The 115343-nt window shown below is 33.7% G+C and carries 100 protein-coding genes and 2 tRNA genes (1 of these 102 running past the window's edge); 27 read left to right on the forward strand and 75 right to left on the reverse strand.

The features are described from left to right. The 5 genes from yidC to epmB form a co-directional block, all read right to left on the reverse strand. Positions 1-1171, reverse strand: partial view of a membrane protein insertase YidC gene (yidC, locus tag J3T98_RS04580; RefSeq protein ID WP_267362235.1) — the 5' portion only. 458 nt of this gene lie to the left of the window's left edge; 1171 of the gene's 1629 nt are visible here — the first part of the coding sequence; the start codon lies at positions 1169-1171; the stop codon falls past the left edge of the window. Next, positions 1171-1491 (reverse strand): membrane protein insertion efficiency factor YidD, encoded by a 321-nt coding sequence (gene yidD, locus J3T98_RS04585; protein WP_081299466.1) that lies wholly within the window; start codon positions 1489-1491, stop codon positions 1171-1173. The genes yidC and yidD overlap by 1 nt, the downstream gene beginning before the upstream one ends. Beyond that, complete coding sequence (gene rnpA, locus J3T98_RS04590) at positions 1464-1814, reverse strand: ribonuclease P protein component (RefSeq protein ID WP_065562353.1); 351 nt, start codon at positions 1812-1814, stop codon at positions 1464-1466. Before rnpA ends, yidD begins: the two co-directional genes overlap by 28 nt. Before the next feature lie 11 nt (positions 1815-1825). Beyond that, positions 1826-1966 carry a 50S ribosomal protein L34 gene (gene rpmH, locus J3T98_RS04595; protein WP_025314679.1) on the reverse strand — a complete coding sequence of 47 codons (141 nt, stop codon included), beginning with the start codon at positions 1964-1966 and terminating at the stop codon, positions 1826-1828. Between the two features lie 148 nt (positions 1967-2114). After that, positions 2115-3140 carry an EF-P beta-lysylation protein EpmB gene (gene epmB / locus J3T98_RS04600; RefSeq protein ID WP_267362236.1) on the reverse strand — a complete coding sequence of 342 codons (1026 nt, stop codon included), beginning with the start codon at positions 3138-3140 and terminating at the stop codon, positions 2115-2117. A gap of 32 nt (positions 3141-3172) precedes the next feature. Here epmB and efp point away from each other — a divergent pair, with 32 nt between their 5' ends. Then, positions 3173-3739 carry an elongation factor P gene (efp, locus tag J3T98_RS04605; protein WP_034882790.1) on the forward strand — a complete coding sequence of 189 codons (567 nt, stop codon included), beginning with the start codon at positions 3173-3175 and terminating at the stop codon, positions 3737-3739. 161 nt (positions 3740-3900) lie between these two features. On the opposite strand, the gene trmL is transcribed toward efp, so the two are convergent. From trmL to thiI, 4 genes are all read right to left on the reverse strand, one after another. Next, positions 3901-4386, reverse strand: a complete 486-nt coding sequence (trmL, locus tag J3T98_RS04610; RefSeq protein ID WP_267362237.1) for a tRNA (uridine(34)/cytosine(34)/5-carboxymethylaminomethyluridine(34)-2'-O)-methyltransferase TrmL — start codon at positions 4384-4386, stop codon at positions 3901-3903. A gap of 18 nt (positions 4387-4404) precedes the next feature. Then, complete coding sequence (cpxA, locus tag J3T98_RS04615; RefSeq protein ID WP_267330038.1) at positions 4405-5784, reverse strand: envelope stress sensor histidine kinase CpxA; 1380 nt, start codon at positions 5782-5784, stop codon at positions 4405-4407. 25 nt (positions 5785-5809) lie between these two features. Further along, positions 5810-6529, reverse strand: coding sequence for a response regulator (locus J3T98_RS04620; protein WP_065562357.1), 720 nt, complete (start codon positions 6527-6529; stop codon positions 5810-5812). A 126-nt stretch (positions 6530-6655) separates the two neighbouring features. Then, positions 6656-8104 carry a tRNA uracil 4-sulfurtransferase ThiI gene (gene thiI / locus J3T98_RS04625; RefSeq protein ID WP_267362238.1) on the reverse strand — a complete coding sequence of 483 codons (1449 nt, stop codon included), beginning with the start codon at positions 8102-8104 and terminating at the stop codon, positions 6656-6658. A 175-nt stretch (positions 8105-8279) separates the two neighbouring features. Here thiI and secG point away from each other — a divergent pair, with 175 nt between their 5' ends. The 5 genes from secG (at position 8280) to J3T98_RS04650 (ending at position 10616) form a co-directional block, all read left to right on the forward strand. Beyond that, positions 8280-8666, forward strand: a complete 387-nt coding sequence (gene secG / locus J3T98_RS11175; protein WP_065562359.1) for a preprotein translocase subunit SecG — start codon at positions 8280-8282, stop codon at positions 8664-8666. A 7-nt stretch (positions 8667-8673) separates the two neighbouring features. Beyond that, positions 8674-8759 (forward strand) — tRNA-Leu (locus tag J3T98_RS04635). A 274-nt stretch (positions 8760-9033) separates the two neighbouring features. Next, positions 9034-9282: a primase-like DNA-binding domain-containing protein gene (locus J3T98_RS04640; RefSeq protein ID WP_267362239.1), complete on the forward strand. Its 249-nt coding sequence runs from the start codon at positions 9034-9036 to the stop codon at positions 9280-9282. A gap of 89 nt (positions 9283-9371) precedes the next feature. Further along, positions 9372-9767 carry a hypothetical protein gene (locus J3T98_RS04645; protein ID WP_267362240.1) on the forward strand — a complete coding sequence of 132 codons (396 nt, stop codon included), beginning with the start codon at positions 9372-9374 and terminating at the stop codon, positions 9765-9767. Between the two features lie 405 nt (positions 9768-10172). Continuing rightward, positions 10173-10616: a hypothetical protein gene (locus J3T98_RS04650; RefSeq protein WP_065734785.1), complete on the forward strand. Its 444-nt coding sequence runs from the start codon at positions 10173-10175 to the stop codon at positions 10614-10616. A 365-nt stretch (positions 10617-10981) separates the two neighbouring features. Here J3T98_RS04650 and mukB read toward each other — a convergent pair whose 3' ends face one another. Genes mukB through mukF form a run of 3 tightly spaced genes read right to left on the reverse strand, consistent with a single transcriptional unit; the run spans position 10982 to position 17494 of the window. Then, positions 10982-15400 carry a chromosome partition protein MukB gene (gene mukB, locus J3T98_RS04655; RefSeq protein ID WP_416380617.1) on the reverse strand — a complete coding sequence of 1473 codons (4419 nt, stop codon included), beginning with the start codon at positions 15398-15400 and terminating at the stop codon, positions 10982-10984. A 2-nt stretch (positions 15401-15402) separates the two neighbouring features. Continuing rightward, complete coding sequence (gene mukE, locus J3T98_RS04660) at positions 15403-16128, reverse strand: chromosome partition protein MukE (RefSeq protein WP_065562474.1); 726 nt, start codon at positions 16126-16128, stop codon at positions 15403-15405. A 43-nt stretch (positions 16129-16171) separates the two neighbouring features. After that, positions 16172-17494, reverse strand: coding sequence for a chromosome partition protein MukF (mukF, locus tag J3T98_RS04665; protein ID WP_065562362.1), 1323 nt, complete (start codon positions 17492-17494; stop codon positions 16172-16174). Positions 17495-17792: 298 nt separating this feature from the next. On the opposite strand from mukF, the gene J3T98_RS04670 reads away from it, so the two are divergent. After that, entirely contained in the window at positions 17793-18518 is a 726-nt protein-coding gene (locus J3T98_RS04670; RefSeq protein ID WP_267362242.1) for a DUF4198 domain-containing protein, read from the forward strand. A 49-nt stretch (positions 18519-18567) separates the two neighbouring features. Here the strand turns inward: J3T98_RS04670 and J3T98_RS04675 are convergent, their stop codons facing one another. Beyond that, positions 18568-19956, reverse strand: coding sequence for an MFS transporter (locus tag J3T98_RS04675; protein ID WP_267362243.1), 1389 nt, complete (start codon positions 19954-19956; stop codon positions 18568-18570). 567 nt (positions 19957-20523) lie between these two features. Here J3T98_RS04675 and pntA point away from each other — a divergent pair. Together pntA and pntB are read left to right on the forward strand one after the other, a co-directional pair. After that, the gene (pntA, locus tag J3T98_RS04680) at positions 20524-22056 is read left to right on the forward strand and encodes a Re/Si-specific NAD(P)(+) transhydrogenase subunit alpha (RefSeq protein WP_065562365.1); all 1533 of its coding nucleotides are present in this window, start codon (positions 20524-20526) and stop codon (positions 22054-22056) included. Positions 22057-22071: 15 nt separating this feature from the next. Next, positions 22072-23457, forward strand: a complete 1386-nt coding sequence (pntB, locus tag J3T98_RS04685) for a Re/Si-specific NAD(P)(+) transhydrogenase subunit beta (RefSeq protein ID WP_267362244.1) — start codon at positions 22072-22074, stop codon at positions 23455-23457. A 66-nt stretch (positions 23458-23523) separates the two neighbouring features. Here the strand turns inward: pntB and J3T98_RS04690 are convergent, their stop codons facing one another. The 3 genes from J3T98_RS04690 to oxyR form a co-directional block, all read right to left on the reverse strand. Further along, on the reverse strand, positions 23524-24552 hold the full coding sequence (locus tag J3T98_RS04690; protein ID WP_267362245.1) for an alpha/beta hydrolase family protein: 1029 nt from the start codon (positions 24550-24552) through the stop codon (positions 23524-23526). A gap of 99 nt (positions 24553-24651) precedes the next feature. After that, positions 24652-25296: an HTH-type transcriptional repressor FabR gene (fabR, locus tag J3T98_RS04695; protein ID WP_065562367.1), complete on the reverse strand. Its 645-nt coding sequence runs from the start codon at positions 25294-25296 to the stop codon at positions 24652-24654. A 31-nt stretch (positions 25297-25327) separates the two neighbouring features. Then, on the reverse strand, positions 25328-26251 hold the full coding sequence (gene oxyR, locus J3T98_RS04700; RefSeq protein ID WP_065562368.1) for a DNA-binding transcriptional regulator OxyR: 924 nt from the start codon (positions 26249-26251) through the stop codon (positions 25328-25330). A gap of 410 nt (positions 26252-26661) precedes the next feature. Here oxyR and pcnB point away from each other — a divergent pair, with 410 nt between their 5' ends. From pcnB to sppA, 6 genes are all read left to right on the forward strand, one after another. Continuing rightward, complete coding sequence (pcnB, locus tag J3T98_RS04705) at positions 26662-27963, forward strand: polynucleotide adenylyltransferase PcnB (RefSeq protein WP_267357478.1); 1302 nt, start codon at positions 26662-26664, stop codon at positions 27961-27963. A 74-nt stretch (positions 27964-28037) separates the two neighbouring features. Further along, the gene (gene lptD / locus J3T98_RS04710) at positions 28038-30425 is read left to right on the forward strand and encodes an LPS assembly protein LptD (protein ID WP_267362246.1); all 2388 of its coding nucleotides are present in this window, start codon (positions 28038-28040) and stop codon (positions 30423-30425) included. A 62-nt stretch (positions 30426-30487) separates the two neighbouring features. After that, positions 30488-31801 carry a peptidylprolyl isomerase SurA gene (surA, locus tag J3T98_RS04715; protein WP_267362247.1) on the forward strand — a complete coding sequence of 438 codons (1314 nt, stop codon included), beginning with the start codon at positions 30488-30490 and terminating at the stop codon, positions 31799-31801. After that, positions 31794-32591, forward strand: a complete 798-nt coding sequence (gene rsmA, locus J3T98_RS04720; RefSeq protein WP_267362248.1) for a 16S rRNA (adenine(1518)-N(6)/adenine(1519)-N(6))-dimethyltransferase RsmA — start codon at positions 31794-31796, stop codon at positions 32589-32591. Before surA ends, rsmA begins: the two co-directional genes overlap by 8 nt. A gap of 4 nt (positions 32592-32595) precedes the next feature. Further along, on the forward strand, positions 32596-33408 hold the full coding sequence (gene apaH, locus J3T98_RS04725; protein WP_065562373.1) for a bis(5'-nucleosyl)-tetraphosphatase (symmetrical) ApaH: 813 nt from the start codon (positions 32596-32598) through the stop codon (positions 33406-33408). Between the two features lie 32 nt (positions 33409-33440). Then, positions 33441-35258, forward strand: coding sequence for a signal peptide peptidase SppA (gene sppA / locus J3T98_RS04730; protein ID WP_267362249.1), 1818 nt, complete (start codon positions 33441-33443; stop codon positions 35256-35258). Positions 35259-35285: 27 nt separating this feature from the next. Here sppA and J3T98_RS04735 read toward each other — a convergent pair whose 3' ends face one another. The 4 genes from J3T98_RS04735 to moaC form a co-directional block, all read right to left on the reverse strand. Beyond that, positions 35286-37100, reverse strand: a complete 1815-nt coding sequence (locus tag J3T98_RS04735; protein ID WP_267362250.1) for a sulfatase-like hydrolase/transferase — start codon at positions 37098-37100, stop codon at positions 35286-35288. A gap of 192 nt (positions 37101-37292) precedes the next feature. Then, positions 37293-37736 (reverse strand): molybdopterin synthase catalytic subunit MoaE, encoded by a 444-nt coding sequence (moaE, locus tag J3T98_RS04740; RefSeq protein WP_255305717.1) that lies wholly within the window; start codon positions 37734-37736, stop codon positions 37293-37295. Between the two features lie 4 nt (positions 37737-37740). Then, positions 37741-37986 carry a molybdopterin synthase sulfur carrier subunit gene (gene moaD / locus J3T98_RS04745; protein ID WP_267338187.1) on the reverse strand — a complete coding sequence of 82 codons (246 nt, stop codon included), beginning with the start codon at positions 37984-37986 and terminating at the stop codon, positions 37741-37743. Positions 37987-37990: 4 nt separating this feature from the next. Continuing rightward, positions 37991-38476 (reverse strand): cyclic pyranopterin monophosphate synthase MoaC, encoded by a 486-nt coding sequence (gene moaC, locus J3T98_RS04750; RefSeq protein ID WP_065562378.1) that lies wholly within the window; start codon positions 38474-38476, stop codon positions 37991-37993. A gap of 188 nt (positions 38477-38664) precedes the next feature. Here moaC and priA point away from each other — a divergent pair, with 188 nt between their 5' ends. Continuing rightward, entirely contained in the window at positions 38665-40821 is a 2157-nt protein-coding gene (gene priA, locus J3T98_RS04755) for a primosomal protein N' (protein WP_267362251.1), read from the forward strand. Positions 40822-40865: 44 nt separating this feature from the next. Here priA and J3T98_RS04760 read toward each other — a convergent pair whose 3' ends face one another. The 21 genes from J3T98_RS04760 to accD form a co-directional block, all read right to left on the reverse strand. Further along, positions 40866-41165: a ComEA family DNA-binding protein gene (locus J3T98_RS04760; protein WP_267362252.1), complete on the reverse strand. Its 300-nt coding sequence runs from the start codon at positions 41163-41165 to the stop codon at positions 40866-40868. A gap of 152 nt (positions 41166-41317) precedes the next feature. Beyond that, positions 41318-43192, reverse strand: a complete 1875-nt coding sequence (locus J3T98_RS04765) for a SurA N-terminal domain-containing protein (RefSeq protein ID WP_267362254.1) — start codon at positions 43190-43192, stop codon at positions 41318-41320. A 127-nt stretch (positions 43193-43319) separates the two neighbouring features. Beyond that, complete coding sequence (lon, locus tag J3T98_RS04770) at positions 43320-45755, reverse strand: endopeptidase La (protein WP_267362256.1); 2436 nt, start codon at positions 45753-45755, stop codon at positions 43320-43322. A 162-nt stretch (positions 45756-45917) separates the two neighbouring features. Then, complete coding sequence (gene clpX, locus J3T98_RS04775) at positions 45918-47183, reverse strand: ATP-dependent protease ATP-binding subunit ClpX (RefSeq protein ID WP_267362258.1); 1266 nt, start codon at positions 47181-47183, stop codon at positions 45918-45920. 19 nt (positions 47184-47202) lie between these two features. Further along, positions 47203-47805 carry an ATP-dependent Clp endopeptidase proteolytic subunit ClpP gene (gene clpP / locus J3T98_RS04780; protein ID WP_305054763.1) on the reverse strand — a complete coding sequence of 201 codons (603 nt, stop codon included), beginning with the start codon at positions 47803-47805 and terminating at the stop codon, positions 47203-47205. 89 nt (positions 47806-47894) lie between these two features. Then, positions 47895-49196: a trigger factor gene (gene tig, locus J3T98_RS04785; protein ID WP_065734764.1), complete on the reverse strand. Its 1302-nt coding sequence runs from the start codon at positions 49194-49196 to the stop codon at positions 47895-47897. Positions 49197-49301: 105 nt separating this feature from the next. Continuing rightward, entirely contained in the window at positions 49302-50330 is a 1029-nt protein-coding gene (lpxD, locus tag J3T98_RS04790; protein WP_267362259.1) for a UDP-3-O-(3-hydroxymyristoyl)glucosamine N-acyltransferase, read from the reverse strand. Further along, positions 50330-50818 carry an OmpH family outer membrane protein gene (locus tag J3T98_RS04795; protein ID WP_267362260.1) on the reverse strand — a complete coding sequence of 163 codons (489 nt, stop codon included), beginning with the start codon at positions 50816-50818 and terminating at the stop codon, positions 50330-50332. Before J3T98_RS04795 ends, lpxD begins: the two co-directional genes overlap by 1 nt. A gap of 41 nt (positions 50819-50859) precedes the next feature. Next, positions 50860-53289 carry an outer membrane protein assembly factor BamA gene (gene bamA / locus J3T98_RS04800; RefSeq protein WP_220225173.1) on the reverse strand — a complete coding sequence of 810 codons (2430 nt, stop codon included), beginning with the start codon at positions 53287-53289 and terminating at the stop codon, positions 50860-50862. 25 nt (positions 53290-53314) lie between these two features. Further along, positions 53315-54625 carry an RIP metalloprotease RseP gene (rseP, locus tag J3T98_RS04805; RefSeq protein WP_267362261.1) on the reverse strand — a complete coding sequence of 437 codons (1311 nt, stop codon included), beginning with the start codon at positions 54623-54625 and terminating at the stop codon, positions 53315-53317. A 13-nt stretch (positions 54626-54638) separates the two neighbouring features. Next, positions 54639-55475: a phosphatidate cytidylyltransferase gene (locus tag J3T98_RS04810; protein WP_267357456.1), complete on the reverse strand. Its 837-nt coding sequence runs from the start codon at positions 55473-55475 to the stop codon at positions 54639-54641. Further along, entirely contained in the window at positions 55469-56194 is a 726-nt protein-coding gene (locus tag J3T98_RS04815; RefSeq protein WP_267362262.1) for an isoprenyl transferase, read from the reverse strand. Before J3T98_RS04815 ends, J3T98_RS04810 begins: the two co-directional genes overlap by 7 nt. Before the next feature lie 47 nt (positions 56195-56241). Then, complete coding sequence (crp, locus tag J3T98_RS04820; protein ID WP_034903327.1) at positions 56242-56874, reverse strand: cAMP-activated global transcriptional regulator CRP; 633 nt, start codon at positions 56872-56874, stop codon at positions 56242-56244. An 85-nt stretch (positions 56875-56959) separates the two neighbouring features. Next, on the reverse strand, positions 56960-57166 hold the full coding sequence (locus J3T98_RS04825) for a YheU family protein (protein ID WP_065734758.1): 207 nt from the start codon (positions 57164-57166) through the stop codon (positions 56960-56962). A gap of 126 nt (positions 57167-57292) precedes the next feature. Beyond that, positions 57293-58369: a hypothetical protein gene (locus tag J3T98_RS04830; RefSeq protein ID WP_267362264.1), complete on the reverse strand. Its 1077-nt coding sequence runs from the start codon at positions 58367-58369 to the stop codon at positions 57293-57295. A 116-nt stretch (positions 58370-58485) separates the two neighbouring features. Continuing rightward, entirely contained in the window at positions 58486-61161 is a 2676-nt protein-coding gene (locus tag J3T98_RS04835; protein ID WP_267362266.1) for an inverse autotransporter beta domain-containing protein, read from the reverse strand. Positions 61162-61631: 470 nt separating this feature from the next. Continuing rightward, positions 61632-63152, reverse strand: a complete 1521-nt coding sequence (gene purF, locus J3T98_RS04840) for an amidophosphoribosyltransferase (RefSeq protein WP_267362267.1) — start codon at positions 63150-63152, stop codon at positions 61632-61634. A gap of 18 nt (positions 63153-63170) precedes the next feature. Further along, a complete protein-coding gene (locus J3T98_RS04845; RefSeq protein WP_065562475.1) occupies positions 63171-63656 on the reverse strand; it encodes a CvpA family protein in 486 nt (161 codons plus the stop codon). A gap of 70 nt (positions 63657-63726) precedes the next feature. Then, entirely contained in the window at positions 63727-64281 is a 555-nt protein-coding gene (locus J3T98_RS04850; RefSeq protein ID WP_267362269.1) for an SPOR domain-containing protein, read from the reverse strand. Beyond that, on the reverse strand, positions 64271-65560 hold the full coding sequence (folC, locus tag J3T98_RS04855) for a bifunctional tetrahydrofolate synthase/dihydrofolate synthase (RefSeq protein WP_416380618.1): 1290 nt from the start codon (positions 65558-65560) through the stop codon (positions 64271-64273). Before folC ends, J3T98_RS04850 begins: the two co-directional genes overlap by 11 nt. A gap of 3 nt (positions 65561-65563) precedes the next feature. After that, positions 65564-66454 (reverse strand): acetyl-CoA carboxylase, carboxyltransferase subunit beta, encoded by an 891-nt coding sequence (accD, locus tag J3T98_RS04860; RefSeq protein ID WP_267357443.1) that lies wholly within the window; start codon positions 66452-66454, stop codon positions 65564-65566. Positions 66455-66761: 307 nt separating this feature from the next. Here accD and tmaR point away from each other — a divergent pair, with 307 nt between their 5' ends. Next, positions 66762-67082 carry a PTS system regulator TmaR gene (gene tmaR, locus J3T98_RS04865; protein WP_065562399.1) on the forward strand — a complete coding sequence of 107 codons (321 nt, stop codon included), beginning with the start codon at positions 66762-66764 and terminating at the stop codon, positions 67080-67082. 62 nt (positions 67083-67144) lie between these two features. Here the strand turns inward: tmaR and yciH are convergent, their stop codons facing one another. From yciH to tmk, 7 genes are read right to left on the reverse strand one after another with little or no spacing between them, the layout of a single operon-like run. Then, entirely contained in the window at positions 67145-67465 is a 321-nt protein-coding gene (yciH, locus tag J3T98_RS04870) for a stress response translation initiation inhibitor YciH (protein ID WP_065562400.1), read from the reverse strand. Between the two features lie 5 nt (positions 67466-67470). Next, complete coding sequence (pyrF, locus tag J3T98_RS04875; protein WP_065734751.1) at positions 67471-68175, reverse strand: orotidine-5'-phosphate decarboxylase; 705 nt, start codon at positions 68173-68175, stop codon at positions 67471-67473. Between the two features lie 30 nt (positions 68176-68205). Continuing rightward, complete coding sequence (locus J3T98_RS04880; RefSeq protein WP_267362271.1) at positions 68206-69381, reverse strand: hypothetical protein; 1176 nt, start codon at positions 69379-69381, stop codon at positions 68206-68208. Continuing rightward, positions 69374-70660, reverse strand: coding sequence for a DUF459 domain-containing protein (locus J3T98_RS04885; protein WP_267357439.1), 1287 nt, complete (start codon positions 70658-70660; stop codon positions 69374-69376). Before J3T98_RS04885 ends, J3T98_RS04880 begins: the two co-directional genes overlap by 8 nt. Positions 70661-70678: 18 nt before the next feature. Continuing rightward, the gene (locus J3T98_RS04890) at positions 70679-72079 is read right to left on the reverse strand and encodes an MBOAT family O-acyltransferase (RefSeq protein WP_267357437.1); all 1401 of its coding nucleotides are present in this window, start codon (positions 72077-72079) and stop codon (positions 70679-70681) included. Positions 72080-72137: 58 nt separating this feature from the next. Continuing rightward, positions 72138-73154: a DNA polymerase III subunit delta' gene (gene holB / locus J3T98_RS04895; protein ID WP_081299474.1), complete on the reverse strand. Its 1017-nt coding sequence runs from the start codon at positions 73152-73154 to the stop codon at positions 72138-72140. Continuing rightward, complete coding sequence (gene tmk / locus J3T98_RS04900) at positions 73139-73765, reverse strand: dTMP kinase (RefSeq protein ID WP_065562405.1); 627 nt, start codon at positions 73763-73765, stop codon at positions 73139-73141. Before tmk ends, holB begins: the two co-directional genes overlap by 16 nt. A gap of 461 nt (positions 73766-74226) precedes the next feature. Between tmk and J3T98_RS04905 the strand changes: the two genes are divergently transcribed. From J3T98_RS04905 to frdD, 3 genes are all read left to right on the forward strand, one after another. Then, positions 74227-74751 carry a hypothetical protein gene (locus J3T98_RS04905; RefSeq protein ID WP_267362273.1) on the forward strand — a complete coding sequence of 175 codons (525 nt, stop codon included), beginning with the start codon at positions 74227-74229 and terminating at the stop codon, positions 74749-74751. Between the two features lie 385 nt (positions 74752-75136). After that, complete coding sequence (locus J3T98_RS04910) at positions 75137-75568, forward strand: hypothetical protein (protein ID WP_065562410.1); 432 nt, start codon at positions 75137-75139, stop codon at positions 75566-75568. A gap of 14 nt (positions 75569-75582) precedes the next feature. After that, complete coding sequence (gene frdD, locus J3T98_RS04915) at positions 75583-75939, forward strand: fumarate reductase subunit FrdD (RefSeq protein WP_220225200.1); 357 nt, start codon at positions 75583-75585, stop codon at positions 75937-75939. Positions 75940-76002: 63 nt separating this feature from the next. Here the strand turns inward: frdD and J3T98_RS04920 are convergent, their stop codons facing one another. The 17 genes from J3T98_RS04920 to J3T98_RS05000 form a co-directional block, all read right to left on the reverse strand. Then, positions 76003-76863: a hypothetical protein gene (locus tag J3T98_RS04920; RefSeq protein WP_267362274.1), complete on the reverse strand. Its 861-nt coding sequence runs from the start codon at positions 76861-76863 to the stop codon at positions 76003-76005. A gap of 69 nt (positions 76864-76932) precedes the next feature. After that, complete coding sequence (yejF, locus tag J3T98_RS04925) at positions 76933-78678, reverse strand: microcin C ABC transporter ATP-binding protein YejF (RefSeq protein WP_267362275.1); 1746 nt, start codon at positions 78676-78678, stop codon at positions 76933-76935. Further along, on the reverse strand, positions 78675-79706 hold the full coding sequence (locus J3T98_RS04930) for a microcin C ABC transporter permease (RefSeq protein WP_267357416.1): 1032 nt from the start codon (positions 79704-79706) through the stop codon (positions 78675-78677). The genes yejF and J3T98_RS04930 overlap by 4 nt, the downstream gene beginning before the upstream one ends. Continuing rightward, positions 79706-80794, reverse strand: coding sequence for a microcin C ABC transporter permease YejB (locus tag J3T98_RS04935; protein WP_065562415.1), 1089 nt, complete (start codon positions 80792-80794; stop codon positions 79706-79708). The genes J3T98_RS04930 and J3T98_RS04935 overlap by 1 nt, the downstream gene beginning before the upstream one ends. Before the next feature lies 1 nt (position 80795). Then, the gene (locus J3T98_RS04940) at positions 80796-82742 is read right to left on the reverse strand and encodes an extracellular solute-binding protein (protein WP_267362277.1); all 1947 of its coding nucleotides are present in this window, start codon (positions 82740-82742) and stop codon (positions 80796-80798) included. Between the two features lie 591 nt (positions 82743-83333). Next, a complete protein-coding gene (locus J3T98_RS04945) occupies positions 83334-83567 on the reverse strand; it encodes a hypothetical protein (RefSeq protein ID WP_267362278.1) in 234 nt (77 codons plus the stop codon). 37 nt (positions 83568-83604) lie between these two features. Then, positions 83605-84120, reverse strand: coding sequence for a ClbS/DfsB family four-helix bundle protein (locus J3T98_RS04950; RefSeq protein WP_220225208.1), 516 nt, complete (start codon positions 84118-84120; stop codon positions 83605-83607). Between the two features lies 1 nt (position 84121). Then, positions 84122-84439 (reverse strand): chorismate mutase, encoded by a 318-nt coding sequence (locus J3T98_RS04955; protein ID WP_065562418.1) that lies wholly within the window; start codon positions 84437-84439, stop codon positions 84122-84124. An 84-nt stretch (positions 84440-84523) separates the two neighbouring features. Further along, a tRNA-Ala gene (locus J3T98_RS04960) sits at positions 84524-84599 on the reverse strand. Positions 84600-84719: 120 nt separating this feature from the next. After that, positions 84720-85718, reverse strand: a complete 999-nt coding sequence (gene secF / locus J3T98_RS04965) for a protein translocase subunit SecF (protein WP_416380083.1) — start codon at positions 85716-85718, stop codon at positions 84720-84722. A 12-nt stretch (positions 85719-85730) separates the two neighbouring features. Then, the gene (gene secD, locus J3T98_RS04970; protein ID WP_267362279.1) at positions 85731-87587 is read right to left on the reverse strand and encodes a protein translocase subunit SecD; all 1857 of its coding nucleotides are present in this window, start codon (positions 87585-87587) and stop codon (positions 85731-85733) included. Between the two features lie 45 nt (positions 87588-87632). After that, positions 87633-87962, reverse strand: coding sequence for a preprotein translocase subunit YajC (gene yajC / locus J3T98_RS04975; protein ID WP_065562420.1), 330 nt, complete (start codon positions 87960-87962; stop codon positions 87633-87635). 123 nt (positions 87963-88085) lie between these two features. Beyond that, positions 88086-89588 carry an NADH-quinone oxidoreductase subunit N gene (locus J3T98_RS04980; RefSeq protein ID WP_267362280.1) on the reverse strand — a complete coding sequence of 501 codons (1503 nt, stop codon included), beginning with the start codon at positions 89586-89588 and terminating at the stop codon, positions 88086-88088. A 207-nt stretch (positions 89589-89795) separates the two neighbouring features. Then, positions 89796-91334: a complex I subunit 4 family protein gene (locus J3T98_RS04985; RefSeq protein WP_267362281.1), complete on the reverse strand. Its 1539-nt coding sequence runs from the start codon at positions 91332-91334 to the stop codon at positions 89796-89798. Positions 91335-91351: 17 nt separating this feature from the next. Further along, on the reverse strand, positions 91352-93199 hold the full coding sequence (locus J3T98_RS04990) for an NADH-quinone oxidoreductase subunit L (RefSeq protein ID WP_267362282.1): 1848 nt from the start codon (positions 93197-93199) through the stop codon (positions 91352-91354). After that, a complete protein-coding gene (gene nuoK / locus J3T98_RS04995; RefSeq protein ID WP_267362283.1) occupies positions 93196-93498 on the reverse strand; it encodes an NADH-quinone oxidoreductase subunit NuoK in 303 nt (100 codons plus the stop codon). Before nuoK ends, J3T98_RS04990 begins: the two co-directional genes overlap by 4 nt. A 1-nt stretch (position 93499) precedes the next feature. Further along, positions 93500-93991 (reverse strand): NADH-quinone oxidoreductase subunit J, encoded by a 492-nt coding sequence (locus J3T98_RS05000; protein ID WP_065562425.1) that lies wholly within the window; start codon positions 93989-93991, stop codon positions 93500-93502. A gap of 323 nt (positions 93992-94314) precedes the next feature. On the opposite strand from J3T98_RS05000, the gene ppc reads away from it, so the two are divergent. Next, on the forward strand, positions 94315-96957 hold the full coding sequence (ppc, locus tag J3T98_RS05005; RefSeq protein WP_267362284.1) for a phosphoenolpyruvate carboxylase: 2643 nt from the start codon (positions 94315-94317) through the stop codon (positions 96955-96957). Between the two features lie 11 nt (positions 96958-96968). Here ppc and J3T98_RS05010 read toward each other — a convergent pair whose 3' ends face one another. The 5 genes from J3T98_RS05010 to aspS all read right to left on the reverse strand — a co-directional run bounded on the left by J3T98_RS05010 (position 96969) and on the right by aspS (position 102397). Beyond that, complete coding sequence (locus J3T98_RS05010) at positions 96969-98042, reverse strand: tetratricopeptide repeat protein (RefSeq protein ID WP_267362285.1); 1074 nt, start codon at positions 98040-98042, stop codon at positions 96969-96971. Between the two features lie 191 nt (positions 98043-98233). Further along, positions 98234-99697, reverse strand: coding sequence for a 4-hydroxy-3-polyprenylbenzoate decarboxylase (gene ubiD, locus J3T98_RS05015; protein ID WP_267362286.1), 1464 nt, complete (start codon positions 99695-99697; stop codon positions 98234-98236). Positions 99698-99747: 50 nt separating this feature from the next. Beyond that, the gene (locus tag J3T98_RS05020; RefSeq protein ID WP_267362287.1) at positions 99748-100164 is read right to left on the reverse strand and encodes a hypothetical protein; all 417 of its coding nucleotides are present in this window, start codon (positions 100162-100164) and stop codon (positions 99748-99750) included. 15 nt (positions 100165-100179) lie between these two features. Then, positions 100180-100629, reverse strand: coding sequence for a dihydroneopterin triphosphate diphosphatase (nudB, locus tag J3T98_RS05025; RefSeq protein ID WP_065562430.1), 450 nt, complete (start codon positions 100627-100629; stop codon positions 100180-100182). 10 nt (positions 100630-100639) lie between these two features. Next, positions 100640-102397 carry an aspartate--tRNA ligase gene (gene aspS, locus J3T98_RS05030; RefSeq protein ID WP_267329997.1) on the reverse strand — a complete coding sequence of 586 codons (1758 nt, stop codon included), beginning with the start codon at positions 102395-102397 and terminating at the stop codon, positions 100640-100642. 285 nt (positions 102398-102682) lie between these two features. Between aspS and J3T98_RS05035 the strand changes: the two genes are divergently transcribed. The 6 genes from J3T98_RS05035 (at position 102683) to dusC (ending at position 107629) form a co-directional block, all read left to right on the forward strand. Continuing rightward, entirely contained in the window at positions 102683-103228 is a 546-nt protein-coding gene (locus J3T98_RS05035) for a cysteine hydrolase family protein (RefSeq protein ID WP_267362288.1), read from the forward strand. A gap of 32 nt (positions 103229-103260) precedes the next feature. Next, positions 103261-104037 carry a DUF3100 domain-containing protein gene (locus J3T98_RS05040; RefSeq protein WP_267362289.1) on the forward strand — a complete coding sequence of 259 codons (777 nt, stop codon included), beginning with the start codon at positions 103261-103263 and terminating at the stop codon, positions 104035-104037. Between the two features lie 10 nt (positions 104038-104047). After that, entirely contained in the window at positions 104048-104497 is a 450-nt protein-coding gene (locus tag J3T98_RS05045; protein WP_065562434.1) for a hypothetical protein, read from the forward strand. Positions 104498-104517: 20 nt separating this feature from the next. Next, on the forward strand, positions 104518-105837 hold the full coding sequence (locus J3T98_RS05050; RefSeq protein WP_267362291.1) for an amidohydrolase: 1320 nt from the start codon (positions 104518-104520) through the stop codon (positions 105835-105837). Positions 105838-105908: 71 nt separating this feature from the next. Next, positions 105909-106688 (forward strand): molybdopterin-synthase adenylyltransferase MoeB, encoded by a 780-nt coding sequence (locus J3T98_RS05055; protein ID WP_267362292.1) that lies wholly within the window; start codon positions 105909-105911, stop codon positions 106686-106688. Further along, positions 106679-107629 carry a tRNA dihydrouridine(16) synthase DusC gene (gene dusC, locus J3T98_RS05060; RefSeq protein WP_267362293.1) on the forward strand — a complete coding sequence of 317 codons (951 nt, stop codon included), beginning with the start codon at positions 106679-106681 and terminating at the stop codon, positions 107627-107629. Before J3T98_RS05055 ends, dusC begins: the two co-directional genes overlap by 10 nt. Here dusC and J3T98_RS05065 read toward each other — a convergent pair. The 5 genes from J3T98_RS05065 to J3T98_RS05085 form a co-directional block, all read right to left on the reverse strand. Beyond that, positions 107626-108561, reverse strand: a complete 936-nt coding sequence (locus tag J3T98_RS05065) for a hypothetical protein (RefSeq protein WP_267362294.1) — start codon at positions 108559-108561, stop codon at positions 107626-107628. The two genes, dusC and J3T98_RS05065, sit on opposite strands and share 4 nt — an antisense overlap. 28 nt (positions 108562-108589) lie before the next feature. Next, positions 108590-110128 (reverse strand): murein biosynthesis integral membrane protein MurJ, encoded by a 1539-nt coding sequence (murJ, locus tag J3T98_RS05070; protein WP_267357389.1) that lies wholly within the window; start codon positions 110126-110128, stop codon positions 108590-108592. 138 nt (positions 110129-110266) lie between these two features. Then, on the reverse strand, positions 110267-111622 hold the full coding sequence (locus J3T98_RS05075) for a citrate/2-methylcitrate synthase (RefSeq protein ID WP_267362295.1): 1356 nt from the start codon (positions 111620-111622) through the stop codon (positions 110267-110269). Between the two features lie 17 nt (positions 111623-111639). After that, complete coding sequence (icd, locus tag J3T98_RS05080; RefSeq protein WP_267342973.1) at positions 111640-112902, reverse strand: NADP-dependent isocitrate dehydrogenase; 1263 nt, start codon at positions 112900-112902, stop codon at positions 111640-111642. A 19-nt stretch (positions 112903-112921) separates the two neighbouring features. Then, positions 112922-115186: an aconitate hydratase gene (locus J3T98_RS05085; RefSeq protein ID WP_267362296.1), complete on the reverse strand. Its 2265-nt coding sequence runs from the start codon at positions 115184-115186 to the stop codon at positions 112922-112924. Positions 115187-115343 lie beyond the last annotated feature (157 nt).

Below are 115343 nucleotides of genomic sequence, written 5' to 3' on the forward strand. Positions count from 1 at the left end.
CTTTTAATGCTTGTAAACGAGGTTGCAATAACTTCATTTTAGCCATTGAACGATATTGTGCTCGTGTTAATGGGAATAAAATACCACGCACAATAAAAGTGATCACAATGATCGAAAAGCCCCAGTTTCCAATAAAACTATGGATAAATTTCAATAAGTAAAAGAGTGGTTGAGATAAGAACCATAACCAACCATAGTCAACGATTAAATCAAGATGATTAGCTGTTTCTTTTAATTCACTTTGAATTTCAGGACCTAACCATAATTTGGCATTAATTAATTTCGTTTCACCTGGTTGAATAACTATTGTTTCACCTTTAAAACCAATTGTTGCTTGTGAATTGTTAGCTGTTGCACGTGAATAGAATAAATTATTTTGTTCCTGCGTAGGAATCCAAGCTGAAGCAAAATAGTGTTGCAACATAGCAATCCAGCCAGTTTCAGTTTTGACTTCTAAAGCATCATCTTTGATATCACTGAAACTATATTTACTATAATTAGTGTTGGCACTGGAATAAGCTGTACCGCGAAATGCGCTTAGTCCTAATCCGCCACCGCCTTCAGTAACGGCATCTTTAGGGAGTTCAATAGTCTGCTTCAACTGACCATACATTGATACTTCTAACGGACTTTGGGTTTGATTGTTCACGTCATACTGTACATCAACAGCATAATTACCACGATGTAAGATGTAATATTTAGTATAAGTTACACCATTAACTTGATAGGTAAATGGAACCTTCAACTCATCTTGACCATCAGCTAAAACATATTCAGATTGATCAGTTTGATATAATGGTCTTTTTGAGCCTTGAGTTGCATTGTCTGGACCATCTTTACCTGTTAACCCACTTTCAGCAATGTAAATAAAATCAGGTTTAGAAGTAAGTAGTTGGAAAGGTGTACCTGAATGAAGAGACTGCTCATATTTCAACAATTGAGCAGATTGCACATCGCCACCATAGGTATTAACCGTTAATGACAATACATCAGATTTTATTATGATAGTTTTACCTTGCACTGAATCCGCTGTTGAACTATCTTCACCTATTTGTTGTGTTAATTGGTTAGCAACTGGGGGTTTTGGTGCATGATCATCTACCCACGCTTTCCAAATCAGGAAAGAAACGAAAAGTAAAGCAATGACTAATATATTACGTTGAGATCCCATTAGTGTTTTTCTCTATTGGTTTTAGTTTTCTTAGGAGGAACAAAATCTTCACCTCCTTCATGTAAAGGGTGACATTTTAATACACGTTTGACCGTTAGCCAACCACCTTTTATCAATCCGAATCGCCTTAATGCGATTATGGCATACTGTGAACAGCTGGGAGTAAAGCGACATTTAGGACCAAATAACGGACTAATGATACGTTGATATAAACTAATAACAAAAACAAAAACATTAATAATCAAAGCCTTAACCGCATAAACATGCTGTTTGACAATTAATATTAATTTACTTAGTTTTTTTTGATGATTTGCTGACATAGTTTATCTAATGTCTCAACTAATTGTTGATTATTCAATTGTATAACAGGCTGTTTAGCCATCAAAATAAAATCGATATTAGGAAACTGATGTTGGTTGTGACGAAAATATTCTTTGACTAACCGTTTAATACGATTACGCTCATGGGCTCTTTTAACCTGTTTTTTAGCTATAGCAAAGCCTAATCTGGGATGACTTAGATTATTTTTACGTGTAACTAGAGTCAGGAAAGGCGAACCTGCACGAATAGATTCTTGAAATACATGATTAAAATCAAAGGGAGTTAACAAGCGTAACTCCCGAGGAAAAGTGAGTTTAGTCACTCAACTTTAAATTAGCTAGCAACAGTTAAACGAACACGGCCTTTAGCGCGACGGCGAGCAAGAACTTGACGACCGTTTTTAGTAGCCATACGAGCACGGAAACCGTGAGTTCTATTGCGTTTTAATACTGATGGTTGAAATGTGCGTTTCATGACGATTTATATCCAAATCTAATTTATCAACAAGTTGTAGAGTATAAACTCCACAGCATTAATTAAAGAGGTCCGAATTATAGAGTCTATTTTATTTTTCGTCAACGGGATTTTGAAACATAAATTGTAAGGACCTTTTCAAATTTCATTAATCACTAATAGCTAAAACTCGCTTACTTGCTTCACCACCAACTTCACGCGCTAATTTTGGAACTAAATAACCCGATAGTTTTTTTGTCAATTGCCGCATGATTTTTTTGGCCTCATCATCATCGACTAAAAAATGAGCCGCACCTTGTACTTTATCTAATAAATGGATGTAATAAGGTAAAATACCAATTGAAAATAACTTATTACTTAACTTCGCTAGCACATCAGCATCATCATTAATATTTTTTAATAAAACACTCTGATTTAGTACTGTTACCTCACTTTTCTTTAAATCTTTGATGGCATGAGCTACATTATTATCAATTTCATTCGGATGATTAATATGGGTAACTAACACAACTTGTAAACGTGTTTTTGCAAATAATCGACACAACTCAGAAGTAATACGATTAGGTATCACCACCGCTAAACGACTATGAATACGTAAACGCTTAATATGACGAAATTTCTCTAATTCAGCTATTAAAAAAGCTATTTCATGATCTTTTGCCATTAAAGGATCGCCCCCCGAAAGAATAATTTCATCAAGTTCGGTATGCTGTGCAATATACTCTAATGCGATACTAATATTCTTTTTGTTACTTTGATTATCATGATAAGGAAAATGTCGCCTAAAACAATAACGGCAATTAATCGCACAAGCAGTTTTAGTCATTAATAATGCGCGATTATGATATTTATGTAGTAATCCTGGAATATTGTTATGTTGCTCATCAAGAGGATCTTTAGTAAAACCCTGTACGTTTATTAATTCCTGTTCATCACAAAGTACTTGAAGCAGTAAAGGATCTTGAGGATCACCTTTTTTCATTCGATTTATAAAAGCCATAGGCACACGAAGTGGAAATTGTTTTCTTGCCTGTAAAATGGGTAAAGAAATTTCCTCAGAATCTAAATCCAGACAATGATAAAGCTTTTTGATATCTGTCACTACATTAGCGAGATCAAAAATCCACTCATCTTTATTTGGTTGTTCAACATTTTGCTGTATAATATGGCTCATTTTTGTAATTCAGAATGATAGTTGGAGCTTTTATGGCATCTTATAGTACTAATGAGTTTAAAGCTGGTCTTAAAATAATGCAAGATGGCGAGCCGTGTGTAATTGTTGAAAATGAATTTTACAAGCCAGGTAAAGGACAAGCAATTAACCGTGTAAAAATTAAAAAATTACTTTCTGGTAAAACTGTTGATAAAACATTTAAATCAGGAGAATCTGTTGAAGCGGCTGATGTCGTTGATATGAACTTAACTTATCTTTATACCGATGGTGAGTTTTGGCATTTTATGAATAATGATACATTTGAACAACTTTCTGCTGATGCAAAAGCTGTAGGTGACAATGCTAAATGGTTAGTCGATCAAGCGGAATGTATTTTAACCTTGTGGAATGGTCAACCAATTGCTGTTACTCCACCAAACTTTGTTGAATTAGAAGTTATTGAAACTGATCCAGGATTAAAAGGTGATACAGCGGGAACTGGTGGTAAACCAGCCACATTATCAACTGGTGCAGTTGTACGTGTTCCTTTATTTGTGCAAATTGGTGAAGTACTTAAAGTTGATACACGTTCAGGTGAATACGTTTCTCGCGTTAAATAGTAATTCATCAAAATAATTATTTAAATAATGAGGTCGATATGACCTCTTTTTTTTAAGTAAAAAAATTTAAGTTAAATTTTTGAGTTGAGGAACGGGGTCTTTGAGTTAAAAATCTGCAAAAATTTTTCATTTATTTGGTAATTAAAAATCAAAATTTAAATTTATTTAGCCCCGATATAATTAAGCTGTCGCCATGACTCATAAACAACTACTGCAACTGAATTAGACAGATTCATACTTCGGCTATTAGCAACCAATGGAATCCGAATTTTTCTATCTTGCGGCAATGCATCAAGAATTTTTGCTGGTAAACCTCTCGTTTCTGGGCCAAACATCAAAAAGTCAGCTGATTTATAATTTACTTCACTGTGTGGTTTTTGACCTTTTGTCGTTAAGGCATAAACTTGAGAAGCTAAATCAAGTTGGTTCTCATCTAAAAAGCACTCAATATTTTTATAACGTTTTACATCAACAAATTCTTGATAATCTAATCCTGCTCGTCTCAATTTTTTATCATCCCAATAAAATCCCATTGGCTCAATAATATGTAAATTAAAACCAGTGTTAGCACACAAACGAATGATATTACCAGTATTAGCAGGAATTTCAGGTTCAAATAAAACAATATTTAAAGATGCATCTGACACAATTATTTCTCTTAGCTGTTAATATTTTTGAAGAGGTAATACTATCACAATTCTAAGTCCACCTAAGTGGCTTTTCTCTGCTTTAACAGTGCCATTATCTCGAGTAATAGCGTTAGAAACAATGGCTAAACCTAAACCTGTGCCACCTGACTCACGATCACGAGCTTCATTAGTACGATAAAACGGTCTGAATATTTGCTCTAACTCACTATCAGCAACACCTGGCCCATCATCATCAATAGTGATAATTGCAGTTTGTTGTTGAATAACAAAATTAACATCAATTCGCTGATTTGAATAACGAAATGCATTCCTTACTACATTTTCAAGCGCGCTACATAACGCCGTTGGATAACACAAAATTGTATTATTAGTTGGGGGAGTAAGAATTGAAAATTGTTTTGAAATTTGATTAGCTTCAAAAGTCGCATTATCTAAAACATTTTTAAATAATTCATCTAACTGTTTATATTCACGAACTTCGTTATTATCATGCTGATTCCTTGCTAATGACAATAAATCACCAATCATTGAATCAAGTTTTATCGCTTCATCACTTATTCGTAAAACTTCGTTACTTTCACCTTGTTTACGACGTAGCAGTGAAGTTGCTAATTGCAATCGAGTTAATGGTGTCCGCAATTCGTGAGAAATATCAGAAAACAATTGTTGCTGTAACTCTTGCATCCTTTTCAACTCTCTAAGCATGCGGTTAAAACTTGCCCCCACTGCTTTATATTCATACGATCCAACTTTTTCGAGTTCTGGCCACTGTTGTAGATTACCTTTGGCTACTTGCTCAGCAGCCAACCTCAATCCACGTGCTGGCCTGGCAATACTCCAAGATAGCCACAACAAGAATGGCGTACTTGCCAACATGGTTAATGTCAAAAGCAAGAAAGGATGATCAAAAATTAAATTAACAAATTGAGACTGAATATCCGACGCAGGTTGTAATAAAAATAATTGATAGTCTTCATTAGCATAATGAAGCAAGAAAGGACCAATAATTTCTTGGTTATCATAGATTTTTTTAGCTGGATCATCAACATCGTGAGATTTTTCACTAAAACTTTTTACTAAATCGATATTATTAGTATCAGCTGTGATAATTTGTTGATTGGGTGTAACAATAAATAATAGTTGCCCAGCTTTTTGATGATTATCCATTACAACAATGAATCTCATCCACCAACGGAAACTATCTTTAGGTATCTTGGTTAAATCTTTTTCAATTTCTTTAGCCAGTAGATTGCCACTTTCTTTATCTTTATTGGCTAAATAGGTTAAATTTCGGGAGTCTAGCTTTGGCAAGGCCATTACCAGAATAAGAAAGAAAGCAATAGTAAGTAAGAATATTGTGAAAATTCTAATTGTTAGGCGATCAAAGAACCACATATATTCTTACCATATAAAGAAATAGCTAGTTTTGTAATACATCATCATTTTGATCTACAACAAACAGATATCCTTTTGAACGTAATGTTTTAATCCATGGTAAACCATCGCTACGAGGAGGAAGTTTCTTACGCAAATTAGAAACATGAACATCAATTGAACGAGCTAAAGGTAAAAATTCTTTACCTAATACGTTTTCGCTTAAATCATCTCTTGAAATTATTTTTCCAGCATTTTCGAGAAGTTGTAATAATATTTGAAATTCAGTACCAGTTAATTCAATATATTTATCATCAAATGAAACAGATTGCTGTTTTCGATTAACGGTAAGTTTATCAATGGTATATTGAACTGACTTTTCACCAGAAGTTACAGCCATATTATCCCAACGTTTCCTACGTAATAATGCATTGATTCGAGCAATAAGCTCCCGATCATTAAACGGCTTTAAGATATAATCATCAGCACCAAGTTCAAGCCCAATAATTTTATCAAATTCGTTATCTTTAGCTGTTAAGAAAATTACTGGAACAGTATATTTATTTCTTAGTTGAGATAATACACTTAACCCATTCATTTCTGGCATCATAATATCAAGTAAAATAAGATCAATGCTATCATCAAATTTATCTAAAGCCTGAACACCATTATTTGCTATTACGACTTCAAAGCCTTCTAATTCTAATAATTCACATAACATTGAGGCAATTTCTGGATCATCATCAACTACGAGCAATTTGTTCATTACTACCCTCATTAATTAAGAAATTTATAATTTTTCTATTGGTTTTTTATTATTGTAAATTTATTTTATATTTTTAGAAATATTATATAGATAAAATGCATTAATGTCGTAAATAATTGTTAAGATTTATAGTTTAAACACTTTTATATTACTAAATCCTTGTTCAATCAGATAAAGTGCTTGTAATTTACTCATAATACCTTTCGCACAATACAATAAATATTGTTTTGATTGATCTAGATCGCCAAATTGTGTCGCCAATTTATAAAAAGGGATGAGCTTAACATCGACATTTTCAATTTCTAATGGGTTATCCTCTTGTTCCTCAGGTGAACGGATATCAATTATAATTTGATTATCTTCTAATGTTGTCACCATATCGACTTGTGTAATTGTGTTGTCAGTTTGTTTAGTAATTTCACGAATATCAATATTTTCGGCTTCTTCAACTGCTTTATCTAATATGGAGAAATCAAAATGTTGTTCTTCCTCTTCTATTCTCTCTTTCACCGCTTTTACAGTAGGATTTTTTGATATCACACCACAAAATTCTGGCATTGTCTTAGCGATGTCTTCAGTACCGATTTGACGAGCAAGATTAATTATAGTTTCTTTATCATACGTTATTAGTGGGCGTAAAACTAAAGTATCACTCACATTATCGATTAAACGTAAATTAGTTAAAGTTTGGCTTGATACTTGCCCCAATGCCTCGCCAGTAATCAACGCTTCAACATTATAACGTCGAGCAACCATAGAAGCAGCACGAATCATCATCCGTTTTAAAATAACGCCCATTTGTCCATCGTCAATTTTCTCAAGAATCTCACCTACTACATTCGAAAAATCAATGGCGATAAAACGAACTTTATGAGAAGAACCAAATCTCTTCCATAAATAATGAGCCATTTGTTTAACGCCAATTTCATGAGTTCTTCCACCTAAATTAAAGAAGCAATAGTGGACTCGGCAGCCTCGTCGAATAAACATATAGCTCGACACGCCAGAATCAAATCCGCCAGAAATAAGAGAAATAACATCTTCTTGAGTTCCTGTCGGAAAACCACCAATTCCTGCATGGCGTTCTTTAACTAATAATAGCTTGTCTTTATCTATTTCAAGATTAACTGTTACATCCGGACGAGTTAATTTTACTTTAGCTGTCGAAACATGCTGATTCAGCCCTCCACCAACATAACGCTCTACATCAATTGAAGTAAACTCATGCTTACCTCGACGTTTTACTCTGACACAAAATGTTTTATTCTCAATTAAAGGGGCAAAATGATTAAACGCTTTTTCATATATATCATGCAGATCGACAAAACTAAGCTCCTCAACTACTAATATATGGTGAATACCAGGAATTCGAGTTAATAGTTCTAAGATTTGACTTTCACTATTAATAACTTTAGGGCGAACTTCAATAAAATCCCAATGACGAATAACGGCAACATCATCAATTGAATGTTTTAAAATATTACGAATGTTACTCGTTAATATTTTAATAAAACGTAAACGAACAGATTCACTTTTGATCGTGATTTCAGGAAAAAGTTTAACTATAAATTTCATACAACAGAATTTGCGAGACTAAAAATTGCGACATTATACTTATTTTTCCCTAAAAACGTACAATTGATTATGATAAATACAGAAAATAACAAAATATACTTGCTTGTTGCTCACTCTTTCGCTAATATTTCGCATCAATAAATTCTGTTCTATAACATAAAATTGACAGGTTGAAATGTACGAACTATTAATTATAGGTTATTTAATTATCGCACTTGCGATAATCGTTTTAGTGTTAATACAGCGCGGAAAAGGCGCTGACATGGGCTCATCTTTTGGTGCAGGTGCATCTGCGACTCTATTTGGCTCATCAGGTAGTGGAAACTTCCTTACACGTACAACGACAATATTAGGTGTATTATTTTTTGCATTAAGTATTATTTTGTCCAATATTGGTAGTTCAAAAACAACTAATATCAGCGATGATTTCAAAAATATTGGCGATAATACAACTACACAGCAAAGTACAGATGACTTGAACAGTAATAGACAAGTAATTCCAACTACTGATCCAGTTATACAGCCACAGAGTATTAATCCGACTTCAGATATTCCAGAATAAAAACGGCGCCGTGGTGGTGAAATTGGTAGACACGCTATCTTGAGGGGGTAGTGCTCTAAGGGCATGCGGGTTCAAGTCCCGCCCACGGCACCAATTTAATAAACAGGAACATTCTTTAAAATCCTTTAAACCACACCAAAACCAGTATAAACAAGGCTTATAGCCTATTTTACTATTCTATAAGCATCAGTAAGATACATTTACATTCATATTTTTGGGGACTATATTAAGGACTACGTGAACATAGTCCTATAATTTCATAGTCCCAAAAGGTGAAAGTATGCCTAAAAGAATAGCTCCAATGACTGATACACAAATTTTGTAGTTATCTTGATGCGCTTGATTATCCTAATGGGATGTTTATGGGATGTTTGGGGATGATCACCCCTTTAACCCAAGAAGATATTTGCATCATGCTTATATTGAATATATACGCAATACAGGCTTAAACAACCCTTTATCGCTCACACAATTTGGTACATCACATAATTATGCAATGAAAGAAAACGGTAAAAATTATATCCGTAAAAGATCAAATAAAGGAATGAGTACAAACGTAGAGATTAATACCTATACTAGTCAGGATTGGCTACCAAGAGCAGAAGAACCTAGTTAGTTGTTATTATTTGTTATCATATAAATCGCTTAATTTTGGCGTTTTTTTGTTATAATTAACGAAATAAATAATAATGGCTTTTCTCTATAATGAAAAAAATAACTAGTTGTATTTTTATAATTTGTTTAATTATTCCTAATATTCTTTTTGCAGACGATAGAAATAAAAGCGTTGAACTTAGAATAAAAGTATTCAATGAACATAAAAATATTGCGACTTGTATTTGGGGATATGCATCTGAACAGATTAAAAAAACTCAACATTCATCAGAACAAATCGCTTTTGAAGCTATTGTTTCTTGTGATGATGTTATAGAAAAAATGAGGCTATATAATCGAGAATACATTAAATTAGCTTATAAGGATAATCTGAGAAGTAAAGGATTGTTGTTATACAGTGCGGAGAAGCAACTTTGGGAGCAAAAACAAGCATGGATAAATAACATCCAAAATTATATTGATCTTAAAAGAAAAAATGGTGATTAATTACTAATATTGGGCTAAGTCATAAGTTCTATTTCCAACTAAAATAAAAAAGTGAATACCTAAAGTGAACACTAGTTAATAACAAATCCTAAAGTGTTAACCGCCTAAAGCCTGTTTCACTATTTTGCAAGTATCAGTAAGTTACATTTATAACCACGTTTTTAATTATATGCTTATTTATGTGAATCTTGTATAACTAAAAATTTTATAACGATAGAAAGAACCGTCAAATAAAGATAGAAATAAATCAAATCACTAGAAATACCCTTTGACTGAAATTGAAAGTCTACATAGTTATATTGATAAGGTTTGATAGAAAATGAAAATTTCATTAATGCAAAGTTTAACATCTAGTTGATATTGAAGAATAATTCTCATATTATTATTCAAAAACAAAGAAATGTTATGAAAAATTTTATTCTTATAAGCATGGTTAGTCTAATTCTATTCGGTTGTGGTGAGAGTGATAATAAAGTTCTCAAAGAATATCTTGTGGGCGATTGGCAATGCACTGCGATATATGGTATAGGGCTAAATGTATCCCCAGAAGAAGAGCTTAAACATACCACTGAGCCTGAAGATTTTACAATGAAATTTAGAATATTAGATGATAAGTTTTACGAAATTAAAAATGATGGAACAAAACAAACTATCGATGTCAACGGCTTTAACAGTACAGTAAATGAAATATGTTATGAATCAAATTGCACTCTGAAACAATCTTTAGAAATCAAGGATAACGACTCATTTAACATCATAATAACGAAACGCATAAAAAAACTCAATAATCACACAGATACTATTGATTTTAGATCTAAAATCGAATCAGTTTGTAATAGAATAAAATAAGTATCAGAAATAACACTTTAATTTGCTTATAGATACTTTAATATTTATTAGTAACAAATTTTGAGCAACTATTATTAATAGATAGGATACATACATTAGTGAAAAATTTGGCCATTGGCTAATTATGCTGCATATGTTATTGTTCTGAAGTATTCATGAGATTTAAAAGAGCCGCCACCCATTCACCAATTCAATATTCAGCTGCATTCTTTAAAATCCTGTAAAGCACATCAAAAAGAGTATAAATAGTTTGTAGCCTATTTTGTTATTTTAAACGAGGCAAATACCAATCATACTTTTTGATTAGATTGAACGCTACCATATATCGCCGACATAAAGTCGGCGAATTAGTTTGTTAAATTAAATTATGCAAAACCTTTTAAACCAACCACATGAACATGTTCTTGGTTATTAATGACTTTACGTACTAATTTATACGTTGTGCCTTTTTCCGGACTGATATTTTCTGGCGCTGCAATAATAAGTTGCATTTCCAATCTTTCGCAAAGTTCAAAGAGCGTTGCAATTGATTTAGCATCAAGTCGGGCTGCTTCATCTAGGAATAATAAACGACAAGGTGATATGTCTTTATTACGCAAGCGTTTAGATTCTTCTTCCCAACTTTGAATCACCATCAATAGGATCGACATACCTGTACCGATTGCTTCACCTGTTGATAATGCACCACTTTCAGCACGTAACCAGCCATCAGCGCCACGATTAACTTCAACATCCATTTCCAGATAGTTTCGATAATCAAGCAATTCTTCACCTATATTTTGCGCAGTTCGCTGCCCCATATCAATATGAGGATTCAAGCGTTGATAAAGTTTAGCTAATGCTTCTGAGAAAGTAATACGATTATTACTAAACAGATCTTGATGCTCGTTTTGATCATCAGCTAATGCTGCTAATAACGAAGAGTGCGCTTCCCGGATACTAACATTAAGACGTACACCATTTACCTGACCAAATGCCACCGCTTGCAGACCTTGATTAAGCATACGAATACGGTTTTGCTCTCGTTGAATAGTTTTACGAATAATATTAGCCACACTTTTTGAGCTAATTGCCAATTGCTGTTCACGTGAGGTAAGTTCTTCAGTTAATCGTGATAACTCAATTTCCATTTGCTCAATAGCTTCAATTGGGTCATCCGTTTTAACAATATCTTGACGAATTCGTTCACGAAGATGTTTATAAACCGCAATATAAAATTGTATTTTACGCTCTGGTCGTTTTGGATCTTCGGATAATCTTAATACATCACGTAAATGTTCATTATCATTTACTGCTAGACGCAATGAACCGAGTGCCTTATCTGACATAGAGCGCAATTCATCAGCACTTAGATAAGCTAATTCTCGACGATGTAACCTTCGTTCAACGCTATTTTCTTTAACTAATCGTAAAACTAAACACCACCCTGCTTTCGCTTCCACAACTTGTTCACGTAATTGTTTATAATCACGTAGTGTTTGTGCTAAACGTTTTTGCATTTGTGTCATTTCGCTTTCGCACATAATAAGTTGTTTTTCAAGCGATGAGCATTGTTGGCGATTACTGTTAAGTTTTTGATGAATTTCATCACGACGAATACGTGCTCGTTCTTCGGTTGCTGTATCTGCTTTAACACCTATTTGTTCAACCTCTTTATGCAACTCATTGAGCATGTCACGTTTAGTTTCAAATGCACTTTTCAAAGAAGCAAGAGTTTGATTATATTGATTGTATTTATCTTGATACTGTTGCATCTGGCTACGTGCTTCAGTACGCTGTGCTTCAACCACCTCAAGTCGAGAACGTAGTTTTTCATTCAAATCACTATTTTCATTTAGCATTCCAGCCGAATCTTCATAGCTAAAATGCGCACGGCGTTGCATGACTTCGGTTAAGGCAAAAACTTGTTGACGAATAGTTTGTTGCTGAGCTTTGATAGTATTATATTGCTCACGTAGTGATTCATTCTGTTCAGGATCACTTTGTAACACAGCAATAATTGGTTCTAATTCCGAAACAGTATGACGATGACGACTCACATATTGCGCAGCTTCTTGCGCTTCAGCCACTTGTTCTCGTAAATCATCAACTCGATCGGCTAAATCATCATCAGCCAATAAATGCATCTGAGCAACTAATCGATTAACTGTAGCTAGCTGCTCTTTACAAATTGCCACTTGCTGTTGGTTTTGTTTATCAATGCTTTCTTGTGCTAATAATTGGCGTTCAATTTCATTGCGTCGTGTTGTTAGTTTTTGTACTTCGGCTTCTGGATCGATATCAAAAGCTACAGATAAATATTCACCAATAAACTGCCCAACATTTTGCTCAATACGTTGCAATTTTTGAAGGTCAAACGAAATTGTTGCATAAAGTTCATGTAGCTCATCACGTTCAGCTGATAATTTCTCAAGATGTATTTCACGTGCAGCTCGACCAAACAAAGGAACTTTAGGAAAACTTGAGAAACGCCATTGACGATCACCTGTTTTAACAAGAACCGATTTATTCATCTCTTCACAATCAAATACGCTATCATCAAATGATGATGGATCACCTTCGATAAAATAGATATCTTCAGGATAATCTTCTTCACTGCTAGTAAGGCTTTCGAGTTGTGCTTTGACTAATGATAAATCCGGTACCACAATGGCTTGCCTTGACGGACCATACAATGCTGAAAAATAAGGTGCATCATCAATTGTTACATCTTCATAAATTTCAGAAAGTAAAACACCATTGAATCGTTCAGCTAAAACAGATAAACGTCCGTCATCAACACCACTTGGTTGATTAAGTTGTTCTATTTGCGTATCAAGTTGATTTCGTTTGAAGTTTATTTGATCACGCTGAGTAACTAAAGCACGTTCCTGTTCAAGCAGTTGTTGCATATGCTGAGTAACTGATTGACTATTAGTAAAAGTTTGTTGTGTTTGTTCTTGCAATGCTATAAGTGCATCTTGAGCTTTTAACCATAATGGGGCTTTTTGACGATAGTCACTTATTTTTGTTTGTATTTGCTCAAATTCTTGCCTAAATTCAATTCGTTTTTCACTTGATTCGTTAGCAAGCTCGGCATTTTGATCCAATTGAACTTCAAGTTCTTGTTTTAATTCATCAAGTTCATCATAATTGATTTGACGACCAAAACGCTTACAGAATTGAGTTAGTAATGATTCAGCTTCTTTTTGTTCAAAAAAGCGTTGTTCTAATTCATCTAATTGTAGCTGTAAATGTTCTGCTTGCTCAGCTTGATAACATTGTGAAGGCCATTGTTTTAATGCTTCTCTAGCAGCACTCCATGCTTCACTTCGTACTACATCGCCAACCAACTTAACAACTAGTTGATACGCTCTATCAAATTGACTTATTGCAGCATCAGAAACACTAACTCTCTGCTCCAATTCTAATAATTTTTCAGTAACTTCTTTTTGTTTTTCTTGAAAAACTTCATAGTGATTTTCAACATTGCTTATACCTAATTTAGGCAATTGGCATAGTTGTTGGGCATTTTTCAGAGCTTGAATTGCTTGCTGATATTGAATAGCTCGAGTTTGTTGTACATCCAAAGCTTGTTGATAATCTGCTAATTGAGTTTTAATCTCATCAACTTCTTGTTCTGTCTGTTCAACTTGATCTCGGTAAGTTTGATACTGTTCATTTGCTTCAAATACAACTTCATTTTGCTCTTCAAGTTTTATATTAAGATCATCTAAATCTGCTTGATAGCGGTCAATTTTTTCTTGTTGACGCAAAGCAGTTTGTGCAAGATTAAGATGATCATTTGCTGCCTGAAGGTCGGTCTCTAAATCGCCTTGAGCATCTTGATATTCTTTAATCTCTTTTGCCATCTCAACTTGTCGATACTGATTACTGATAAGCAGATCTTGCGTTTTGAACATATCTCGACGTAGTCCTAAAACGGACTCGATATGAACTCTACGCTCATTAGCATGACGCATATAATCAGCAGCCACATAGTTTGTAGATTCAGTAATGAGATGTTTGAATAAATCACGATCTGATTGTGTAACTCGAATAGCTTCAAGTGTCATCCGATTTTCACGAAGTGCTGCTTCCATATCTTGGAATGCTTTTCTAACACCACTATTTTCTGGTAATAAATAATCACGTAATGATCGCGTGATAGCACTTGAAATTCCACCATAAAGAGAAGCTTCAATTAAACGATAATATTTACTTCGATCAGATGAAGAACGTAATCTTTTAGGTAAAATACCAAAATCAAACATGACTGAATGATAATCAGTAATGGAATTAAATTGCTTAAAGATAACCCCTTCCATTGATTCAATCTTATCTTTTAATTCCGGTAAAGATAAAATTCTAGCCTGTTTTTCATTTAAGCGCTCTGTTACTAATTCTGTTGGAGTAATATTGACAGGCAAACCTTGTATTAAAAAAGGTTTAATATCAACTTTTTTATCACGACCAGCAACCTGCTGTAAACGCACACCACAGATAATCCGTTGATTACGAGAATTAATTACATCCAGCATCGAGTAACACACGCCTGGCTTTAATTTACCATGTAAACCTTTATCCCTAGAACCCGAAGTTGCTCCTGCTTCAGTTGTATTTCTAAAATGTAATAAGGTTAAATCTGGGATTAATGCAGTGACAAATGCTGCCATAGTGGTTGATTTACCAGCACCATTACCACCAGAAAGTGTGGTAACAAGCTGATCAAGCTCAAACGTTCGAGCAAAAAAACCGTTCCAATTAATTAAGGTTAATGAGTGAAATTTACCGTGTCCCATTATCATTATTCAATCTCCTCATTAACATCTTCATCATCACTATTATCATCATCTAATATAAGTGATGATTCAATTTTAATCGCTTCACCATCGCGAATCAGGCGTAATTGTGCTTCTTGAGCATCATCACTGCTACGCACATCAGCTCCAAATCGGAATATAGATTCATTAATACGAAAACGGCTACTATCATTACCTACAATAAAGAAGATCATACCAAGTCGACGTAATCGATTTAATGCAGTTTTTACTTTATCAAATAATTTTTGGCGATCTAAATCCGAGCCTGTAGAACGCTGATTGACTAGTTTCAATAATTTACTTTCATCCGCTAATGAAACAAGCTCATCAAAAAGTTCTTGTAAGGTAAAAATGCCTTCATGTGCTAATCGCTCTGGACTTAAATAGAGATAACAAAGCACTTTACCGACTAACATATCAAGTTCAGATAATACTGAACGTGGAATCAGAGTAGTTGAACGAGGACGAAGATAGAAAAATCCTTCCGGTGCGCGAATAAGCTCAACATTATAACGTTGATAAAACTGTTCAAGCTCAAGTTGGAAATCCATTAAAAAAGCATGATTATCAAGCTCATCGATACCAATATGACGACCTGACCTTAATAGACTGTCAAGTTCCGGAAATATTGGATTGGCAATAGCTTGAGCTAATTTTACCGGCATAAACTTATCTATCGACGCTTGAGAGCTTGCTGCAATACGCCCCATAACCTCATCAAGATGATGGGAAGTTTGTTCTATTTCTAAATCATTAATATCTGTTGATGACATGTGCTTGTACCTTAGCTCCATAATCGTTAATAGGTTTCCATTCGGCTGGGATACCGAGTAAATCGCCTTCGGCAACACCTAATCGAATAGCCTGATCAATAAACAATCTTGCAATATCAAAATGTTGTTCACGCGGGAACTGTGCTAAATAACTATGAATTGCATTACTCATATCAAGTGGTTTATTTTCTTGTTTAAAGATCAATAAATTTTGTTCTATATGCGAAATAATATGTTCTTGAATTTCTTCAATCATTTCAAACTCAAGCTCGGATGGTAATTCACCCGTCACTTCTGCTTCATGCAGTGCTAACTCTTCATCACGCATATCAAGTAAACGCTCAGCATTAGCAAAAGTGAGTGACCATGGTAAATCAAAATAGCTTTGAATCGATTTACGTAATCGCTGAGAAAAAACTCGATTCTTATCTAAATCGATTGCTGTACGAATAAATTTATGAACGTGTCTATCATAACCAATCCATAGGTCTATTGCTTTTTGTCCCCAGCCAATAATTCGGTCTAGTTTTCCTTGCAGATCCATAACAACATTGTTAATTTTATCAAGATCTGGATTATCTAATGTGGCATCTTGTATCAGAAGCAAACTGGCTTGTAGCTTATCACCTGCAGCTGCCAACGTATCTTGCAGCTCACGCAATGTTTGTGATGTTTCGGTAAGTAAACCTTCACAACTACTGATGGCTGCTTGCCAATCTTGACTTAACAATGCTGAAATATTTTGTTTAACTTCAGCTTGTTGTTCATCCATTACTCTCTGTGTGATATCAATACTGTCAAAAATTTCTGCAACAGAATATTTCAATGGAGCAAAAACATTTCGATGCCAATGTAAATCATCGCCACCTTCAAGGGCCGCATCTGCTGCACGCTTTAATTCTTGTGCAACAATAGAAAGCTGAATAGATAAGCGTAAAGTCGAAAATTCTCGTTGGCGTATATAGTAATCAGAAATGCCGATTCCTAGTGGAGTCAAACGGTAAATAGAATAACCATCGGTCATTTCGCTAGCAAAGCGAGTAATTAAACGTTGGCGCACTAGATCATTAATGGCATTGTTAGCTCGAACAGTAATTGTATCTTCACTTTGCTCAAAGATCTGAGAGACATGTCTAAATCCGTCAATTAATTCAGATTCAGTCATTTCGCCATCAAAGCGCTCACTGTTTAATACAGCAATTGCTAATAAAAAGGCTAATCGCTCAACAGGTAAAGCAATCGAAAAATCATTCTTTTTTGCCCAAGAGACCAGTTCTGGCACTGATTGGGAAAAATCCATCATAGTGATTCCTTAATTAAAGATGCACAATATCGCGACATCTTAAAATAATATGAGAAACACAATATATTGTGTTATGGACAAAATTTTATCGATTATATAACAAATTGTAGTAGTTAAAAATAGCTAAGTTTAGGATTTATTATTAGATGTGATAACCAATATTTAATTTTCTTAAATAAACTTGTTACCAAGACAAAAAAGACCATTTTATTAGCCAATTAACTTTATATTTAAATTGACTTATATAAATATAGAAATGATAATAATTATCGTTTTCATTTAAAATATTGAGGTATCTATGCATAAAGTATTATTATCAGTTTTATTGGGGACTTTAATGGGTTTAATTTCACAATCCGTGACAGCTCATGGTATATGGATTACTGATCGAGTCGATCAAAAGCAGATTATTTTAGGTGAAGGACCTTTAGATAATGGCTATCAACCTGAAATGGTGAAAAAAGTTAAAGCTTATAATAGTGATTGGTCGGTACTACCCGTTTCAAAAACAGCACATAATAACTTTGTGACCATCGAACCTGCAAAAGATACAGCTGTAGTAACAGTTGATTTTGATTATGGTTATTGGACCAAAAATGCGGATGGTAAATACGTTAATTTGCCGATGTATCAAGTTAAAGGTGCAAATAAGGGCACTCATGCTATAAAATATAGTGTCAACTATTTATCATCCGTTAACAAACCCAAAATAATAGAAGATATTCCACTACAAATTGTTCCTTCTATTGACCCAACAAAATTAAAACGAGGCGACAATTTACCGATAACCGTTTTCAAAGATGGTAAACCACTAACCAATACACCTGTCATCATCGATGTTGTAAATAATTTAGACAAAACAGTGAAAACTGATGATAAAGGCCAGGCTACTATTATTGTGCCAAATCAAGGTTTAAACGTTATAGGTGTTGAAATTGGTTTCCCGCTTAAAGATAGTCAATTAGCTACCCAAGACAAATTTTTTACTACATTAGTTTTTACATTAATTCCTGAAGAAGATTAATTTATATATAAAAAACGGGATCATTATCCCGTTTTTTATAATTATCTTTTTAAACTTCAGCACTAATCGGACGAGGTATAAGAAAACTACAAAATAGCGCTAACACCGTAATGATTAAACCTAACAACATACCATCAAAGTAACCATCAATTGTGTTTCCATTTATCATCTGAATTGCTGGTAATAAAGCAAAACTCAAACCAGCACCTAAATTAAATGCCCCTGCATTCATACCAGGTAAAAATCCTGGATTATCAGTAGGAGATAAGACGATACCTAATCCATTTAAAATGATATTAGCCATTCCAGCATAAAAAATACCTAAAACAATCACGCCAACCGATAAAATAGGTAAAGAATGAATGCCATAAGACATAATAACTAAAATACCAATAATACAACCTACTAAACCTAATTTGAGCACTTTATTATAGCCCATTATTGGTGCCAATCTTCCTGAAAATGGCCCAACAAACCAACCAATTAAAGCATAAGGTGTGAGAAAAATTAATGATGCCCAATCTGCGTCTAACCCAAAACCTATTTCATGATTTTGGGCAATTGACATCACTAAACCATTAACGATGGCAAAGATCCCAGTCATGGTTAATGTGGTTGTTAATAACAACGCCCAGGTGGCACGCTTTTTCAAATGATTAATTGTGACTAAAGGTTGCTTAGTTCTTTTTTCTACATTCCAAAATAAAATAAAACATAAAAAAGCGAATAAACTTAAACCACTAACAATCAGCCAATTAGCATTGTCAAGTTTACCGGCTTCATTAAGTGCAAGTAATAACGCAGCTATTGTTAAAACAATTAACAAAACGCCTAACCAATCCATCTTGGTACCTTTAGAGGGCTGAGATTCTGACGCAAAACGATGAACAAAAAAAGTCGAAATTGCTGCAACAATAGCTATAATCCAAAATACAGACCGGAAGCCAAAATGCGTAGCAAGTAAACCTCCCGCAATAGCATCAACACCAGCAATACCACCATTTACTGCTGTTATGATACCCATTAACATACCATATTGCTTAACGTCTTTTACTTCAAAACTTAACATTAACAAACATAATGGAACCACTGGCCCTGATACACCTTGAATAATGCGAGCAACATACAAAACTTCAATATTCGGCGCAATAGCAGCAATGACTGTACCTAAAGTCATTATAATCAACATGGCTGTTAATACTTTTTTTCGCCCTTTTATATCACTTAATCGGGGCAAGAATAGTGAAAATAGTGCAGCTGCTGTAAAAAAAGAAGTTTGAGATAGTCCGACAGCTGCATCATTAGTTCCTAATTCTTTCGCTATAGTAACTAACACTGGGCTTAACATGCTTGCATTAAGTTGGAAAGCAACACATGCAGCAAGCAAAGCAACCATTAAAGCCAAGATATTATTTTTTTTCTGGCTTAGATCTGCCATATATTTACCTCATTAAATGTTTTAATTGATCGGTATTTGAATATCATTAGTAACTATACTCAAATGAGATGATTCTTTATTTGTATTTATTTGTATCTATTTGATATATAATTAAATATCAATAATTTTATTTTCTCACGTATAAAACCAATAAAAGGTTATTATCAGAGATAGTGCTGTCGTTGATGTTTTCAGCTGACTATGAAATATTAATTAAAGTTCAAATTAACCTTGTTGAATTATCAGATAATTGCAAAACTTAGTCTGATAACTCACTCACCAATTGAAATATCTAATTAATATTTAACCATAGGTAGAAAAAACAATTTTTTGGCAAACAGAGGTGTTCTTAATGGCGATTAAGATAGTTCACTTTTAAAACAAACTATTCACACTGATTACAAGAGAAATATTCTAATTTCAATTCTCAAATTTAAAATCCACTTATTATTAAATTTAATATTAAGATTTCGATAATAAAAAATAAATTACCTACTCGCACTGTCGCTAATTTGTGCTAAAATCGGGAGACATAAATAATCTTTTTTAACATAAGGATGTAACGTAATGCATATCGGTATACCAAAAGAACGGTTAGCCAATGAAGCTAGGGTTGCAGCAACACCTCAAACTGTTGGACAACTATTAAAACTTGGATTTACAGTTTCAGTAGAACAAGGTGCTGGACACGCTGCTCATTTTGAAGACCAAGCTTTTATTGATGCTGGGGCCACTATTCAAAACACAAAGGATATTTGGCAAAATGATCTTATTTTAAAATTTCACGCGCCAACTGATGATGAAATCGCTCTGATGAAAGAGGGATTAACACTCATTAGTTATATTTATCCAGCTCAACATAAAGATCTTTTAGAAAAACTTGCCACTAAGAATATTACTGTAATGGCAATGGATTGTGTGCCTCGTATTTCACGAGCTCAATCACTAGATGCATTAAGTTCTATGTCTAACATTGCAGGTTATCGCTCTGTTATTGAAGCTGCGAACCAATTTGGTCGATTTTTTACCGGTCAAGTCACTGCTGCAGGTAAAGTACCACCAGCAAAAGTATTGGTAATCGGTGCTGGCGTTGCTGGTCTTGCAGCAATTGGTGCAGCAGTTAGTTTAGGTGCTATTGTTCGTGCATTTGATACACGTCCAGAAGTTGCTGAACAAATCAATAGTATGGGTGCTGACTTTTTAGAATTAGATTTCGAAGAGGAAGCTGGTTCTGGAGATGGCTACGCAAAACAGATGTCTGCAGCCTTTATTGAAGCTGAAATGGCTTTATTTGCTGAACAAGCAAAAGATGTTGATATTATTATCACTACAGCATTAATTCCAGGTAAACCTGCGCCAAAACTTATCTCTAAAGAGATGGTTGAGTCAATGAAACCAGGTAGTGTTATTGTTGATTTAGCAGCCTTAACTGGTGGTAACTGCGAATTAACCAAACCGGGTGAAGTATTCGAAACAGATAATAATGTTAAAATAGTTGGTTATACAGATTTAGCTAACCGAATGCCAGCACAAGCATCACAACTATATGGAACTAACATTGTTAACTTATTAAAATTACTCGCCAAAGAAAAAGATGGTAACATCGACATTAATTTTGACGATGTTGTGATTCGTGGCGTAACTGTCGTTAAAGATAAAGAAATAACATGGCCAGCTCCACCAATTCAAGTTTCTGCACAACCACAGAAAAAAGCGGTTGAACCTATCGCCAAACCAGAACCCACACCAATGCAACCTGCAAAAAAATTTGGCATTTTAGCTTTATTGATTATTGCTTATTTCTGGTTAGCTAATGTGGTTCCTGAAACCTTTTTAGGACACTTCACTGTATTTGCTTTGTCTTGTGTAGTAGGGTATTACGTAGTATGGAATGTAACTCATTCATTACATACACCATTAATGTCAGTTACTAATGCTATCTCTGGTATCATATTAGTAGGTGCAATACTGCAAGTCGGTGATGATAATGGCTTAACTACGGCAATTGCCTTTGTTGCTATTTTAATTGCTAGTATCAATATTTTTGGTGGATTTTTTGTTACACAAAGAATGCTAAAAATGTTTCAACGTGGCAAGTAAAGGAGATTATTGATAATGGGAATAATTCAAGCAGCCTATGTTCTTGCTGCATTACTTTTTATATTTAGTTTACGAGGACTATCAAATCAAGAATCAGCCAAATCTGGAAACATTTATGGCATGGTTGGTATGGTAATTGCACTTATTGCTGCTATTGCAAGTATTAAAGGCGGACTACACTGGATCATTATTGCTATGGTCATTGGTGCAGCTATTGGTCTTTATCTTGCTAAAAAAGTAGAAATGACACAAATGCCAGAGCTTGTTGCACTACTCCACAGTTTCGTTGGTATGGCTGCAGTTCTCGTTGGTTTCAATAGCTTCTTAGATTCTAATATTATGGTTTTCACTGGCAGTGAACTTACTGTACATTTAGTAGAAATTTTTATTGGTATCTTTATTGGTGCAGTTACTTTTTCTGGCTCAGTCGTTGCATTTGGAAAACTAAATGGCCGCATTAGCTCTAAACCACTTTCTATTCCTTATAAACACTACTGGAACTTAGCGGCAATCGTTGTTTCAGTAATTTTGATGTTTACTTTTATTGGTGTGAAAAGTGGCGCAGGCGCACTTGTTAGTCTACTTGTTATGACTATCATCGCATTAGTATTTGGCTTCCATCTTGTGGCATCAATTGGTGGTGCAGACATGCCAGTAGTTATTTCAATGCTTAACTCATATTCTGGATGGGCAGCAGCTGCAGCAGGATTTATGTTAGGTAATGATTTACTTATTGTAACCGGTGCTTTAGTTGGTTCTTCAGGGGCAATTCTTTCTTACATCATGTGTAAAGCAATGAATCGCTCATTCATCAGCGTCATTGCCGGTGGTTTTGGTAGCGATGGTAGCGCATCAAGCTCTTCAGAAGAAGAACAAGGTGAATACCGTGAAATGCAGCCAGCAGAAGTTGCTCAAACATTAAAAGAAGCACGTTCAGTTATTATCGTACCAGGTTATGGTATGGCTGTTGCTCAAGCACAAGGTGCTGTAAGCAATATTACTGAAAAGCTTCGTGGTATGGGTATAGAAGTCCGTTTTGGTATTCACCCAGTTGCAGGGCGTTTACCTGGCCATATGAATGTATTATTAGCCGAAGCAAAAGTACCTTACGATATTGTATTAGAAATGGATGAAATCAATGATGACTTCCCTGATACAGATGTTGTTTGGGTAATTGGTGCAAATGATACAGTTAACCCGGCAGCGGAAGAAGATCCAAACAGCCCTATCGCAGGTATGCCTGTTCTTGAAGTTTGGAAAGCAAAAACGGTTATTATATCCAAACGCTCAATGAATACCGGATATGCAGGCGTTCAAAATCCACTATTCTTTAAAGAAAATAGTTATATGCTATTTGGTGATGCCAAAGATAGTGTTGAAAAAGTTTTACAAAATCTTTAATGACGATTAGTCTTTAGTAGATACAAAATATTACTGCGGCTTTAGCCGCAGTATTTTTATAAGATGTTAAGGGTTTAAATTTTTTTGATCTAAAAAAGTAGTAATTTGATTAATTATTTCATCATGAATTTCGGTTCTGGTTCGTTCCCCGCCATCTTTACAAATGATACTTTCGCCTTTAGCTTCTTGCTCTAATATTTCTATCGCCTGAGGTTTACAAACTTGTATAAAACTAAAATGCATCGCATCTGGTATAACAGTATAAGTAGATAATGATTTTAAAAGAAACCGTCTTAAATAGCCTGATTCAAGTTCTACATTCATATCACCAACATCAACACCAGCTCCAATAATCAAAGAGGGAATATTAATATTTTTCAGACTTTCGGGAGTAAAACCTCTGACTAACCCTGCATCTAAAGAGATAAATGATTTTATTCTTGAATCTAACATACTTTGAGTTAATTTTGGGTTATCAAGACCTAGTTCATTTACTAATTGGCAAGCTTTCAATTGTGAATTTTCAGTACAATCTTCTTTAAATAGATCAATATCAAATCTTGCACCAGCAAGCGCTATTACGGTCCAACCGCCAAGAGAATGCCCAATGGCTGATATTTTATTCATATCAATATGGTTAGCTAATAGCTTATCTTCTTTTAAAATATCAATAGTTTTACTTAGGTCTTCAGGACGTAGCCATAATTTTCTTGATTGATTAATATCTTTATTAAAAAAAGTTGTTCCTGGATGATTTGGCGCAGCAATAATATATCCCTTACCTGCAAGTTCATAGGCAAGCCAACTTAAATTTTGCCAGCTACCACCGTAACCATGAGAAACAACGATTAACGGAAGTTTCCTGGAATCATTGATAGGTATTGCGTTAGGGACAACTTCAGAACCATAAAAAACTACATTATCGCCTATAAATACTGTTTTCTGTTGATTAGTAGTTGGATACCATATTGCAATGTTAAGAGGTCTACCATCTTCTTTTCCATAATGGATTTCCCTAAATCCAACATTTGAATCTGCATAACCAAAAAATGAAATTGAATATATGAAAAAAAACAGATAGTACACTTTAGCCATTAACTTATTCCCTATATAACTGCATTATATAAATAATATTAATCAATAAGATAGGTTTTGATAATAGTGAGTTAAAATAACGATTTCAACTTACAATAATTATTCATTATTATTTTTGATTTTTTCTTTATGATAAAGGTAATAAGCGCCACGAGAAACCATACGAAGTTGAAAAATAAGATCTTCAATTAGTTCTTGGCGTTGTACTATGTCGAAATCAATTGCTTCCGCGCCAGCATTAAATGCGATAGTCACCATTGCTTCGGCTTGAGCTTCATTATAATGATGTGGCATTTGATTGGCATTGTCTAAATAATCAACAAGCTCCACAATAAAGTGCTGAATTTCGCGTGCAATTGCCGATCTGAATGCTGAAGAAGTCCCAGCTTTTTCTCTGAGCAACAATAAAAATACTTTAGGGTTTTTATCAATAAATTCAATAAAGGTGGTTACCGAAGTTCGAAGAACACTCCCCCCCTTTTCAATACGTTTTCGAGCTTGGCGCAATAATTGACGAAGAGTTAAACCGCTCTCATCAACCATCGCTAAACCTAACTCATCCATATCACGAAAATGGCGATAAAATGATGTAGCTGCTATACCTGCCTCACGGGAAACTTCGCGCAGACTTAAACTTGCAAAACCTTGTTCCGCGTTGAGTTGATGAAACGCAGCATCAATTAAACTTCGACGAGTTCTCTCCTTTTGCTGCGCTCTAACACCACAGGTTTTAACATTTTTCATTTTTTAAATTCTGCACAATAAGAAATATAAATTATTTCTGGCCTAACAGTCGTTCTTTTTCAGCAAAGACTTTTGGCATATGGTCACGAATAGTTTTAGCGATAGTTTCATAACGTGAACGTAATGGAGAACCAGGTCGATAAATTAAAGCGATGCTTCTTGTTGGGACAGGATCAGTACATGGAATATAGCAAATATTATCACGAGTACGTTCATTTGGAGCAGCTAACTCTGGAAATAAAGTAATTCCACGTCCTGCTGATATCATACTACGCAATGTTTCTAAACTCGTCGCTTTAAATTGTTTATCTTCATCAATTCCTACCTGAAAACAATACCCCATAGCATGTTCGCGTAAACAATGACCATCCTCCAACATTAAAAATTTCTTCCCTTTCAGACTAGAAAGCTTAACTGTCTGTTTACTAGCTAATTCATCATTTGCAGGAACGGCTAAAAACATAGGTTCATTGAATAAAGGTAGTTCAATAAATTGTGCGGTTTCTTTTACTTGAGCGATAATAGCACAATCCAATTTTCCACTTTCAAGTTGCGCAACAATATTGGCAGTTTGCGCTTCATGTAAATAAAGTTCTAGTTGAGGAAAGGATTCATGTAATACGGTAATCACATGTGGTAATAAATATGGAGCGATAGTCGGAATTAATCCAATATGCATAGGACCCGCCATCTCTTCCCCTTGACGACTAGCCATCTCTTTTAAAATCTGTATATTACGTAAAATTTCTTTAGCTTGCTCAACAAGCATCATGCCAGTTTGAGTAAATAACACTTTACGACTAGTACGTTCAAGTAACATTACGCCTAATTCGTCTTCAAGTTTTCTGATTTGACCACTTAGTGTTGGTTGACTAACATTACAAGCATCAGCTGCTTTACGAAAGTGTCGGAATTCAGCTAATGATACAAAATATTCCAAATCTCGAATATTCATAGAGTCCCCAATAAGTTATCAGTTAATATTTTTATACTCTTAATTGTAAACCAAATTAATAATTATTTTTATCAAAATTCTTTTTTTAAAAGAGTATAAGTTTAATTAAATCAATTAGTCATTAATAAAATAAATAAGATAATCTATTTTGAATTAATTTTTATAAAGTTAAAAAATAATCTAACTAATTGTACTATATAAATTACTATTGTTGATAATTATGTTCAAAAAATCAAATAAAATATTTAATTAATATAAAGAAATTTCCTTTATTTTACTTGGTATAACTATTTCAAGAAAAATGGAAAGTTAGATTTAATTGCGATATAATCGCGCGCTATATTTCAGTATAGACCATTATTAATTCGAGGTGCGCTATTTTTAAACAAGTTTCTCGCTTTTATCGTAAAATGTTCCATCACAAAGAGCGACAAGAGTCGCATTATATTTCCATCTCACGTAATGAGCATAATATTTCTCGTAAAAATATAAGCGAAAATGCGTTGAAAGTACTTTATCGATTGAATAAACAAGGATATGAAGCCTATCTCGTAGGTGGTTGTATTCGCGACCTTCTATTAGGTAAAAAACCAAAAGATTTCGATATTGCGACAAATGCTACACCAGAACAAATTCAAAAGATTTTTCGAAATTGCCGCTTGATAGGTAAACGCTTTCGTTTAGCTCATATTATGTTTGGAAAAGAGATAATTGAAGTTGCAACGTTCCGAGGTGATCATGATGATCAGAGTGAACAAAAGAACATATCAAAACGATCACAAGCAGGTATGTTATTACGAGATAATGTCTATGGAACGATAGAGCAAGACGCCGTTCGTCGTGATTTCACAATGAATGCGCTTTATTATAGTGCCAAAGATTATACAATTCGTGATTATTGTGGTGGACTAAAAGATTTACAAAATGGCATTATTCGATTAATTGGTGAGCCACAAACAAGATATCGTGAAGATCCAGTCAGAATGTTAAGGACAATCCGTTTTGCAGCAAAACTTAACATGAAAATTGACCCTGCTACTGCTGAACCAATAAAAAAACTGGCTCCATTATTAAATAATATTCCTTCTGCCCGCCTTTTTGATGAATCTTTGAAATTATTACAATCAGGATATGGTTACGATACTTATATATTATTAAAGCAGTATCATTTATTTAAACAATTGTTTCCAGTGGTTGAACGTTTATTTACACATGACCATGAAGGAAATATGGAAAAAATGATTGCTCAAGTGTTAAAAAATACTGATTACCGTATAGCAAATGAGCAACGCATAAACCCTGCTTTTTTATATGCAGCATTTTTTTGGTATCCAATTATAGAACAAACTCAATTAAACTGCATTGAGAGCGGTTTGCAATATTATGATTCTTTTTCTATGGCAATTAATGATGTACTAAATGAGCAATGCCGTATTATCGCTATACCAAGACGTTTTACAGCGGTTATGGGTGATATGTGGCGATTACAATTAAGAATGAAAAAACGAGAAGGAAAACGCGCATTTGTCATCTTAGAGCATCAAAAGTTCCGAGCAGCTTATGATTTATTAGAAATGCGAGCCTCTATCGAAAAAGGTGAGCTTTTAGATTTAGCTAAGTGGTGGGATGAATTTCAACAAGTATCGACTGAAAAGAAAATAGCCATGGTAAGACAACTTGGTAAAACGAATAAACGACGAACTAAACGTTAATTTTCATTCGCACTTTTATAAATAACCGCTATAATGTTTCAATTAAAATAATCATAATCATATTCTAATCATTAATGAAAAAATTATCGCTTTCTCGTATTGCTATAGCTATAACATTTTCTTTGTACAATTATAGCAGCCCAAGTTATGCAATAGATTTACCAAAAAATGGCACTACTAATCCGCAGTGTCTTGTTGGCGTACCTAAGTTTGAGCGACCAATTGTTAATGGAGATATAAATACATTACCTATTAATGCAGATGCAGATGAGTTTGAAGGACTTTATCCTAATTTAGCTATTTACAAAGGTCATGTTTATGTAGAGCAAGGCAATCGTACAGTTTTAGCTGATAAAGTGACAATTGACTCAAAAGATGCAAATAATCGGATGGTTATACTCGATGGTGATATCACTTATCAAGATAATATGATACGAACCAAAGGTAACCACGCATCAATGAATCTAAACAACAATGATGCCAATATGAATCCAAGTGAGTATCAATTAGTTAATAGACTTGGGCGTGGTGAGGCCGATGAGATCAAACTTGAAAAGAATCGCTATGTCATTCTTAAAAATGGTAGTTTTACCTCCTGTCCTGTAGGTGATAGTGCTTGGAATATTAAAGGTTCAACAATTATTCACGATAATGAAGAACAGTTGTTAGAAGTTTGGAATGCGGTATTTAGAATAGAGAAAGTACCTGTTCTTTACTCACCTTATTTACAATTGCCTACGGGCAATAAAAGACGATCGGGGTTGTTAATTCCTAATTTTGGTTACGATAGTGTTGATGGTATCGATTTTTCATTACCGTATTATTGGAACATTGCTCCAAATTATGATGCGACCATAACACCGCGAATACTACAACACCGTGGTGTACAGTTACAAACTGAGTTTCGCTATTTAAATCAATTAGGATTAGGGACTTTCGCTTTTGACTGGTTACAGCATGATAATCAATACAGTGACGATAGAAAAAAATCAACAAATGGCAACAGATACGATAACAATCGTAATCGATGGTTATTCTATTGGAAAAACGACGAATTAATTAACTACAATTGGCGTTTTATAGCTGATACTACACGAGTCAGTGACAATCAATATTTAACAGATCTCAGTTCTAAATATGCGTCTCAAACAGCTGGATATCTGACTCAGTTTTATAAATTAGCATACAATGATGAAAATTGGGATGTTGCTTTAGGTTACAAACACTTCCAACCATTCCACTATGATATTCTTTACCAAACTCAGCCTCAATTAGATATCAACTATTATAACTACGAGCTGGGACCATTAAAATTGAAGACTTTTTCACAACTTTCTCATTTTATAAATTCAACAGATAATGAACCCGAAGCTTGGCGAGTCCATATAGAACCAACTATTAATTATACAGTTACAAATTCTTGGGCAAATTTATCTGCAGAAACTGGTTTTATGGCAACTCATTACAACCAGAAAAACATATTTAAATATAATAATAATCTTGAACACATAAAAGAAGGGATAAAGTTAGATCGCACTGTAAATCGTTTTATACCGAAATTTAGTATTGATGGTAAAGTAATTTTTGAAAGAGACTTTGATCTAATCGATGGGTATAGCCAAACACTCGAACCTAGAGTGAAATATACTTATAACCCTTATCGTAACCAATCAAATATTGGAAATTACGATTCCACACTATTACAAGCCGATTATATTGGTTTATTTAGAGATCAAACATATAGTGGTTTAGACCGTATTGCATCAACAAATAAACTTTCAACGGGTGTAACTACACGTTTTTATGATAGTAACAAAGTTGAAAAATTTAATATGTCCTTAGGGCAAATTACCTATTTTACAAAATCTAAAACCGGTGATCACAATAATGAATTAGATAAAAATTCTGATACGGGTAGTGTCACTTGGGCAACAGATAATTTCTGGCAAATTAGTGACGATATTATTTTCCGAAGCGGGATTCAATACGACACCCGTATCGATACTATTTCGCTAGCCAATACAACGTTTGAATATCGACCATCGGGTGACAGATTAATTCAATTATCTTATCGTTATGCCAATCGTAACTATATTGACACTGTAGATGACAGGTATAAGTATTCCGCATATAAAGGTTACAAACAAGATCTTTCTCAAGCCGGCATTATGGTTAGTTGGCCACTATCTGAAAAAGTGAGTGCTGTGGGATCTTATTATTATGATATTAAGCAAAAACAGATTTCAGACAGTTTTATTGGGGTAAATTATAGCGACTGCTGTTGGGGAGTAACCGTACAATATGGACGCAAATTAACCGACTGGGATAACACAGAACATATAAGTAAATACAAAAACAAACTGTCAATTAACTTTGAACTTAAAGGTTTAGGAAGTAATCGTGACACGCAAGCCAAAATGTTAAACTTTGGTAAATTACCTTATACAACAACATTTGAATAAACATACTAATAAATTTATTGTGGTAAATTTAATACCGCAACAACATAATGAGTTGAGTAAATATGAAATTATTAAAACTTTTTATTGCATTAAACTTGAGTGTTAATTTAGTGCTCTTTACACCTTTTTCAGCAAATGCTGCTCCAAAAGTGGTTGAACAGGTTGCAGCTGTTGTGAATAACAACGTCATTTTAGAAAGTGATGTTAGTGACATGCTCAAAACGATTAAAGCGAGCGCCGATCCTAAATCTTTACCTAATGATAAAATACTTAGAAAACAAATTATTGATCGCCTTGTTGTTGAAAAATTAATTTTACAAAGAGCGGCTAAAGCAAAAATTACTATTAGTGATGATGAAGTTACCGCCGCAATCGATAGAATTGCGGCTGAAAATGGTATGACAATAGATCAACTAAGAAGCAGATTATCAACTATGGGCATGAGCTATAGCACTTATCGTGATCGTATTCATACTGATATGCTAATAGAACAAGCGCGCCTGCATGAAGTTCGACCTAGAATCAAAGTTTCTAATAGAGAAGTAGAACATTTAACCAAAACAATGGCTAACCAACCAACTAACAATATTGATGTTAAAATTAGTCATATTCTAATTACTATTCCAGAAAAAGCGTCTAAACAACAAGTTGACAGTGCTACCAATAAAGCGATGGACATCATCAATCGTGCAAAAAAAGGGGAAAATTTTGCTAAATTAGCCGCATCATACTCAAATGATGACCTTGCTTTAAAAGGTGGATCAATGGGCTGGAAAAAGTTAAATGAGTTACCTACTATTTTTGAGGAACGACTAATTCGAGCGCCAAAAGGAAGTATTATAGGACCAATTCGCTCTGGAGTTGGGATTCACATATTAAAAGTTGACGATAACCGTTCTGAAACACCACAAAAAATTACACTTCAAGAAGTTAATGCTCGTCATATTTTAATTAAAACCAACGTATTAGTTACCGATCAGGTGGCTAAACAAAAATTAATTAACATTCGCAAAGCCATTACCAGCGGAGCAACAACTTTTGCTGCAGCAGCAAAAGCTAACTCAGAAGACACAGGTTCAAAAGATAGTGGTGGTAATTTAGGATGGAATAGGCCAGAAGTTTATGATGAAGGTTTCAGGACTGCATTATCACAATTGAAAAAGGGTGAAATCAGTCAACCAATAAAATCATCTTATGGTTGGCATATAATCCAACTAATTGATACCAGACAAACTGACGGTACAAACTTAGTTAAAAAAGATCAAGCTTATCGTATGATTTTCAATAGAAAATTTGCTGAAGAAGCACAAGTTTGGATTCAAGAGTTAAAAGGTGATGCATATATCAAAATTACAGGTGAAGGTAAGAATGAATAATCGTGTTCATCAAGGTCATTTTGCCCGTAAACGATTTGGTCAAAACTTTCTACATGATAATTATATTATTGAAAGTATTGTGGCAGCCATACAACCTAAGAAAGGAGAAGCACTAGTTGAAATAGGACCTGGGCTTGCCGCATTGACAGTACCTGTAAGTAAATTGGTAGATCATTTAACTGTTATTGAGATTGATAGAGATTTAGCTAGCCGATTAGTTGAAAATCCTTTTTTACAAAATAAAATCAGTGTGATTGAACAAGACGCACTAAATTTTGCTTTCAACAAATTGTCCGATACATTAGGTCAACCTCTGAGAGTTTTTGGTAATTTACCTTATAATATTTCAACACCATTGATGTTTCACTTATTCGAATATGCACCAATCATTACTGATATGCATTTTATGCTGCAAAAAGAGGTTGTTACTCGTTTAGTTGCTGCACCTAACAGCAAAAGTTATGGTCGATTGAGTGTTATGGCACAATACTACTGCCAAATCATCCCTGTTTTAGAAGTACCCCCTACAGCTTTTAAACCAGCACCTAAAGTTGATTCAGCTGTAGTTAAACTAATACCTTACAAAGAAAAGCCCTATTTAGTTAATGATATTAAAGTACTATCACGTATTACTACCGAAGCTTTTAACCAAAGACGTAAAACAATTCGTAATAGCTTAAGTAATTTATTTAACAGTGGGCAAATAGCTGAATTAGGTATTGACCCGAATTTACGTGCGGAAAATTTGACAGTACAACAATATTGTCTATTAGCAAACGCTTGGAAATAACCTTATGGCAAATCTAATAATTGGTGATATTCACGGCTGTTATGATGAGTTTATGCGACTATTAGAGAAAGCTGATTTTTCATCATCAGATACCTTATGGCTTACTGGAGATTTAGTTGCTAGAGGACCAAAATCACTTGAAGTTCTTAGATTTGTAAAACAAAACAGCGAACAAATAAGATTAGTTTTAGGTAACCACGACTTACATTTACTATCAATTTACGCCAATGTTACACCATCAAAAAAGAAGGATAATCTTGACGAACTCATCCACGCTGATGATTTCGATGAACTAATGAATTGGTTGCGTAAACAACCATTAATTCAAATAGATGAAAAATTAAAACTTATTATGACTCATGCCGGAATATCTCCACAATGGGATCTTGAAACATTGAAAAAATGTGCTAATGATCTTCATCAGGTTTTAAGTAGTGACTCATATCCCCTCTTTCTTGACAAAATGTATGGTAACTTTCCTGATGAATGGTCATATGAATTACAAGGGTTAGATCGATTACGCTTTATTGCTAATGCTTTAACAAGAATGCGTTATTGTTACGAAGATGGACGGCTTGATTTTTATTGTAAAGATCAACCAGATGAGGCCCCATCGAAACTTAAACCATGGTTTTCATTACCAAGTAAAATTCCGTCAGAATATAGTATTGCTTTTGGTCATTGGGCAGCATTGAATGGAAAAGGAACACCTGAAAATATTTACGCACTCGATACAGGGTGCTGTTGGGGTGGCAAATTAACATGTTTACGATTTGAAGATAAAAAATATTTCAAAAAGAAAAACATGAAAAATTAAAAATAAAAGAATAATTAAAGGGTTATTTTATTATGTCTGTAATAACTGTTATAAAATCAATTTGGAAAGGTATCAATTTAATTAGAGAAATATTTCTTAACCTAATTTTCTTAATCATAATCCTATTGATCTTGAGTGGTATTGCATTATTTAAAGAATCACAAAAGCAAGACATTATTCCTCAATATGGCACATTAGTTATAAATCTTGAAGGCGTTATTGTCGACAATTCGCTTTATAGTGATGAATTGTATGAAATACAAAATAAATTATATGGTAAAAGAGTAAATCTATCACGTGAAAATAATTTATTCGATTTAGTGCAAAAAATATCACAAGCTACATCAGATCCTAATATAAATAGCATAGTCCTAAAATTGGACAACTTTGTCGGAGCAGACTTGAGTTCTTTGAAATATATTGGTAAATATTTAGACAGATTCAAAGAGGCAAATAAGCCTATTTATGCTATTGGTTCAAGCTTCAATCAAAGCCAATATTATTTGGCGAGTTATGCTAATAAAATCTATTTAACCCCATTAGGTGCAGTTAATGTTTTTGGATTATCCGCCAATAATTTGTACTACAAAACATTATTAGACAACTTAAAGATTAATACTCATGTTTTCCGTGTAGGAACTTATAAATCAGCGATTGAGCCATTTATCAGAGATAATATGTCAGAAGAAGCAAGAAGTAACACTTCTCGATGGTTAAATTTAATGTGGAATAACTACCTTAATGACATTTCTGCAGAACGCAAAAAAGCACCAACACAACTAGTTCCTTCAACCGATAAAATGTTATCAGAACTAAAATCTGTTAATGGTAATATGGCCCAATACGCTTTAGCAAACGGCTTAATTGATGCGATAAGTGATGAATTTAATTTTGAACTTGAACATAAAATAAAACAAAAAGTCAGTATTTATGATTATAGACTTAAGGAAAATGCTGAAGAATCAAACAAAGAACCAAAAATAGCTGTCATTTTTGTGAATGGAACTATTACTAACGGCACAAATAGCAGTAATGTAGCTGGTAGCCAAGATATTGTTAAACAATTAAGAGATATTCGTAATAAATTACAAAGTAATAACATACAGGCTGTCGTACTCAGAGTAAATAGTCCAGGAGGAAGTGTCGAAGCTTCAGAAGCAATTCGCAGTGAACTAGAAACTTTACGTCGTTACCAAATCCCGGTTGTTGTTTCTATGGGCGGAATGGCTGCTTCCGGAGGATACTGGATATCAACTGCTTCTGATTATATTGTCGCTAGTCCGAATACGATTACAGGTTCTATAGGTATTTTTGGCATTGTACCAACCTTTGAAAATTCACTTTCTCATATTGGTGTTTATAACGATGGGGTTTCAACCTCACCATTGGCCAATAACAGCTTAACTCAAAATTTATCCGATGAAATGAATCAATTTATTCAAATGAATATTGATAATGGTTACTTTAATTTCATCTCTTTAGTAGCAAAAGCTCGTAATATGACCTCAGAACAAGTAGATCATATAGCTCAAGGGCAAGTTTGGCTCGGCTCCGAAGGAAGTAAAAATGGCTTAGTGGATAAGTTAGGGGATTTTGACGATGCGGTTGATATGGCTGCAACATTAGCCAATATTTCTAATTATAAAATAGATTGGCAAAAGCCTGAAGGCAGTTGGTTCAATGCACTTTACTCAGATATGTTTGCTATGATGCCAAAATCAACAGCAGAGGTATTTTTTGAGCATATCCCAGAAGTAAAACAAATTAAGCAACAAGTTTCACTATGGGATAAGTTCCAAGATTCACAAAACCGTTATATTTACTGTCTAAACTGTGCTGATGTTCGATAATAAAAATCCACCTTACGGTGGATTTTTTTATTTTTGTGTCTGGAAAAAATAACGCATATCATTCATTGCCGCTTGGATTGTTTTATAATCAGGTGTCTTATCGACCTGATTATTATGACAATCAAAATAGTGGCTTATACCAAGACGATTAACAAAATAGATGTTGTCTCTAGTCCGAACTGCATAAGAACTATAATTTGACATTAATAGCCAATCTCGATCGATTATTGGGCTAAATAAATCATAACCTGTCGAATAATCTGAAATATCATTTTCCACATGCAAATAATGTCGCATTATTGTTGGAACGACATCTTCATGATTGGTAAATTTATTTATATTATTTGTGATATATTTAAGATCTTTTGCTCCAACTATGATAAAAGGTACTTTAGTTTGAGCATCAGTATAGTTACCATTATGACCCCAAAAACCCAGTTTATTGTCATTCATTTCTTGTGAATGATCACCTGTTATAAAGATTAACGTATTATCTAGCGAGCCTGATCGTTCAAGTTCATCATAGACCTTTTGAAGCAAATAATCATCATAGTAGACACTTTGTTTATAACGATTAAAAATGGGAACAGGATCTGTATCATTGCTTAATGTCATATAATTCAGCTCGCCAATTGGATTGAATTTAACTTCAAAATAATTGGGAAAATCATAAGCATGTGGTGCATCAAAAAATAAAAATGAAAAACTTGGTTTAGATGTATCTCTACTCTTATACCAGTTTAGCCAATCATCAGTTAACTGTTTATCTCGACTCGATGCAGATCCATCTTTACTACTAATTCTTAAGTTTTTAATGGTTAAAAATGCCGTACGATCGAATTCTGGCGCAGTAACTTTGGCTGAAGTAAATATACCTATATTATAATTTTCTTTTTGCAATGTTGTTATGAATAACGAGGGAATTCTATTTCTTAAAAATGCATCCCAATACGTGCCGGGGATACCATAAAAAAGTCCAAAAATACCAGTTCGAGTTGCATTCCCTGTTGAGTAATGATTATTAAAAATTATTCCATTATTCTGTTTCACAAAATGGTAAGTATTGGGTGAAATTTCTTGACTAAAAGTATCATAACGCCAAGAATCTAAGACAATAAACATAATATTGGGTGTTGTAGTATTATGAGGGTTAATCATCAGCTCATTTTTAGGATAATAGATAGTTGCGTGTTGGTTCTCCTTTTCTATAAGTGTCTTACGTTGCCCTGATTTATCAAACAATCCCATTATCTTTTTCGAGGTAAATGGACGATATAATGGAATATATTCTTTAACAATCATGATGGGGGAATAGGCGTAATAAAACGCAACCATATGAATTAAATGACTAATAAAAAAACAACCTAAAAGAAATACTGTCGATACGATTAATATTCTTGAACGTTTTTGGCTAAATTTTTTATCTAACAAATAAAGAATTAAATATTCTGCTCCAAAAGATACTAATATTAACAAAAACATCAAAACATAAGTGATCGTTGAAAAATCGACAACTTGCCCCGAGAAAACCATTGACAGCACAGATTCATTGATATGAAATCGATACTGCTGAAAAACAATAGTATCAACATACAGCACAATCTGTAACAAACTAAATAAAGCAGCTAAACAAATATTACTTAACGTTCTCTTCACCCAAATAAACGGAAAACATAAAATAAAAAGTAATAAATAAACAGAGAAAAAATGGCCTAACACGGCTAATAGAGAAAAAAAGCTTCCATCCCAACTAAACGATGAACCAGGCACCCAAAAATATCGGATAGTAATGATAGACGAAATAAAAATATTTATTAATACGAACGAATAGAGTTTTTTCATATAGCTCCACGAGCAATAGGATTAAAAATTTTTAATAATAGCGATTTTTCTACTTAAAATTAGTACTTTCCTCAAAATTTTTAACAAAAAAAGATAAATATGAAGAGATTAATATAAGCTTAACAAAAAAGGCTCTTTTTTGAGCCTCTGAAGACATTTTGATGATGAAATCTATTATAGACTAAATAAATATTAATACCATTTCTTCAATGCATTTATATCCGATTGCTTGGCTTCTACCCAATTTTCGCCACTAGAAGTCTGTTCCTTCTTCCAAAATGGAGCCTCATTTTTTAGTACATCCATAATAAACTCCGCTGAAGCAAAAGCATCACTGCGGTGTGCTGCACTAACACCAACAAAAACAATACTTTCATTTGCATAAATTTGACCCACACGATGGACTATTGCAACACGATTAATCGACCATCTATCTCTGGCTTGATTAATAATATTGCACAGCACCTTTTCAGTCATTTCTGCATAATGCTCTAACGTTAAACTTATAACTTGGTTTTCAAAACTACGCACCTTACCCATAAAAGTCACTACAGCACCATCTATAGGCGATTGATAAAGCCAAGTTATTAATGAATTCACATCAATGGGAGATTGGTTAACTTGAATAATGTTCACACTGTTAACCACCTGTAACTGGAGGGAAAAAAGCAATTTCATCACCCTTTTGAATGACATAGTCATAGTCAACTAAAGTCTGATTAACTGCACATAATACTGTTTTTTCTTTTAAAGCTAATACCCACTTATCACCACGCAAACTAAGGTGATCTAAAAGTTGATTTATTGACATTTGCTCTACCGATAATTCAAGTTTTTCAACCCCAATTAATTCTCTAATTTGTGCAAAAAAAATAATTTTGTTCATAGTATCACTGCTCTGCCGCATTAAATTCGCCCGATTTACCACCAATTTTATTCAGTAACCGAACTTGATTAATAACCATATCTTTTTGGTTAGCTTTACACATATCATATATCGTTAATGCAGCAACTGAAGCAGCAACTAAGGCCTCCATTTCGACACCTGTTTGGCCCCTTAGCCGACAAATTGTTTCAATCCTAATGCTGTGATTTTCAAATACAGGTTCAATATTGACTTCAATTTTACTTAGAAGTAGTGGATGGCAAAGTGGAATCAAATCCCATGTTCGTTTAGCCGCTTGAATACCGGCAATTCTTGCAGTTGCAAAAACATCACCTTTATGATGTTTCCCTTCAATAATTAGGTTAAATGTTTCAGCATTCATTAATACTATTGACTCGGCTCGAGCTTCTCGTAAAGTTAACTTTTTTTCAGAAACATCAACCATATGTGCATCACCATGTTGATTAATGTGTGAAAATGATGCTGACATTTTTAACTACCTTTAAATATTATGCTTTAACTTGCTGTTCAAGATAACAAATTTTGTTTATGGATACTACTATCATATAAATAAAGTTTTTAGATAGTTAACTCAAAAATAATTAATTTCTCTATGTAACTTTTGCGAGTTAAATAAAATCTGCGTACAATATCAATTTTTAATAATAGTGATTGTTAATGCTGATTGCCCATGTAGCCTTACCGGTACCCCTTTATCGACTGTTTGATTACAAACTAACAGTACCTGCTGAAATTGGTGCGCGGGTTAGAGTGCCTTTTGGTAAAAGGGAAATGATTGGAATAATCATTAAAATTGATCAACAATCGACCTTTGATAGCGAAAATTTAAAATCAATTACCGCAATTATTGATACCAAAAACCCCTTTCCTCAACCAATTTGGCAGTTATTGAATTGGGCAACAAGTTATTATCACTTTCCAATTGGCGAAGTCATATTTCATGCCATGCCAGTTCTATTAAGGCAAGGTCGTCAAGCTATCAAGGATGATATAAAACAGTGGCAATTAACACCTCTAGGGCAACAAATTGATTTAAGCTTATTATCACGTGCACCAAAACAAAAGTTATTATTATCTTCACTTAGAAACAACTGTTTAAATGAAGACGAATTTAGTTCAAATTTATATCAAGAATTACAAAAAAAACAGCTTATAGAATTAGTTTATCAACAACCTGACAATATTTGCTGGCAATACTCGACCAACCCAACATCGATCCAATTAAATGATGAACAATCTAATGCCATAGAGACTATTAATAAACAGAATAAACAATTTGGTGTATTTTTGCTTGATGGTATAACTGGTTCAGGAAAGACTGAAGTTTATTTAAATATAATTGCAGATGTGTTATCACAAGGTAAGCAAGCTTTAGTTTTAGTTCCTGAAATTGGTTTAACACCTCAAACAATAAAGCGTTTTAAACAGCGCTTTAATGCCCCGATTGATATTTTACATTCAGGCTTAACAGACAAGGAACGTTTAGATGTTTGGTTAAGAAGTAAAGACGGTGAAAATGCCATTGTCGTAGGTACTCGTTCTTCGCTTTTTACTCCCTTTAAAGATTTAGGTATCATTATTATCGACGAAGAGCATGATAGTTCTTACAAACAACAGGAAGGATGGCGTTATAATGCTAGAGATCTAGCAATTATCCGAGCTAGAATTGAAAATATACCTATAGTTTTAGGTTCCGCAACGCCTTCTCTTGAATCGATTAATAATGCACAAACTCATAAGTACCAGCACCTCAAGCTTACTCAAAGAGCGGGTAACGCCCAATTAGCCAAACAATCTATTTTAGATATTCGCGGCATGGCTTTAGCTTCAGGTTTATCTCAACCACTTATAGAAAAAATAAAAACGCATTTAAATAACAATAACCAAGTGATGTTATTTCTTAACCGTAGAGGGTTCGCACCATTAATAATTTGCCATGATTGTGGTTGGATAGCGGAATGCCCACGTTGTGATCGCCCTTATACTTATCATAAAAAGCAGAATAAACTGATTTGTCATTATTGTGATACGCCAAGAGAAGTGCCAAAACAGTGCCCTAAGTGTGGTTCGACCCAGTTACTACCAATTGGATTTGGAACGGAGCAACTTGAAAAACAACTTAATATTTTGTTCCCAAATATAAAAGTTACTCGTATTGATCGCGACACGATAACTAAAAAAGAAGCACTGAATACCTATTTAAATGATATTCATAAAGGCGGAGCTCATATTTTAGTCGGCACACAAATTTTGGCTAAAGGTCATCACTTTCCTGATGTGACGTTAGTTGGCATAATTGATGTTGATGGCGCCTTATTTTCAAGTGATTTTAGAGCAACTGAAAGATTTGCTCAAATTTATACTCAAGTATCAGGCCGAGCTGGTCGTGAAACAAAAGCTGGCGAAGTGATTCTACAAACCTATCATCCAGAGCACCCTTTATTAAATACTTTATTAAATGAAGGTTATCAGGCATTTGCAAAACAAACATTAATTGAACGTCAACAAACTTTACTGCCACCATTTAGCTATCAGGTGTTAATTCGTGCTGCTGACCGTAATAATTTACAGGCACCAAAATTTTTACAGCGTATCCATGATTGGTTAAAGTCCAATTATGACCATAATTTATGGCAACTTGGTCCAATGCCTGCTAATCAACCTAAAAAAGCGGGTTATAATCGTTGGGAATTATTGTTACAACATACGAACAGACAATTATTACAACAAATATTAGATAATCTTATAACTGAACAGTGGAGTGAAGCATCAAACGTAAGATGGAGTATTGACGTTGATCCAATTGATAATTAAAAATATCTCCCAACAGATAGATTATCTATTGGAAGATAGGATATTTATAATGTGATTTTTCCTATATTTTTATCCAGCGTTGCTTGACCAATACCAGAAACTTCCTTTAATTGTTCTATAGATACAAAAGGACCAAATTTTTCTCTATACTCAATAATTTTCTTAGCTTTACTCATCCCAATACCTGTTAATACTTTACTTAGCTCTTCAGCTGTTGCAGTATTAATATTGACTTGTACAATTTGCTCTTCTTTTATAGTGACATCTGTTTTCGAATCAGCAAAACTAACTGTTGAAAAAAGTAAAGATGAAAATAAAAGGCATAATAGTATAAAAATTTTCATGTAAATTAACTCCAAAATAATTATGCAACTAAATTTGCTTCATAACTATCTCATGGAATTAATTTGCTAAATTTAAATATTCATAAAAATGCGAAAAGCCACCAAAGTGGCTTCTCTTTTTTTGATTTATCACCAAAATTTTTCGATCTTTATCACAAATTTGCATCTGGCATGATTTCAATCTTGGCTTTAGAACGGATATCATTTGCAAGATAATGATAAGTGTCAGACAGAGATAATGGTAATAATTCTGATGAAATATCTTGATATTCTTTAGGCGTATCAACATCAGTTATGACGACAATATAAGCGGTATTATCCTCTAAAAATTCCGCATTAAAACGATTAGATTTTCGCCCTGAAATTGATGGTTCTAAATTAAAAACCATATCTACGACTTTTTTGTCTAAATCTGTCGAATCTCTATGTAAAACATATTTATTACTAAAGCTAATTTTATCTGATTTTCCAGTAGTATTTAATTCATTTAAGAGATTTTCAACATTAGCTTTAAAATGACTCTCGGAAATATTTTTAGATAGTTTTCTATTAATTTCTTCTTTAACCTCGTCAAAAGGAGCTACCCCCTCGGGGCGATAGTCAGTAACTTGAATAATAAAATCATAACTACCATTAGCTCTTTCAACTGGAATTAAGTCTGATATATTAAGAGTCGATTGTCCATTAGCGATCATTTCTTCGCTAAAGACTAAATCACTAATTTCAGGATGAATCATAATTGTAGATATCTCTTTATAACTTGTCCAATCAGTTGTTTGAACTGGAAGACCTGTTTTTTCAGATAACTCTTCAATAGATTTAGGCGATTGAGATAAGGCATTTTTCATTTTATCTTCAATAGCATTAAATTCATTTTGTAATTTTTGTTTGCTTAAATTCTCGTAAATTAAAATTGAAGCATAATCAAAATCCATAGTCTTTGATGGTACCTCACCATCAAGTTTAATTATAATAAAGCCATCATCAGTAGGAATGGGTTTTGAAATTTGGTTAACTTTTTTCAATTTTGCTTTTTTAAAGAACTCAGGCAGAGAATCATCATCAACAAACCAACCTAAAGAACCATTCTTACCATAGGCTGAAATATTATTATTATTTTGATTTAGACTTTCAGCTGTATTTTGAAAATTTGCGCCTGAAGATAACTCTTTAACGATCTTGTCTGCTTGCTCTTTGTCTGTAACAAAAATAGCACTAAACTCTTTTTTTGCTGGGTAAGAATATTTTTTTAAATTTTGTTCATATTCTTTTTTGATATCATTATCAGTTACCTTAATGGTTTTAACGATGTCATCTTTTGAATTATAGATATATTTTAATTTTACTCGATCTTTCTTTAAAAATTCATTTTGATGTTCATCATAATACTTTCTTTCATCTTCTTCAGTGATATTAACATCTTTCATATCATCTATTGAGGAGTCAACTTTAGCAGCATAAATTTTTCTTGTTTGATTTTGTAACAAATTGATTTCAGAATCAGATGGTAAAACAAAACTAGTTTTAACTAATGCATCAATAACTTGTTCTTGTTGTAATGATGTTTTTAATATTTCTGCATAACTATCTGGAGTAAAACCGTTTTCAGCAAGTAGATTTAAATAATTTTGATTATCAAATTTACCATTTACAAAAAATACTTTTTGCTGTTTAATGAAATTTTTTACCCGTTCATTACTAATTGCTGCATGAATTTTTTGTGAAAATTGATAAGCTAAATAGTTATCTATTTGCTGAGCTAAAACACTTCGTCGGACCATTTTAATAAACGAAGCATCACCACCCTTGATATTATTTAATTGTTGTTTTACTTGAGTCTCAAATTGAGCTCGACCAATACCTTCTCCGTCAACTTTAGCAATATATAATTGCTCATCATTTACATTTCTACTACTGCCACCAAAGCCTAAGAATCCAACACCAGTAAAAATAAAACATAAAATAATAATAGCAAAGATTATTTTAACAACAAGACTGTTTGCAGCTGTTCGAATTTTTTCCATCATAGCTTGTCATTCTCCATATACCTGAATTTTAATTTCGCAAGTATATCATATTTGCCAAAATTGGCTATTATCTAATTAAAAGTCGAAAAAAAAGCCAACATAAAGTTGGCTTTTTGATTTGTTTATTTTAGTTTAATCGAGTTGAAATGTTAGCTGTGTTTTTAATTTTTTTAACAGATTTTTTAACAGGCGACTTTATTTTAACTTTTTCCTTAACTTGCTCGATACCAAACGGATTATTTTGCAATGCAATCGTCAATACGTCATCTATCCATTTAACAGGTTTTATATCAATTTCAGCTTTAACATTTGCTGGAATTTCTTCGAGATCTTTAGCATTATCAATAGGAATTATAGCTGTTTTTATACCACCTCGATGAGCAGCCAATAATTTCTCTTTTAATCCACCAATTGGTAATACTTCACCTCGTAGAGTAATTTCACCTGTCATGGCAACATCTGCACGAACAGGGTTACCCGTTAAAGTAGATACTAATGAGGTACACATTGCAATGCCTGCACTTGGACCATCTTTAGGTGTAGCACCATCAGGAACATGCACATGTATATCACGCTTTTCATAAAAATCGCTATTAATACCCAATTTTTCAGCGCGCGAACGAACAACAGTAAGTGCCGTTTGAATGGATTCTTGCATAACGTCACCAAGTGAGCCGGTATAAGTTAATTTTCCTTTACCAACAACACTCATTGATTCAATGGTTAGCAAATCACCACCGACTTCTGTCCATGCCAGACCATTCACTTGACCGATCCGGTTTTCACTTTCGGATTTACCATAATCAAAACGCTGTACACCCAAGTAATCTTTTAAGTTAGTTTGAGTTACACTTACTTTACGTAGACGCTTGTTTAAAGCCAATTGTTTAACGACTTTACGGCAAATTTTAGCAATTTCTCTTTCTAAGCTTCGAACCCCTGCTTCACGAGTGTAATAGCGAATAATGCCAATTACAGCTGAATCATCAATATCAATTTCATTTGCTTTTAAGCCATTATTAGCAATCTGTTTAGCAATTAAATGTTGTTTAGCAATGTTCAATTTTTCGTCTTCGGTATAACCAGATAGTCGAATAACTTCCATTCTATCAAGTAGTGGTGCTGGAATATTCATTGAATTAGCTGTCGCAACAAACATTACATCAGATAGATCATAATCCACTTCTAAATAATGATCATTAAATGCATTATTTTGTTCAGGGTCCAGAACTTCCAGCAATGCCGATGCAGGATCACCACGCATATCAGAAGCCATCTTGTCAATTTCATCTAATAAAAATAGCGGGTTTTTTACACCAACCTTTACCATACGCTGAATTAATTTACCTGGCATTGAACCAATGTAGGTTCTTCGGTGTCCTCGTATTTCGGCTTCATCGCGCACACCACCTAAAGCCATACGAACATATTGTCGTCCCGTAGCTTTAGCAATGGATTGACCTAATGATGTTTTACCAACGCCTGGAGGCCCGACTAAGCATAAAATTGGACCTTTAACTTTATTAACTCGACTTTGTACAGCCAAATACTCTAAAATTCGGTCTTTTACACGATCCAGCCCATAATGATCTTTATCTAAAACTTTTTGTGCAGCATTAATATCTTTCTTTACTTTACTGCGCTTATTCCAAGGAACTTGTAACATCCAATCAATATATCCGCGAACAACAGTTGCTTCAGCAGACATAGCAGGCATCATCTTCAGCTTATTAAGCTCAGATAGTGTTTTCTCCTTTGCCTCTTTTGGCATTTTTGCTTTAGTAATTTTTGAGTTTAGCTCTTCAAATTCATCAGGTTTATTATCTATATCACCTAGCTCTTTATGAATAGCTTTAATCTGTTCATTAAGATAATATTCCTTTTGCGCTTTTTCCATTTGTTGTTTGACGCGTTGACGAATATTTTTTTCAACTTGCAACAAGTCAATTTCTGACTCCATTAATGAAATAAGCAACTCGAAACGTTTTTCTAAATCAGCAGTAACTAAAATCTCTTGTTTTTGTTCAACTTTTATATATAAGGTAGCAGCTATGGAATCTGCTAATTGAGATGTCTCTTTAATTAAATGTATTGAATCAACAACCTCTTGAGTGACTTTTTTATTAAGTTTCGCATAATCATCAAAATTTGATAATAAGACTCTTATCATAGCTTGGCTAATATTATCAGCTTTCTTAGATTCTTTTAGAGGTTTAATATTTGCAATTAAAAAATCATCATCTTTTCGTTCAATAATATCAACAATTTTAGCTCGCGCTACACCCTCAACCAGAACTTTAACTGTACCGTCAGGTAATTGAAGTAATTGTAAAACATTGGCTATAGTACCTACTTCGTACAAATCCTCTACATCAGGTTCATCTTGTGAAGGATATTTTTGTGTTACAAGAAAAACTTGTTTATCCATCTCCATTGCACTTTCCAAACAACGGATTGATTTATTACGACCAACGAAGAGAGGAATTACCATATGTGGAAATACAACAACATCACGCAATGGTAAAATAGGCATAATCATTTGTTTAGTTTGTTTTGTCTTCATTTTATTCTCTCGGTAGTACAAACTTATCTGTTTTATATTGGGGTGATTTTAAGATATTCAAGCTTATCCTGTTTTAAATACGTAGTACAAGAAATGTACATACGTATTTCATTTTTTACATAAATGCTACTTACCAGCTTGAATAGGATAATTGCTTATCTATTATGCAGATAGTTCTGTATCTTCACGAAAAATCAATTTAGGTGATTGCAAATGATTTACCGTATCTTCCTCAACAAGTACTTTTTTGACGTGTTGCATTGATGGTAAGTCATACATTGTATCTAACAGTATATTTTCGACAATTGAACGTAATCCTCGAGCACCTGTTTTACGTTTCATCGCATTAATTGCAATGGCATCTAAAGCTTCTTTAGTAAATTCCAGTTCTACACCATCCAACTCTAATAAAGCATTAAATTGCTTGGTTAAAGCATTTTTAGGTTCGGTTAATATATTAACTAAAGCATCTTTATCAAGTTCTGATAATGTTCCAATAACTGGTAATCGACCAATGAATTCAGGTATAAGACCAAACTTAACCAAATCCTCTGCCTCTATTTGAGCTAATAACTCAGACTCAGTCGCTTTATTTTTAGTACTTTTCACATCAGCACCAAAACCAATACCCGTATTAGTAGAGACTCGATTTTCAATAACTTTATCTAATCCACTAAATGCCCCTCCACAAATAAAGAGGATTTTAGAAGTATCAACTTGTAAGAATTCTTGTTGAGGATGTTTACGTCCGCCTTTAGGAGGAACGGATGCAACAGTGCCTTCAATAATTTTTAATAAAGCTTGCTGAACACCTTCTCCAGAAACATCTCGAGTAATAGATGGATTATCTGATTTTCTAGAAATTTTATCAATTTCATCAACATAAATAATGCCACGTTGCGCTTTTTCTACATCATAATCACAACTTTGTAATAATTTCTGGATAATATTTTCTACATCTTCACCCACATATCCTGCCTCAGTCAATGTGGTTGCATCAGCCATGGCAAAAGGGACATCGAGAAAACGCGCTAATGTTTCAGCTAATAATGTTTTACCGCTACCCGTAGGGCCAATTAATAAAATATTGCTTTTACCTAATTCAACATCACTACGGTTAGAATAGCTACGTAAACGTTTATAATGATTATAAACAGCAACTGATAATACTTTTTTAGCACGCTCCTGACCAATAACATATTCATCAAGATGAGCTCGTATTTCGTGCGGTGTCGGTAATGGTTTACTAATAAATTCTTCATGAGAAAGAAAACTTTTCGTTTCTTCTTTTAGAATATCATTACATAGTCCAATACATTCATTACAAATATAAATAGATGATGGCCCAGCAATTAGCTTACGGACTTCATGCTCACTTTTGCCACAAAAAGTACAATAGAGTAATTTTTCTGAGTTTTCTTTATCCACTTTCTTTACCTATTTATTATTAAGATCGTTTACTGTATATGGCGTCAACTAATCCATATTCAACTGCTTTCTCGGCTGACATAAAGTTATCACGATCTGTATCTTTTTCAATTACACTAATATCCTGACCAGTATGCATTGATAAAATATTATTTAATCGGCTTTTAACCTGTAATATTTCTTGAGCATGAATTTGAATATCTGACGCTTGTCCTTGAAAACCACCTAATGGTTGATGGATCATGACGCGTGCATTAGGCAGGCAAAAACGTTTACCTTTAGTACCAGCAGTTAAAAGTAATGAGCCCATTGAACATGCTTGTCCAAGACAAATAGTACTAACATCTGGTTTAATAAATTGCATCGTATCATAAATAGCCATACCAGCAGTCACTACTCCACCAGGAGAATTGATATATAAATGGATATCTTTTTCAGGATTCTCAGCTTCAAGAAAAAGCATCTGAGCAATAATCAAATTTGCCATATTGTCTTCAACTTGCCCAGTTAAAAATATAATTCTTTCTTTTAATAATCGTGAGTAAATATCATAAGCTCTCTCGCCACGAGAACTTTGCTCAACAACCATTGGAATCACACTCATGTATGGTTCTAAAGGCATTTTCATCTCCTAATTAAACAAAATAGCCCAAACAATTGATCCTTATTTGGGCTTATAATGAATTTTAATTAAATAAAGTGACAAGCTGCTTAAGCAACTTGTTGATTCATTAATTCTGAGAATGAATAAGTCTTATCTGTCACTTTTGCACTAGCTAATAATAAATCAACTACTTGATCTTCAAGTGCAACAGAACGGATATTATCCATTGCTTTCTTATCTTTACGATAATAATCAACCACTTCTTTAGGATCTTCATAAGCAGTTGCAATTTCATCAATTAAAGATTGTACTTTTGCTTCGTCAGCCTTTAACTTGTTACTTTCAATGATTTCGCTAAATAATAGTCCAACTAATACACGGCGTTTAGCTTCTGCTTCGAATAACTCTTTAGGTAGATCCATTGATTGTTTAACATTACCACCAAAACGAGTTAAGGCTTGTTGACGTAAGACATCAATTTCTCGATCAATTAAAGCAGATGGAACTTCAATATCATTATTTTTTACTAAACCATCAATGACTTGTGTTTTGATTTTATTGCGAATTGTTGCATTAAGTTCACGTTGCATATTTTTGCGTACTTCTGCTCGTAAACTTTCAACTGTGCCATCAGCAATACCAAATCTTTTCACTACTTCTTCAGTTAGTTCTGGTAACTCAAGTTCTTCAACTTTTTTAAGTGAAGCAGAAAATACTGCCGGTTTACCTTTTAAATTCTCAGCATGATAATCTTCTGGGAATGTAACATTAATATCAAATTCATCTCCAGCTTTGTGACCGATGATTGCATCTTCAAAACCAGGGATCATTCGACCTTGTCCTAATACAAGCGCAAAATCATCAGCTTTGCCGCCTTCAAATTCAGCACCATCAACTTTACCTAAAAAGTCAAGCGTGACACGATTTTGTTCTTTCGCTGTCTTTTTAACAACTTTCCAAGTACCTTGTTGTTTACGTAAGGTTTCAATCATTGTTTCTACATCAGCATCAACAACTTCAGCTACTGGTTTTTCAACTTCGATTTTATCTAAATCTTTGATTTTAATTTCCGGATAAACTTCAAATTCAACAGTGAAAGTATAATCTTCACCATTTTTATATTCTGTTGGAATATATGTTGGCGCACCAGCTGGATTTAATTTTTCTTGGATAATAGCATCGATAAAATTACGTTGCATCAAATCACTTAAAGCGTCTTGTAAAATAGAAGCACCATAGCGTTGTTCAACAATTTTTAAAGGTACTTTTCCTTTACGGAAACCATCAATACGGACTTTTTTTGCTGTATTGATAAGTTCTTTATCAACTGCTTTGGTAATATCTTCTGATTTAATTGTAATTGATAAACGACGGCCTAAACCTTCTGTTGTTTCTACCGAAACTTGCATCTTTATACCTCGGAATTATTGAATGTATTTGCTCATAATTATAAATTGATTAATTGAGCTAATTAAATTTATAAAATAGGGAAGCATTATACCGACCGTAATCGTCTACGTCGAGACATTTAATAGCTTCTTCTCAAGTGCTTTCAAACGTTTATTCATTTCATCAATATGTAAAACTAATGAAGCTGTTTTACGCCATACTTTATTTTGTTGTAATGGAATACCCGATGAATATACACCCGGCTCAGTAATTGGTCTCATAACCATACCCATTCCAGTCACAGTTACTTGATCACAAATTTCCATATGGCCGTTAATAACACTCGCACCACCAATTAGGCAATGACGTCCAATCTTTAAACTACCAGCCATAATAACACCACCAGCGACAGCAGTATGATCACCAATAATATCGTTGTGCGCAATTTGACATTGATTATCAATAATGACGCCATTACCGATGACAGTATCATCTAAAGCACCACGATCGATTGTTGTTGATGAGCCAATTTCAACGTTATTACCAATTACTACCCGACCAAGCTGGGGGATTTTTATCCATCTACCTTTATCATTTGCATAACCAAATCCATCTGCACCTATTACTGTTCCTGATTGGATCAAACAGTGTTCACCAATAATACAGTTATGGTATATAGATACATTAGACCATATTTTTGTGCCTGCACCGATTTGAGTATCTTTCCCAATAAAACAGCCAGCGCCAATACAACAGTTATCACCAAGATTTACACCACTTTCAATAACCGCATTTGGACCAATTGATACATTTTGTCCAAGCTTAACAGTAGAATCAATCACCGCTGATTGTGCAATGCCTTTAGCTGGTAACGGTGTCGTATCTAAAAGTTGTGCTAATTTTGCATAAGTAAGATAAGGATCTTTAACAATCAAAGCAGCCCCATTCCAATATTTAAGGCTATCTTCTGTCATAACAACTGCTGAAGCGTTACAAGTTAATAAATTGATTTGGAATTTTTTATCCGACAAAAAAGTGATTTGGCCTTTTGTGGCACTTTTCATTGATGCTACACCGGTGATAGTTAATTCACCATCACCATATAATGTAGCATCAAGCTTGTCAGCTAATTGCTCTAGACGAAAAGCAAACATTATTTTTTAACCTTCTCCAAAACTTTGTCAGTAATATCTACAGCGTCAGAGGCATATAAAACGGTATCTACTCTTAAAATAAGATCATATTTTTCTTCAGCAACGATGGTTTTGACTGCTTCTTGAATTTTGGTTAGTAATTTACCAGCTTCTTTTGTTTCGCTTTCACGATATTCATTTGCGAAAGCTGTGGCTTTATTCTGAAAATCTGCAATAGTTTTATTTAATTTAGTTTTTTCGGAAGATGACAAAGTTAGACCTTCTTTCTTTAAACGTGCAGCAGCTGCATCAGCAAGCTTTTCTTCTTTTTCTAATGCTTTAGCTCTCGCTTCAAATTTTTGGTTCAATTCTTTACCGATTGCTTCTCGTTCTGGCATACGATCCATTACGGATTTAATATCGATAACACCAATTTTAGTTTCAGCGTTTGCAAAGCATGTAAAAAGTAGAGCAATACTGATGCCAACAACAGATATAATTTTTTTCACTTTATTCACCTATGTGTATTTTAGTTATTAACAACATGGCATTACCATGTTGAACCTATATTAAATTGGAATTGCTGAGCTGAATCACCATGATATTTCTTTAACGGCTGTGCATAAGAAAATACCAATGGCCCTAATGGCGACATCCATTGAACAGCAAGACCAGCAGACATTCTAATATCAGATGGGGAACTATAATCAGGAATATTTTTGCCTTTTAGATCCCATTCACTATCCCAAACCGTTCCTGCATCAAAAAATACAGATGTTCTAATACTATCTGCATATTTTTCACTTGCAAATGGTGTTGGGACTATTAGCTCCGTACTTCCGAATGCTAAGGCATTACCACCTATTGCATCTTTAGAACTAGTACATTGAGCTGTATCGCCTAAGGTTCTACATCCATCTACGCCTGTTTTAAAATATACTGCTTTAGGGCCGACAGTGTTTGTTTTAAAGCCACGCAATACAGTTGAGCCACCTGCATAGAAATTTTCATAGAATGGTAATTCTTTTCCACCAAATCCACCACCATAACCTAATCGTCCACGAGCTAAAAATACCCATTTATGATCGGCATCAATTGGATAATAATAAGAAGCATCACTAACCATTTTATAGAATCTATTATCAAATACTGGCACTGTCGCTTTTAAATTAGCGGTTAGTTTTAACCCATCTGTTGGGAAGTAACCACGATCTAGTGAGTTATATGTCCAATAAGCGTTCAATAACAAATCATTGGTGTCATATGAATAAGACTTATCTTTATTTTTCATATTTTCACCCATTGATTCAAAATAGCGCCACATATTATACTGAGGTTTCATATCAGCTAATTTATGATTAGCGTATTCTGTACCAAAACGAACAAAATTATTTTCACTAATCGGGAAGCCGAGGTCTAAATTAGCCCCCCAAGTTTTACTTGAATACTCAGATTCATCATCATCACTATCAGTTTTATAAGTATTGTAGTAAACGCTACCACCTAAACTAACACCATCAACAGTAAAATAAGGATTAACAATCGAAACAGATGCACTTTTATCACTACTGGTTGTATTAATATCAAATGAAACGCTATTCCCCGTTCCTAACCAGTTATCTTGAGAAATTCCAGCATTAAAACTTATACCACTGTCTGAGCCAATACCCACGCCAAATTTAATACTACCCGTATTACGTTCAGCTACTTTATAAATAATATCAACTTGATCATCAATGCCAGGAACTCGTTCAGTATTCGCTTCAACACTTTCAAAGAAACCTAATCGATTTAAACGTTCTTTACCAAGTTCAACCAAACCATTGCTCAACCATGATCCTTCCATTTGACGAAGTTCACGACGAACCACACTTTCACTTGTAATTGTATTGCCGACAATTTTAATATTGCGTACGTAAAAACGTTGCCCTACATCAACTAATACTACTAATTTAACAGTATGTGATGAGTCATCCATTTCAGGCTGAATAGCTACTTGAGGATAAGCATAGCCAAAATTAGCCAACAATCGCTTAATATTATCCTCAATATCAGTTATTTTTTTACCATTATAAAGTTCACCTACAGTAAGCTTTTCTTTGGCTAGTTTTTGGATTGCCTCTTCATGTCCTGCAAAGTTACCTTTAAAATCAAAATCGGCTAACTTATATTGTTCACCTTCATGAATATTAATAGTGACATAAATCCCTTTTTTATCTGGCGTTAAGCTAACTTGTGTAGACTCAATATTAAATCGAGCATAACCTCGATTTAAATAAAAGCTTTGCAACTCATCTAAGTCCGATGCCAATTTTTGCTTTTGATATTTACGATCACCAAGCATATTCCACCAAGGCACTTCATCACGTAATGAAAACCGTGAAATAAGCTCTTCAGATGAAAAAGCTTTTGCACCCACGATATTGATTTGATCTATTAAAGCAGATTTACCTTCAGCAATAACTAATTTTAAATCAACACGATTTCGAGATAATGGTGTTACGACGGCTTTGATTTGAGCATTATATTTACCAACACTATAGTAAAAATCTTCTAGCCCTTTTTCGATTCCTGAAAGCATTGTACGATCTAATGCATCACCTTCTCGAATACCGGTACTATCTAAATTCTTTTTCAACATGTCATCTTTGACAGATTTGTTACCAGAAAAGGTAATACTTGCTATAGTTGGGCGTTCTTGGACATGGATAATTAATCTATCTCCATCACGAGAAACAGTAATATCATCAAAATTACCGCTGGCGTAAAGTGATTTGATAATGCGACCTAAATCAGATTCATTCACATAGTCACCGACTTGAACAGGCATTTCAAGCATCGCAGCACCGATTGTAACTCGTTGCAAACCTTCAAACTTGATGTCCCTAACCACAAAATCATCAACACAAAATGCATTGGAACTATATACTGCTGTGGTACTAAACAGCAAAGATGCTATAAGTAATTTATTTATTTTCATCGTATATATTTATAACCTCATCCCATTACAATCGTAAAATATCATTAAATAGTGCAATTCCCATTATTACCATTAATAAAACAAATCCGATACGAAAAAAACGCTCTTGTGCTTTATTCGATAAGGCATTTCCTTTTATTTTCTCAAAAAATAAAAAAAGCAACTGCCCGCCATCTAACATAGGTAATGGAACAAGATTGATAACTCCTAAACTTATACTAATAAAGGCTAGAAAATATAAGTAAGGGGTAAATCCATAACTTGCTGTTTGCCCTGCGCTTTTTGCTATTGTAATTGGTCCTGATAAATGTTTTAGACCAATCACTCCTGTTACTAATTGATAAAGAGAACGAACCGTTAACTTAGTCGTTAACATTGTTTGTTTCATCGCTTTATCGAATCCATTAAAAAAACCATATTGTTTAATTACTGCATCAGATGTCGGATAGAAACCTGCAACACCTTCTCCATTTCTATTTCTTGTTGGCTCAAGTGTAAGATCTACGTCTTTATTGTTCCTACTTACTTTAAGTTTTATAATTCCAGCTTTTTTTATAATATCTGTAAAATCATTCCAATTTTGATAAAAATGATCATTATAACTAATTATTGTATCACCTACTTTTAAACCAGCTTGAGCTGCTGCTGAATCGGGTACAATTTTACTTACAATTGGATAAATTTCCAATTGTTTAGGTATAAATCCAAATGCTGTGATTGCAGATTCCTTTTCTATATCAAAATACCAATTACTAATATTAACATCTCGACTAACTTCTTGTTGCTCAATACCAGTACTATAGGTAACATTAATATTGCTTTTACCTAAAGCAGAAATCAATGCTGCATTTACGTCATTCCAAGAGTCTATTTTAGCATTATCAATCATTCTTAACTCTGCACCTGCTGGCATATTTATAGATGCAGCTGGAGTTGAAGGTATAATATTTTTTATTCTAACAGGATAATCAACCACACCCGTCAAAAAAATAACCCAATAAATAATTAAAGCTAAAACAAAATTGGCAAATGGTCCTGCAAAAATAATTGCAGCCCGTTGCAAAATACTTTTTTTATCAAAAGCGAGTTGTTCTAAATTAGGGGATAATTCACTCGTTCTGCTATCGAGCATTCTAACATATCCGCCAAGTGGAATCATAGCGATAACTAATTCAGTTCCATTTGAAAACCTATGCGACCATATTTTTTTTCCAAACCCGATTGAAAAACACTCTACATGTACTTTACATAGCCGAGCAACCAAAAAATGCCCAAACTCATGAACAGTAACTAATATACTGATAGTAATAATAAATAACAACAGTGACCAAAGCAAAATCAGTAACCCTTTAGAATAAATGCAAAGATAATATAGTAAATACAGGAACTGCCGCGGTTAAACTATCAATACGATCTAAAATACCACCATGCCCTGGGATAAGATTTCCACTATCTTTAATTCCTGCTTCACGCTTAAACATGCTTTCAGTCAGGTCACCTAATACCGAAGCCAAAACAGCCAATAGAGAGCTAAATAAAAATTGAGTAAAATTAATATTAAAATAACCAGTTAAGTAAGCGATCACACAAACTAAAATTGCTAAACTGACACCACCGATAAAACCTTCTACCGTCTTTCCTGGTGAGACTTTAACAGCCAACTTCCGTTTACCAATCGCTCTTCCAGCAAAATAAGCACCGGTATCGGTTGCCCATACTAACACAAATACATAGAGCAACCAAATAGCCCCCGTATAACTATTAACACCGTAATTAATAGTCCGTAATTCAAGCATTCCTATAAAAAAAGGTACTAAGGTAAAAAAAGCAAACAACAGCTTAATTAATGGTGATTTAGACCAGTATTTTGCTGAGTTAGGATAACCTACAACTAGTAACAAAGCGGTTAACCACCAAATAACTGATAAGCAAATTATTAAAGCAAATAACTTACTTTTTAGTGTTGACTCAATTGGTATGAAGTAAAGCAAAACTATTGAAAAAACAATTAAAAACAAAAGAACTGTTTTCTCGGTTCTTTCTGCTAAAAAATTACGCCATTCCCATGCTGCTAATGCACAAACAGCAATGATTAAATAAGAAAATATCGATAAAGGTGCAAAAAATAGTGCAATAATAACAAGGGGAATAAGTACGATGGCTGTTAAAATACGCTGGATTAGCATGAAAGGTCCTCATTTAGAACGCCACCAAAACGCCGTTCTCTAGTGTTAAAAATATTTATCGCTTCATCAAATGATGCCTGATTGAAATCAGGCCACAATGTGTCAGTAAAATACAATTCTGCGTATGCACATTGCCATAATAAAAAATTACTAATTCGGTATTCGCCACCGGTGCGAATAACTAAATCAACTTCAGGTAAATCATTCATACAAATAATCGAGCCAAAATATTCCTCATTGATATCCTGTGGCGTTATTTTACCATCTAATGCTTGTGAAGCTATTTTTTTAGCTGATTCAACAATATCCCAACGACCACCATAATTAGCTGCAATATTCAAGGTAAGGCCAGTATTATTTTTTGTTAAAAGCTGAGCATCAATAATAAGATTTTGAAGATTTTGATTAAATTTTGATATATCACCAATGATATTTAATCGAACATTATTTTTATTTAAATTTTTAATTTCGCGATTTAACGCATAAATAAACAGTGAAATTAAAGCAGTAACTTCATTAGCTGGACGTTTCCAATTTTCACTACTAAAAGCATATAAAGTAAGCACTTTTACATCTAATTTTGCTGCATATGTGACAATTTTACGCACCGCTTTTAAACCTGCTCGATGGCCTTTAGCACGTAATTGATTTCTTTGCTTAGCCCATCGACCATTACCATCCATAATAATCGCCACATGATTGGGAATATATTGTGCCATGTATAATCTCGTTATATATCTATCATATTAATGATAATTTCGATAAATCAACGGGTGCCATAAACAACTATCGTCTTACCATGTGCTGAAATTAGGTGTTGATCTTCAAGCATTTTTAAAATTCTTCCAACGGTTTCACGTGAACAACCGACAATTTGCCCAATCTCTTGGCGGGTTATTTTTATTTGCATACCATCTGGGTGAGTCATCGCATCAGGCTGTTTAGTTAAGTTTAATAGTGTTTGTGCAATTCGACCGGCTACATCCAAGAAAGCTAGATTACTTACTTTTTCTGATGTAACTTGTAACCGGCTTGCCATTTGACTAGCTAATCGCATTAATATATCTGGGTTAACTTGCACTAGCTGTTTAAATTTTTTATAGGATATTTCGGCCACTTCACAGCTTGTTTTCGCTTTAACCCAAGCACTACGTTCTGTACCTTCTTCAAAAAGACCTAATTCACCTAAGAATTGATTTTGGTTTAAATACGACAAAATCATTTCATTACCTTCATCATCTTTAATCAATACCGCTACAGATCCTTTTAAAATATAATAGAGAGTTTCGGCTTTTTCACCTTGATGAATAAGGGTACTTTTCGCTGGATATTTATGAATATGGCAATGAGATAAAAACCATTCCAATGTTGTATCTGATTGCTGTTTACCAATCATTATTCCTTCCTCTCTATTCAAATTACTACAGTAACACTATAACAAAGTTACAGAATAAATCATATACTCACTAAAATGATTTTAATCATTATTTAATAAATTTAATATCTACTGTTTCGTGTAATTCAGACCAAAAAATTGCAGCTGAACCATTAATTAAATGAAGTTTTACATCATTCACTTTATCTTCAAGTGATTTTTCTTGCTCACCATAATCAGTCCCTTCTCGTAAAACAAAGTATTCTATTAGATTGTTTAATGTAGTTGAATCAAGAGATTGCCAAGGAATTATCATAATTATATTTGCTGAGTTAAATTACATTAATTTATTTTAACAAGTTAATTATAAGAAGTGCATACAGAATATTAAATAAAAAAACCACTCAGTTGAGTGGTTTTAATTAGTTTCATTAAATAATGATTAGTTTGCAGTAACTTTAAGTTTGTAGCCTTGAAGACCTGCTTTAGTGCCCATTGAGTATTTTGAGTTATGTTTAGCTGGGTTATTAGTAGCAGGATCACCTAATACAATTGTTCCATAGCCATGAGTAGGATCTCTATCTAATCCATAACTAATTGCAGTAGCAGGAGCTGGATCTCCAGCATAAGTACCATCTAGATGCCATGTAAAGCTATAAGCTGAAGATTTATTCATATCAGGAGTAGATCCAGTAAAATTAGGGGCATTCGAAACAGCACCGCCTGAATTATTCAACCATACAATAGCCGCTAATTTATCACCATACATTGGAGTTGAAGCTGGATTGGTATCCGCTGTAGTAGCAAGGTTAACTGCTAAATCTACAGAACCATCAGACTTATACTTGAAGATACCCAAAGCAGTAGCCCCTGGAAGTTCGACAGGACCAACTGGGTTGTCTGGATCAGGATCACCTGGACCTTCGTCGCCCGTACCTGGATCGTTTGGTTTAGTATCATCTTTCTTAGGAGGATTAGCAGTAGACCAAATATCAGCAACACTTAACCATTTACCATGGTCTGGACTACCAAATTCCGTTCTTTCTTCAAGTTGGAAACCAATTTGTTCAGCCCCTGCCATTGAATTACTAATTTGGAAAGAAATATGACCTTTTTCACCATCAGCTTCATACGCTATAGCGGTATCAGTGATATCTGTTACTTGTTGCCAAGCACCATTAACACGATCCAATTTCATCCAAACTGTTAATGTACCTGCTACTTTCCTTGCTGATGTTGGATCTTCATCCCCATCACTATCTTTTAAATTATAAAAAATGTGGATGTAATCACCAACTTTAGCTTTTTCACCACTACCAATAGCAGTTGTACCAGTAGCATTATTTGAGATACGAACTGTCATAGTATGAGCTGCTGTTCCAGCTTGAGACCACATCACAGGAGCGCTACCTTGAACTGCGTTTGTTGTAGTTACAGGACTTATTGCATAAGCACTACTTGCAGCATAACCTGCTAAAAACAAGCTTAATGCAATTTTTTTTATTGCTAATTTTTTCATGTTTAACTTCCTATTTTCTCTAATAAATTAACATGTTATATTTATATGAATACACCATTTTTTGGTGTTGCCTTTTAAATCACCTTCGATAATTCGAAGATGATTAAAATTTTTCTCTAATTAACTGAAACTTGTAATTTAAATCCTTGATCTCCAGCACATGCTACTGGTGATACTGCTACCTGATTAAGATTTATATACCCTGGAGCTCCAGCCACAGCAGGAATGCTTGTACCTGTTGTTGCATAACTAGTCATGTTCGTTCTGATAGTGTAAGGTGCATTCGGCCCCATACTTACGTTAAACCAAGGACCATAAGGATTATCAACATAACTCGGTAATGTTGTCATTGCACTTCCAGGACAAGCTAAACTATTTGAACCAACAAGTGACCATATAACAAATGGATTGGTAATTTCCACAGTTTCAGTATCATCAACGTAAGCTTTTACGGTATATTCAGTACCTACGTACCATCCAGTAATACCTGGTTCAAAATCAAGTACGTTTCCATTTTGTCTAGCAACTAAAGTTCCATCATTACGATAGACTTTAATGTAACCAGCTCTACCACCACCAAAATTAACCGAAGCTTTGTTGAAAGACTGACCATAACCATCTAATTTGATAGAAAAATCAACTGCTCCATCAAAGTTTGAAGCAACATCGATGGTGTAAGTATCACCAATAGCTGTTATACCCGCTGCGGTAGAAGCATTTGCTGAAATGTTATCGTTCATTTTAACTTTTTCAAAAGATTTAACAATGACACAACGTTCTGATGTAGGACAACTTCTTACAGTTCCGGAAGTACCATCAATTAAATTGACTTTTGTACCATTACTGGTTGCGGTCCACAAATCAACTACTGATGATTTGAATGTATTGCCTACCTTAGACATCAATGATTGGTCACTAAAACCATCATAACCATCCCCAAAGCTTCCACTTCCAGTAGGCGTTCCAGGGGTAACCAAACTTGCTAATAGCGTTATTGAAGTCGTACCATCAGCAACAGCTTGTACAGACGTTGTTGGATTTCTTAACATGTCAATCGCCCAAACACCTACTTTACGAATATTTAAATTAGGTAGAACTTCGAATGAAACTGAATTAGATGTTGCTGAATTTCCTTTACTATCAGTAACCGTTACTGCCAGGTTATACACACCATTAGTACTAATTGGCAATCTATTCCCATTTCGGTCTATGTAACTAGGTGCAACAATCTTCCAATTCTTAACATCAGCAGGAGGTGTTAACCATGAAGAGCTAGTACACACTCCCACAGCAGAACATAAGAAACCACCACCATTATCAATATCTTGCATATTGCCGGACCAAGCTAAACTTGATATACCTTTGGCGTTATGAACGCCTATAACTAGATCATGAGTAGTACCTTCAAGTAATTGAAGAGAATCTAAACCTAAATCAACAGTCATTTTCTTTTCTTTATATTCAAGAACAATATAGTTATTACGATCAACTAAATCATACCGACTGCCTTTTAAAGAGCGTGCCGCTTGAACCATATCCGGATCTAGCTGATCTTTTAACGGTGTACCAATACGATAATTCATGGTTAATTCAGCGCTTGTAACTTTTTTGTTATCTTGTCCGCGCTTATGCTGAGCTTTAACGGTAAATAAAGGCACTGGGGTATAATCCAATCCAACAGTGATCGCTCTTGGATCTTTTTGTAAATTATCCTTACCAAATAAAGCAACCTTATCACCGTAGTATTGTTCATACATAAGTGATCCGCCTAAATGAGGATATTGAGGTAAATAGCCCTGAAAGCGAATGTCAAAACCTCTAGCTGCTCGTTCTAAATAGTCATCAAAGTCTCTTGATTCTTTCCAATCAGATAATGGATGATAATAGTTAGCAGCAAACTTCATATAATCAGTCCAGGCTTCAGCTCCCAGACCTAAACGATTATGTGAACGTTGGAAATCATGATCAAGAAAGGCGTTATATCCTAATAACCATTTATTATCAGCTACATCCCAACGTTGACCGATACCAAAGTTACCAATATGACGATTATGCTCGTATTCTTGGAATGATAACTGACTAAAAATCAGCGTGCTGTCCGTATCAATCAATGGGCTAAATAACTTAACATTAATATTATTGAATTCACCCTTATCGCTTAAATCAAACTGTAATTGAGCAGTACCAAAACGCCCTAAAAAATTTTGAGCAGCGCTACGAAGGGGATCTACTACTTGTGAATGAATACCATTACGGACATAATTTTCAGCATAATCTTTACCTTTGTTTTTCAAATGTCCAGAGATACCGCCATTATCTGCTGAAGTAATATTTTTCCAATCTTGAGTTGCAAGTGTTTGCAAGGTAGTAGCTACTTGGCTCGATAGTGCATCTTTGTCTTTATTTACATCGTAATTATCATCAGAGCCTAGCGAAGGTAAATTTGAGTATTTATCTTTCTTATTATTTTTATTTATTGCCGGTAATAAAGGAGAATTTTCAGGTAAAACTAATCGTTCATCGACTTCAACCATATCTTTTTTATCGAAACGACCTGCATTCATAGCACGTAATTCAGAAATTGAAATATTGCTTAATAACGCAATTTGGTACAAACTACGTTTTTGATTATTAATCATTTCTCGAGCTTTAGTACCATTTTTTAATTCAATGATTTTATTGCTATCAACCACATTCGACGGTTGCTGAGTATCAACAGCATAAGCATAATTCCAACTTAACGTAGCCATTACAAATGCTGAGATAACTCTTAAATTAAGATTCTTTCTCACCGTAATCATTCCTTATATTTCACCAACTTTAAAAAGGCATCGTTTTTATTTACGTTGCTATACTGTTATTAAAGTTGCTATTATTTAATATGTTGTTTTCATTATGCGACTTTTATACTAGATATTATTCGCGTCAAAATTAAAACTTCTTTACAAAACAGCTGTATTTGAAAAGATTTTATTACATAATTGTAATTTATAAAACTGTTTTATAACTTTTTTTGACATCTTTTTGTAAAGACTATTTTTTTGATTATTAATCAAGCTGTTAGTTAATTATATTTTTGTATAAAACTTACGACTTTTATTAATTAATCAACTTAATATTACTTTTTAGTAATAGAAATTAAACAACAGAATAATATTTTAATTGTAAAATAGGGAGGCTAATTTATGGGGTGCAAATAAGCTTGAACTATTCACTTCAAGCTTATTTATGACTTTAGGTTATATTTTAGAAAATTAAATGACTAGTATTGACCTTCATTATAAATTTCAAGATTTTCAGATTCTTTAATTGCTATGATTGTTTTATTTTCGGCTCTGTGATGCTCTAGAGTGTCAAAATAATTATCATCAATTCCTTCAGTAACATATTTTCCATCAAAAACAGAACATTCTAGATGATGAATATTAGGATTTTGCTCTTTAATACAATCAATTAAATCCGAAAGATCTTGAAATATTAATTTATCTGCTCCAATTTCTTTGGCAATTTGACCAACAGAGCGGTTATAAGCTATAAGTTCACTAGCAACTGGCATATCAATACCATAAACATTAGGATGTCTAATTTCAGGCGCTGCCGAAGCAAGATAAACTTTTTTAGCACCAACTGAACGCACCATCTCAAGTATTTTTTCCGATGTCGTTCCTCGAACAATGGAATCATCAACTAGAAGAACATTCTTACCTTCAAATTCAATACGATTAGCATTTAGCTTTCTTCTTACTGAAAGTTTTCGTTCCGCTTGACCTGGCATGATAAAAGTACGTCCAACATAACGGTTTTTAACAAATCCTTGTCGATAGGGTTTATTCAGAATTCTGGCAATTTCAAGCGCGGCATCACATGATGTTTCAGGAATAGGAATTACTACATCAATATCAATGTCTTTCCATTCTCTAGCAATTTTTTGACCTAGTTTCTGCCCCATTAATATACGGGATTGATATACTGAAACACCATTCATCAATGAGTCAGGGCGGGCAAAATAAACATATTCAAAAATACATGGATAATATTGAGGATTATTTGCACACTGTTTTGAATAAAGTTGTCCATCTTGAGTAATATAGATAGCTTCACCAGGTTCAACATCACGCATAAATTCAAAATCGAGAATATCTAAAGCAACACTTTCCGATGCAACCATATATTCTGTCTTTTGATTATCAAGCACTTTTTTACCTATCACCAAAGGACGAATACCATATGGGTCACGAAATGCGACTAATCCATGTCCAATAATCATTGCAACACATGCATAAGCACCTTTAATGATTTGATGTACCCGATTGATAGCGGTAAAAATATTTTCTGCAGTTAATGGATACGTAGGGAATTTATCAAGTTCGCTAGCAAAAATATTAAGTAATACTTCTGAATCAGAACTTGTATTAATGTGGCGTCTTGCTAATTCAAATACTTTATTTCTTAATTGGTCGGTATTAGTTAAATTACCATTGTGTGCAAGTGCAATACCATAAGGTGAATTGACATAAAATGGTTGCGCTTCTGAAGGGCTTGAGCTGCCCGCAGTGGGATAGCGAATATGCCCTATTCCTAAATTACCTTGTAAACGCAACATATGATGTTCTTGAAATACATCTTTAACTAAACCATTTGCTTTACGTAAGCGAAAACGATTTTGCTCGTCGATAGTTACAATCCCCGCAGCATCTTGTCCTCGATGCTGCAAAACAGTTAAAGCGTCATAAATAGATTGATTAACTGTACTGCATCCTACAATACCAACAACACCACACATACAATGATTACCTCAAAGTTATTGAACTAAAAATGAAGACGACTGCTGTATAAAATCAAAAAACCAACGAATAATAAAATGAAAATGCGGAATTAGCTGCGATTGCTCCCACTCAGGAGATTGGGATAACGGTGTGAAAGTATCGACAAAAAAGAGCACTGCCGCCACAACTAAAATCCCCCTTAATACACCAAAACAAATACCTAATACGCGATCTGTACCTGATAGTCCTGTTTTTTGAACCAATTGCCCAATAATATAAGAAACAATAGCACACACAATTAGTGTAGCAATAAATAAAATAGCGATAGCTACAGCAATACGAATTACATCACTATCAAAATAAGTTAAGTAACTAGTAATATGCATGTAAAAACGACTTGCTATAAAAAAAGCCAGAACCCAACTTATTAGGGATAACGCTTCTTTAACAAAACCTCTAATAATACTAATTAGTGCAGATAAAATAATCACACCAATAATCGTATAATCAACCCAATTCATCATAATAACTCACAATTTTATATTAATATTTTTATTTAATGTTTGTACTCATTAAAGAGTAAAATAATTTTTAATTTGTAACAATAACACCTTTTAATTTTGTTAAATTGTTTAGGTTACTAAGCAACTGCTCTGCTTGCTCTTTTTTTGCATAAGGACCGACCTGTAATTTTATTAATTGATTAGGTCCTGGATTACTTGGAATGATTCTAACGTCATAATTGTTTAGCCTTAATAATGCCACTAATTCCTCAATTTTTTTCTTATTTTTCAATGCGCCAAGTTGAATCATGTAGGGCTTATCTGTTTGTTCAGAAATAGATGAAGCATCGCTATTATCATTATCAGGTGATGCTAAAGGGCTAGTATATTGATCAGAATCAGGTGTATAAGATTGTTCAAATCCTGAATCACCATTAATAGTTGACTCATTTTGTGATGTAATCACTTGATTTTGTTCATTTACTACTTCTGGTTGTAAAATAGGAATTGTAGGCGTATGTAAATTAGATTTATCTGTTATGATATTAGGTGCAATTATAGCAATAGTTAGCAATAATGTAGCAAAACCAACTAGTTGATTCCTAATTTTATTTGAAGTAGTTTTCTCTTGATTAGTATCCATGATTACATTTGCCTAATTTATCTAAAACGGCAGATACAGTATAAAATGAACCACAGACGACAATAATATCATCTTCTTTTGAATCTTGCATGGCCTTTTGATATGCATTATCAACTGATTCAAACGTAGTTATATTTTCTACTTTATTATCTTGCAAATACTGCTTTAATACCTCAGCATTACATCCACGCTCACCGTAAAGTGAAGCACAATACCATTGATCAGCATTTAATAAAGATAGAGTGCTTTTAATATCTTTATCTTTCAACATACCAATGACAAACCTAATCTTACCAATAGTAGGTTGTTTCTTTACCAATAACTTAATTTGGTTAGCTAAATAGTTAGCAGCATGAGGATTATGTGCAACATCAACAATTACAATTGGTGATGTCTGTATTATTTGAAATCTTCCAACTAAATTTGTTTTTTCAAGACCCTCGATTATTTGATTCTGGTCAATTGAAAGCGAAGAATAAGTTAGTGCTGCTATTGCAGTAGCAGCATTAGCTAAAGGCACATTGGGAATAGGCAATTGATCATACTGTTTTAACGGTGAAATGAATTGCCATAATGAATCATCAATTTGTTGATATGACCAATCTTTATTAACTACATAAATAGGACAATTCACCGTTTTAGAAACATCTATAATAGATGATGGTATCTCTGGCTCACCAACTATAGCAATACTATTGGGTTTAAAAATACCTGCTTTTTCTCGACCAATACTTTCTCGAGTATTGCCTAAATATTCTACATGGTCGATACCGATTGTAGTAATAATTGCTATATCAGCATCAATAATATTGGTGGCATCAAGTCTTCCACCTAAGCCTACTTCTAGAATAACTACATCCAATTGAGCCTGTTTAAATTGATATAATGCAGCTAACGTTGCATATTCAAAATAAGTTAAGGAAATATTTCCTCTCGCTTTTTCAATTTCAACAAAGGCATCAACTGTGTCTTGCTCTTTTGACTCTTGATTATTTATTCTAACCCTTTCAGTAAAACGCACTAAATGAGGAGAGCTGTAAACTCCAACATGCTTATTTGCAGCAAGTAATATCATCTCAAGCGTGCGGCAAGTCGTTCCTTTGCCATTAGTCCCTGCCACCGTAAAAACATAAGGGGCTGGCTGCAAAAGATCTAGACGCTCTGCAACTGTTCTAACACGCTCAAGTCCTAAATCAATGGTCGTTGGATGTAATTGTTCCAAATAAGAAAGCCATGTTTCAAGATTAGACATGGCATCAGGAATTTCAGGTCGCATGATTAATTAAATAGTCTCATCATTAACGATAGAATCAAAAGGAACTGGGAGTTTCATTAATTTAGCTAACAGACCTGCAATTTTAGGGCGCATATCACGACGATCAATAATCATATCAATTGCACCTTTTTCTAATAAGAACTCGCTACGTTGGAATCCTTCTGGCAGTGTTTCACGAACTGTTTGTTGAATTACTCGAGGCCCCGCAAAACCAATTAACGCTTTAGGTTCAGCAATATTAATATCACCTAGCATCGCTAGACTAGCAGATACACCACCCATTGTTGGATCGGTCATCACAGAAATATAGGGTAAACCTTCATCTTGCATTTTTGCTAAGATGGCACTCGTTTTTGCCATTTGCATTAATGAAAATAATGCTTCTTGCATTCGGGCACCACCACTGGTAGAAAAACAGATTAGTGGGCATTTATCTTCAATTGCCTGTTCTGCAGCTCGCGTAAATAAAGCTCCGACAACAGACGACATTGAACCACCAATAAAAGCAAATTCAAAGCAGGCAACAACGACTGGAATGCCCAGTAATGTGCCTTTCATTACTACCATCGCTTCTTTTTCATGCGTTTCTTTTTGAGCGACAGTTAAACGATCTTTATATTTTTTGGTATCTTTAAACCTCAAAATATCTTTAGGAGCAAGTTCTGAACCAATCTCTACATCAGAACCTTCATCTAAAAAACGATATAAGCGAACTCGGGCAGGAATATGCATGTGATGATCGCATTTTGGGCAAACTTCTAAATTACGATCAAGTTCAGCTTGATAGATAACCTGCTCACAATTACTACATTTGGTCCAAACACCACCTGGAATATTTGCCTTTTTATGATCTGACGATATATTATTTTTACTCAGAATTTTTTCAATCCAGCTCATTATGATTCTCTCATTTGGTACTCTTTTCAATTAACGACACATTGTATAATACTTTGCAATAATTCTTAATAGTTGTTTTTATTTTTATCGCAATTAGAAGGAAAATCGATAAATTTATCGACAATTTTATAAAAATATTATTATTTCATACTTCAAAAAATTTGATTTAAAACAAAACTCAGCAAGCTTGATTGATATTTAAATTTAACATTTTTCAATAAAAGTATATTTAGTATGACCTTAAAAAATTATTGGTATATAATTAACTCAGAATCGTTTTCCATTTTTTAGAAATAAGGGGTTATAGATGGACAAGGAAAAATCAGCCGCACCATCATTTCAAGATGTACTTGAATATATTCGTTTATCACGTCGTTTAAATAAATTAAAACGTGAAATTTCAGATAACGAGAAAAAAATTCGTGATAACCAAAAACGTGTGCTATTACTTGAAAATTTAAGTGATTACATTAAACCTGATATGACTTACGAAGAACTTCAAGCTATTATTGCTAATATGAAGAGTGATTATGATGATCGTGTTGATGATTATATAATCAAGAATGCTGAAATTTCTAAAGAAAGACGTGAAATCAGCAAAAAAATGCGTAGTTACCGTTCTAATTAATGTTTTTATGTATAACAACGCCCTTTTTCTTAATAGGGCGTTATTACTTTATTTTTAAACAATTAACCGCCAGCAAATTTGACTTTAAAACCTTTATCTTCTAATAATGATTTTAATAGTTCACGTTTGTCGCCTTGAATTTCAATTTTCCCGTCTTTAACTGAACCACCGCAACCACAACGCTTTTTCAGCTCAGCTGCTAATTGCATCAACTGAGAATCCTCTAAATCGAATCCCTCGATAACACAAACTCCTTTACCTTTACGCCCTGATGTCTGGCGTGAAATACGAATAAAACCATCGCCTTTAATACGAGGTTTAGCAGCCTGCTTTGGCGTAATTCGACCATGTTCAGTTGAATAAACAATAGCGTTATCAGACATAATTATTAACTCTTTGATAAATCTAGTGTTGTTAAAATAGCATGTAATGCTTTGGTTGGGTCTTCCGCTTGAGTAATAGGACGCCCAATAACTAAATAATCTGAACCAGCAGCTTGTGCGCGTTGAGGTGTCATAATACGGCGTTGATCATCAGGTGTTGATCCTGCTGGACGAATTCCTGGAGTAACTAATTTAAAATCACTTCCTAGTCTAGTTCTAAAACTTTGTACTTCTTTAGCAGAACATACAACTCCATCGAGTCCGCAATTCTTTGCCAGTAATGCCAGCTTTGTTGCTTGCTCTAATGGTGAAACGTTAATACCTATTTCTTTAAGATCAGAAGACTCCATACTCGTTAATACAGTCACTGCGATTAACATTGGTGCATCCTTACCGTATGAATAAAGCGCATCTTTTGCAGCTTCCATCATACGAGCGCCACCACTAGCGTGAACATTTGTCATCCAAACACCTAAATCGGCAGCTGCAGCTACTGCTTTAGCAACAGTGTTAGGAATATCATGGAATTTAAGATCCAAAAAGATATCAAATCCTTTTTGTTTTATTTGCCTAATAAAGTCAGGACCTGCATGAGTAAATAATTCTTTGCCTATTTTAAGACGACAATCTTTTGGATCAACTTGGTCTATAAAGTTCCATGCTGACTTAGTATCTGAAAAATCAACAGCAACAATGATTGGAGATGACATAACTTATTTATTCCTTTTTAATTATATATTCTATCTTTTCTTCTTAATAAACTCATTAAAACCTTTATAGAAAATTTTAGCACTTTCTTTGTATCCTTGTAAGGTTTGATGTACTAAATCTGGTCGAGTCAGTCCACGTTTTTGCCAAACTTTAACTGAACCAGCTCCCCCCATAGCTGCTTGCCAATTCCAATATAGTGTCCTTTCAGATTTAGCTACTTGCTTTTGAATACTCATAATTGCTAAAAATGATTTAGGGATACTATTTTCATTTACCATTGTATCTGGTGGTGTCATCAATAAAATGGCTGCATTAGGTAATGCTCTACGAATTTGGCGAATATTATTCACTAAGTTTTTGCGGTAATCATTAACATCTAAAGTTTCATCAAAACTTTCATTTGTTCCGTATTCAAGAATAACTAAATCACTTTTTGAAGCAGATAATTCTTTCAACCAACTTGAACCCCATTTTTGCCATATGCTCTGTTTAGCGCCATTAGTTGCAATTGAAGATACAATAACCCCTGATTTTTTTGAGCGATTTAACCAAATTCCTCCAATTTCAACATCACGGCTTCCTTTAATCGTAAAAGGGTTTTTAGTCACAAATGACACCGTTTGCCAAATACTACTTTTGGGTAAATAACTTATATTTATTTTTTTACCGTCAGCATCATAAATACTCAATAAATTAGGGGTATTCTTCAATGCTTTGAAGGTTAATTTTACTTGCCAATTTTTGTTATCTAAACTTTTTGGTATTATTTGTATAGTGGCTGAATCGTTAGTCGCTTTTGCAATAAATCCACCCATTGGAAAATCTACGTCACTTACTGTACGGCTACTTATTACACGCCAATCTTTTACTTTCCAACCAACTGCTGTATGGTTTTGACCTTTAATGGCAACAGGTGTAACCCAACCAATTCCGGCATCACCATATTTTTGTTGCATTAATGTTCGAAACTCACCAGTAAAAAAATCTGCTGCTGAATGCGAATCTCCAAATTGTGTAATATTAACGACTTGGTTAACATTTCTATTTCTAGCTAAGGAATTTAAACGTTGAGCAAATTGCTTTGCATTTGGGTCACCAAAATCAACAACAGTAGATTGTGCACCAGTTTTACTTTCTGCTACACTGCATCCTACTGAAACAGTGATAGTCACTATAGTAATAATATACTTTAAAAGTTTAATCACTATCGTCATCCTCTAATTGTTTAAAAATGATTTTATCCATAATTGCTTTAGCTAAAATTTTTTGGCCTATAGGTGTAAAATGGATTCCATCATCAACTCTAACTTTTATTTTATCTTTATTAGATTCAATAAAACTATTAAATGTTTCATAAGTACAACCTAATAATTGGTTGGTTGTTAAAAAGTGTTGTTGTCTCTTTTCTACTTCAGATTGATACAGCGTATTTAAATAAACCATCCCTAAATTTAGTTGCGGTTTGCGCATACAAGGAGCAGCCAGCCAAAGCACTTGAACATTATGTTCACTAGCACTATTTAAAATTGTGGCGATACGTAAACGGTATTGTTCTTCCCACAACTCAGATTTAAATTTAACGTATTTAGCATAACCTTTTACAGGAAAGTCCCAAGGATCATTAGGTCCTAAAAAAACAACAAGTAACTTGATAGAAGGATCGGCAATTAAATTATCATTGATTGTTTTTGGCCAATTGAAAGCCTTTGGATAAGCGAGTCCAGTACTTTGTTTGCTTAGATTCACACTTTCTATTTTATATTGTTTAAATAACATTTTTTTAACATATGGTGCAACGCCTTGCATCAAAGAGTCGCCAACAAACAATACTTTGTCATTTTGAGTTAATACAATCGGTAAGGGCTCATGAATTAATGGAATATTTTGAATTTTAGGTGCTTCATCTTTAGCTTCGGTATCTATCTGTTCAGTTGCTGGCGTTCCATCAAACCTAGTTTTGCTTAATTTAGTATTTTCTTGCTTAATTGATATTGGTTGAACATGAATTTTTTGCCTTTTTTTATCTTTTTTAATATTAACCATTTCGGATGGTGAAATAACTAACACATTTGTTACTGGTTGGTTTAAATGTGACTCATCATCAATGGATCTAATGACATTATTTTCATCAATAACTACATCTTTCGAATATTCTTCTACTCGGCCATCAGAATCGTCTAGATCCATTTTTTGGGTCATACTTCCTGAATTAAAGAGATCATGATGATACGTTTGTTGCCAATAAATTAATACCGATTTGTGATAAATTGCTATTAATGCTATTGCGGTAATCAATAGCATAATAAAAACATATTTAGGTGAAAGTGATTCTTTTTGAGTTATTGCAGCTTCTGATACTTTAGTCTTAGCATTATGCTTTCTTGATTGCTCATGTAAGCCATTTTCGAACAAATCAATTTGTTGCCTATTTTTTTGAGGCCTATTTCTTCGTCTATTTTTTGATAATGTTTTTTTATATTTCATTTTTATTATTCATCATAATCAAAAATTAGCATAAATAAAATTTGGCACTCCAGATGGTGCAAAATAGATAGTTAGCCATAATATAAATATAAAAATGATAGGCAAATAAATCCTATTTATTTTGCTAAGTTGTAAAGAGCACCAATCAGGAATATTTTTAAATAATGGGTATAACAAAAATATGACACATATACTTAGAAATACCTCAATATAATGTGACTCAATTAAAAAGTTATGACCTAGAGCCGTCAAATAATCTAATGCGTCAGGTAAGCTTACACAATAAAAAAATAACCAAGTAAAACAGATATAATGCCAAGTAATTAATCTAGCAATAATTGGGGAACGTTGAGTAATCCAGCTTCTTCCCATATAACAATCTAATATATTAAGAACAATAATCCCCAAACCATGACATCCACCCCAAATAACAAAATTAATCCCAGCTCCATGCCATAAACCTGACAATAACATAGCTGACATAACATTAATTTGAGTGCGAATAAAACCACGACGATTGCCACCAAGAGGGATATAAATATAATCGCGGATCCAATGAGATAAACTAATATGCCAACGTTCCCAAAATTCGCGGACATTACAGGCTAAATAAGGAAAGTTGAAGTTGATAGGAAGTCGAAAACCTAATAATAAAGCAATACCTGTAACAAGGTCGGTATAACCAGAAAAATTCAGGTAAATTTGTATAGCATAACCGTATAAGCCTACCAATAAATCAAGAGTACTGTATTCTAATGGATTTGAAAAAATCGGAGTTATCCAGTTTTCGCTAATTAATCCACCTAAACAATAAACTTTTATCACGGACAGAATAATTAACGTAAATGCCCGAAAGGGTTCTAAAATCTCTCTAGGTTGACTAACCACAATTTGTGGAATAAATGTTTTTGCTCGATTAATTGGACCCGCAATTATACAAGGAAAAAAGGATAAAAATAAGGCAAAATCCCAGAATTTAGCAACAGGTAATTCTTTCTTTTTTATCGAAACTAAATAGCTTACCGAGTGGAACGTATAAAAGGAGATGCCTATTGGAATAAAAATGGTTATTGCTGGCAATAATATAGATAAATTTAGATAGTTAAGCAATGACTGTAATTCATATCGAAAAAAATCAAAATATTTGAACAATGCTAAATTGATTATTGCGGCACTTAATCCTAAAACCAGCCATATTTTTGCGTGTTGTTTAGACGTTGCAATCATTATTGAAAAGAAATATATCACGCAAGTGTAGCTAAAAAGGATAACAGCAAATTGAACACTATAACTAGCAACAACAAGGTAACTTGAAATCAAAAGTAAATTATTTTGGAATTTTGGTAATAATCTAAAAGCCCAATATATAGCAAAGAGAACTACAAAAATTAGACCAAACTCAATTGATAAATAACTCACTGCAATCCTTTCATATGTAAATCTACTATTGACCTAAAATTTTATTATTCTATAAAGTCTATTTCTGATACCCAATTAATTGTGATTGAGCAAGAACATTATAGACAATCAACTCCCTATTTAACCCATTTATCGATAACAAGTTTTTTGCCTTTAACCACAGTTGATAAAGCGAAATAATTTCATCATTACTTTTTGTGGCAAGTAGCCTAACTAACGGAACCTGATCACGATTCACAATATATCGACCAACTTTCTGTTTAGCTTTTAACGCATCACCTAGCAATGCACAAAACCAAGTGATACGCTCAAAAAATTCCTCATGATTAAATGTCTTTGCTAATTGCCAAAAATTGTTTTGTGGCAAGACATTTAACAAGTTCTCACAAAATAATTTTCGTTGTTGCCAATTTTCGGGTTGCAACAGAAGAGCTGCATTTAGTGGCGCATTTTCACTCAATAACAGAGCAGTGGCAAGCTCATTATCACTGTATAAATCATTATGTATCTTTTTTAACCAATTAATAGATTCTTCTATTTTGGGTATTTTTAAAAAATAACAAAAACAACGGCTATGAATTGTAGGTAAAAATTGACTATTATGGTTATCACTTAAAATAAAATAGGTATTTTCTGGAGGTTCTTCTAACGTTTTAAGCAATGCATTTGCAGCGGCTTCTGTCATAAAAGCAGCATGTCTAATCCAGATGACCTTATTACCGCCCTGTTGGGATTTTTCATAGATTTTTGTAGAAATATTCCGTATTTGATCAATACCAATCGATTGTTTTCCCTGTTCATTTGTTATTTGGTAATAATCAGGATGATGTTGAGATAAAAATAACTGACAACTATGACATTTACCGCATGGTTCCAACTGTTTTGAAGATTGACAGAGTAATCGATTAGCTATTAAGTTGATTAATTCTTCTTCGCCACTACCTTGAATATAATTGATTAACAAAGCATGATGAGCACGATGATTAACAATCGTTTCTGCTAACTGTTCAAAAGGTAATTTAAGCCATGGATATTCGTTGAAAATCATAAAATCGAAACCTAATTTGTTAACCATGAATTTAATGTTGTTTCAATTTGAGCTGTCACTTCTGTAATTGATTTTGATGCATCAATAGTAATGATAGTGTTATCATTTTCAGCTAACTCTAAATAACGCTGACGAATTCGCTCAAAAAAAGGTAGTGATTGTTGTTCAATACGATCAAGTTGCCCTCGAGATCTGGCCCTCATCAATCCAAGTTCTGGTGAAATATCTAAATACAACGTTAAGTCTGGTTTAAAATTACCTAAAACCTGAGAGTGTAGTGTTTCGATAAAAACTCTGTCTAACTCTCGTCCGCCACCTTGATAAGCTTGAGTAGATAAATCATGTCGATCACCAATGACCCATTTCCCCATTTTCAGTGCAGGCTTAATCACGTTATCAACTAATTGAATACGCGCAGCATATAACATAAGTAATTCAGCTTTATCAGTTAATGGCTCATTATCTAAACCATTTTTAATAATATTACGCAATGCTTCAGCAATCGGTGTACCACCCGGTTCACGAGTAAATTGCAGATCGCAAATATGATGTTGATTCAAAACACGCGCAACAGTATTTATGGCTGTCGTTTTACCGGCGCCTTCCAAACCTTCGATGACAATAAATTTGCCTGTCATACTTATTTCCTAAACTAATTAAGCTGATGAACGAGTAAACATTGCGCTATTGTACGCTATTTTTACCAATTATTTTAGTTCGTATCGTAAATACCTTGTTAATAGTTATCAAATATGAGTACTTTTTAATATACCGACATAGTAGAACATCCTGTTTACTTATTAGCGATTCGTTTATAAGATCGAAATAAATCAAAATAAAAATAGTTTGATGTTGTTCATTAATAGGAAAATCATTGAGTATATGAACTTTGTATTTATCGCCTTCTAAAAAAGCGATATTGATTGGTATTTTTCACTCACTTATCATTTGTTTAGTAAGCAATTCATAGTATTATGAATTAGTATTTAACACTGTGTTGCTAGAGAAAATAAAATTTTTAGATTATAAAATCATTAGGCGGATTTCCAACCATACCTGAACAAGAATATAAAACAAAATTAATCTGGAATGCCAAAGAATGAAAAAAATACTCCTACTATTAGTCGCATTTATGTCAATAGTAACATTAACCAGTTGCAACAAAACACCTTTAGAAAAGGTTCTAAAAGATGTAAAAAACAATCATCCTAAAACCATAACCTTATCTGATTATACCAATTTTAAATGGGATGAAGTTTGGTTAATCTATGGCAATATTAGCGGACGTTATATTACATTAATGCGGGAACAAAATATTAATGTTAAGAAAGTAGAATTTTCTGATAAAAATCCTAATTTTGGTAAATATCAAGAGCATTCTGATGCTGTAGTGTATGTATATAATAAAAAAGTTGTCTATTACGAATTTCCTCCGGATAACAGGGATAGGGAGTTTTCTCTTTTAGGTTTTGTAGAACCATATGCACTTTTAGATTTTAACTTAGAAAGAGGACAGATAATAGTTGTTTCCAGTAATAATTCTGAGTTTGAAGTAAAAGATAAAACATTAATCCCCATTAAGCCAATTAAGATCTACGAAAACATGGATAAAAAATTGAAATGATACCTAATGAATTAACAATTCTAGATATTCTGAAAATTTCAAATGCCATGATTTTTATATTTACTTATTGAAATATTATCCCTAATTAAAAAATATAAAAATCTATCGTACACAATTTAGTTTTTATGATATCTAGTGTTTAATCATACTAATTATCTGATTAAAGGTAATTTGTTAATCTCGAAACAATGCGATATAGATTTCTTTTATACTTAATATGAATTAAACCCAACGCACTTTCTGCCTAGTGTTGACAAGTAAAAAACCGATATCATTCGTGACTTTAATTTGACGATATTAATCACTTAGTGTTTATAATACTGAAATGAACATTGATCGCTTAAAAGATTAATAACGTGATAATACTACCTTCATTGAGAATGTTATGATTAAAAAAAATAATGAAAATTATCAATCCAATACTAAGTTAATTAATACTAACAATCAGCCTGAACATATTAATTTATCAAAAAAACAGGCGCGATTTTTTTCAATTGTTAATAAATTAACCCCTTTTTCCATGATTTGGGTAAGTATAATATTGATGTATGGGGTTATTTGTATGTACACAAACGCAATGGGGCAAGACGAGTTTTATCGTTTTATCTTTTTCTTGCAAAAGCCTTTAGTTGTTGTCATCAATTCTATTGCTTTATTACTTGCTTTATTTCATTCAATTAATTGGTTTAGATTAATACCGAAAGTTATTTTTAAGCAAGATTCGCATAAAAAGGGTAAAGTATATTTACTTATTATTGGCTTTTGGTGTGTAACACTTTTACTTTCATATTACTTACTATTATTGATTATTAAATAAGTGGTGTTTGATTAATGAAAAAACAAGAAAATCAACCAATACGCTCTGATTCAACAGTGGCAAAAGGACTATTTGCTTTAGGTGGACTTTGGGCTGCTATTTTTGCTCCCGTGGTATTGGGTATCATTGCATTTATTATCCCTTTTGGTGATGCAATAACGCGTTCATCAATTCTTAAATTAGCCAACACTGAATTAGGCAAACTATTTTTATGCTTAATGATTTCGCTACCAATTTGGTGTGGATTACAACAGATTCTAACTTTGCTGCATCATTTCAACATACATCCAAAACGAGAAAAGCTACTAACTTTCTGTTTAGCATTCGCATGGACTGCTCATGCAATTTATATTTTATTTGTCAGAGCCTAAAGCTACTTTGATATTAATTTATTGGCGCTATCGATTACTTTTGATAACGCCATTTAAATTTGATTAATAATAGGTAATTTGTCGAACAATATTAGTCTGTTTGTTTTTTCTATTTTGTTTAGACTGACTTGCACTAAGCCAATCATTTTTTTCATTAAAAGTTAAGAAATCGGTTATGTAATTTGTTGTATCTTTACCCACCATTGCGTAAGCTGAATGAATGGCCATTAATCGGTTAATTTCATCAAATTGATAAGAGAAATTACTTTCATTTTGGGTTTTATTGCTATATTGCGCTGACACTTTTGCTAATTTATGGTTTTGGTAAGTAAATGAATATACCGAAGCACCTTTTTGAACAGCTCCGACTACATCTCCATTAGCATTCAACTCTTTTAGCTGCCATTGAACATTTTTATTAACTAAACAATTGTTATTATCAAACTGATAATTGTCATTCTCAATAAATGTAAAATCAGGAGCCTTCTTTATTTGTTCCGACGCAATAATACGGCCTTTTTCATCTGTTTTGAATTGAATCGTACTGTTAGTTTTATCTTCAATATCTTGAATAACATTTTGCCAACCAAATTCTGTTTTTTGTAGATGCTCAGAATAAAGTTTTTCATTTTTATCAGAATAAAGGTCGTAATGACTTTCAGTAATTAAGCCATTGGAATCATAATTTAAACTATGTTTCGCAATTGAACGGATCGCACCTGTATCTGATGTGATTGTTGAAGTTCTAACTTCTTGTTTTATACCTTTAGCTTTAGAATCAATAAAATCTAATATTTTGAAGATATAATTATTTGCCTCAACTTTATTTTGCTCAACATCATCAGAACACGTTAATGCCATGACATTTATTGAGACAAATGATAAACATGAAGCAGTTAAAAATCGGAATACTCGTTTTTGCATAATTAACCTGTTTAATCTTTTTTACTAAATTAAATTTTTAATTATGGCCTATACCTAAGCCGTATAAATTTATTTTTTGCGCATTAACAATGCATCTTCCCAATTGACCTTTTTTTCTTCTTCACCATCATGCTTTTCAACCTTTTCTATATTTTCTTCTGTTTCAGCTTTCTGCGTTTTTTCAAGAATATCAGCATGAATTAGGGTTTTAGTCGCTTTTCTAGGTGGTTTATCTAAAAATGAAAGCAAATCTTTTGTATAGTCAGTTTCAGGCGTATAGAAGATTTGTTCACGAGAGCCTTGTTCAATAATTTTTCCCTCTTTCATCACAACAATTTGGTGGCAGAAAGAATAAACTAAGGCAAGATCATGACTAATAAATAGATAACTAAGGTGGTGTTTTTCTTGCAATGATTTAAGCAAATTAATTATTTGCTTTTGAATAGTATGATCTAATGAAGAAGTTGGCTCATCTAAAATCAATAATTCTGGTTGTAAGATTAAAGCTCTAGCAATGGCAATTCGTTGTCGTTGTCCGCCAGAAAATTCATTAGGGTAACGAAAACGCATTTCAGGCTCTAATCCAACTTCTTGCATAATATCAATCATGGCTTGTTCACGCTCTGTTTTACTCAATTTCTTATGAGTAATTAAGCCTTCACTAATAATTTGTTCAACGTTTAAGCGCGGATTAAGTGAAGAGTATGGGTCTTGAAATACCACTTGGATTCGGCTGCGAAACGGTAATAATTTTTTAGCGGATAAATTCTGTATAGGATGGCTATCGAATAAAATATCACCTTGTGATTGAATTAAACGCAAAATAGCTAGTGCAGTAGTACTTTTACCTGATCCTGACTCGCCAACTATACCCACAGTTTCACCTTGGTGCACCGTGAAGCCAATATTATCAACAATTTTCTTCTTTTTACTACTAAATAATCGTTTTTGCGCGATAACTTCAACATTCAGATGATTAACACTGAGCAATATACCCGGTGTATCAGGTAAAGGAACGGGTTCACCACTAGGTTGTGAATTTAATAATGTTTGGGTATATTCTTGTTGAGGGCGCAAAAAGATGCGTTGTTTATTATTGAATTCAACAATTTGCCCATTTTGCATTACTGCCACTTTATCTGCCAGTTTTTTTACAATCCCCAAATTATGTGAAATAAATAGCATACTCATATTAAGTTCTTTTTTAAGTTCTTTGAGTAAATCAATAATTTGTGCTTGAACTGAAACATCTAAGGCTGTAGTTGGTTCATCGGCTATTAATAATTTAGGATGCGTTAAAATTGCCATTGCAATCATGACCCGTTGTCTTTCGCCGCCAGACAATTGATGAGGATAAGCAGAAAGTTTAGTTTTAGGCTCTTTGATTCCAACACGATCTAAATATTGTAAAATCTCCCCCCGAGCAACATTACGTCGCATACCACGATGTAATGATAGTACTTCGTAAAGTTGTTTTTCCACTGTATGTAATGGATTAAGTGATACCATTGGTTCTTGGAATATCATACTTATTTCATTACCACGAATTTTGCGTAACTCTTTTTCAGGCGCATGTAATAACGATTTATCCTCAAAAATAATATCGCCAGATGGATAGATCACCTGCTCTTTGGGTAACAATTTTAAGATCGATAGTGCAGTCACACTTTTACCAGAACCAGATTCACCAACTAATGCAACCGTTTCTTGTTCGCCGATATCAAAGCTAATATTTTCGACAATTTGACTTTGCAAGTCTTGACCAGTTTTAAAAGCAATACTTAAATCAACAATCGATAATAAAGGAGAACTCATTTATATACTCCTTTGGTTGGATCAAATGCATCTCTAATTCCTTCACCAATAAAAATTAAAAGTGACAATAATATAGAAATAACTAAAAAAGAACTAATACCGAGCCATGGTGCTTGTAAATTGTTTTTACCTTGTAGAAGTAATCGACCTAAGGATGGTGAATCAATGGGCAAACCAAAACCTAAAAAATCCAATGCAGTTAAAGTCGAAATTGAACCACAAAGAATAAATGGTAAATATGTTAATGTCGCAACCATCGCGTTGGGCAACATATGTCGAAACATAATTTTACGATCACTCACTCCCATTGCTTTGGCAGCTCGAATATAATCAAAGTTACGAGTACGTAAAAACTCGGCTCGCACAATACCAACTAAAGCCATCCATCCAAATAATACTGTAATAGCTAATAACCACCAAAAATTAAGTGGTAAGATACTTGCAAGTAGAATAATTACAAATAATTCTGGTAATCCGCTCCAAATTTCAATGAATCGTTGTCCCAATAGGTCGACTTTTCCGCCATAATAACCTTGGATTGCACCGATTAGTACACCAATAATGGAAGTGAAGAAAGTTAAAAATACCGCAAAAAACATCGATATTCTAAATCCGTATAAAATATTGGCTAATACATCAAATCCAGCATCAGTTGTGCCAAGCAAATGCGTTTTAGATGGTGGTGTTGGAAATGTGCTAGCTGTATCATGAATTACAGTATTATAGGTATATCGGAATGGAGGCCAAAATATCCAACCATCTGATTCAATCTTATTTTGTACTGCAGGATCTAAATAATTAGTTTGCGTTTGAAACTGCCCACCAAACTCTGTTTCCGGATAAAAATGAAATATTGGCGAATAATAGTTATTTTGATACTTTATGAATATGGGGCGATCATTAAATATAAAATCAGAAAATAGACTTATTATAAATAATATTGAAAATAGCCATAACGAATAATACCCACGTCGATTGCGTTTAAATCGTTGCCAACGTAGCTGATTAATTGAATAGTGCATAGTCATCAGTTGCGAGCCTCAAAGTCAATACGTGGATCAATTAACATATAAGTTAAATCTGATAAAAGTTTAGTGAGTAGGCCAATTAATGTAAATATATATAATGAGCCAAAAATAACAGGATAATCTCGTTGAATAATTGCCTCATACCCTAATAAACCTAATCCTTTAAGTGAAAATATCGCTTCAATAAGTACAGAGCTAGTAAATAAAATTCCGACAAATGAGGTTGGAAAACCCGATACGATAAGTAAGGTTGCATTGCGGAAAACATGTTTATACATAATTTGCCTTTCACTCAAACCTTTAGCTCTAGCAGTCACAACATATTGTTTGCGAATTTCATCTAAGAATGAGTTCTTAGTTAGCATAGTTAATGTTGCAAAACCACTAACCACCATAGCAATAGTTGGTAAGCAAATATGCCAACAATAATCTTTGACTTTGCCCCAAAAATCTAATTGTTCAAAATTATTTGAGATTAATCCTCGAAGCGGGAAAATATCCCAATAACTCCCCCCAGCAAAAAGGACTATTAGCAACACGGCTAATAAAAAAGCGGGTATTGCATAACCAATAATGATTAAAGTACTTGTCCAAAAATCAAATATTGAACCATCTTTAACAGCTTTACGAATCCCTAATGGAATTGAGATTAAATAAATGATTAATGTACTCCATAACCCCAATGAAATAGAAACAGGTAAACTTTTTGCAATTAAACTTAGCACTGATTCACTTTTGAAAAAGCTGTTACCAAAATCAAACTGAATAAATTGTTTCAATGTATTTATGTAGCGTTCCCAGATCGGTTTATCAAAACCATATTGCTTTTCAATCATTGCCACAATTTCAGGATCAAGACCTCGCCCACCCTGATAATTTGATTGTTTTTTTTCTTCTTTCAATATTGTTGGGCTAGTTTCACTGCCTGGTAACAAGGTTTGTCCTGCTTCTGGTCCATTTTCAATCATAGACAATGCTTGATCAACAGGACCGCCGGGTGCGATTTGTACGATAAAAAAGTTGATCGTCAAAATGATTAGCAATGTTGGAATAATTAGCAATAATCGACGGATAAAATAATTCAGCATATTAGTGTTCTCTATTCTTTGATAAGTTAGCTGCTTTATCTTCATCATACCACCAGCTATCAATTCCAATTGCATAAGTTGGTTGTTGGGTTGGCTGGCCAAATTTATTCCAATATGCATAAAAAGTTTTACTGTTATACCACATTGGAATCATCGGATATTCTTGCGTCAAAATTCGATCTAACGCTCGCCCAAGAGGAATTAATTCCTCCTTGTTCCCAACATTTTTAATTATTTCATTAATAATTGAATCAATTGCCTGATTATGTAGGCCTGAACCATTATATGTAGAGTTTAAATATTCGGTTCCCCAAAAAATCATTAAACTTGAAGATGGATAATCTATCGAACTATAATTACGTGGCATCATATCATAATCACGTTCACGCATTCTGCGATTGATCTGTGCGTAATCAAGTGAGATTATATTCATTTTAATACCTAAACGAGCTAAATTTTGCTGGAAAGGAATGGCATATTTGATGTCATCACCAAGATAAGTTAACAACTCAAATTCAAAAGGTTGTTGGGTTTTAGGATTAATTAATTTACCGTCTTTAATGATCCAACCTGCTTCTTCCAATAATTTAGCAGCTGTTAATAAGTTATTGCGATTAAAACCTTGCCCATCACTTTTAGGAATAGTATAAGCTTCATCAAACGCTTGTTCAGGAATAATATCTTTATAAGGAGTTAACCATTTAAGCTCAAGTTCACTCGGTTTACCTTTAGCGGCATAAATAGTATTTTCAAAAAAGCTAGATGGTCTTTTATAACTATCATAATAAAATGCATGATTTAACCATTCAAAATCAAAAGCTAAGGTAATCGCTTTTCGAACTTTTATATCTTTAAAAAAATCTTTCTGCAAATTAAACGCTAACCATTTAGTATCTACTGCTGTTTCAACGATTTTTTCTTTTTTAATGATATCCTTTGAATCAAAGTATTTTCCTTGATATTGAGTAAACCAATTTTTCGGTTGCCCTTCACCTCGAAAATCATACTCCCCAGCTTTAAAAGCCTCTAAAGCTATACTCGTATCCATATAATAATCGATACGTTTTTCATCAAAATTATTTAGACCTCTATTAACTGGTAAATCTTTTGCCCAATAATCAGGATTTCGCTTATAAACGACATACTGTCCCATTTTATAATCACTAATATAATAAGGTCCGCTACCAATCGGAGGAGTACTTACTGGCTCGGAAAAATTACGATCTTTCCAATAATGTTCAGGAATAACATGCATATTACCAACAAAGGATAGTAATTTTTCACGGTCGGCTTCAGGTAAGTCGACACGAACACGATAATCGTCTATGGCTTTAACATTTATCCCTTTGTTGTAAACCCGATATTGTGAAACACCTTCAGTCATAAATTTTTGAAAAGTAAATTCCACATCATGTGCGGTTATTGGCTTACCATCTTGAAAACGCGCATTAGGATTAATTTCTACCTCTGCCCAGCGGTAACTATCTGAATAAGTGATTGAGGTGGCAATTAGTGGATAAAAACTCGAAATATCATCAGCTGTTGTGGTAAATAGAGAATCATATAAGGAGCCTGAATAATGTTCAGGTGCGCCACGGCTTGCGAAACGATTAAAATTATCAAAAGTACCTATTTCATACAATTTAATAATTCCACCTTTAGGAGCATTGGGATTGACATAGTTAAGATGTTCAAAATTTTCAGGGTATTTAGGCTCACCTAACAATGAAAATATAGTTTTGTGATAAATATGTTCATTAGGTTGAGAAGGCTCAACATTATCAATTGATTCTATAGTCTCAGTTGAGGAATTAACCTCTTCTACCGTCTCGGTTTGCAACGTGAGATTTGAGTCTTCGGCATAAGCAGTCATTGAACAAAGGAATAATCCACTCAAACAGCTTGAGATGAATAACCTCTTAATAATTTTTTTTCTTTGACTAATCATCCTAATTTAGTTCCTGTTTTATCTTCAACCTATCAATATGAGATTTTACTTTAATTGAAAATTTTGAATTATCTAAAATACTTAAAATAATACATAGTAAGTTAGCTATTTTGCCAAACTTCAATCAAATGAGCAAAACCTAATTAATAAACTTAATAGCTAATATTAATTATCCCATTAATATTTATCGATATTTGTTTAAGATATATCCTGTTATCGTTAACCGAATATTTTTAGTAGGCAAATGTGATAGCCAATTAAAAAAAGTTGAGGAACGGGGTTTTTGAGTATAAAAATTTAGCAATTTAGCAAATATTCTTTTATTATTCTAATATTAATGGTGATACTCAGCTTGACATTTCAAACAATTGGCTGATAAATATAGGGATATCCTTTTTAATGTGCGAATTATTTTATCAATATTGGGGAAAGTGCCAACCAGTCGAACAATCAAATGATTATTATCTTTTAACTTACCACAATCTAGATGTCGCCGCGTGTAGATACTATATTGTTAAAAATAATGACTTAAAATTAGGATTTATCACGTCTATATAGAAATAAATTTAATAGTTACGTAAAAAAAATCAATTAACATTGATTGGCCAAAGCCAAAATATTTTGGATTGCGGTTTTTGCCTGATGGCTGTTTTTCCAACATGATGATCCGGTTAATAAGGCACCTTTATTCAGTATTTCATCTAAAGTAGTATTACGCAACTTTTCAAATGAATCGAATCCCATCTGTTGTAATCTTTCTATGATTTTATCGCCAACGTATTTTAGTTCTAAAAGGTATTTCTTTTCTTGTTCTGAAAAAGCCATACAGTTCCTTATCTTTTTGGGAATAAATGTTATGATTTTACTGATTTGAATTTAATTTTTTCCATTTTCTAATTTTAGCTCTAAAGGATTTAAATGGTGCAACAGAATTAATGTGGATAAATCGTGCAACAGTCCATGCTGAAGGAAAAGGTTTAGTCCAATTACGCGTGTCTTTTATAAAAAGTGTACTATCATCTAATGAGTTAATCCAATTATTCCAGATAACAAGTTTCTCATTAAATAATTTAATCAGTTCTTGTAATGAATAATCCTGATAAATCTTATAAAAGTGTTGATATAATGTGCCTAACTGATTCCATTTGTAGCCTTCTGCTGGTAATGTTGGGGTTTGTCCAGCAAGTTCAAGATCATCCCAAGACTTAACAAGATCCAACCATCCTAACTGATAAGCAATCATTTGACTTGGAGTTCGATCTACTCCATCTATTAACTTATCTTTATCTAGTTCGGATAATTCGCTGAATTCATCAATAAATAGCTTAGCAGTTTTATTTATCTCATCCAATAGATGCTGTTTGTTTTCATAATTCATCTTATTTATTTGCCTTATTAAAATGTTTCATTTCTTCATTGATAAAATATTTAACTAAGTTAGCATACAATTGTTTAATCACTTCACCATCAAGTCCCAACTCATTAGCCCAAAGCATACGTTGCTCTAACATACTGTTAAAACGAGCTTGAGCCTGCACATCAGTGACATTTTTTTTGAATTGACTTGCAGCTTTAACATACTCGAACCGAGCGGCTAATAATTGAATTACCAAATGATCTATTCTGTCGATTTCAGCTCGAATATCATTCATATCACGACATTCATTAGCTAATATTTTTGAATGGTATTGAATCATATAGAGTACTCAATAGTTAATAGTTTAGCTATGTTAGCACTAGATATATGTATCTGAAAGAATTTGATTTAAGAAATAGGGAATTGGTGGAGCCAAGGGGGATCGAACCCCTGACCTCAACGCTGCCAGCGTTGCGCTCTCCCAGCTGAGCTATGGCCCCAAATAGGTAAAACTTTGGCTAATAATATGCAACTAGTTAGAGGGTGTCAAATAGTTTGGTATTATTCGCTTAAAAAACAGTCTAATAAAGCTCTGCCAAACCATGACAGAGCATAAATAATTAACGAATAATTGCGTTTTGATCTGCACCTTCAACTTCAACTTTTGGTGGCATAAAGTGCTCACGTTTAACACCCAACTTAAGTGACATATATGCAGCCACATAGATTGATGATATCGTGCCTAACACAATCCCTACGCCTAATGTTTCAGAAAAACCTTTTAACATTGAACCGCCAAATATATACAAAATAATAACAACAGCTAAGGTTGTACCTGATGTCATTAAGGTTCGATGTAATGTTTGAGTTAGTGAGATGTTGATCACATCGTATGGCGACGCACGTCGAATTTTTCTAAAATTCTCACGAATTCGGTCAAATACAACGATGGTATCATTTAGCGAATAACCAATGATAGATAACATCGCTGCGATAATAGTCAAATCTAACTCTCGATTAAATAACGATAAATATCCTGCGGTTATTACAACGTCATGCGCTAATGCGACAACAGCACCGGTACCAAATCGCCATTCAAATCGAAACGCAATGTAGATTAAAATACAGATTAAAGCAGCACAAATCGCTAATATTCCATCTTGAGCTAATTCAGTACCAACTGTTGGGCCAACGAATTCAATTCGTTTAATTTCAGCATTACTATCAATATTTTTATGCACTAAATTTGAAATTTTCATACCTAATGCATTATCAATCGTTGATGATACACTACCTTCACTTTGGTTGGCAGTTGGTAGTCGAATAATGATATCTTTACTGCTACCATAATATTGAACGATTGGTTCATGATAGCCCTCATCACGTAAACTGTTACGTAGGTCATCAAGGTTTATAGCTTTAGTAACGGTTAACTCAACAGTTGTCCCACCAGTAAAATCTTGTCCAAGATTAAATCCTTTAACAAAAATTATTACAAATGACGCCACAACTAATATCATTGAGATGGCAAAAGCAATAAAACCAAATTTTAAAAAGTCGAGGACTCTGCGGCCATGATTTAGCTCTCTAACATCATGATTTTCTTTTTTATCAACAATCACAATAAACCTCTAAATTGATAACTTATCAACACGACGACCACCATAAATAAGATTGGCCAATGCTCGAGTCCCTACGATCGAGGTAAACATCGATGTTACAATACCGATACCTAATGTAATAGCGAAGCCTTTAATTGAGCCAGTACCAACCGCATAAAGAATAACCGCAGTAATCAGTGTGGTGATATTGGCATCAAAAATACTACTCCAAGCACCTGCATAACCTTCGCTAATTGCGTGTTGAACACCTCGTCCGTTACTTAGTTCTTCTTTTATTCGCTCGTTAATCAATACATTAGCATCGACTGCCATACCTACGGTTAAAACTATACCGGCAATACCTGGCATACTCAATGTCGCACCTGGTAATAATGACATGGTACCAACAATCAAAATTAAGTTCGCTACCAGTGCAAGACTTGCAAATACTCCAAATAGGCGATAAACCACCAGCATAAATATGACAGAAATTAATAATCCCCAAACACAAGATTCTAAGCCTTGTGTGATATTTTCTTGCCCCATTGAAGGACCAACTGTTCGTTCTTCAATTATTTGAATCGGAGCAATCAACGCACCAGCTCTAAGTAATAATGATAAATTCTTAGCTTCATCAATACTACTTATGCCTGTTACTTGGAATCGGTCACTAAAAATACCTTGGATAGTTGCGACATTGATGACTCTCTCTTGTTTTTCAAGAATAGGTTTATCATTTTCATCACGTTTTCCAGTATCTTTATACTCGACAAAAAGTGTTGCCATTGCTTTTTTCAGATTTTTTTGCGTGAAACCAAGCATGGTTTTACCACCAGCACTATCAAGAGTGATAGAAACCTCTGGTTGGCTATATTCGTTTACTCTATATGAAGAATCGGTAATATGATCACCTGTTAATACTACACGTTTATAAAGTAAAACTGGTCGGCCGTTTTCCATATATTTTATTTCAGAACCATATGGAACACGCATATTGCCGTTTAAAATTGCAGCTAAGTCAATTGAGCTATCATCATTCACTTGCCTAAATTCAAGGGTAGCTGTCGCGCCTAAAATGCGTTTAGCCAATGCAGTATCTTGGATACCTGGTAATTCAACCACAATACGATCTGAGCCTTGGCGTTGAACAATTGGTTCAGCCACACCTAACTGATTAACTCGATTACGTAAAATGGTAGTATTTTGTTGAACTGCATCATTTTTCGCTTGTTGCAGTCTCTGTTGACTAACACTAATGACAATGCTGTTTTCATCTTGTGAAGTTAACTCATAATCTTGTAATCCATTGATCTTAGTAATAGCTTTATTTCGATCTTCAACATTATCAAATTGCATTGTTATTTGTTGATTAGGATTTTTGCTGATTGTTTTATATACAAGATTGTTTTTATTAAACTCTGCTTTTAAATTTTCAATCGACTGGTCTGTCAATTTACTTAATGCAGTAGTCATATCTACTTCCATTAAGAAATGAACACCGCCGCGCAAATCGAGGCCTAATTTCATTGGCTCGGCGCCAATCACAGCTAACCACGATGGTGTTGCTGGTGCTAGATTTAGCGCAACAGTATAATCTTCACCTAATTCTTGTGATATTAATTCTTTAGCTTTAAGCTGAGTATCATTATCACTTAATCGAATTAAAATAGATTTATTTTCATATACGAGTGATTTAGGTTCAATTTTGTTTTTCACCAAAAGTTGCTTAACTTTATCTTGCATAGCAACATTAATTTCGGTACCGTTTAAACCTGAAATTTGTATAGCAGGATCTTCACCATAAATATTTGGAAGCGCATAAAGCAGGCCGACGCAAATTACGACGACCAACATAATGTACTTCCACAAAGGATAGCGATTTAGCACGACATTTTCTCTTGTGGAATTAGATAATTAATACAATGAAATTTATTATAATGATTTCATTGTTCCTTTTGGTAAAACAGATGTGATAAAGTCACGTTTGATAACAACTTCTGTTGTATCATTTAACTCTAACGCAATATAACCATTGTCGTTAACTTTTGAAACTCGACCAATAAGTCCACCATTAGTTAATACTTCATCACCTTTAGAAATTGATGCCATTAACTCACGATGCGCTTTAGCGCGTTTTTGTTGTGGGCGCATAATCATAAAATAGAAAAATAACCCGAATACCACTAACATAATTGGCATTAAATAATCAGCACCAGGCTGAGCGCCATCGGCTGCATATGCATTAGAAATAAAAAAGTCCATATCGGTCCTCTTAATTATTACAAAAATATTAAAGTTCAGAATTATAACACAATAAATATGTCGATAATTAACTATTTCTTGTCAATGTCTTTTTAATCAATCTCAAGAAAGTAACAAAAATAATTAAGTCGTTAAATATTGAGCCATACTAACTAAGTTAACTAACCATTTTGGATAGACACCACATACAATCGTTAAAACTGCTGCAAGAACAATTAGTAATTCGCTCATTTTTATATCCTGCCATTTTAATCTGATGTTCGAATTCAGCTGCTCATCATTGGATGGTTTGATATAAAGGTTGAGAATAAGTCTTGCATAAAAATAAAGTCCTAGTGTGCTACCAATAACCACTGCCGCAATTAACCACCATAATTCAGCCGTTACACCCAACAATATTAGAAGGAAACGCCCAACAAAACCAGCTGTCAGTGGAGCACCGGCTAAAGAGAGTAAACCTATACCCATTGCTAATGCTAAAACAGGACGACGCCAGAATAATCCTGAAAGATCGACTTCGTTTTCATGATCCTGTAACTCGTTGGAATGTGATTCTAAACTGATCACGCCCAAAATACAGATATTGGCAAGAATGTAACCAATCAAATATACACCAATGGTTTCTAAGGCCAATACTTGATATTGCACCGCAATTAAAGCAAGTAATAAATAACCAAAGTGAGCTACGGATGAATAAGCTAATAAACGCTTTAAGCTACTTTGCATTAAAGCAGATAAATTACCCCATAGTATTGAACAAAAAGCCATAATCACCAAAATAATACGAATTGTTTCATTATTAACAATTGGCGCAAGTAAAAATAATCTGGCAATAGCACAAAATACTGCCACTTTTCCTACTGTTGATAATAATAATGCTACTACAGTCGGCGCACCTTGATAAACGTCAGGCAACCAAAGTTGAAAAGGTACCAGTGAAAGCTTAAAACCAATTCCCACTAATATTAAACAAATGCCAATTAATAATAATGTACTTTGATAATTCATGGTTGAAAGCTGGTAACTTAAACCACTAAATGTAAGCTCTCCAGTTGTTGCATAGTAGAAGGCTATTCCCATTAACAAAAATGAACTAGCTATTGCAGATAGAATCATATATTTAATCGCAGCTTCTAACGCATGTGTTTGTATATATTGATAACCGATCAATCCAATAAATGGTATCGAAAGTAATTCTAAGCCTAGGAAGAATGACATTAAATGACTTGCATAAACTAAAGTTACGCCGCCTAATGCCATAAGTAATAAAATTACATAGAATAAACCATGTACGACCAGTTCTTGTACAAACCATTGATAAGCGAGTGAAGCAACTACAATAGAAATAATCAAAATCAAACTGGTATAAAGTAATCCATAGCCATCACAGGTAAATAACGCTGTAATTTGATGAGCACGCCATTTATTATCAGTATTATCATCAGCTTGTGTAGTATCAATAACATTCTGAGGTGGGCCTACAAAATCTTGTTGAACCATAGGTTCAGAGTTCTGGTCATTTTGAGGGGATGATGTTTCCGTTGGAACTTCATCAACGGCTATAGTTTGCTCACTTGATAAATCAGTATCAGTTGAACCTTGTGAAGTAGGTACAGATATTTGCATATTGTCACTACTAATATCAGTTATTGCGGGTGTGTTATGAGAAATTTTAAAGCCTAGAATTGATGAACAAATTAAAGCGCATATCAACCCTGATATAGCTAAAATAGCGCATTTTTTAGTTCCTACTTTAAAAACAAAAAGCGCTATGAGCAAAACAATTATGGCAAAGCTCAATATGAATATTGGCAATAAAGCTATCATAAATTTTTACTCTCCCACTTGTTCTGCTGTTATATACTGCTGTGTTTGGTTGACAGTAGAATAAGATATATCTAACACTATCTTAGGGTACAACCCGATAAAAATTAGAACAATCAACACACTAGATAATAATAAAATATCTTTTTTACTTAAAAAGTGTTTGGTTACATCTACTTTATCAACTACTCCATAAAAAATAGGTTGCATACGAATAATTAAGGAAATTGACAGTAACAGCAACCCAATTACCAACAAAATTGTATAATATGAATAAGAGGTATAACTACCTAATAACATCATATAATTACCAACAAAATTAGCTGTACCTGGTATGCCTAATACAGCTAACATAAAAAATAAAGTAAAAGAGGACAGATATCTCACTTGCTCTTTTAATCCAATCAATTGGTTTATATTCCGAGTTAAATAGCATTCAGCCAATAATCCGCTAATCATAAACATGCCAACGATAGCTAGGTTTATGGCTATCATTTGAATAACAACGCCTTGAAATGCTATTACAGATCCACTATAAATAATTGTAGTAACAAATCCCATTAACGCGATATGGATATAAGCAATTAATTTTTTTATATCTGTTTGGTTAAATGCTAGTAAAGCAGCATAAAAAACAGTAAACATAGCTAGTATTGAAATAACAGGCATAATGGCCAAAGACGCGTTTGGAAAAAGGGGAATTACAAAACGTAATAAACCAAATGTTGCCGTATTAAGTAATAAACCACTTATCATCATTGAACCACTTGTTGAAGATTCAATATGTGCTTCAATAAACCAATTGTGAAAAGGAACTAAAGGAATACGAATAAGGAAGGCTGCTAGAAATCCTAACATTAATAAAAATTCAGTATTACTTGAAATTGGTGTTTTAGTTAAAATTTGATAGTCAAAAGTCCATTGACCGGTTAAATTCCAATTAATTAGTGCTAATGAAACAATAGATATTAGCATTAATAAACTACTTATTTGTGTGTAGATTAAAAATTTATTAGCACCATTGAAGCGTTGTGAATTTAAATCTCTCCTTCCCCACAATGAAATTAAGAAATAAATCGGAATAGCTACCGCTTCCCAGAAGAAAAACATCAAAAACAGATCAGTAATGACAAATAACATCATAATGGCTGATGTCATAAATAATACACATAAGTAAAATAGCCCAAGGTTATTTAGGTTTTCTTTGCTAGAATAAATAATAACTAGTAGTACAATGAAAAGTGTCGAAGTAATTACTACCAACGATAGACCATCCAATAGAAGATGAAAATGGATACCAAGTAATGGGATCCAGTCATAATTAACCTCTTTACTCCAACTTGTATCTGGTTCTACATTTATTGCATTCGCCCATAAAACTATGGCTAATATTAATGTGATTAATATAGTCGTGAAAGCAACCATAATTGGTAAACGTTGCCAACGCAATTGTACATCAGTTGATACTACGATTCTTTGTAAGAATACTTGACATAACCAACCAATGAATCCGCCAATTACAGGTAAGAAGACAAGCCATAACAACATGAAAGTTCACACCTTTATTAAATAAAAATCAATAACATTAATATAATAATGCTACCTATGACCATTGAAACCATATACCATCGTATCTGTCCATTTTCTAGGCTAACAATATAGGAGTTTATTTTTTTGATTCCCCACATTATCCAGTTGTCCCATATCGCTAATGGATCCTTTTTCAGGAAATCCGCTAAATAGATATAAGGTTTTACGAAGATATTGTTCAAGACAAAATCAAATCGCCAATTGCTTTTACATAATTTTCCTAAAAATTTGACCATCGGAGTATTAAGTATTTCATGAACCTCACTATTAAGATGCCCATAAAGAATATAAGCAATAACTAAACTCAATAAAGTCACTGCACTTAATAATATCCGAAATGGTAACTGTTCCTGAGTATCAAGATGGGCTATTGGAATTATTCCTTGTATTGGCAATGGGAAATAAATAAATAATGCAGTAGTAAATATTAACAATATAAAAATTGGAAAATAATTTATCGTTTTAATTTTTATAATATGATCCATTTTATGGGTATGATGGAAAACTAAAAAGATTATGCGCCAAATACCCAAACTTGATAATAAAACACCTAATAAACCTATGGTGCCAGCCATCAAGCTATCTTGTGCCATTAATCTCCAAATAATATCGCCTTTAATATAAAAAGATGCAGAAATATAAGGGAATGCACTAAGTGAAAGCATTATAATTAGAAAAATAGCATATAATATTGGGTTAGATTTTAATAAACCACCAATTTTGCTAATGTCTCTTTCACCTTGGCATTGTTTTAATAAAATTGCTGAAGCTAGTATTAATAATGTACTGGTTACAGAATAATTTATCAAACAATTTAATGATAAATTCCAACTTTGAGTTGAAAAGGCAAAAAATAGGTAACTAATTTGAGCTAAATTAATATAGGTTATAATTCGTTTTATATCATTTTGAACCAAAGCAATACTACTAGCAAATATAATAGTTAAAGATGCAAATAAAAGCATTATATAAAGTGTATCACTAGACATCATAAACAAATTGCTTAATCTTAAAACAAGATAAACTCCGGCCAATATGACTGTTGAAGACTGTAATAAAGCAACAGCTGGCATTGGTGCTAATGTGGTTTCTGTGAACCATGTATGCATTGGAAAAAGAGCCGATTTACTCATAGCGCCAAGGAACAACATAATGGTGATCCAAAAGATAATATCTGAATCGATAGCTAAATCGTTATGTGCTTTAAATAAAATCTCGCTGATTTTTAATGTTTCTACTGTTTGATAAAGTAAAAATATACCAATAATTAGAAATATGTCGGTTAAATGCATCATAACAAAAGCTTTAACTGCAGCATAACCATTACGAGCCTGTTTGTAATAAATACCAATAAGTAAGTAAGTGCTTATACTCACACCTTCCCAACCGAGTAGCATCACAAACAAATTATCAACAAGCACAACTGTTAACATGCTAGTTATGAGTAAATTACTATATGCATAGAAAGTATAAATATCTTCCCGTGATTTTAGATAACTGGCAGCAAAGATAGAGATCAATAAACCAAAGAAAGAAATTAGCACTAAAAAAGTTAGCGATAACCCATCCAAAGTTAAGGAAATCGGAACTTCAAAATCACCGACAGAAAACCAAGTCCATAGATTTCTTGTATAAACGAGTGTCATATCTGGGACGGTATTGGTAGAAAAATCAATACATGAAAATATTGTTATTAAACCAACAATAGATATAGTACTAATTCCGATTAACTTAACATTAATGGATTGTATTTGTCGCCCAAAACAAACCTGTATTAGAAAAGATAGTAATGGAACAATGATAGTTAAATAAAGTAAATTCATCCTTTCATTTCGCTCAATGAATCAATATTAAAGTTTTTACGTCGATAAATTAATTTAACAAGTAAAGCAAGCCCGACACATATTTGAGTTAAGACAGTAATTACAGCTAAGATAGCTAAAACCCCACCATCTGATTGCTGCCAATAACTACTCGCGACAAACAAAGCTGCTATTGCTCCATTATTCATAATAATAAGGCTTAATAATAAAAAGTAGAGATTTCGTCTAATCATTACACCTAACAGCCCGGTTACAAACAAGATAGAAGCAAAAATTAGCCCATGCATAAGTGGTATCACGTTATTTCTCCGAAAACATTCGATGCATAAAATGATAAGATATAACTACTGCACCTAATAACAAAAATGCAGCTAACTCCGTCATCAAAATATAAGCATATATTGACATTTGGTGCATTAATTCATGTGTTTCTTTAAGTTGTGAATAGTCAGTGCTTACTACACCATATATAAGAATAACTAACAATATGAATGCCAAAACTAATGGTCCCAACCAAATCTTAGGACTAATGCCATGTTTATTATTTTCAACATTATCATTACGAATTTTAAGCTTTAAAGAAACACCCCAAAAAAGGATTATGCCACCGCAAATAAAAAAGAGGATATATAAAGCAGCTGAAATATATGTTTGTAACAGAATAAATATTAATGCTGATGCAAAAAGTGAAATAGCGAGATATAAAATTGCCTTCTCTACTCTTCTACAAAAAATCACTTTTAAACTAGCAATAATAGCTATTATCGATGCAATATAAAAAACAACGATCATTAGATAATCCAATATTTATTCATAATGATATTAGTATATACCCAATCGACGACAATATACAGTTTACTAACGTTTCGTTAATACAAAAAATTCTTTCTAAATAATTTATTATCTTTATATAGTCTCCAGAATGTTATTTTTACCAAATATAATAAAAACGATGGAAATAATAAAAACTATAAGATTTTATTATTTAAATTCAATACAACATTGTTATAAAGTATATATCCTGAGCAATTAACTTATATTTATACCTTTTTCTTTAATTTTGGTCATACAGCTTAAAGGCTCTTAGGCAAAATATAAACAAAGTAGAGAATAGAATGAATAGCCAATACTCATCAATGCGAAGCAACGTCAATATGCTAGGTACATTATTGGGCGATGCAATTAAACGAGCAACAGGGAATGAAACTTTCGATTTGGTCGAAAAAATAAGGCAGTTATCAAAATCAGCTCAACAAGGTAACAAACAAGCACATAATGAATTACTAAAATTGATTGAAAATCTTAATGATCAAGATTTACTCCATGTTGCACGTGCATTTAATCAATTTTTAAACTTAGTTAATACTGCTGCTGAGTATTATGGAATTTCACCACATGGGGAAGCATCGAGCAGCCCTAAAAAAATGACCGAATTATTTAAAACACTTAAAAATTTAAATTTCGCGCCTAAAATAATTGAACAAGCTATTGATAATTTATCTATTGAGTTAGTGCTTACTGCACATCCAACTGAAATCAATCGCCGAACAATGATTAATACTTATACCGCTATTAATAATTGTTTGTCACAACTTGATCATAACGATTTAGCGGATTATGAAAGAGAACGTATCATGCGTCGCCTTAAACAACTTGTTTGCCAAGCATGGTACACCGACGAAATTCGTAAAAAACGCCCTACTCCTCTTGATGAAGCTAAATGGGGATTCTCTGTAATTGAAGATAGTTTATGGGAAGGCGTCCCATTATTCTTACGAGAGTTTAATGACCAATTAGTTGATGCATTCAATGCTGAACTATCTGTTGAACATGTTCCAGTGAAATTTACCTCTTGGATGGGAGGAGATCGAGACGGCAACCCAAATGTAACAGCTAAAGTTACAGGAAGGGTGATGTTGCAAGCTAGATTAAAAGCAATTGAACTATTTTTAGCTGATATTCAAATTTTAGTTCGCGAATTATCAATGACTGAATGTAGCCAATCAGTCATTGATTTATTAGATGAACAAAATAAAACAGCATCAGAGCCTTATCGGGCTGTAATGAAACAGTTACGTTCACGTTTAACTAAAACCCATAGCTACATAGTTGCATTATTAAATAATGAACAAGTTTTAGAACCTAATGATCTTTTAATAAAGAATGAACAATTATGGACACCACTTTATACATGTTATGAATCATTAATTGAAAACGGAATGTCAACTATTGCTCATGGCCCACTATTAGATACATTAAGACGTATTAAAAGTTTTGGATTGCAATTAGTTAGATTAGATATACGTCAAGATAGTTCAGTACATACTGAAGCGTTAGACGCCTTAACTAAAGAGTTAAACTTAGGCAGCTATGCTTCATGGTCAGAAGAAGAAAAACAAGAATTTTTATTAACCGAATTACAATCTAATCGACCATTACTACCCTATAATTGGCAACCAGATGAAATGGTTAAGGAACTATTAGACACTTGCCGTGTTATCAAAAAAGCAGGCGAAGAATCGATTGCGTCTTATGTTATTTCGATGGCAAAAGCACCTTCTGATGTCCTAGCTGTTTACTTACTTTTAAAAATTGTTGATTGCCAAAAAAATATTCCTGTTGCACCTTTGTTTGAAACCTTAGAAGATTTAAATAATGCAAAATCTGTTATGCAAAAGCTTTTAGATATTCCTTGGTATCGAGAAAAAATCAATGGCAAGCAGATGGTTATGATTGGCTATTCTGATTCAGCAAAAGATGCAGGAACTCTCGCAGCATCATGGGCACAATATCGTTCACAAGAAGAATTAGTTAATTTATTTGAACAATATAATGTTAACTTGGTGTTATTTCATGGTCGTGGAGGTTCAATCGGACGGGGAGGCGCTCCAGCTCATGCTGCTTTACTGTCACAACCACCAGGATCATTAAAAGGTGGCTTACGTGTTACAGAACAAGGGGAGATGATTCGATTCAAACTTGGTTTACCTGAAGTTGCACTTAGTAGCTTAATGCTTTATGCATCAGCTATTTTACAAGCTAATTTATTACCACCGCCTGAACCGAAGCAAGTCTGGCGTGATATTATGGATGAAATGTCTGATTATTCATGCCAATGTTATCGTAGCTACATAAGAGAAAAAGCTGAATTTGTTGATTACTTTAGATCAGTTACACCAGAAACCGAACTCGGAAGATTACCTCTAGGCTCTCGACCACAAAAACGACGTACCGGTGGAGGAATAGAAAGTTTACGAGCAATTCCGTGGATTTTTGCTTGGACTCAAAATCGCCTAATGGTTCCATCATGGCTAGGTGCAGGAAGCGCACTTAGGCAAGTTATCAATGAGGGCAAAAAAGAACAACTTAAAGATATGTATCATAATTGGCCATTTTTTAATGCCCGCTTAGGTATGTTGGAAATGGTTTACGCTAAAGCGGCGCCGAATATTCATGAGTACTATGAACAAAGGCTAGTTTCTCCTACATTATGGCCATTAGGAGAGGAGTTAAGAAATTTATTAACCGAAGATATTAATACCGTATTAACGATTACTGATGATATTAGCTTGATGGCAGACTTACCTTGGATTGCGGAGTCTGTTGCATTACGTAATACATATATTGAACCACTTAATTTATTACAAGCAGAATTATTAAGTCGTTCCCGTAAAAATGACAACGAAAATACTATAGTTGAACAGGGATTAATGATTACCATTTCTGGTATTGCGGCAGGAATGCGAAATTCAGGATAAGAAAAAAGGGCTTATTCGCCCTTTTTATTTTTTTTAGCTATCTCTTCTAAATAAGCCTTAGCGTCGGTATCCCCTTGCTCACTAGCTTTAGTAAACCAATAAACTGCTAGGTTATTATTTTGTTTAACGCCTTCACCTTCTAGATATTTAATACCTAAATTATATTGCGCATCAACACTTCCTTGCTTGGCTGCTTTGGTATACCAATCTATTGCTTTTTGTTCATCTTTAGGAACACCCCCGCCAACATCATACATAACCGCTATATTATATTGTGCATCAGCGTTACCACCTTCAGCAGCTTGAGTAAACCAATATGCGGCTTGAGTGTTATCTGGTCTTGTTCCTGTTCCGGTTGCATACATAATGCCTAAATTGTACATTGCTAGTACATAACCGCGTTCGGCAGCTTGAGTATAAAAATAAAGGGCAGCAACATTATCCTGAGTTAAACCGTCACCAGTTTGGGACATTAATCCTAAATAGTAGTGTGCTTCTGGATTGTTATCTTTTGCGGCTTTACTAAACCAATCAGCCGCTACCAGGCGATCTTTATCAACGCCATCACCCGCAAAGTACATAATGCCTAAATTTAAATAAGCATCATAAATACCTTGATTGCCAGCTTGGGTAAAATAATCAATTGCGGTAGACGTTTTTTTTTCTACGCCTTCACCATTTTTATACATCAAAGCTAAATTATATTTAGCTAAAGCATAATTTTGATCGGCAGCCAATTTAAACAATTTGAATGCCTCAGATAAATTAGCTTTAGTCCCTAAACCATTTTGGTACATATAAGCTAAATTATTTTGAGCTTTAGCTAAACCTTGATCAGCGGCTTTCTTAAACCAGAAAAAAGCCTTTAGATCATTAACCTCAACCCCTAAACCCTGCTTATAAATTGTTCCTAGCGTATATTGTGATTGCATATCACCCTTTTCAGCAGCAATTAGCAACGAAGGAATTAATGAACTAGGGTCACTTACTTTTAACTCAGTATCCGATTGTGTTTTAGCTTCGCTTGCAACTGCTCCACAAGAGATAGATAACACCAAAGCCAATATAATTTGAAGTTTTTTCATAATTTTTTAAATGTCATAATATTAGCAATAATTATACATAATTGATTAAAAGGGGAATAGTTTTGTTTTTTTAAATATACTTTTTTTTATTATTTAATTGAAAGTTAAAGTTATTCAAATATTGTAAATATTATTAAATCGCTTAATCGGACTCATTATAAAAAATATAATTAATTATTTAACAAAAGCTATCACAATCCAAGTTTGTCCCAAATTTCATCAATATGAGCGACTACTTTAGCATCTTTAGTAATAATTTTACCCCACTCACGATTAGTTTCACCAGGCCACTTGTTAGTTGCATCAAGTCCCATTTTAGAGCCTAAACCGGAAATAGGTGAAGCAAAATCCAGGTAATCAATTGGCGTATTATCAACAAATGTTGTATCTCTATGTGGATCCATTCTTGTCGAAATAGCCCACATAACATCTTTCCAATCTCTAGCATTAATATCGTCATCACAAACAATAATAAATTTAGTATACATAAATTGTCTTAAATAAGACCATACACCCATCATCACTCTTTTAGCATGTCCCGGGTATTGTTTTTTGATTGTCACAATGGCAATACGATAAGAGCAACCTTCAGGAGGTAGATAAAAATCAACAATTTCAGGAAATTGTTTCTGTAATATCGGGATAAATACTTCATTTAATGCTAATCCCATTACAGCCGGCTCATCTGGAGGTCTACCCGTATATGTAGAATGATAAATTGCATCTTTACGTCTGGTTAAATGTGTAACTGTAAAGACAGAAAATTTTTCTACTTCATTGTAATAACCAGTATGGTCACCATAAGGCCCTTCAACAGCTTGCTCATGGGGATCAATATAACCTTCTAAAATAATTTCGGCGGTTGCAGGAACTTCTAACTCATTTGATAATGATTTGACCACTTCTGTTCGGCTATTACGCAATAATCCAGCAAAAGCATATTCTGATAAGGTATCTGGTACTGGTGTTACTGCACTTAATATTGTTGCAGGATCAGCCCCAATAGCTACACTAATAGGAAATTTTTCATTTGGATAAGATTGTTGCCATTCAGCAAAATCAAGTGCCCCACCTCGATGTGACAACCAACGCATGATTAATTTATTTTTACCTAGTAGCTGTAATCGGTAAACACCTACATTTTGACGATCTTTATGTGGTCCTTTAGTTATAGTTAGTCCCCAAGTTACAAGTGGAGCTACATCATCTGGCCAACAATGCATAATAGGCAATTGAGTTAAATCGACCTCATCATTTTTAAATATTAATTCCTGACAAGGCGCTGAGGAACGCCGTTTTACCGGCATATTTAGAACTTGTTTATATTTAGGTAATATATTAAAAAATTGTCGAATACCTTTGGGTGGCTCTGGTTCTCGCAAAAAAGCTAGTAATTCACCAATTTCTCTTAATTCTGTAGTCTTTTCTCGCCCCATTGCCATAGCAACTCGTTTAGCTGTTCCAAAAAGATTGCAAAGTACAGGAATGTCATAGCCAATTGGGTTTTCAAATAATAGAGCTGGTCCCTGAGAGCGTAAAACTCTATCAGCTATCTCGGTCATTTCAAGATAAGGGTTAATTGGATAAGTAATGCGTTTTAATTCACCTTGCTGCTCAAGGTAATCTAAAAAATCACGAAAATTAGACAACGACATTATTACTCCTTTTAACTCTCGCTATTGAAATACTAATTGATGAAGATTAACTAATCTTCATCAAAGTTCTCACTATATATGGGAAGTTGTTTTGTTTGATTACATTCAACGATTTTAGGTAATAATGCTTCAAATTGTTTTTGGTCAACTTCAATAATTTCGTTTTTATCAACTTGATAAAATAGATAAAATTCTGATTTGTCATCAATTTGTATCGATGCTAACCAATAATTACGATCTTCACTATTTTCATTTGTAAAAATTTTAATAATGCTATTTTCTCTTTTTTCAGGTTGATTATGTAACTTGTAATCAATAATTTTTTCAGCAATTTGTGAATCATATTCATCAAAAATTAAAGCTTCTTCTTTAGTTACTTTGCATTTTTTTATATTCATTTCTGCATGACTGATAGATATTACAAAAAACAAGCTGAATAACGAAATAACATAATGGCTAAGTTTCATTTTGGATCTCTTGTATTAATTTTTATCAATTGAACCAATTTTACTAATAGCCTCACAATTATTTGGCGATATAGTAAGATTGGCTGCACTATTTATAGTTAACCATTGATAAGATAAATGTTCAGTAAGCAATGGCGTTATTTCATCATTAAGAGCTAAATAAAACCAATGTTCTTTATTTATCTTTACTTCTGGTGCGTACCGATATCTAAACTGAGGAAAAATTTCAAACTCAACCGTATGTTTTGCATCAATTAATTTAAGATTTTCTCCGCTAATATCTATACCAGTTTCTTCAAAAACTTCACGAATTGCCGTATCTCTAGGTAATTCATTATCTTCCATACTACCTGTAACTGATTGCCAAAAATTAGGATCATCCTTACGTTGCAACATAAGAACACGCAAAGTCCGTTTACAATAAATAACGACTAATACTGACTCAGGGTTCTTATATTTTTGCATATAAATATCGCTATTTTTTGCTCACTTCTATACCTAATTCCATTAAAGCTGTAGGATTTGCAGGACTAGGCGCATCAGTTAATAAACATGTTGCTGCAGTCGTTTTCGGGAAGGCAATAACATCTCGAATATTATCTGTTCCAGTTAACAGCATAGTTAATCTATCTAGGCCAAATGCTAAACCCGCATGAGGTGGCGTACCATATTTTAATGCATCAAGTAAAAATCCAAACTTTTCACGCTGATCATGTTCATCAATTCCTAAAATAGAAAAGACAGCCTGCTGCATTTCACTGCGATGAATACGTACAGAACCACCGCCAACTTCATAACCATTGATTACCATATCATATGCATTAGCTACTGCATTTTCAGGATTGCTTATTAATTGCTCTGGGGTAAAATCTTTTGGTGATGTAAATGGATGATGCATTGCACTTAAGCCTTCGTCAGTTTCCTCAAACATAGGAAAATCAACAACCCAAAGTACCGCCCACTTACTCTCATCGGTAATACCTAAATCTTTACCAACTTTCAAACGCAATGCACCTAATGCATCACTCACTACTTTATAACTATCCGCACCAAATAATAAAATATCACCATCTTTAGCATTGGCACGATTAAGTAATGCTTCCATTTGAGGTTCATTAAAAAATTTAGCTACTGGGCTTTGCACACCTTCAAGGCCTTTACTACGATCATTAACTTTGATCCAAGCCATACCTTTAGCACCATAAACTGAAATAAATTGCGTATAATCATCTAATTGTTTACGTGTTAGTTGGGCTCCATTTGGAACGCATAATAAAGCCACTCTTCCTTTAGGATCATTTGCTGGTGTTGAAAATACTTTAAAATCGATATCTTTAACCAAATCCGCCACATCAATAATTTCAAGCGGATTACGTAAATCAGGTTTATCACTCCCATAACGACGCATTGCCTCAGCAAAAGTCATAATTGGGAATTTGCCTAAATCAATATTTTTAACATGCAACCAAAGTTCACGTATCATTTTTTCCATGATTTCGCGCACTTGTTCAGCTGTCATAAATGAGGTTTCAACATCTATTTGTGTAAATTCTGGTTGGCGATCGGCTCGTAAATCTTCATCACGAAAACATTTAACAATTTGATAATAACGATCAAATCCAGACATCATCAGTAACTGTTTAAACAGTTGTGGAGATTGAGGAAGCGCATAAAACTCACCATTATGAACTCGACTTGGAACAAGATAATCTCGAGCACCTTCTGGTGTTGCTTTGGTTAACATTGGTGTTTCGATATCTAAAAAACCATGCTCATTCATAAATGAACGGACAAATGCCGTAATTTTTGCGCGAGTTTTAAATATAGTCGCCATTTCTGGACGGCGTAAATCTATATAGCGGTATTTTAAACGCTGTTCTTCACTATTATTTTGGTTGAAATCAAGCGGTAAAACATCACTACGATTAAAAATCACAAGCTCAGTCGCTAGTATTTCAACCTCACCAGTTACCATATCTTTATTAATTTGGCCCTCTGGTCGTGCTCTTACTTTTCCTTTAATTTGAATACAAAATTCATTACGTAATTCGCCAGCTAATTGATATGCTTGTTGATAATCAGGATCAAAAAAAACTTGCACAATTCCTTCACGATCACGCATATCAATAAAAATCATCCCACCTAAATCTCGGCGTTTATTGACCCATCCACATAGTGTGACTTCTTGATTAATATAACTTGCGTTTAGCTGTCCGCAATAAATTGTTCTCATTAAAAATATCCTGTGTACAGTTGTCAAAAATAATAATTATTATAGAGCAATTTATCAGGGTATAAAGACTATGTTTGAAAATAATCACTATTTAATTTATTTATACTCGATTTATTATAATAATTTTACTTTATACATTTTTTTACAAACTATTTTAAATTCAATTAGATAATAAATATAAAATCGTTTTATCTTGATAAGCTTTTAAAATGATTTATTTAAGAGCTTGTCTTATCAGATATTTATTACTAAGCTTTAGTATTATTTGGATATTACTCATATGATATGAAAGCTTTAATTTCAATTGACTATACTAATGATTTCATCGCTGACGATGGCGCTTTGACTACAGGTTCTGCTGGGCAACAAATTGAGTCAGAAATATTAAATTTAACTAAATCATTCATCCAAAATAATCAATTTATCGTTTTTGCAATTGATTCTCATAACCCTTCAGATAAATATCATCCAGAAAATAAACTCTTTCCCCCTCACAATATTATTGGAACTTTTGGGCAACAGTTATTTGGTAATTTACATACTCTTTATCAAAAACATCAAAATTCAGATAATATTTATTGGATGAATAAACGACACTACTCGGCATTTTGTGGTACGGATCTCGATCTACGCTTACGCGAAAGGCATATTACTGAAATCCATTTAGTTGGTGTCTGCACAGATATTTGCATATTACACTCAGCGATTGATGCCTATAATTTAGGCTACAAATTGATTATTCATCAAAATGCAGTTGCTAGCTTTGATCCAATCGGTCATCAATGGGCTTTAAAACACTTTCAAAACACTTTAGGGGCAACCGTAATATAAAATATAGATAAAAATTAAAATAAGGAGCAGGAATGGAAGTTTTACGAGACTATAAATTGCATATAATTGCACTGTTAGTAGTAATTATTTGCGAACTGATCTGTAAACAATCAATATGGATTATCGCCGTTTATCCAATGTTATATGCAATGATCTTCGGCGGTGTAATCAGCCTACCAAAGCTAAAAATATTAACTAATAAAAATATGCAGCATGCCAGTTTAGTGATGATGGTTACATTAATATTACTTATTGCAAAGCTTGGTGTGGCTGTAGGTCCTAAAATTGACATGATTTTAAACGATGCCAAGTTAGCCCTAATTTTTCAAGAATTAGGCCATTTCGCAGGAACAATTTTACTAGGATTACCATTAGCTATGTTATTAGGTATGAAAAGAGAGGCAGTTGGTGCAACCTACTCTGTTGCTCGCGAACCTAATATAGCTATTGTTGCAGATAAATATGGGCTAGATTCACCTGAAGGACGAGGTGTTATGGCTATGTATGTATGTGGGACTCTTTATGGTGCAATTTGGATGAGTATCCTTGCAAGCATAATAGCACAATTGAATATTCTTCACCCTTATGCTTTAGCAATGGGAGCTGGAGTAGGTAGTGGGAGCATGATGGCTGCTTCATTGGCACCGATAAGTGATTTATATCCTGACTTATCAGAAAATATCAATGCTTATGCAACAACAGCGAACTTAATGTCTGGTATTGTAGGCATATATATTTATACACTATTTTCTTTGCCTTTCGCTTCTTTAATGTATAACACTTTAGCTCGCCTTCGTCGCAATAAATAAGGAATCGAATATGAAAATTTTAGAAACAATTTTTGTACTTATTTTAGTAGCCGTTATCATGGCAGCAGGTAACACTGTAGGATATAAAATTGATTTTATGCTATCGCTTCAAGCATTAGCTGTGTTAGTTGTCATATCTATTGCAGGATTATTAATAAGTAAATTACCTGTTTTAAATAAACTTCCTGTAATTCTATGGGTATCCGTTGTTGCTGCTATTGTATCAGCACCGATATTCCCATATCATCAAGAAGTGGTTGCAATTACAGATCAAGTCTCATTACTTGCTGTTTGTACACCAGTACTTGCTTATGCGGGACTAGCGATTGGTAAAGATCTTGCGCTATTTAAAAATATATCTTGGCGTATCATTCCCGTATCTTTAGCTGTTTTTTCTGGTACGTTTATTTTTGCTGCCCTAATTGCTCAAATTACTTTACATTGGGAAGGCGTTATCTAATTTGGATAAGGATTTTATTTATGACTAAAGAAGAACTAAAGAAAAAAGTCTGCGATGCAATTGCAAATCGAAAAGCAGATATCAAGTCGATTGCTGAAGCAATTTGGTCAGAGCCAGAACTTGGTTACAAAGAACATAAAACTGCTAAAAAAGTAGAAGACGCTTTAGAGAAATTAGGTGTCCCATTTAAAAATAAATTAGCCTTAACTGGTGTTAAAGGTCGATTAAAAGGTGGGAAAGGAAGTAAATATAGCATTGCCATTATTGGCGAGCTCGATGCAATTATTTGTGCTGACCACCCTGCCGCAGACGAAACTTCAGGAGCGGCTCACTGTTGTGGCCATAATGCACAAATCGCTAATATGATGGCTGTCACTATGGGGCTAATTGACTCAGGTGCAATGCAATTTTTAGCCGGTGATGTGGTACCATTTGCTGTCCCTGCAGAAGAATATGTTGAAATTACCTATCGAAACCGATTAATTGAAGAAGGCAAAATCAAATACATTGGCGGAAAACCAGAATTGATTTCACGAGGTGATTTTGATGATGTTGATATGGCATTACAAATACATTTAACAAGCGTCCCAAATGAACGTCAGGATGGTTTTATTGAAATCTCAACCACAAGTAATGGTTTTATCGGAAAATTAATTAAGTATAAGGGAGAGGCTGCTCATGCGGCAGCAGCCCCTCATGCTGGCGTAAATGCTTTAAATGCAGCTATGATGGGGATGATGGGTGTTCATGCTATTCGCGAAACCTTTCAAGAAAAAGATTATATTCGCTTCCATCCAATTATTACCCAAGGTGGTGACTTAGTGAATGTTGTACCAAGCGATGTAAGAATGGAAAGCTATGTACGAGCAGGTAATGTTCCTGCAATGATTGATGCTAATGAAAGAATCAATCAAGCATTAAAAGCTGGTGCAATGGCTGTAGGTGCATCTTGTGAAATTAAAGATTTACCAGGCTACCTACCATTACATAATAACCCAACACTTAATGACCTTTTAAAGCAAAATGCTGAAAATTTAATTGGTGAAGAAAACGTTTCAATCGCACCACATATGACTGGAAGTACAGATACTGGCGACCTATCACATATTATGCCAGTAAGTCACCCTTGGATTGGTTCGGTTAGAGGTATTTTACATGGAAAAGACTATACCGTATTTGATGAAGATATGGCCTATATTCGACCTGCTCAAATGATGGCTTGTACCATTATTGACTTGCTCTATGATGATGCGAAACCAGCCGAAACATTAATGGCGAATTACAAACCGTTAATTTCTAAGGAAGAATATTTAAAATTCCTATCTGGTTTTGACAAATAAAGTTAAAAACTTGGCACAATCTTGTGCCAAGTTTATACTATCCACTTCATCATCAACCTTTATAACTTCATATGTTAACGCTTACCGACCAAGAATTGTTTCGTTATGACAGGCAAATAGCTTTGCATGGTTTTGATATTGATAAGCAGCAAGTTTTAAAAAACAGCTCAGTTTTAATTATTGGATTAGGCGGGTTAGGTTGTGCTGCATCCCTCTATTTAGCTGCATCTGGCATAGGCAAAGTGACTTTAATTGATTTTGATACCATATCCGAATCAAATTTGAATCGACAAATTTTATACACGCCAAAATCCATAAATCAATATAAGGTTGATATAGCCAAGCAAAAATTAACTCAAATCAATCCAAACATGATTATTGACACCATTAATCAGAAGCTGGTTGATAGTGAATTAATTACAGTAATCAAACATCATGATATCGTCATTGATTGCACTGATAATTTAACCAGTCGTGAACAAATTAATCGTTGCTGTTTTCAAGAAAAAAAACCTTTAGTTTCAGGCGCTGCAATTCGAATGGAAGGCTTACTGACTGTATTTAATTATGAAGAAGATCAACCGTGTTATCATTGCTTAAGTCATTTATTTGGTCAAAATCAACTTACTTGTATCGAAGCAGGTGTAATGGCGCCATTAGTCGGTATGTTTGGTTCAATTCAAGCAATAGAGTCCATCAAAGTACTTACCAAGTATGGGAAACCTCTAGTTGGGAGAGTATTGATGGTTGATGGCATGACAATGGAGTTCAACCAAGTTACATTTGCTAAACAAAGTAATTGTATTATTTGTGGAAATCAAAATACTACACAGGTCATAAAATGCAAATAAATCGAATTATTTTAGCACCAATGGAGGGAGTGCTTGATTATCATGTTCGAGAAATATTAACTGAAATTAATAAGTTTGATTATTGTGTAACTGAATTTGTAAGAGTGACCAACCATAAATTATCTAATCGAACTTTCTACCGACTATGCCCAGAACTTCATAATGATGGCAAAACATTATCAGGAACGCCTGTACGTATCCAGCTACTGGGACAATCACCTGAATGGATAGCAGAAAATGCCGTTAAAGCTATCGAGTTAGGCTCTTATGGTGTAGATATTAATTTTGGCTGTCCGGCTAAAACAGTAGTAGGCAACCATGGCGGTGCTTATTTATTACAATATCCGAATCAAATATATAACATTGTGAATCAAGTTAGAACAGCAATAGGTTCTAATCCCGTATTATCAGTTAAAATTCGATTAGGATGGGAAGATAAATCCCGCTGTTACGAAATTGCAAAAACAATTGAAAATGCAGGAGCAAATGAAATTGTCATTCATGGTAGAACAAAAATAGATGGATATAAAGCTGATAAAATTGATTGGTCAACAATTGGAAAGATAAAACAAAAACTAACCATTCCAGTTATTGCTAATGGCGAAATTTTTTCTATTGAAGATGCCTACAACTGCATAAAACATAGCCAAACAAATGACATCATGCTTGGCCGTGGGATACTAAATATTCCTAATTTAGCTAATAAAATTCGCTATAAACATTCATCATTAATCTGGCAAGAAGTCATAAAAATACTACTTAGTTATGCGATGACGGCTATTGACGATGTAAAGCCACTTTATCATTCTGCTCGAATTAAACAATGGTTAGCTTATTTAAAACAGCATTATCCAGAAGCATCGGTATTACTTCCTGAAATAAGACAATTAAAATCACAAATTGAAATCTGTGATTTTTTGAAAACTAAATTAAATAATTAATTCGATTCGTTTTGACTCTTTTTAAAATTTGTCATACCGAAATAATATTTAGTTATTTTATTAAGAATTAGACAAATCAATAAAATAACCAATAATATTAAAAATAATTTATTAATATGGTTAAATATTGTCACAAACGAATCAATATAGTATTTGGTTGGATTGTTATTAATGATGGTAAAGGTAATATAAACAACAGCTAAAATTAAAATATTTGATATTGATACACTTTTGAAAAGTTTTACATATAGAACTTTATTAGAAAAAATGTGAAAACATCGCTTGCTCAATACAAGACCAAATAATAACGCACTCAGATAAATAGCAATTAAAAAATTAGAAACATAAAATTTATCTAAAAGAGGTTGAAAAAGAAGGATAAAACCTTTAATCAATATAAAGCAACTAAAAATAGAGAAAAGAATAAAGTGAATTTTAGAGGAATTTTTTTTAGTCCAAATAAATTCATTTTGATCTTTAACAAAACAAACTCTATAAAAATCAATTAAATAATACAAAAGCAAGGCTTCAAGTGAATAACGAATAATAGCAAATGCTAAACTATATAATATTGAATAAAGGTAATAATTTTGGGGTTTAACGTCTGTATTAATTGCAATGAAAGATGCAACAATTGAATAAATCAACATTAAAATAATTAGCAAAGTTATATTAGCTTTATTAACAATGTGAATACGGAAAGAATAAAAAAATATCGCTAAAAGACCAAAAACCCATAATGCTTCTATAAAACTCTTTTCAAAAATAAATCGAAATAAAAAATTTGAATCAAAAAGTAAATACCAAAACAAATTATTTGGAATTGAAGCATTTTGTTGCCAATATAAAAAAGATATATTCAAAAATATGCTAAATAAAAAATAAACTAAACATCCTGTTAACGGCAATTTAAAAAAAGATACTTTTTGCATTTAACTTCCTTATTATCAAAACCACAACTTATTCAATTCTTTTAATAAAATGTTTTATTTTAAAGCCCATCAAAACCAACGAGCCAAAATAGATACAAATACCAACAATAACTAGCAGGAATAAATATCCAACTCTTGTTAGCATTGAGCCTGTAGACCAATCGGGTAATAACTGAGCTCCAAACCACAACGCTACTGACATCAATAAAACAGCAATAATAACCTTGATTAAAAATCGATACCAACCTGGTTGTGGTTGGTAGAGTTTCTTCTTACGAAGTTGCCAAAACAATAAACCAGCATTAAAACATGCTGCAAGTCCAATTGATAATGAAAGGCCTGCATGTTGTAAAGGTCCAATAAAAGCCAGATTCATCAATTGCGTTAAAATAAGGGTTATTATTGCAATTTTCACCGGTGTTTTAATATCTTGTCTGGAATAAAATGCGGGGGCTAATACTTTAATCAAAATTAATCCAAGCAAACCAATTGAATAAGCGACTAATGCGCGTTGAGTCATCAAAGTATCATTTAAGGTAAATTGCCCATACTCGAAAAGAGTTGATATTAATGGTTTAGAAATAACACCTAATGCCACAGTACTTGGCAAAGCTAATAAAAAGCAGAGGCGAAGCCCCCAATCTAACAACTCTGAATATTGTTTGTGGTCACCTTTGGCAAAACTTTTGGCTAAAGAGGGTAACAAAATAGTTCCTAATGCAACACCTAGTACACCTGCAGGAAATTCCATTAATCTATCAGCATAATACATCCATGAAACAGAACCTGAAATCAAAAATGATGCAAATATTGTATTAATAATTAACGATATTTGACCGACTGATACACCTAAGATAGCAGGACCCATCTGCTTTAACACTCGCCAAACACCACTATCTTTAAAACTAATACGAGGCAAAACCAACATACCAATCTTTTTCAAATAAGGTAGCTGATATAGCAATTGTAAAATTCCCCCCACCACAACAGAAACAGCTAACGCAAGCACTGGTGGATTAAAATAAGGGGTTAAGAATAAGGTAAAAGCAATCATGCTAATATTTAACAACGTTGGCACAAATGCAGGTACAGAAAAACGATTCCAAGTATTAAGTATAGCGCCCACTAATGATGCAAGTGAGATAAAAAAGATATAAGGAAAAGTAATTCGTAGCATAATTGTTGCAAGTTCAAATTTATCTGATGATTCTTGCATAAAACCTGGTGCAGTTATCATTATAATAAATGGTGCAGTTACAACACCAATTAAAGTAACGATAGCTAATACCAGTGTTAATAAACCTGCGATATAAGCCACAAAAGTACGTGAAGCCTCAATGCCTTGCTGATTTTTATATTCAGCTAAAATCGGTACAAAAGCTTGGGAAAAAGCCCCTTCAGCAAAAATTCGTCGAAGTAAATTGGGCAGTTTAAAAGCAACAAAAAATGCATCCGTAGCCATTCCCGCTCCAAAAAAACGGGCAATAATAGCATCACGAACAAACCCCAAAACGCGTGAAACCATTGTCATTGAGCTAACTGTAGCTAAAGATTTTAAAAGATTCATATACGATTTATGTACCAAGTACATAGTCAAAAACGATTAATGAAGCATAGTCTACAAACTATTGTTCTAAATCACCATGATTTTTTAATAAACAGCCATTTTAGTATCACCGTCAGAATGATACTGACGGTATATGTATCAACGATCTTTCAAAGGAATAAAAGGCATAAGTTCGCCAATGTTTTTATAGGCAGGACGTATAATTCGACGATCATCAAAATTAAGTTCTTCAATGCGATGAGCACACCATCCAACGATTCGCGACATAGCAAATAATGGCGTGTAAACTTCTTTTGGTAACCCAATCATGTCATAAACAAAACCTGAATAAAAATCGACATTAGCACAGACTTGTTTTTTAGTTCTGGCATTTTTACGATTAACTATTGCATGAATCGCACGTTCCTCAAGTAAGTTTAGAAAGTTAAATTCTTTTTCTCGGCCTTTTTCTTGAGCAAGTTTATGGGCCATCTCTTTTAGCAACATGGCTCTTGGGTCTGATACAGTATAAACAGCATGACCAATACCATAAATTAACCCTTTTCGATCAAATACTTCTTTATCTAAAATACGTTGTAGATATGCATCAATTTCATCTGCATCAGTCCAATTTTTAATCTCTTCGGCAAGATGTTTAAGCATTTTTCCTACTTGCAAATTAGCCCCACCATGCAATGGACCTTTCAATGATCCTATACCTGCAGCAATAGATGAGTAAGTATCGGTACCCGTAGAACTCGTTACGCGAACGGTAAAAGTTGAATTATTCCCGCCACCATGTTCAGCATGAATAATCATGGCTAAATCAAGTACTCTTACATCAAGTTCTGTGTATCGACCGGATCCTTTCATCATATAGAGAAAATTTTCTGCAATTGAAAAATCTTCGTGTGGATGACGGATATGCAGTGATTTACCTTTAGCACTATGACTTAACATATTGTAAGCATAAGCAATAATTGCTGGGAATTTAGCAATTAAATCGATGGATTGACGCATTAAATTATCACGTGAGGTATCATCAGGTTCAGGATCATAAGTATACATTTCAAGAACAGTTCTAGCCAAAATGTTCATCACATCATGGCCTTCAAGTTCCATTATGGCAATCTTAGTTTGTTTTTCTAACGCCATCGACTCACAGAGTAAACGTGAAAAATCTCGTAATTCTTCTTTATCGGGTAAGTAACCAGATAATAATAAATAGATAGTTTCTTCAAACCCTGTTCGTCGCTCTTGTTGAGCATTATGAACCAGCTCTTCAATATCAATTCCTCGGTATAATAATTTACCGGCAATTGGTTTTAGTGAACCATCTTCTAAGCGTTCATAGCCTAATACATCACCAATTTTGGTTAATCCAACTAATACACCAGTATGATCTGTATTACGTAATCCACGTTTTACATTAAATTGTTCGAATAACTGCGATTCAATTTTACTAGTATTTTTAATGGTTTCCGATAATTTATAAACCAAGAACTTTTCTTTCATTAACCATCCCCTTTGAATTATAAATTATCGATTACTGCTTGAGTAAATTGAGTTGTTGATAATGATTGTCCATTTTGCATAAAGCGTGCTAAATCAGTTGTTGCTTTACCTAATTGAAACAAACTTTCCATCGCATTAGTGATTAATTGTCCTACTTCATGCCAACCTAAGTATTCAAACATCATCACTCCTGACAATATAAGTGATGATGGATTGGCTTGATTTTGACCTGCTATATCAGGTGCGGTACCATGTGTTGCTTCAAATATAGCATGTCCGGTTAAATAATTAATATTAGCACCTGGCGCAATACCAATACCACCAACCATGGCAGCCAGCTGATCCGATACATAATCACCATTGAGATTTAATGTTGCAACAACAGAATAGTCCTCAGGTTTTAATAATGTATTTTGTAAAAATGCATCACAAATAACATCTTTAATAATTAATTTAGAGTTTGCTTTAGCGGTTTGTAATGCTTGTTCTGCTGCTGCTTTACTTTGGGCCTTCTGAATTTTTGCATATTGATTCATGGTGAAAACTGCGTCAGCAAATTCTCTTTCCGCAAGTTCATAACCCCATTGCTTAAATCCACCTTCGGTAAATTTCATAATATTACCTTTATGAACAAGGGTCACAGACGGTAATTTATGTTGTAATGCATACTTGATTGCTGAGCGTATTAGGCGTTCAGATCCCTCAATTGAGACAGGTTTCACTCCAAAAGCTGAGGTTTTAGGGAACCTAACTTTAGTTACTTTCATTTGTTCAGATAAAAAATGATAAAACTTTTCAGCATCATCAGAACCTTGTTGCCATTCAATACCGGCGTATATATCTTCGGTATTTTCACGAAAAATGGTCATGTTTACTTTTTCAGGATGCTTTATTGGTGATTCAACACCTTTGAACCAACGGACAGGGCGCAAACAAACATAAAGATCTAATTCTTGTCGCAATGCAACATTTAGTGAGCGAATCCCTCCGCCAACAGGTGTCATTAATGGTCCTTTGATACCGATAAGATAATTTTTGAAGGCACTCATGGTCTCTTCAGGTAGCCATGATCCATTTAAATTAAACGACTTCTCACCAGCAAGTACTTCTTTCCATTGAATGCTACGCTTACCTTGATAAGCTTTTTCAACTGCTTTATCAAAAATAGCTCGAGCAGCGTGCCAAATCTCTTTACCCACACCATCACCTTCAATAAAAGGAATCGTTGGATGATTTGGTACAACTAATTGTCCATTTTCAATTGAAACTTGCTGATTCATATTGTCTATTCCTCTTATTTTACTTAACTTCTTCTTTTAACTTATTCAATGCACTACCTGCCTTGAACCATTCAATTTGTGCTTGATTGTAAGTGTGCGAAACGACGAAAGACTCTTTACTACCATCACGATGATGAAGGGTTAATGTTAGATTTTTTCCAGGAGCAAAATTACTGAGTCCAGTAATGCTAATTTGATCATCTTCACGAATTTTGTCATAGTCATCTTTATTGACAAAGGTTAAAGCAAGCATACCTTGTTTTTTTAGATTGGTTTCATGAATACGAGCAAACGATTTAACCACAATGGCTTTAACGTTTAAAAAACGTGGTTCCATTGCAGCATGTTCTCTTGATGAACCTTCACCATAATTCTCTTCAGCAACAACTATTGACCCGATTCCTTGTGATTTTAATTTACGTGCTAATGCAGGTACTTCAACATAATCTCCCGTTTGAGCATCCAACACACAGTTCGTTTTTTGATTAAAGGCATTAACCGCACCTATTAGCATATTATTTGAAATATTATCTAGATGACCACGAAATTTTAGCCACTTTCCAGCCATTGAAATATGGTCTGTGGTACATTTACCAGTTGCTTTAATCAATAGTGGTTGCGAAATAATATCTTTGCCATCCCAAGGAGTGAAAGGTAAAAGCTGTTGTAGTCGATCTGAATGAGGATCGATACGAACTTCAACTGCACTACCATCAGCTATTGGCCCAATATATCCAGCATCATCAACCGCAAATCCTTGTTTTGGCAACTCATCACCGAGTGGCTCAGTAAGTTTCACTTTTTCACCTTTAACATTAATGAGATGGTCAGTAAGTGGGTTAAAGCTTAATTTACCTGCAATTGATAATGCCACTACAATTTCTGGGGAACAAACAAACGCATAAGTGTTTGGGCTACCATCATTACGTTTAGCAAAATTACGATTGAACGAGGTGACAATCGAATTTTTGTGTTCATCGGCAACTTCATCACGACGCCATTGCCCAATGCAAGGGCCACATGCGTTAGCCATAATAGCAGCACCTGCTTGCTCAAAACGACTTAAAATGCCATCACGTTTAGACGTATATTTAACTTGCTCTGAGCCAGGATTGATAATTAATTTTGCATTTACTTTTAAGCCTAATTTATTAGCACTATCAATAACTGAAGCTGCGCGCATCATATCTTCATAAGAAGAATTAGTACATGATCCAATAAGTCCAACTTCCATATTGTCTGGATAATTGTGTTCTTTAACGGCAGAAGCAAGCTCTGAAATAGGATAAGCTAAGTCAGGTGTGAATGGACCATTCACATAAGGTTCTAAGGTCGATAAATTAATTTCAATAACTTGGTCATAATAATTTTCAGGTTGCTTTAAAATTTCTTTATCAGGATTGAAACAATCTACCAATGTATTAGCTAAATCCACTACTTCTTGACGACCAGTCATGGCAAGATAATCAGCAGATTTTTTACTGTAAGGGAAGATTGAGGTTGTTGCGCCGACTTCAGCTCCCATATTACAAATTGTTGCTTTACCAGTAGCTGATAACGACTCAGTACCTTCTCCAAAATATTCAATAATTGAATTAGTACCACCTTTAACGGTTAAAATACCAGCTAGTTTTAAAATGACATCTTTTGGTGATGACCAGCCAGATAATTTTCCAATTAGCTTTACACCAATAATTTTTGGCATTTTTAGTTCCCACGGCATACCCGCCATCACGTCAACAGCATCAGCGCCACCAACACCAATGGCAATCATGGATAGGCCACCTGCATTAGGGGTATGCGAATCGGTACCGATCATCATCCCACCAGGAAAGGCATAATTTTCAAGCACTACTTGGTGAATGATTCCTGCATCAGGCTTCCAAAACCCGATGCCATATTTGTTCGAAACATCACGTAAAAATTGATAAACTTCATGGTTATTACTTTCAGCAATGATGAGATCATCATGGGCATTTTTATAAGCTTGAATAAGGTGATCACAATGGACTGTTGAAGGTACTGCAACTCGTTTACGACCAGAATTCATTAATTGTAATAGTGCCATTTGTGCCGTTGCATCTTGCATAGCGACACGATCTGGGGAAAAATTTACATAATCTTCCCCTCTTTTATAAGCTTTAAGCTCTTCACCTTCAGCAAGATGGGCATAAAGGATTTTTTCCGTCAAGGTTAATGGTTTTCCAATTTTCTGGCGAATAAGATCAATTTTTTGCAGGTAATGTTGATAAATATCTTTTATTAAATCAATATCGAAAACCATAATTAAGCTCCCATTGCTTATATTATAATATCCTTTAGAGCCTTACTCACAATCAGGATGATTGAATATTTATTCTTTTTTTATGATTAAATATTCAGACAATATAGCATTATTTTTGTTTTATGCAATCTTGCAGCAATAATTATTGTTAACTTTG

Origin of the sequence: Gilliamella sp. B2772 (assembly GCF_026536985.1) — a bacterium.
GTDB classification, from domain to species: Bacteria; Pseudomonadota; Gammaproteobacteria; order Enterobacterales; family Orbaceae; genus Gilliamella; species Gilliamella apicola_E.

Bases quoted from the DNA above. Each gene is read 5' to 3' on its own strand.
- J3T98_RS04810 (WP_267357456.1), bottom strand. From the start codon at position 55,475: ATGCTAATCCAGCGTATTTTAACAGCCATCGTACTTATTCCCCTTGTT.
- accD (WP_267357443.1), bottom strand. From the start codon at position 66,454: ATGAGCTGGATTGAAAAAATTCTGAGTAAAAATAATATATCGTCAGAT.
- lpxD (WP_267362259.1), bottom strand. From the start codon at position 50,330: ATGTTTGCTTTTCGTCTAGAGCAATTAGCTGACAAGCTTGATGCTACA.
- fabR (WP_065562367.1), bottom strand. From the start codon at position 25,296: ATGAAAAATGTTAAAACCTGTGGTGTTAGAGCGCAGCAAAAGGAGAGA.
- J3T98_RS04930 (WP_267357416.1), bottom strand. From the start codon at position 79,706: ATGACTATGCACTATTCAATTAATCAGCTACGTTGGCAACGATTTAAA.
- J3T98_RS04620 (WP_065562357.1), bottom strand. From the start codon at position 6,529: ATGAACAAATTGCTCGTAGTTGATGATGATCCAGAAATTGCCTCAATG.
- tmaR (WP_065562399.1), top strand. From the start codon at position 66,762: ATGGACAAGGAAAAATCAGCCGCACCATCATTTCAAGATGTACTTGAA.
- J3T98_RS04950 (WP_220225208.1), bottom strand. From the start codon at position 84,120: ATGAATTATGAAAACAAACAGCATCTATTGGATGAGATAAATAAAACT.
- J3T98_RS04645 (WP_267362240.1), top strand. From the start codon at position 9,372: ATGAAAAAAATAACTAGTTGTATTTTTATAATTTGTTTAATTATTCCT.
- pyrF (WP_065734751.1), bottom strand. From the start codon at position 68,175: ATGTCATCTCCAATCATTGTTGCTGTTGATTTTTCAGATACTAAGTCA.
- J3T98_RS05075 (WP_267362295.1), bottom strand. From the start codon at position 111,622: ATGAAAGAAAAGTTCTTGGTTTATAAATTATCGGAAACCATTAAAAAT.
- J3T98_RS04990 (WP_267362282.1), bottom strand. From the start codon at position 93,199: ATGAATTTACTTTATTTAACTATCATTGTTCCATTACTATCTTTTCTA.
- J3T98_RS04940 (WP_267362277.1), bottom strand. From the start codon at position 82,742: ATGATTAGTCAAAGAAAAAAAATTATTAAGAGGTTATTCATCTCAAGC.
- J3T98_RS04760 (WP_267362252.1), bottom strand. From the start codon at position 41,165: ATGAAAATTTTTATACTATTATGCCTTTTATTTTCATCTTTACTTTTT.
- ubiD (WP_267362286.1), bottom strand. From the start codon at position 99,697: ATGTCGTTGTCTAATTTTCGTGATTTTTTAGATTACCTTGAGCAGCAA.
- J3T98_RS04825 (WP_065734758.1), bottom strand. From the start codon at position 57,166: ATGATAATTCCTTGGCAATCTCTTGATTCAACTACATTAAACAATCTA.
- J3T98_RS04830 (WP_267362264.1), bottom strand. From the start codon at position 58,369: ATGAAAAAATTAGCAATAAAAAAAATTGCATTAAGCTTGTTTTTAGCA.
- mukE (WP_065562474.1), bottom strand. From the start codon at position 16,128: ATGGGGCGTATTGCAGCAAGCTCTCAAGCGTCGATAGATAAGTTTATG.
- priA (WP_267362251.1), top strand. From the start codon at position 38,665: ATGCTGATTGCCCATGTAGCCTTACCGGTACCCCTTTATCGACTGTTT.
- lptD (WP_267362246.1), top strand. From the start codon at position 28,038: ATGAAAAAATTATCGCTTTCTCGTATTGCTATAGCTATAACATTTTCT.
- ppc (WP_267362284.1), top strand. From the start codon at position 94,315: ATGAATAGCCAATACTCATCAATGCGAAGCAACGTCAATATGCTAGGT.
- J3T98_RS05055 (WP_267362292.1), top strand. From the start codon at position 105,909: ATGTTAACGCTTACCGACCAAGAATTGTTTCGTTATGACAGGCAAATA.
- J3T98_RS04850 (WP_267362269.1), bottom strand. From the start codon at position 64,281: ATGGATACTAATCAAGAGAAAACTACTTCAAATAAAATTAGGAATCAA.
- J3T98_RS04670 (WP_267362242.1), top strand. From the start codon at position 17,793: ATGCATAAAGTATTATTATCAGTTTTATTGGGGACTTTAATGGGTTTA.
- J3T98_RS04735 (WP_267362250.1), bottom strand. From the start codon at position 37,100: ATGAAAAAACTCTATTCGTTCGTATTAATAAATATTTTTATTTCGTCT.
- rpmH (WP_025314679.1), bottom strand. From the start codon at position 1,966: ATGAAACGCACATTTCAACCATCAGTATTAAAACGCAATAGAACTCAC.
- J3T98_RS05010 (WP_267362285.1), bottom strand. From the start codon at position 98,042: ATGAAAAAACTTCAAATTATATTGGCTTTGGTGTTATCTATCTCTTGT.
- purF (WP_267362267.1), bottom strand. From the start codon at position 63,152: ATGTGTGGTGTTGTTGGTATTGTAGGATGCAGTACAGTTAATCAATCT.
- yidD (WP_081299466.1), bottom strand. From the start codon at position 1,491: ATGTCAGCAAATCATCAAAAAAAACTAAGTAAATTAATATTAATTGTC.
- J3T98_RS04935 (WP_065562415.1), bottom strand. From the start codon at position 80,794: ATGCTGAATTATTTTATCCGTCGATTATTGCTAATTATTCCAACATTG.
- epmB (WP_267362236.1), bottom strand. From the start codon at position 3,140: ATGAGCCATATTATACAGCAAAATGTTGAACAACCAAATAAAGATGAG.
- pntB (WP_267362244.1), top strand. From the start codon at position 22,072: ATGGGAATAATTCAAGCAGCCTATGTTCTTGCTGCATTACTTTTTATA.
- J3T98_RS05065 (WP_267362294.1), bottom strand. From the start codon at position 108,561: ATGCAAAAAGTATCTTTTTTTAAATTGCCGTTAACAGGATGTTTAGTT.
- pntA (WP_065562365.1), top strand. From the start codon at position 20,524: ATGCATATCGGTATACCAAAAGAACGGTTAGCCAATGAAGCTAGGGTT.
- tmk (WP_065562405.1), bottom strand. From the start codon at position 73,765: ATGACAGGCAAATTTATTGTCATCGAAGGTTTGGAAGGCGCCGGTAAA.
- J3T98_RS04910 (WP_065562410.1), top strand. From the start codon at position 75,137: ATGATTAAAAAAAATAATGAAAATTATCAATCCAATACTAAGTTAATT.
- J3T98_RS04920 (WP_267362274.1), bottom strand. From the start codon at position 76,863: ATGCAAAAACGAGTATTCCGATTTTTAACTGCTTCATGTTTATCATTT.
- moaC (WP_065562378.1), bottom strand. From the start codon at position 38,476: ATGTCAGCATCATTTTCACACATTAATCAACATGGTGATGCACATATG.
- J3T98_RS04985 (WP_267362281.1), bottom strand. From the start codon at position 91,334: ATGTTGTTATGGCTTGTCTTCTTACCTGTAATTGGCGGATTCATTGGT.
- bamA (WP_220225173.1), bottom strand. From the start codon at position 53,289: ATGAAAATAAATAAATTACTTATAGCATCTTTGCTGTTTAGTACCACA.
- J3T98_RS04955 (WP_065562418.1), bottom strand. From the start codon at position 84,439: ATGATTCAATACCATTCAAAAATATTAGCTAATGAATGTCGTGATATG.
- mukF (WP_065562362.1), bottom strand. From the start codon at position 17,494: ATGATGGATTTTTCCCAATCAGTGCCAGAACTGGTCTCTTGGGCAAAA.
- J3T98_RS05020 (WP_267362287.1), bottom strand. From the start codon at position 100,164: ATGAAACTTAGCCATTATGTTATTTCGTTATTCAGCTTGTTTTTTGTA.
- secG (WP_065562359.1), top strand. From the start codon at position 8,280: ATGTACGAACTATTAATTATAGGTTATTTAATTATCGCACTTGCGATA.
- J3T98_RS04885 (WP_267357439.1), bottom strand. From the start codon at position 70,660: ATGAAATATAAAAAAACATTATCAAAAAATAGACGAAGAAATAGGCCT.
- surA (WP_267362247.1), top strand. From the start codon at position 30,488: ATGAAATTATTAAAACTTTTTATTGCATTAAACTTGAGTGTTAATTTA.
- J3T98_RS04845 (WP_065562475.1), bottom strand. From the start codon at position 63,656: ATGAATTGGGTTGATTATACGATTATTGGTGTGATTATTTTATCTGCA.
- J3T98_RS04650 (WP_065734785.1), top strand. From the start codon at position 10,173: ATGAAAAATTTTATTCTTATAAGCATGGTTAGTCTAATTCTATTCGGT.
- J3T98_RS04690 (WP_267362245.1), bottom strand. From the start codon at position 24,552: ATGGCTAAAGTGTACTATCTGTTTTTTTTCATATATTCAATTTCATTT.
- efp (WP_034882790.1), top strand. From the start codon at position 3,173: ATGGCATCTTATAGTACTAATGAGTTTAAAGCTGGTCTTAAAATAATG.
- clpP (WP_305054763.1), bottom strand. From the start codon at position 47,805: ATGCCTTTAGAACCATACATGAGTGTGATTCCAATGGTTGTTGAGCAA.
- yciH (WP_065562400.1), bottom strand. From the start codon at position 67,465: ATGTCTGATAACGCTATTGTTTATTCAACTGAACATGGTCGAATTACG.
- frdD (WP_220225200.1), top strand. From the start codon at position 75,583: ATGAAAAAACAAGAAAATCAACCAATACGCTCTGATTCAACAGTGGCA.
- J3T98_RS05045 (WP_065562434.1), top strand. From the start codon at position 104,048: ATGAAAATTTTAGAAACAATTTTTGTACTTATTTTAGTAGCCGTTATC.
- apaH (WP_065562373.1), top strand. From the start codon at position 32,596: ATGGCAAATCTAATAATTGGTGATATTCACGGCTGTTATGATGAGTTT.
- J3T98_RS04675 (WP_267362243.1), bottom strand. From the start codon at position 19,956: ATGGCAGATCTAAGCCAGAAAAAAAATAATATCTTGGCTTTAATGGTT.
- tig (WP_065734764.1), bottom strand. From the start codon at position 49,196: ATGCAAGTTTCGGTAGAAACAACAGAAGGTTTAGGCCGTCGTTTATCA.
- J3T98_RS04945 (WP_267362278.1), bottom strand. From the start codon at position 83,567: ATGGCTTTTTCAGAACAAGAAAAGAAATACCTTTTAGAACTAAAATAC.
- J3T98_RS05050 (WP_267362291.1), top strand. From the start codon at position 104,518: ATGACTAAAGAAGAACTAAAGAAAAAAGTCTGCGATGCAATTGCAAAT.
- lon (WP_267362256.1), bottom strand. From the start codon at position 45,755: ATGAAGACAAAACAAACTAAACAAATGATTATGCCTATTTTACCATTG.
- yajC (WP_065562420.1), bottom strand. From the start codon at position 87,962: ATGGACTTTTTTATTTCTAATGCATATGCAGCCGATGGCGCTCAGCCT.
- oxyR (WP_065562368.1), bottom strand. From the start codon at position 26,251: ATGAATATTCGAGATTTGGAATATTTTGTATCATTAGCTGAATTCCGA.
- aspS (WP_267329997.1), bottom strand. From the start codon at position 102,397: ATGAGAACAATTTATTGCGGACAGCTAAACGCAAGTTATATTAATCAA.
- moaD (WP_267338187.1), bottom strand. From the start codon at position 37,986: ATGAACAAAATTATTTTTTTTGCACAAATTAGAGAATTAATTGGGGTT.
- thiI (WP_267362238.1), bottom strand. From the start codon at position 8,104: ATGAAATTTATAGTTAAACTTTTTCCTGAAATCACGATCAAAAGTGAA.
- murJ (WP_267357389.1), bottom strand. From the start codon at position 110,128: ATGAATCTTTTAAAATCTTTAGCTACAGTTAGCTCAATGACAATGGTT.
- J3T98_RS04905 (WP_267362273.1), top strand. From the start codon at position 74,227: ATGAAAAAAATACTCCTACTATTAGTCGCATTTATGTCAATAGTAACA.
- sppA (WP_267362249.1), top strand. From the start codon at position 33,441: ATGTCTGTAATAACTGTTATAAAATCAATTTGGAAAGGTATCAATTTA.
- cpxA (WP_267330038.1), bottom strand. From the start codon at position 5,784: ATGTGGTTCTTTGATCGCCTAACAATTAGAATTTTCACAATATTCTTA.
- nudB (WP_065562430.1), bottom strand. From the start codon at position 100,629: ATGCAAAAATATAAGAACCCTGAGTCAGTATTAGTCGTTATTTATTGT.
- pcnB (WP_267357478.1), top strand. From the start codon at position 26,662: ATGTTCCATCACAAAGAGCGACAAGAGTCGCATTATATTTCCATCTCA.
- yejF (WP_267362275.1), bottom strand. From the start codon at position 78,678: ATGAGTTCTCCTTTATTATCGATTGTTGATTTAAGTATTGCTTTTAAA.
- icd (WP_267342973.1), bottom strand. From the start codon at position 112,902: ATGAATCAGCAAGTTTCAATTGAAAATGGACAATTAGTTGTACCAAAT.
- J3T98_RS04815 (WP_267362262.1), bottom strand. From the start codon at position 56,194: ATGGCACAATATATTCCCAATCATGTGGCGATTATTATGGATGGTAAT.
- J3T98_RS05000 (WP_065562425.1), bottom strand. From the start codon at position 93,991: ATGATCGTTGTTTTTTATATTGCATCGATAATAGCTATTATTGCTAGT.
- rsmA (WP_267362248.1), top strand. From the start codon at position 31,794: ATGAATAATCGTGTTCATCAAGGTCATTTTGCCCGTAAACGATTTGGT.
- dusC (WP_267362293.1), top strand. From the start codon at position 106,679: ATGCAAATAAATCGAATTATTTTAGCACCAATGGAGGGAGTGCTTGAT.
- holB (WP_081299474.1), bottom strand. From the start codon at position 73,154: ATGGTTAACAAATTAGGTTTCGATTTTATGATTTTCAACGAATATCCA.
- J3T98_RS04765 (WP_267362254.1), bottom strand. From the start codon at position 43,192: ATGATGGAAAAAATTCGAACAGCTGCAAACAGTCTTGTTGTTAAAATA.
- J3T98_RS05035 (WP_267362288.1), top strand. From the start codon at position 102,683: ATGAAAGCTTTAATTTCAATTGACTATACTAATGATTTCATCGCTGAC.
- J3T98_RS04640 (WP_267362239.1), top strand. From the start codon at position 9,034: ATGTTTGGGGATGATCACCCCTTTAACCCAAGAAGATATTTGCATCAT.
- J3T98_RS04980 (WP_267362280.1), bottom strand. From the start codon at position 89,588: ATGCAAATATCTGTACCTACTTCACAAGGTTCAACTGATACTGATTTA.
- J3T98_RS05040 (WP_267362289.1), top strand. From the start codon at position 103,261: ATGGAAGTTTTACGAGACTATAAATTGCATATAATTGCACTGTTAGTA.
- J3T98_RS05085 (WP_267362296.1), bottom strand. From the start codon at position 115,186: ATGGTTTTCGATATTGATTTAATAAAAGATATTTATCAACATTACCTG.